The organism is Spirosoma foliorum (assembly GCF_014117325.1).
GTDB classification, from domain to species: Bacteria; Bacteroidota; Bacteroidia; order Cytophagales; family Spirosomataceae; genus Spirosoma; species Spirosoma foliorum.
Genome location: NZ_CP059732.1, coordinates 115,343 through 230,685, shown reverse-complemented (window position 1 = coordinate 230,685; position 115,343 = coordinate 115,343). Strand labels below are relative to the sequence as shown.

Genomic DNA, 115,343 nt, shown 5'->3' with positions numbered 1-115,343 from the left:
TCGTGTTTGTTAATCTCGACGAAGCCTTTGGCCGAACCGAGCCCGACGAAGAAATTCAGGATTTGCTACGGGCTAGTGAAGGTCTGAACCTTGGGCTTCATTACCTATCTGGCTCCATCACATTCGACCCGATTCTGAACGAAGTCGATCCGCACCTGGCTTCGAAGATTGTCTGGTTAGATGCGTTTGTGATGAATGTGGATCGTACTGTTCGCAACACGAATATGCTCATGTGGCATAAGGAATTGTGGCTCATCGATCACGGTGCATCGCTCTATGTGCATCATACTGGCCCCACCTGGCCCGAGCAAAGTCGGCGACCATTTGCGCAGATCAAGGATCATGTATTGCTAGCTCAGGCCACCCAGCTTGATGCCGTTAATACGGAATTTCACCAACTGCTTACGCCCGATCATATCCAGCAGATTGTGTCGCTGGTGCCCGACGAATGGCTTATGAACAATGGGGTATCGGAATCACCATCCGAACAGCGGGCCGTCTATGCTCAGTTTTTGAAGGATCGCCTGGCCGCATCAGAAATTTTTGTTAACGCAGCTAAAGATGCCAGAAATGCACTTGTTTGAGTACGCCGTTATTCGGGTTATGCCGCGTGTTGATCGGGAAGAATTTCTGAACGTTGGCGTTATTGTTTATTGTCGCTCGCAGGGCTTTTTACAAGTAAAATTTGCGTTGAATGAACACCGCCTTCGGGCGTTTTCGGCAGAATTGGATATGCAGGAACTGGCGGATCGGCTCAGTGCTTTTGAGCGAATTTGTGCGGGTCGTGCACAGGGCGGCCCCATTGGAAAACTCCCCATTGCCGAACGTTTCCGCTGGTTAACGGCAACTCGCAGTACAGTTGTGCAAACCTCGCCTGTTCACCCCGGCTTGTGTACCGATGCAGGCGAAACGCTGGTTAGGTTGTTTGCGCAATTAGTTTTGTAAAGTGTAGCGCGGACATCCTGTCCGCATAGCCTCAGTAATTATTGCAAATGTTCACAGCAATGCGGACAGGATGTCCGCGCTACATCAAACATGAAACACTTCATCCTTTTTTTAGTCCAGTATTGCCTCCTCACATCTAGCTTTGGTCAGTCACGCACTGACTCATTTCTAACAAACTTATTCTCAGCAAACAAGAATCCTGTTTTTCAGGAAGTTCTTAAGCATCCAGAAACATATCGACTGCAAATCATTTACACCCAAATTAATCGGGATAAGGCCAATAGACCTTCGTTTACGAACTATTATTTCCACGTCGATAGCACTGAGTATTTCAATCCGGCATCGACTGTAAAATTGCCACTAGCGCTGCTGTCCTTGGAAAAGCTCAATCGGCTTAATAAACCTAACGTGACCAAATTCACGTCCATGCAGTTCGACAGCGCGTATAGTAAGCAAACGAAAGAGTGGACCGATAAAACGGCACAAAGCGGCTTCCCGTCCATAGCGCACCTGATCAAAAAAGCGTTTCTGGTGAGCGAAAATGATCCATATAGCCGCATGTATGAATTTGTTGGCCAGAGCGAAATCAACCGATCACTCCACGCGAAGGGGTATCTGGATACGCGCATCACCCACCGTTTCGTGCGCATGACCAATGACGAAAATCGGCATACCAACCCCATTCGGTTTATTCAGGACGATGGAAAACTGATTTACGAGCAACCCGCGGCCTTTAATCAGGACCCATTCGATTTCCGACGGGTAGCCAAGCTGGGCAAGGGCTATTACGTCCGCGATAGCCTGGTTCATCAACCGTTTGACTTCACTGAACGCAATAAATTCCCGCTGGAATCTTTTCAGCAAATTCTCCAGTCGGTCATGTTTCCGATGTCGGTTCCGGCTAAGCAGCGGTTCAACCTAACGAAAGACGACTATCGCTTTTTGTATCAATATTTGTCACAATATCCCAGCGAAACCAACTACCCCAAATACGACGCTAATCAGTATTACGATAGCTACGTGAAATTCTTTTTCATGGATAGTCTGCATCACCAGATGCCTGAAAACATTCGTGTCTTCAACAAAGTGGGCTGGGCTTATGGGTTTCTAACCGATGCGTCGTACGTGATCGATTTCAAAAATAAGATTGAGTACATGCTAACTGCCACTGTGTACGTAAACAGCGATGGCATTCTGAATGACGACAAGTATGATTTTGATACAATCGGGCACCCATTTTTGTATCAGCTAGGGCAAACGATTTATCAATACGAATTGACCCGTAAACGCACGTATAAACCCGATTTACAACCATTTCGTATGCCGTATGAGAAGCGACTAAACGATACGCGACCGGTTGTTAAAGATGTTGATAATTGAGTCTGCGATGTGATGCTGGCGCGGGTATTTACCCGTGCCTATTAATTTAGCCAGTATTCACTGGCGTTCTAGCTATTCATATGTCAGCGAATGCTGACGAGATTAAACGACACGGGTAAATACCCGCGCCAGATCATGCCAAAATCCCTAACTTACTCCTTTATTCCTTAAGCCTTAATCGTATCGATATGTTCCTCAAATCTATAGCTAGAACAGTAGCGTTCGTTGCGCTCACGATCAGCACCTTATATGCCCAAACGGGTACGAAACAGAATCCCCCTTTATTGACGGTAGCAACCTCTGAAAGCGCTGGATTCTATACCGAACGACTCAATAAACTAGACGGCCTTATTCAGTCGTATATCGACAAAGGTGCGTTTCCGGGGGTGGCCGCTATTGTGGTACGAAACGGCAAAATTGTGTACCACAAATCCTTCGGCAAATCGGATCTTGAAACCAACAAGCCCCTAGCGAAAGATGCCATTTTTCGGATTGCATCGATGACCAAAGCCATCACATCACTGGCCGTCATGATGCTCCACGAAGATGGCAAAATTATGCTCGATGACCCCATTAGCAAGTACATCCCAGAGTTTGCCAAACCTGTTGTTCTTGACAAGTTTAACGAAAAGGACAGCACCTATACAACTGTTCCGGCCAAACGGGAAATTACGATTCGTCACTTGCTATCTCACATGTCGGGGATCAATTACAATGTCATAGCCAGCGATCCAAGGATGCGGGCGATTTACACAAAAGCAGGTGGCATTCCCGACGCTTTCGTAACGGACAATATCAAACTTGGAGATATGGTGAAGAAACTGGCCAAACAGCCACTGAACCACCAGCCCGGCGAAAAATGGACGTATGGACTAAGCATCGACGTGCTGGGTTATCTGGTCGAAGTGGTGTCGGGGCAAACATTGGCAGATTTTTTCCAGAAACGCATCTTCGAGCCACTGGGCATGAAAGACACGTACTTCTATCTGCCCGATACCAAGAAAGATCGACTGGTGGCCCTTTATTCGGAAGATAAAGACAAAAAGTTGATTAAAACCGCTTCGATTAAAACGCTCCCGGTCGATCCGGATTTCCCAATTATGGGTGCTAAAACCTACTATTCTGGTGGAGGTGGTTTATCCAGCACGGCCTACGATTACGCCATTTTCCTGCAAATGTTGCTCAACGATGGCGTATATAATGGCAAGCGTTTGTTGAGTCGAAAAGGTGTTGAGTTGTTTACGAATTCGAACCAAACCGGCACGTTGTTTCCAGACCCGGGCAATTATTTCAGTTTAGGATTTGAAGTAATTAGCGAAAAAGGACATTCAAAAGATCTCAATAGCATTGGCACATTTTCGTGGGGTGGCGCTTTCAGTACTCACTACTTTGCTGATCCTAAGGAGAAAATCAGTGTAGTATTAATGAAGCAAATGTGGGGGACAACCTACGGAGGTGAACTCGATAAAAAGTTTGACGTATTGGTTTATCAGGCATTGGATGAGTAGATTGTTTTCTCGACAGGATTAACGGGATAAAACAGAATTTTCTAATTCACTTTTAAATTCTGTTTTATCCCGTTAATCCTGTCAAAAAATATAAAAATGCATCGTTTCTTCTGGCTTTTCAATTGCTGGTTATTGGCAACCAATACGTTTGCCCAAATCCAATCTTTACCAATTTACAAACCTATCCCATTTAAACAAGATTGGCTAATTATGCCGGTTTCGCAAAAAGCAGGGGTCTTTCAAGCCAATAATGGTAAAGATTTAGTCGTAGCGAATGGCCTCATCAGTCGTCGGTTTCGGATTGGTCCCAATCTGGCTACAGTCGATTACCAGAACCTGTCGACCAATGAGCAATTTGTTCGTTCTGTAAAGCCCGAAGCGAAGGTCATTCTGGATGGCAAAACATATAATGTAGGTGGATTATATGGTCAGAAAGAACATGCTTATCTGCGCGAAGAATGGCTTGATGGATTAACCGCGAATCCGTCTGATTTTCAGTTTAAGACCTTCTCCATTTCGCCTATTAAGCCGTATGTTAACTGGAAATCGCGAACCTGGACCATGAACCGAAATCAGCCTGGTGGTCAGGAAATAACGCTGGTTTTTACGTCCCGTCTTCCGGAGTTACAGGGCGTAGAAATCGACGTTCACTATGCGATTTATGATGGTATTCCAGCGCTTTGCAAATGGGTAACTCTTGAGAACAAGAGCCAGAAGTCGCTTCATATCAATCAGGTTATCAACGAGATATTGGCAACTCCCGAAGAAGAATCGGCGGTGGTGGGCAAGCCGGAGCAGATGAAGAAACCGCAACGGATTTACATTGAGAACAACTTCGCGTTCAACAATGCCATGCGCTACGATCTGTCGGATCAGGCTACGCATTGGAAAACCGATTCGCTCTACACATCCCAGGTAAACTACAACTACGAAACCCCCTGTTTACTGGAAGTATACCCAACTCTGGGCGTCGGCATTGATCTGTCTCCAACGCAAACGTATACCTCCATACGCTCTTATGAACTGCTCCTGGACTCCTACGACCGTGAACGCAATGGCTTAGCTCGCCGTCGGTTTTACGCGACGGTTACGCCCTGGACAACGCAGAATCCCATTTTTATGCACCTGGTCAGTACCGATCCAGCAACGGTAAAAAACGTGATTGATCAATGTGCCGAAACGGGCTATGAAATGGTCATCCTTAGTTTTGGCAGCGGCCTGAACATGGAAGATGTCAGTGATGCGAACATTCAGAAATTCAAAGCGTTGGCGGATTACGCTCATAGCAAAGGCATTCTGTTAGGCGGCTATTCCCTGTTTAGTAGCCGCCGAATTGATGATGAGAATGATGTAATTGATCCGAAAACCGGGCTACCCGACGAAGGCGCGTTTTTTGGTCATGCGCCCTGCTTGGCCAGTCAATGGGGCATCAATTACCTGAACAGTCTGAAAAAATTCATTACCGAAACCGGCTTTGATCTACTCGAACACGACGGGCCTTACCCTGGCGATGTCTGTGCGTCGACAAAACATCCGGGGCACAAAGGGCTCGATGATTCACAATGGGTTCAGATGGACATGCAGAAAGGCTTTTATCGGTTTCTGAACGAAAAAGGCGTCTATATCAACGCACCCGACTGGTATTTCATGGATGGCACCAACAAGATTGCGTTAGGGTATCGTGAAGTCAATTTTTCACTATCACGCGATCAGCAAAAACTCCTGAACCGACAAAATATCTTTGATGGTACCTGGGAGAAAACGCCCGCCATGGGGTGGGGCTTTGTACCGCTCACCAAGTACCAGGGCGGTGGCCCAGAAGCTGTACTAGAACCACTTAGCGAGCATCTGTCTGATTATGAGCAACTCATGATGCAATACTACGGAGCGGGCGTTCAAGCCTGTTATCGAGGTCCGCGCTTATACGATACAGAGGCTACGAAACAGACCGTTCAGCGTGTGATTAGCTGGTACAAAAAATACCGCCCAATTCTCAACTCTGATTTAATTCACCTCCGCCGACCCGATGGCCGCGATTGGGATGGCATTCTGCATGTGAATCCTTCGCAGAAAGAAAAGGGATTGGTAATGCTCTTCAATCCCTTAAAAACTAAAATCACCCGAACAATAAAGCTTCCTCTCTATTATACTGGCCTACGCGAAATGGCCCAGATACGGCAAGGAGAAGGCAAAGCAAAATCATATCGACTGAATCGAAATTACGAGGTAGAAATTCCGGTGGAAATTGGGCCAGAGAGTTACGCTTGGTGGGTTATTGAGTAGTGAAACATTGGAGGATATTTTTGTCATCCCGACGCAAGGAGGGATCTCTAGCGTCAGGCAATTAGAGATCCCTCCTTGCGTCGGGATGACAAAAACTCATCAGTATACTAGAGCAAAACCTAGACTAACTATCTCATTTTCAAAACCTCTCATCATCTATCTGATCAAGCGATTCGTGGTAGGAAATTATCTGATAAAGCACCTCTACGGCAATGGCAAAGTTATCTTCACCTACCAGCTCTTTGTACGTATCAGTAAGTTTTTCCTGCTCCCGTTTAGCCACCAGCAGTAATTTCTTACCATTATCAGTCAACGTAATTTTAGAACTACGGCCATCGCGTTTACTTTTTTCGGCCTGAATCAGTCCCTGGGCTTCCAGCTCTTTCACCGTCCGACTCATGGCTTGTTTGGGTTGCATGGCTCGTTTTGCTAATTCCTGATTCGTAGTTCCATTGAGACTAATATTAGCCAGGAACTTCATGAACGACGTTTTGAAAGGTATATCCGTTGAACTATTCATGGAACGCTGCATCCAACCATCGGTCAGTCGCTTGGTAACAGCAATTAACCGAACCCAATTGCGCTCGTTATTCTGCATGTAGTCGATTAACTCCGCCAGGATAGCCTTCTTTTTTTTCGCTCCCATTCTATTTTAGTACGAGCTATAGCAAGCAAACTCGTGCTTACAAATATAGTCACACATGATTACTAATTAGTCAACAAATAGGACTATATTTGTAAGCGACTTAACTAAATCGAAATCCTAAAACAACAAATAATACATCAATGGCTCTTAAACATTTAAACTTAGCCGTGCCTGATGTGGCGCAAACCGTATCCTTTTTCGAGAAATACTTTGGTTTTCACACAGACGAAGTAAAAGGCGACAATGTTATCGCTATTCTGGAAGACAACGACGGCTTTATCCTGTCGATCAGTAATTTCAAGAAAGATGTAATTCCCCAATACCCAGCCGACTTTCACGTTGGTTTCGTGCAGAAAACACCTGAGCAAGTCATGGAAATTTATCAAACCATGAAAGCTGATGGCATCGACGTTGGAAAAGAACCGCACAACTATGGCGGTCGCGGAACCTACTCGTTTTACGTAACAGCGCCGGGTAATTTCCTGATTGAAGTTTTGTGCGTGATTTGAGAAGCGGCCATTCATACCGTTCACTCAATAGGTGCTTCGAGCAGAAGTTAGTTGCCCTTACTTTCGCAAGTACTCTGTTTATTAAACCCTAACCGTACGTTTCTCACCATGTCACAGCTCGATCACCTCCTAACGGAAGTCGCATTTGCCCGTACCCGATACATTGATGAAGTGCGCAACCTCACCGAAGAACAAGCGCATTGGAAACCATCAGCTCACGTATGGAGTGTAGTTGAAAACACAGAACATCTGTACTGGGCTGAACATGGCGGTATTTGGGGAATCTGGCGGGCATTTCATGCTAAACAAGCAGGAACTCCCGTTTGGGAAGGCGAACTGATTCATAGAGGGCTACCCATCGAAACCATTATTGAGCGCACCTGGCAAGCCAAGGAGCAAGTACCTGCTATTGCGGCTCCCCGGATGGGTGGTTCACTGTCTTTCTGGTTATCTGCTTTCGCCAGTTTACAACAACCTTTGAGTGATCTGGCAACTGCGCTAGCCAATGAAGATCTGGAAACAATCATTCATCCACACGCCCTGTCTGGCCCACTGGACATCCGACAGCGCTACGAGTTTCTCCGCTTCCACATCGACCGGCATCGGAATCAGGTTATGGCATTAGGGTTGAGTTAAACCAAGTCAGGGAAGTTGGCACGAACCATAGCGGAGATTTATATAGTTTGCTACTTTTTTCGTAAAATTAACCCAATTTCAACCGTCGATTGACGAAGCAACCTTAAGCAATATGCAAATAACAATTGAGGTAGAAGACAGTGTCATTGAATCGCTGGGGTATGAGCGGGTCAGAGACTTACTGAGTGATTCGGCAACCCATCTGGAAATGAAGGTGGCTGCTCTGGAAATTCTTAGAGAACTATCAGAAAACGATCCAGTGAATGACCCAACCTGGAAAACCGCCCGAGAACAGGCTTGGGAACAAGAAAAATATAAGTATTTAGGTAAACACAAGGAATGAGCTACGTCATCGATGCCAATGTACTAATGAGTGCTTTAATCAGTGGCAAAGCGTTTTATAAAACTATTTTCGGATCACTTGATTTGTTAGTGCCCGAATTTGCTCTCGTTGAAATTGAGAAGTATAAAGAAACTATCGTACAAAAATCAAAACTGGATGAGATAGCGATTCGACGTTATACATTTGACGTATTCCAACAGTTAACCATCTTGCCCAATTACTTTCTCTCAGCAGGTGCATTAACCGAAGCAGATCGACTTATCGGTCACATCGACGCCAAAGACATCAGCTATCTTGCCTTAGCGATACAAACCAATTCAGTATTGTTAACGCGCGATCAACCCATTTACAAAGGAGCCCGCCAGAATGGGTTTCGTCGGATTATATTATTTGACAACTTTCTACGGCAATACTTATAAACTACACTTCCTCCGTCTGTAACTGCTTCTCATACAGTTCTCGGTAGGCGCCGTTTTTGGCGAGTAGTTCTTCGTGCGTGCCTTGCTCAATGATTTCGCCTTCGTCGAGCATGATGATGTTGTCGGCCAGTTTGGCAGACGAAACCCGGTGCGAAATCACAACCGAAGTTCGGTCGGCCATGATGCGCTGGAGATTGTTCAGAATGATGTTTTCGGTGTTGGTATCTACCGCCGATAAACAGTCGTCCAGAATCAGGATTTTGGGGTCGCGGGCAATAGCACGGGCAATACTCAACCGCTGTTTCTGCCCACCTGATAACGTAACGCCCCGCTCGCCAACGCGCGTCTCGAACTGTTCCGGGAAATCCAGTACATTCTGATATAAATCAGCATCACGAATAGCCTGATCGACCCGCTCTTGTGGCAGATCGGGTTTACCGAAACGAACGTTGTTGCTGATGGTTTCCGAGAACAGGAATACGTCCTGTGGTACATAGCCCATTTGCTCCCGCAACGAGGTCAAATTGTAATCTTTGATCGGAATACCGTCGATTAGAATTTCCCCAAACGTTACATCGTACATCCGGGTTAGTAGATTCGCCAGGGTGCTTTTCCCTGAACCAGTCGTTCCCAGAATAGCCACGGTTTCGCCTGCCCGAACGTGCATCGAGAATTCCTTAATGGCAATAATTCCCGAATCAGGATAAACGAATCGAACGTTTCTGAATTCTATACCACCCTGAATTGTGTGGACAATATTCTTCTGAGATACAATATCGGTTTTAATGTTCAGGAATTCGTTGATGCGCTCCTGCGAAGCAGCCGCCCGTTGGGTTTGGCTCGTGGTCCAACCCAGTGCCATTACGGGCCACGTTAGCATGTTGACATAGAGAATGAACTCCGTAATGTTGCCGGGGGTGAGTCGTCCGGCCATAATTTCCTGACCACCGACGAAAATAACCAGTACGTTACTCAAGCCCACCAGAATCGCGACAATCGGAAAGAACAGCGAATCAACCCGCGTCAGGCTCAGCGATTTATTCCGGTATTCGTCACTCTCAATTTCGAACTTGGCCGCCGAATTAGCTTCCTGTACAAAGGCCTTTAAAACGCGAATACCCGAAAACGCTTCCTGCACATACGTCGACAATCGAGACAATGACCGCTGGATTTCCTCCGACCGCCGAATGATAATATTGTTGACTATGTAAATCGCTATCGACAGAACCGGCAACGGCAACAATACATATAGCGAGAGTCGAGCATTGATACTCACCATGTAGCTGATCACCAGAATAAACAGCACAATCAGGTTCAGCCCATACATGATACTCGGCCCAACATACATTCTGACTTTGCTGACATCTTCTGAAATCCGGGCCATCAAATCGCCCGTATTGTGCTGCCGGTAGAAACTGAGCGGCAGCGTTTGATAGTGGTCGTAAATCTCGTTTTTCAGGTCGTATTCAACGTGTCGGGACATAACGATCAGCGTCTGTCGAACGAGGAATAGAAAGAACCCTTTCAGTAAGGCCAGTATAAGCGTTAGTACGCCAAAAAGCAGGATACTAAAGGCAAACACCTCATAAAGTCCCGATTGCAAAGGCGATTTATCGTAGAGATAGTAAACGTCCAGCGTTTCTCGTACCAGATCGAGCGCGTAACGCACCAATTGCGCGGGGAAAATGCCAAAGAGATTGGAAATAGCAGTAAAGGCCGTTCCCAAAATCAGGTACCATTTGTATTTGAGGAGATATTTATTGAGGTAGGAAAGTGCTTTCACAGAACAACCAACAGCGTTTCATTCGTAACGGAAGGTAGTTTGGAAAAGTTGCAGGAAATATAGTCGACAGTCAGTAGTCAATAGAGTATAGTAGTTTATACATCTACAACTATCAACTACACACTATTAACAATTGACTGTTGACTATCGACTAAAAAGTCCGTACTTTTGCACCCGATTTCAATCAAGCAGTTCTTTTCTTACCGGTAGATTTTAGACTTAGGCGGATGCTCAACAGGCGATTACTCCGAATAAAGGTCATGCAGGCGTTATACGCCCTTCGGCAGGCCGAATTTTCAAATCAGCAAATGGCCCTCGATGGCATTAATGATCTCTTCCAACCCGACCTAAACTCGATGCTTCCGCAGGACAAGCGGCAACTCGAAGGCTACCGGAAACTCGCCAGCTTACTCTTTGAGGAAGCCATCAAAACCAATCAGTCCGCTAAAGACGACGATGCTCCGAACAAGGTTCTGAAAGCAGCTAACGATGGCTTTGTTTTCTATCAGATTCGGACAAAAAAAAGATCAGCAGCACCTCGCCCAGATGTTACTGAAGCAGGTAAATGGCATTTACGACGATTATTTGCTGGTCATGCAGCTACTCGTTGAGCTTGGTCACGTAGCCCATATCGACAGCGAACGTAAATACCGAGACGTTGACGAAGCCCCGTTTCCGTTCGAATCAACGCTCAATGATAATACGGTTGTGCAGGCACTGGCCCAACATCAGCCCCTAAAAAATGAAACCCTTCGGCATGGTATCTCGTGGAGCGATGATCTCGCTTTTGTTCGGAAAGCGCTTCGCGAAGTACTGAAAGCCGATGAAACCTACCGAGCCTATTGCGAGAAGCGTACGCACACGGCAGATGAAGATCAGGCATTGGCACAATACGTGCTACGTACCTTAATATTCAAGCACGAAACCATTCGCGATCATCTGGCCGAAATCGACTTAAGCTGGGCAGAAAACAGCGAAGTTGTTCGTGGATTAGCCATTCGTACCATTAAATCGGTCCAAACGCCAACCGGTTTGAAACTTGAGCCGCTTACCGACGATTGGGAAGAAGACGAATTATTCCTGAATACGCTGTTTGACAAATCTCTGGAAAACGATGCTGATTATGAGCAGTTACTCGCCGATCAGCTTCAAAACTGGGATGTAGAACGAGTAGCTATGCTCGATAAAATCATTTTAAAACTGGCGGTTTGCGAGTTACTCAGTTTTCCAAACATTCCGGTTAAAGTAACGATTAATGAATATATCGAACTAGCAAAGGCGTACAGTACGCCTAAAAGCGGTAAGTTTGTCAATGGAATATTAGACAACCTGTCTGAGAAGTTACAAGCCTCAGGCCGTCTGCGTAAAAGCGGACGCGGGTTGTTGGACAATAAGTAGCGTTATATAGTTGTAAGGTTGTAGGCGGTTCGCCGTTGGTATAGTTAGCTTCCTTTTAAACTATATAACTCTATACTCCACAACTTTATAACTTTAAATACAATGAGCAGAATTGGCCGTGATTTAACCTTTTTGCTGACCGGTATTGCCGCCGGTTCTCTGTTTGGATTACTGTATGCGCCCGACAAAGGCAAAATTACCCGTGATCGACTTTCATTCCGCTTGTCTAAATATAGAGAACAGATTAATCTGTTGCTCGAAGATTTAGGCAACTCAGCAGAGCAGCCCGAAAACTCATCGAAGAATGAAGGGCAACGCGTCGTAAATGATGCCCGCGAAAAAGCCGAACGTCTACTCGAAGACGTAGATCGGCTGATGGCTCAGATTAAGCAACAGAATACATAATACGTTTTGTTAAAAGTTTGTAGTTTGACGTTTGTAGTTCGCTGAAACATCAAACTACAAACGTCAAACTACAAACTTATTTAAAATGCATCTCAGAAATTGGCTACTCATAACAACCTTAGCTACCATTGGCTTTGGGCAGATTAGCTGCGATAATCGTCAACAAGGAAAAGAATCGAAAGAAGTGGCTTCCGGAAAGATGCCCAAAATCACATTTGCCGAAAAAGGTATTTATGATTTTGGCACACTAACCGAAGGCGATACAGTTGAGCACACATTTGCGTTTACAAACACGGGTGAGTTTCCGCTGATCATCAATAACATTACCGCTTCCTGCGGTTGCACTACTCCCGACTGGCCACATGAGCCAGTAGCTCCCGGCGCGAAATCGTCGGTACGGGTACGCTTTAATAGCCGCGGAAAAAGTGGTGAACAGAGCAAAACCATCACCATCTTTGCCAATACAGAACCAGCCATGACTGACCTTCACTTCAAAGCGATGGTGAATACGAAAGCTGATTCGACCAAAAACTCATAATACCACCAAAACTATGTATTCGATTTTATTACAAGGCCTGACCGGTTCCAATACATCCATGATTTACAATGTGCTGCTATGGGTGGGCATTATTGGCATTTTTTACTTCTTCATGATTCGTCCGCAACAGAAAAAGCAGAAGGATCAGAAGAGTTTTGTTGACAACCTCAAGAAAGGGGATAACGTTGTCACGATCGGTGGCTTGCATGGCAAAATTGCCTCGGTAGATGGTACAACCGTTACTCTGGAAGTAGACCGGGGTGTTAAAATGGTATTTGAAAAAACATCGGTTTCGCGTGAGGCAACGGTTAAGCCAGCCGAAGACGACAAGAAGTAATTTTGATCAATAAGTAAAATAGGTGGAGTAAGTGAAGTAAGTCCAATTGGTCACTCTTCCACTGATTCCACCTATTTCCATTAGTCAACCTATAGCATCCTCCACCTTCGTGAACTCTCACCCTCAAAACGTCCATTCGTTTCAACCCACGAAGGCTCTGTTGTGTCTGGTAGCAGCCACGTTATTCTGGATTCTGAATGCGCTCAACAAACCGGGCTATACGTTGAATATCGACTATCCACTGCGTTTTGCGTATGATGATTCGTTGTTCATTCCCACTACAGAATTACCGAAAACGGTCCGGGTTAATGTATCGAGCGATGGTTGGGGATTGCTCCGTCATGCCTGGATGCCTTTTCGAATCGACCCGGTAACCTATGTTGTTCGGAACCCACTTCAGGTATCTGCAATCAATACATCGTCTTTAACAGCAGCGTTGGCTGAACACATCAAAAAGCTACACGTCAATTACGTTATTTCCGATAAACTCGACATCCATTTTGATCGACGATTGACCAAAACGATTCAGTTAAAGGCAGATAGTCTCCACATCAATATGGCCCCTCGCTTTGTGGTGACAAGTGTCATCAATCTGACACCCCATAGCATCCAGATTGATGGGCCTGCAAAACTAGTGCGCGGCCTACCCGATACGCTACTTGTGAAAATTCCTCGCAAGCGTATTGCCGATAATTACGACGACGAAATTCCACTCAATCACCTGCGTCATCCGCTCTTGCACACTAGTGCCGATCGCGTAGTGGTTAGCTTTGAAGTAGGCGAATTGTTGTCACCTACAAAATGAATAATTGATAATGTAAAATGAATAATGGGTAACGCATAGACGCACTATCTATTTTACATTGTCAATTATTCATTTTACATTATTAATTACTTCATGAAAGCTCCCCTTCAAATTGGTGTAACGGGCGGAATTGGCTCGGGTAAAAGTGTTGTTTGCCAGGTCTTTCAATCACTAGGTGCTCCTGTTTATGAAGCCGATGAACGGGCAAAATGGCTCACCGAACACGACCCAATCCTGAAGGCCGATATTAAACGGGTACTCGGTTCAAACGCCTACGATGCAGCAGGCCATTACAACCGAGCCTGGGTAGCTTCACAAGTATTTGCCAACCCTGAACTCTTAACAACACTCAATGGTGTTATCCACCCCCGCGTATTTGCCGACACAGCCGCCTGGGTTAATCAACAGCTAGGAAAGCCTTATGTAATTAAGGAGGCTGCAATCATGAAAGCTGCCGGCGACCATAACACGCTCGATAAAGTTATCGTTGTGCAGGCTCCAGTAGCCCTGCGTATTGAGCGCATTCACAAACGCGATCCCCACCGCTCTGAAGCCGAAATTCGGAACATTATTGCTCGTCAGGTAAGCGATGACGAACGGCTCAAATTGGCCGATTATGTTCTTGATAACGACGAAAGTCAATTGCTACTTCCGCAGATTATCAGGCTTCATGAGGATTTTTTGCGGCAATGGGAAAAATAATGCAGCTATCGCTGTAATTTGGGCTATCGCTCATCAATAGCCCAATCGAATGAAACAACGATTACTCCTCTTTGGCTGCTGCATCGGTAGCTTCCTGTTTGGTGCATTTATCACCAACGATGACCCCAAAAAACCGCTGACCTCCGAAATGGTTGAGGTAGCATCGCGCGTATTTGACCTGGATTTTACCCCCGCTGAGCGCGATTCAATGCTAGATAATCTGAACAACGCCCGTAAAAACTACGAAGCGTTACGCAAGATTGATTTACCGAACGATATTGCTCCTGCCTTGTATTTCAACCCCCTTCCGGCAGGCTTCACTATGCCTACAGGCGCTTCGTCATTTAAAGAATCAGTTCTAGGCAAGGTCACCTTGCCCGCTAACCGTGATGAACTGGCTTTTTATAGCGTTGGACAATTGGGGCAACTGATCCGAACGAAACAAATTTCATCCGTCGAACTCACGAAGTTTTTCCTAAATCGGCTCAAAACGTATGATCCGAAATTACACTGCGTTATCACGTTAACCGAAGACTTAGCCCTCAGTCAGGCTAAGCGAGCCGACGATGAGCTGAAAGCGGGAAAATACCGTGGGCCCTTGCACGGCATTCCGTACGGAGCAAAAGATTTGCTGGCCAAAAAGGGATACAAAACGACCTGGGGGGCCATGCCTTACAAAGACCAGACGATTGATCTCGACGCAACAGTTATTCAACGACTTGAAAAAGCGGGGGCGGTTTTATGCGGTAAAATGACACTGGGCGCTTTAGCGATGGGTGATGTCTGGTACGGCGGCATGACGCGTAATCCCTGGAATACAGACAACGGTTCCAGCGGCTCGTCGGCGGGTTCAGCATCGAGCGTATCGGCGGGCTTGCTTCCTTTCGCAATTGGTACCGAGACACTTGGTTCCATCGTTTCACCATCTACCGTTTGTGGTACTACGGGTCTTCGGCCAACGTTCGGGCGGGTAAGTCGGCATGGTGCTATGGCACTGAGTTGGAGTATGGACAAAATTGGGCCGATTACGCGTTCGGTTGAAGATTGTGCTTTGGTTTTCAATGCCATTTATGGCCCCGATGGTAACGACCCAACCGTAATGGCCGCTCCATTTCGCTACGCACCGCTTGCATCGTTGAAAGGAACACGCATCGGTTATGTGAAAAAGGCCTTTGAAAACAATTACCCAAATCGCGCCAATGATTCACTAACCCTGCAAACACTCCGTACGCTGGGAGCCGAGTTGGTTCCGTTCGATTTACCAACGAGCGTACCTCCCGGCCGGATTTCGTTTCTACTCACGGTTGAAGCAGCGGCAGCCTTCGATGAGTTGACTCGTTCAGGGCGCGACGATCTGATGGTTCGGCAAGGAAAAGGTGCTTGGCCGAACTCGTTCCGCTCCGCACGATTTGTACCAGCTGTAGAATATATTCAGGCGAATCGCGCTCGTACCAAGCTCATTAATGAAATGGCGGCCCAATTGAAAGCGGCTAAAATTGATGTGTATGTATCACCCGTATATTCAGGTAGCAATCTGACGCTAACAAACCTCACAGGTCATCCCTGCGTCGTTTTACCCAACGGATTCACCAAGCAAAACTTACCGACCAGCATCACCTTTATGGGACAATTGTTCGAAGAAGGTAAAGTGCTAGCTGTTGCCAAAGCGTATCAGGACGCTACAGACTGGCACAAAAAACACCCTGTTTTGCAGTAGATTCTCATCATTAAAAAAGCAAACCTTTCATAGCTCCATTCGTTTAGTAGGGTAAACTAAATAAACAACGCTATGAAACGCTTATTAATGATTTTCGGCCTATTGACCGCTATATACGGTTGTTCGCCCCGTGTAGCTGTCGACAGTAGTAGCCGGACTGACTTCAGCAAATACAAAACATTCACCTGGATGGATAGTGACGTTAAGGCAGGCCAAAATCCGTTGTATTATAATCAGTTAGCTACTGAAAATGTCGAAAATACGATGTCCAGTGTTTTACAGTCGAAAGGATTGCAGGAAAACGCGAACAACCCCGACCTGTTAATTGGCTATCACTTCTTTGTCGAGAATAAAACACAGACAGTGGCTACTCCTTCACCCGTTTACGGCCCCTATTTAGGTTGGGGACGTTGGGGCTACCGAGGTTGGGGGCCCGGTTGGTGGGGCTGGGGTGGCACACAATATACCCAGCAACAGTATCAGGCGGGTACATTGGTTGTCGATATGGTCGACGCCCGTACGCGTAAGCTAGTATGGCGTGGCTCCGTCCAAAATGCCGTTGGTGACCCCGCACGGATTGCTGCTCAATTACAAAAAGAAGCCGAACGAATTGTTGAGAAATTCCCGGAACGCACCAGCTAGGTCAAGCGTGTGCTAAGAGTAAATCCCCGTTGTCTGTTTAAACCTAAACAACAACGGGGATTTTTTATGCCTGCAACTCAGACCGCAAATAATTGAAATTCCAGCCGCTGAGGTGACGAAAAAAACTTACCCCGTCTAATCCCTTGTCCCGACCAAAAGGCAGTTACTATTTGCCTGATAATGTACAAAAGAAGCGATATTCTTCGCCCACCAACGGCACACCAAACCTTAAAAACCAGCTAGTAACATGGCAGAGAATCGCCGGATTGCCGTTCGGGTAACGAAAAAGTAATTCCAACGAAGATATACACCCCATAAATGTAGCGAAGGGCGCTTTATCTGTTAGATAAAGCGCCCTTCTTGTAAACTGATGGCGCAAGGCTCTTGCCTTGTGCCTATTATTCATCGGCCTCTGGCCGAATTGAAATGGCTTTGTTAAATATCGGCCGGAGGCCGGGGAATAGTGGGCACAAGGCTGGAGCCTTGCGCCATCAGATTACCACAATTTGTCTGGGTACGCGCCATTATCGTGCAATTCCTTCAATGCAGCCTGTACGGTTGGCTTATCGTCTGGGTAAGTCACACCGAACCATTCCGAACGGCTACGGAACACTTTGCAATGTCCCGTATCGGTTTCAATCAGATTTGTCATTACCGTTGGAATATAAAACTCAGCTTTGGGCGAGTCGATATTGGCAATGGCGTAGCTTTCAAACTGATGAAGTACTAACGGAAACACACTTGGCTTGAAACCCCAGAAATTCATCGACACGGGGGTATCTGGTGATAAAGGAGTTAACGATTCGCCTTCTTCAAAGACAATCTTTTTACCATTCGAATCTGTCTCGTAGATTTTAGTCCGCTCGATTACCGAGATCAAATTTCCGTTTTCGGCTACTTCGCATACACCCCGCGACACCGAACCATTTTCGGATAGGGTATTTTTTACTTCGTAACCAACCATCGCATGCAGTTGATCGTCTGTATCGGTTGTTAGAAAGTTGCTGATCAATTGAAACGCTTCCAGACCGTAAAAGTCATCAGCATTAATAACCGCAAAGGGTGTGCTCGTATGGTTTTTAGCACACAACATGGCGTGACCCGTCCCCCAGGGTTTGGTGCGATTCACCGCGCCTAATTCTGACGGAACATATGAGTTAAGCGCCTGAATGGCATAATCAACCTCAATTTTGCCAGCTAGTTTTTTGCCAAAAACCTCTTCAAAATCTGCCCGAAGTTCCTCGCGGATAATAAACACAACCTTGCCGAAACCAGCCCGAATTGCGTCGAAAAGTGAATAATCTATAATGGTTTCACCATTTGGCCCAAACTGGTCGAGCTGCTTGATACCACCATAACGGCTGCCCATACCGGCTGCCAGAATCAAAAGCGTAGGTTGCATTTTTTCAGTTAGCTAAGATCAAACCTATAAGGTCTTTGAGACCTTATAGGTTTATAATGAATCGTCGTATCAAAATTATAAAAAAGGCATTGTCTCTACTATCTAAACTACAGTTGACTCTATTTTATAGCATATAACACATTTTAATAAAATTTTTTCTAAACAATATACTATTCCATGTAGTTGTCGTTATAATTGTACGCCAAACAATAATTGTCTTAACAACAAAATAAGGTCATGCCTTTTTATCACACTCTCGGCCAGATTCCACCTAAGCGACATACGCAGTTTGCGAAGCCAAACGGTCTTGCACTGAACGGGCAGGGTTATAAGGACACGTTCTACTATGAGCAATTGTTCGGGACGATTGGCTTCGAGGGTATGTCGTCATTGCTGTACCATGTTCATCGTCCAACAATGGTGCGCGAGGTGTTAGAAAGTGTGGATACGACGCCTAAATTGGCTGTCCAGAAAAATATGCTGGCACGCAAGCTCATCGGTTTCAACATTGCACCTACTGATGATTTTTTAGAAAGTCGGGTTCCGCTGCTTGTTAATAACGATTTGATTTTTGGACTAGCTGCACCCCGCCAATCGCTGATAACTTATTTTTATAAAAACGCCGATGCCGACGAGTTGCTGTTTGTCCATCGGGGATCGGGAAAGCTGCGAACCTTATTTGGTACGCTACCCTTTCAGTACGGCGATTACCTGATTATTCCACGCGGGGTAATTTATCAGATTGACTTCGATACCGACGATAATCGGTTACTCTACGTAGAGTCGCATTCGCCGATTTATACGCCTAAACGGTACCGTAATCAGTTCGGTCAATTGCTCGAACATTCGCCCTTTTGCGAACGCGATATGATCCGTCCAGGCAATCTGGAAACCCACGACGAAACGGGTGATTTTCTGATAAAAATAAAGAAACAGGGGTCGTTACACACACTTGTTTACGCATCGCATCCGTTCGATGTGGTCGGTTGGGATGGTTACAATTATCCGTACGGATTCTCCATTTTCAACTTTGAACCTATTACGGGACGAGTGCATCAGCCACCGCCAGTTCATCAAACTTTTCAGACGGATTCGTTTGTGGTTTGTTCGTTTGTGCCACGACTGTACGACTATCATCCACTGGCTATTCCTGCCCCTTATAATCATTCAAATATTGACTCCGACGAGGTCATTTATTACGTAGATGGCGATTTCATGAGTCGCAACGACATAGCTCAGGGACACATTACGTTGCACCCTGGCGGTATTCCACACGGTCCGGCGCCGGGTGCGATGGAACGCAGTATTGGCAAAAAAGAAACGCAGGAATACGCGGTCATGGTCGATACGTTTCGGCCACTCATGCTAACAGAACAGGCCGTTCAACTCGATGATGGAACCTATTATAAATCGTGGCTAGAGTAACGTGGACCTCTGGTCCGCATAGTCAATCATACAGTTGAAAATTAGTAGCCTATAACTATGCGGACCAGAGGTCCGCGTTACAAAAAACATCAACAAACAATGGAAACGCTCGAACTAGTAGAACCAAAAACAACAGCCGATTTTCTGCCTCTCAACGGCACGGATTATATTGAGTTGTACGTGGGCAACGCCCGACAATCGGCGCATTATTTCCAGACAGCTTTCGGTTTCCAACCTGTGGCTCATGCAGGTTTGGCAACAGGCATACGCGACCGCGAATCGTATGTGGTCCAGCAGGGGAAAATCCGACTTGTTCTGACATCTCCGCTCTATGGCGAAAGTGAGATCGGGCACCACATTGATCGACACGGCGATGGTGTTCGGGTAGTTGCGTTGTGGGTTGATAATGCGACGCATGCATTTGACGAAACCGTTCGTCGGGGAGCCAGGGTCTATATGGAACCTACTCGTTGTCAGGACAGTCACGGCTATGTAATCCGTTCAGGTATTCATGCGTATGGCGATACACTGCATGTATTTGTTGAGCGAAATAACTACGATGGTGTTTTCCTGCCCGGTTATGAACCCTGGACACCAGCCTATCAACCAAGCGATGCCGGGCTTAACTATGTCGACCATATGGTTGGCAATGTAGGCTGGCACGAAATGAACCATTGGATGGATTTCTACCACGATGTGATGGGCTTTCAGCAACTGGTTTCGTTCGATGATAAGGATATTTCGACGGAGTATACGGCCCTGATGAGCAAGGTCATGAGCAACGGCAACGGGCGGGTAAAATTCCCGATCAACGAACCTGCCGAAGGCAAAAAGAAGTCGCAGATTGAGGAGTATCTGGATTTTTATGGAGGTCCCGGCATTCAACATATTGCCGTGGCTACCGATAACATTGTCGAAACCGTACTGACCCTGCGCGACCGGGGTGTTGAGTTTCTGACCGTTCCCGATGCTTACTACGATGATCTGGCAGATCGAATTGGCCAGATTGACGAAGAAATAGCGACGCTACGTCCTCTCGGCATTCTGGCCGACCGCGACGAGGAAGGCTATCTGCTCCAGATTTTCACAAAACCGATCTGCCCACGTCCAACCCTATTCTTCGAGATCATCCAGCGAAAAGGTGCTAAGTCCTTCGGAAAAGGCAATTTCAAAGCCTTGTTCGAAGCCATCGAGCGCGAACAGGAATTACGGGGAACACTTTAAATTTTGAATGATAGATTGATTGACTGATTGAATAGGTTGTATATGAGGCTATTCAATCAGTCAATCAATCTATCATTCACTCATTAATCATGAACCAGACATACACATACACCCCTGACGAACAGGCCGTTTGGCGGTTATTGTTCGAACGGCAGATGGCGCAATTGCCAGGAAAAGCTAGCCAGGCGTACCTGGACGGCATTTCGGCGACGGGTTTTCGGGCTGATCGTATTCCTGATTTTGAGCAGGATTTGAACCCACGACTACAGGCTTTAACGGGCTGGCGAGTGTGCGGTGTAGAAGGCTTAATTCCCAATCGGGAGTTCTTCGAGTTGATGGCAAATCGGTGTTTTCCGGCTACGACCTGGCTCCGACGACGCGACCAACTGGACTATTTACCCGAACCCGACATGTTTCATGATACATTCGGGCACGTTCCGATGTTGTCGAATCAGGCTTTTTGCGATTTTCTGGAAGCGTTGAGCCAGATTGCCCTGCACCATATCGAGAGTGAAGAAGCTATTGCTATGATTTCGCGGCTGTATTGGTATACGGTTGAGTTCGGGCTGATTCGGGAGAGTAACGAACTGCGTATTTATGGGGGCGGCATTTTATCGTCGGTTGGTGAAACGACCTATAGTTTGTTCAGCACCGAACCCAGGCGCGTACCTTATGATGTGCAAACGCTACTGAAGACGCCCTATATAATTGACCATTTTCAGGAGCAGTATTTCGTCATTGAGTCGTATGAGCAGCTCTACCAATCCGTGCCTCTGATTGAAGCCACACTGGAAGAACTGCTAATCATTAATAATGTATGATGAATAATGAATAATTTTGAACTACTTACATATCCATTTAGGCCTAAGTAAAGGTCCATTAATCATTATCCATTAAACTGTGACGCACCCATCCGATTCGCGTGCTTATTTCTTCAAGATTGACACCACAATCAAGAAAATTCGAAATGCCCTACAAAAGCAGTTTACCGATGCTGGTTTTGATTTAACTGTTGATCAGTGGGTTATAATTGATCACCTTTATCGAAATCCCGGCATCAGTCAGAATACGATTTCGGAAATGACGACTAAGGATGCGCCAACCGTAACCCGTATTATTGACCTGCTCAGTCAAAAAGGGCTAACCGAACGACGCATGGCGGATACCGATCGGCGCAAGTTTCTGGTTTATCTGACCGAAGCCGGAGAAGCCAAATACAGCGAGATACTGCCTGTAGTATCGGCTATGCGACGGAAAGGCTGGGGTGATTTAAGCGAGGAAGACTACCAGCATTTTGTGCGGATTATGGATTCAATTTACAGCAACATTAGCGAATGATGGATAATGTAAAATGAGCAATGGATAATGAATAATGCTGCTGGAGCGTAACAACTTGGCCTTATCCATTAGTATACATTATCAATTGTACATTATTCATTCATCATGTACGGAATTTTCAGCTACGACATTGCCAGCCCACGTGTGGGCCTAAAACAGGACGACTACATTCTCGACCTTGAGGTAGTTGCCCTGTTGGGTTATTTCAATGATCTTAAAATTGATCCTACCGTATTTGCCCAACCGGTACTAAATGATTTTATCGCCTTAGGCAAACCGGCACACCGCGCTATTCGTCAGCGACTTAATGAACTCGTAAGCAGTGGTACACCCGCTTTTTCGGATGTTCATGACCAGGTTTTCATCCACGAATCACGCGTGCAGATGTACTTGCCGGTACATATTGGCGACTACACAGATTTTTACGCTGGCATTCATCACGCCGAAAACGTAGGGCGCATGTTTCGCCCCACAAGCGATCCACTTTTGCCAAACTACAAACAGTTGCCCGTTGCTTATCACGGTCGGGCATCGTCAATCGTTGTCTCAGGAACCCCCATCCGCCGACCCAAAGGCCAGTTTTTGCATGAGGGCAAGCCTGTATTTGGCCCATCGGAAGCACTGGATTTTGAGCTTGAGTTAGGGTTGATTATTGGCAAGAATAATCCGCTTGGCGAGTCGATTTCAGTAGAGGAAGCCGAAGATTATATTTTCGGAGTTACGCTGTTTAACGACTGGTCGGCACGCGATATTCAGCGATGGGAGTACCAGCCATTAGGGCCATTTCTGGGCAAAAACTTTGCTTCGAGCCTGTCGGCCTGGGTCATGCCGTTTGATGAACTGGAATCTTTTCGCGTAGCTGGACCTCCTCAGGACCCAATACCCCTACCCTATTTACAAACCACTGGTGAAAAGCACTTTAGCTTTGAGTTGGAAGTCTGCCTGCAACCTGCTGAGGGTGAGAAAATCTGTATCTGTCGCTCTAACGCTAGGTACTTGTATTGGAACTTCGCCCAGATGATTGCGCATCATACCGTTGGTGGCTGCAACCTGAATATTGGCGACGTATTGGCAACTGGCACCATTTCCGGCAGTACACCGGGCAGCTATGGTTCACTGCTTGAACTAAGCTGGAATGGTGAACGGCCACTGCATCTGTCAGAAACCACAACGCGAACATTTCTGGCAGACGGCGACACAATAACTCTACACGGCTGGGGCTTTTTAAACGGCGTTCGCGTAGATTTGGGCGACGTAACCGGAACGATTTATTCATGATAACCGTCAACCCTGCTGACTTAAAGCCCAATGAGTTCTATCGCTACATGATTAGCACCATTGGCCCGCGCCCAATTGCGTTTGCGAGTACAACAGATGCCAAAGGGAATGTTAATCTAAGTCCGTTTAGCTTCTTTAATCTCTTCGGTTATAATCCGCCCACGCTGATTTTTGCCCCGACCATTAATCGGCATGGGCATAAAAAACATACGCTGCTCAATCTGGAAGAAGTGGGTGAAGTGGTTATCAATGTCGTGAATTACGCTATGGTTGAACAGGCTTCGTTGGCTAGCGCTGAATTTGAACGAGATGTCAACGAGTTTGAGAAAGCGGGATTTACAGCCATTTCGTCTGAGCGGGTTCGTCCGCCAAGAGTTGTCGAATCGCCTGCTGCGTATGAATGTGTTGTCAGGCAAATTATCAATACGAATCCCCAATCAGCCGCCGATTCTCCCGGAACAGGCTATTTGGTGATCTGCGAAGTTGTGCTGGCGCATTTTCAGGAAACAATTTTCAACGAGACCGGCGGCATCGATCAGGCAAGCGTCGATTTGGTGGGGCGGCTTGGTGGCGATTGGTACAGTCGGGCAAATGCCGATGCGCTCTTTACAGTTAGTCGACCACAAATGGGTATGGGAATCGACCAGATTCCGTCCGCTATTCGCAATAGCGCGATTTTAACTGGAAATGATCTGGGAAAACTAGGGAGCTTTCTAGCAATGCCCACACGCGAAGAAGTACACACCTTTCGGGCTTCAGGTATATTGAATGATTTAATCGACGAAGCCCGAAATGGCTGCCAATACTTGCCTGATTTACTGCACCTTCGGGCCAAACAGCTGCTCGCTGAAAACAAGACCAAAGAAGCCTGGCTGACATTGCTGGCGAGTCAGTTGTAGGATAATTTAATAGCTTTATCCTCGGTCTGGGGGGACACCTAGAGTATATCCGCATTTCTAGTGATGCCGTTAGGCATCGAATGTTTATAGAAAAGTAGGCCTCTGTCTCCCCCTTTTGGTCGCGTAGCGATCGAATATGGCTTGGTTGGATCGCTATGCGACCCGAAAACATGCAACAAAACACCATTTCTACAAACATTGGATCGCTACGCGATCGAAATATGATGGGTATATACCAGACCGAGGATACGATGCAAAACGCAGAATCAACGTAGCCTAGACAATATCAACCTTCACAATACCCCGAATCACATTGTGTAAAAACGTCTTCAATTGCGCAAACCGAGTTTCTGTTTTCATGGCTTTTCTATAGTTAATTTTTAGTATTAATTGCCTGTTCGACCCCTTCGGGGTCGTATGTTTATAGCCTAACGATTTTCTATAAACATACGACCCTGAAGGGGTTGAACAAATATTTTTACGATTATTCCTCAACGCTTTTCACCAAGATACTGTACCAAATCTTCAATCGACTGGATGCCTAATTGTTTTGCCTGCTCCCGTCGCATCATCAGACAATAGCTATTATTAAAGCCTAATGGCTTCAACCAATCTAGTTTATATTTCTCTTGAAACTGCTGTTCGACGAACTGATAAACCGAATCGGTTTGCATGGGTAACTGCTGCAGTATAGCAGTTGATGGTTGCAAAATTACGAGCAACCCCGTGCCGGTATACTCAGGATAGAAATCAATAGAACCTGTTCGGAGGGCATCAAAGCAGATTTGCGTGCCGCCTAACCCCGTTTTGGTAACGACACGTAAAGAAGTTTGTCCTTCAATCAATTGGCGATAAATTTCGGCCAGAATATACTGCTCTGTGAAGACTTTTGATCCCATCACAACCGTTGCCGTTCGCTCCCCCATTTTAGGAACGTTATACAAACCAACCTTCTTCAAAAAGTTAGTAGCGATAACTTCTGGTGATTGTTTTTGATAATCGGCCTGATAGTTCAGCGCCGTCATTACAGAATCGGTTAGTTTTCCGGCCAGCTTATTCAGTGTTGGTCCTAATTCTGGGTAGCGATTTAGCGTTGCTTGTCGGATAATGGGGGCAGCTGCGTACGGTGGAAACGCATGCCGATTATCGTCCAGAACAAGTAAATCGAATGCCTTAATACGTCCATCTGTCGAATAACCACTAATGATGTCAACCTGACCCTGATGAATGGCTTCGTACATCAAATTCTGATCAATTAACCGGGGGCGCAGTTGAAGACCATAGGTTTTTTGCAAGCCGGGATAGCCATCGGCACGACCATAAAATTCATGAGCAAACCCGGCAATTAATTTATCCTGTTTACCCGGTACTAGATAAAACGCCGACAGAAAAGGGAGTAAAATCACAAAAACCAACGCCCCTATGCGCAGCTTTTTAACGGATAGCCGTTGCAATTGAGCCAGGCCAAAATCAAACCCAACGGCCAATAACGCAGCTGGAATGGCTCCCGCCAGCATCATGTTTACGTTGCTCAAGGCAATACCACTGAAGATAAACTCACCGAGTCCGCCAGCTGCCACATAGGCTGCCAGCGTAGCCACGCCTACGTTAATGACCGTTGCCGTACGGACGCCAGCGAAAATGACAGGCAATGCGAGCGGGAGTTCAACCTTGGTCAAAATCTGGTTATCCGTCATACCAACACCTCTGGCCGCTTCTTTCACCAACGGGCTAACTTCTGTAATGCCGACATACGTATTTCGAATAATCGGCAATAATGCATACAGAAACAAAGCCACCAATGCAGGCCCAATGCCAATACCGAGCAACGGAATCAGGAAACCTAAGAGCGCAACGCTGGGCACTGTTTGCAATATTCCAGCCACACCCAGCACGCTGCTCGCCAATTTGGTTTGTCGCGAAATCAGAATACCAAGCGGCAATCCAATCAGCAGCGCCAGCAACAGCGATACAAACGTCAGACCAATATGGGTCAGGGTTTGTTCCAGCAATTTATCGGCATGATCGCGGATGAACAAGAAGAAGTCAATCATGCAACCGATGGGGTTTATCGTCCAGAAAATCCCGAACGAAATCGTTAACGGGTCGTTTCAGCAACTCATCTGGTGAGCCAATTTGCACAATGCGCCCCTTGTCCATCAGCGCGATACGATCGGCCAGTTCGAGAGCCTCATTTACATCGTGCGTAACGAGTACGACCGTTGTTTCCTTTAATTCGTTTAACCCAAACAGCTCCCGACGAACGTGTTTACGCGTGAACGGATCTAGCGCGCCAAACGGCTCATCCATAAGCACAACCGGTGGTTTAGCGGCCAGCGCGCGAGCTAGCCCAACCCGCTGACGCTGCCCGCCACTGAGTTCAGACGGATAGCGAGTCAGCGTCGATTTTGGCAATTGCAGTTTTTCGATTAATTCATGGGTTCGTTGCTGAATAGCAGTCGGTTCCCAGTTGAGCAGTTTGGGAACAGTTGCAATGGCCTCAGCAACGGTATAGTGCGGAAACAGGCCACCATCCTGAATGACATAGCCAATCTGGCGACGAAGTTCAGACCCGATTTGTTGCTGAACATCAATACCCGCCACACTGATTGAGCCACTGGTTGGTTCAATCAGGCGGTTGATCATTTTGAGCGTTGTGGTTTTTCCGCAACCGCTTGTTCCGAGCAGAACCAATGTCTCTCCAGGCCCAATGCTTAGCGAAACCCCATCGACCGCTACGTGCGAGGCAAATCGTTTGGTTAGCTTCTCAATCTGAATCATTCGACAACCTGAACCCCCTTCCAGAATGCTACCCGATCTTTAATCTGATTCGCAGCCGATTTAGGGTCAGGATAATACCAGGCCGCATCGGTATTGGTCTTGCCGTCAACGGCCAACGAGTAATACGAAGCCAGCCCTTTCCAGGGACAGGTCGTATGCGTTTGACTATCAGCCAAAAATTCAGGATTCACCGATTCTTTTGGGAAATAATGGTTGTTTTCGACCACAACCGTGTCGTTGCTTTCGGCAATTGTTTGGCCGTTCCAGATGGCTTTCATACGTTGTTTTTTTAGTTGCTTAACTCTTTTTTTGTAGTATTTTGTGGTGCCAGATGCTTACATCTGGCACCGTGAGGTTTCTCAAAACCTTCTCTACTGTTTATGACTAAGTTTTAGGCAACCTCTCGGTGTCGGTTTTGAGAAACCGACATCACAGCCCCCTTTCAACAAGATAACTCGTCAGTTTGTCTTATTTCAGTACCTGCACCTCAATAACTGAGCTATCATATACCCGATGCGTGGCTTTCTGAAAGTCTTTTTCGTCGGCTTTAAAGATGTTATCCACATACTTCTGTGGGTTACGGTCGATAAGTGGGAACCAGGTACTTTGCACCTGAATCATGACCCGGTGGCCTTTTTTAAATGTGTGCAAAACATCCTGCAAACGAAAATTCACATTCGTTACTTCGCCCGGTTTAAAGGGTTCAGGTTTCTCGAATGAATTACGGAATCGCCCCCGCATTACTTCTGAGCGAACCATTTGCTCATAATTTCCGAGAGTAATATTCTTATTCGGCATATACGGATGATTCGGTTCATCGGGCGGATATACATCAATCAGCTTCACCACCCAATCGGCATCAGTCCCAGTGGTACTCACTTTCAGTTTAGCCATAATTTCGCCCCCCAATGTTAAGTCTTCCGTCAGCACATCGGTCTGGAACGCTAATACATCGGGGCGACGACCCGCAAAGCGCTGATCCTCCGACATGTAGTTAAAGGGTGTAAAACCCTGAGTTGTCGTAATGTCTTCGGTATAGGGAACCGGCTTCATCGGATCACTGATAAACTCCGAATAGCCGTTGCCTGCCTGTTGGGCTAGTTGGCCAGAACTAGCCAGGAAAAACTGCATCGATTGCGCATTGGCGGCAGGCCATTTGTCGAACGTTCTCCACTCATTGCGACCCGTATTGAACAGGTAAGCTTCAGGTAAGCCAGTCTTGCCATCACCAGCCCCTTTCAGGAAATGCGTAAAGAATTTAGCCTCGATATTCCGCTGGTAAAACGTTGCGATGCTATCGCCGAAATACACATTACTATGCAGTGTGTGACCTGTTTCATGCGACCACCGGCCATGTCCAAATGGGCCCATCACCAATGTGTTATATATACCCGGATTATTCTTCTCAACGGTTTTGTAGATGTTAAGCGGTCCGGGTAAATCTTCTGCATCGAACCAGCCACCAACAGTCATTAGCGCATGGTTAATGTTCTTCAGGTGCGGAATAATGCTCCGTTTCTGCCAGAACTCATCGTAGTTCGGGTGATTGATGGTTTCCTGCCAATAGAAGTTATTCTTGTAGTATTTATCGACATTCTTGAGCGGGCCAAGGTCTAGCTGCCATTGAAAACCGTCTTTCGATTTCGTATTGATAAAATCGCTGTTATACCAGGCTTGCGTTGTAGGCTGTGGGTGCTGAATACCAAACACAGGGAATGTGAACAGATACGCCTGAATAAACGCGCCGTTATGGTGAAAATCGTCAAAGAAAAAATCGGAAATAGGCGCTTGTGGCGATGAGGCTTTCAATGCGGGGTGAGCGGCTACAGCACCTGCAATGGTGTAAAAGCCAGGATAGCTAATGCCCCACTGCCCCACCCGACCGTTGTTGTTCGGTATGTTTTTGAGTAGCCACTCGATGGTATCGTAGGTATCCGAGCTTTCATCAACCACCGTAGTGTTCACTGGTTTTGTAACGCTCTTTTTACCTTTCGCTACGGGAGCTGATTGCTGATCGGTAACGGTTGGCGTCATGTTAGTCCAGGTCCCTTCCGATGCCCATCGACCCCTAACATCCTGATAGACAAAGATAAACTTGTCGCGCATGAGCGTTCCCGACGGGCCAACCTGCGCCGGATAGGTATCGGGCCCGTAAGGTGCCACGCTATAGCACGTACGCTGCATCATAAATGGGTATTTCGTGCTTGCAGAGGCATCTTTTGGAACATAGACGGTGGTGTGGAGTTTTGTGCCATCACGCATCGGAATTTTGTATTCCGTTTTCTGGTAATTCTCCCGAACGAAATTGCTGGGCGTAGTGGATTGTGCCTGAGCCGGAACGATGAACGCAAACGCGAGCAATGCGTAAAGCCAGTGTTTCATAAAGGTGACGTATTGATGGAGTTGGTCTTCGTAAAGATAGCGATATACCGTACGCAGTAACAACAAAAAACGCCCGTTGAAGATGGGCGTTTGGAGAATGTATTTAGTAACGATGGCCTTACAGGTCGCGGGCTTTAACGCGCACAGGTTTGTCATTGTGAGCGATAACTAATTCTTCATCATTACACTTCGCCTGGTCGACTACTTTCTGAACGGCTCGTCGGACACCAGCCAACACTTCGTCGTTACTTGGTCTCGTCTTTGTCTGATTTATTTCCATGGTTCAGAATGGTTTCCCAAATGTCTTTATTTAACACAAGTATCTCGCTATCAATTCCGCCCGTTGCTATCAGATCAGAAACAATGCCAGCGTTATTGAAAATAACAACGTAATCGCAGACTGGAATATATAGTTTAGTCAGATTTACCAGACTCCTGGCATATCTACGTTCAATCACATCGGGTGGAATGTTATGGCCTCCCCGAGACACACGCATCGCCACTCGTTCCTTTGATACCTCTGCCGATGGTATCCAGAAATAGTAAAGGCTTACAGAATAGCCAAGTTGCTGAGCACGACGAATAGTTTGTACGTATGAGCGCGTAGACAACGTTGTTTCAATCGCAAAATCAATCCCTTGCCTCATAAGTTGCTCAATACGTTGCAACATGATCCGCGCAGCCTCAAACGCTACGGCTTCCACATTGAATGGGGATAATCCTCTTGCTATTTCATCAGCATTGACGAATTCCTTAATCTTCATGACTTCAGGTAGCAGCGTGTAAGCAGCGGTTGTTTTTCCGGCTCCGTTCGGACCAGCCATGATATACAGGTTTGACATCTTCTCAATCGGTCTCTTCGAGCGTAAAGATATGCTCCACCGATTTACCAAACACCTGTGCCAGTTTTAGTGACAAAATTGTAGAAGGAACGTAACGACCCGTTTCAATCGAGTTAATCGTTTGCCGACTTACACCAATGCGGTCGGCCAGGTCGGCTTGCGACAGGTTCTGTTCAGCTCGTTCAACTTTAAGCCGGTTTTTCATAGAGCCAACAGTTGATGGTTATTTCGGTAGAGAAGCCAGCGAAACCGGAAAATAAAGACCAGCAATACAGTAAACATGTTATAGACCATAACATTAAAAAAGGCATTGTCATAGAGCGTCAAAATGGCAATAGCCAGAATGATATAATTGGCATAAACGCTCCATTGCAGGGCTTCGAGCCGAAGTTGACCTATCATTTCATCCTCAACCTTCTCTCGTGAGAATGCAATCAGCAGTAAGCCAAGAATAACGCCAATAGCAGCTATTTCATCGGTCATATTTTGGCTACCAGCAGAAAAGAAACCTTCAAGCGTAAGAGTGCCCGTTGGTGGCTTAGCATTAAATAAAATCTCCTTAATTAAGGAAATGATATCTAACTCGTAATACATTGCTGCCAGCCCGAGGATAGCTGATGGTACGAAAATAATCCAGCCAATAAGCCGGAATCGATGCGGGAAAAGCCACTTTGTTTTCATAGATATGTAAAGTTTATTTGACACATCAAACGTAAAGCTAACTATTCAACATGTCAAGCAAATTTTACATTATTTAACAAAAAATTTCGAGTTTCCAGAAACTCGAAATTTTCACTAGCGCTAAGTCTGGCGCGGGTATTTACCCGTGCCTATTCATTTTGTCAGTATTCACTGACCCCCGCGTTAAGGACTAGTTTTTGCGTCAGCAAATGCTGACGACATAAGAAGGCACGGGTGAATACCCACACCAGATTGACACTCACATCTGAAAAATCTGCTTCATTAGCATCCACTTTTCGCCGGGCTTGGCCATCGGTAAAGACTGCTGATAACCCCACATTAAATTCTCCCATTCCTGCACCTTTGGGTTAGCAGCATCGGCGGCCGCTTTGACCTCAAACGAGAAGGTTTCGTCCGTCTCCATAATCATAAACAGTCGATTTCCGATCCGGTAAATTTCCATTTCGGTAATTCCGTAATCACGAATACTGGCTTCAATGGCAGGCTGGAGCTTTTTGTGGTATTGTTCATATTCGGCAATCAGAGCCGGATCATCTTTGAGGTCAAGGGCAAGGCAATAGCGCATTTTATCTGAACCAGGATTTATAGGATTTAAATGATTTTACAAGATTAAAAGATTACGTACGATTAACTCTAATCCTGGAAATCATTTAAATCCTATAAATCCTGGTTCAGACATTAAGGTACATACGTTTCCAAAACGGTCATATCACCATCAGGAATGAGGGTTACATTATTGATAGACGCCGGAATCAGGGCGCATTCACCCATTTTGAGTGATTGACTAAATCCGCCGGATGTTTCAATGGTGAGACCACCAGCTACACAAATTAAAATCACGAACGAATCGATGCGCGAATAGTCCTGTGCGACTTCTTCATTGAAATTCAGTACGTTAGTTATAAAATAGTCACTTTTTACAGCGTTAACGCTCTCGTTCTCCTTCTTTTCGTACTGTGTTTTGTAATGATCGTAGTGATGGTAATCGATGGCATCGACAGCCAGATCGGTATGCAGTTCACGCTTCTTACCAGTCGTTGCATCTACCCGATCGAAGTCATAAATACGGTAGGTCGTATCTGATGTTTGCTGAATTTCGGCCAGTAAAAGCCCTTTACCAATGTAGTGAACCCGACCAGCTGGCAGGAAAAATACATCGCCGGGTTTCGCAGGCTCAATGTTCAATAAATCCTGAATGGTATTGTCAGCAACAGCTTTCACGTACTCATCTTTAGTCACTTCCCGATTGAAGCCCGAATTGAGTTTCGCGCCTTCATCGGCCTGCATGATGTACCACATCTCGGTTTTACCGAAGCCGGTTCCACGTTGTTTAGCCAGCTCATCGTTCGGGTGAACCTGAATGGAAAGATCGTCATTGGCGTCGATGAATTTTACCAGTAACGGAAACCGATTACCGTATTGCTCGTACACATGCTTTCCAACCAGCTCACCTTTGTATTGCTCCACCAATTCGTGCAGCGATTTTCCCTGCAAACTGCCTTCTTTTACAATCGATACATTACCTTCTACATCAGAAACCTCCCAGGTTTCTCCACAGTTGGGTAGGGGACGGTCCGGCGATCCGGAGAAGTCTTTCTCCAGAATCGTTTTGATTTTCTGGCCTCCCCAGATTTTGTCTTTAAAAATAGTTTCGAACGTCAGCGGATATAGCATAAGGGAAATGTGCCGCCGGGCGGCTACGACTGATTAATAGATGAGGAAATTAACCGCCAAAATACGGCATTTGTTGGTCGATTCCTCTTTACTAGTTGTTTTCTGTGATGTCAGTTGCTTACATCTGACATGCTAGGTTTCTCAAAACCTATAGATGCTCACGAGGTTTTGAGAAACCTCCCAGTGGCGGGTTTTAGAACCCGCCACCACGATACTGCAATACCTACTACTCTTCACTGTTGTTTAACTTGGCCAATAAACTATAGGCTCCTTTTACTACAATTGGGGTTTGTTTGGGATTGATATCAGCCGAAAGAGCGATAGCAACATAGCCATTATCCCGTAGATCGGGCTTTACTTCCACCTGTCGAAACTGATACGTAGTGGGATTCACTTCTTTTTTCTCCAGGATATAAATGTAGTTTTTGCCCCCGAAACTAATAATAGCCTCTTCGGGCAGGGCCGATAAAGGCTGAGTTTTCACATTGATTTGTGCAGAAATATACCCCCCCGGAATAAAATCACTGGCGTAGCCATCGGGGTGTGCCAGCACCGAAATGGTTCGATCGGCAGCGATCGATTTACCAATCAGGAAAACTTCGCCCCGATGCACCAAACTGGCATCGCCACCCATGCCAAATCGAATAACCTGGCCCACATGAATGCGACTAATGTCTTTCTCGAAAATACTCAATCGAACATGCGGGTGCGTCAGATCGGTGATTTGCACCAGCACATCGGCAGGGTTAATGAAACGGCCATTATTGACGGGTACATCGGTCACAAAACCCGATACGGGCGACGGAACGTTAATCGTACGTGTGAGTGTGGCGGGTGTAAGCGTGGCAGGATTAATATGCAATAAAGCCAGCCGTTGCGTCATTCCTGCCAACTGAGCCTGTAAACTCTGACGATTGGCGCGAATCTGCTGAAATACCTTCAGCGCATTGACGTTCTCGCGGCTTAATTCCTGCTGACGAGCAAACTCCAGATCAGCGTATTCCAGTTTTGCTTTTGTATCCAGATACTCCTGCTGAAACTGAATGTATTCGGGATTTTCGAGCACCACCAGCGTTTGTCCCTTGCTAATACGCATACCGGGCTCCAGATTGATTTTTCGGATATAGCCGCCAAATGGAACCGAAACCGATACCTGATTCTGAGCTGGCACATCAAGCGAGCCGTTCACTTTCAATGTCGTGCTTAAGGTATGTAAACCAGGCTCTCCAAGCTGGATACCCGCGACCGTGTATTGGGCCTGTGTTAGCGCTACCCGAACGGTATCGTTAGATTTTTCGGTAGAGTCAGTGGCGGTAGTAGCCTCAGTGTTTTTTTCGACCGCTGTGTCGGCCGCTGTTTTTTCGGTAGACTGGCAAGCCAAGCTACCAGTTAGTAGACTGATTAACAGCAGAAAAAGCCGGAAATGACGAATGGATAATTGAATGAAAGTCATATAAGTATATACAATGGCGAAGGCTTATGGATTGCCAGCCAGGTAGTTAATGTATAAAACCGATTGATTGTATTGATTCAGTAAATCGAGGTGATTCAGGCGAATGGTAAGCGCCTGCTGAATCGCTAGTGAAAATTCGACATAGCCGATATCGCCACTGCCAAATGCTCGCCGAGCGTTCGTCTGAATGAGGTCTGCCTGCGCCAGTCCGTTTTCTTCGTAATACGTTAACGCATCGCGATATTGCCCATACTGAGTCACAGCCTGCGTTATTTGTTGTTGCAGGGCCAGTTGCTGGCTTTGCAGTTGCGTTTGTGCCAGTTGTTCGCTAACGCGGGCAGCTTCGACCCGAGCCCGACCAGCTCCACTTACTAATGGGAATGTTACGCCAATTTGACCACCATAAAATCGGTGCCCCGCACCGAAATACAATTCCTGCCCGTCGATCAACTGGCTCCCTACAAGCGTTTGCGAGAAAAGACCGACCAGAAAATCCGGCTTGAGTCGCGCCTGTTCGACAGAACGGGCTTCCTGAGCAACCCGAATCTGTTGCTGTAACTGACGTAAAAGTGGGTTTTGCGCCAGAGCGCTACTATCCGTTGGGAGGGCCAACGTCAGTTTAAGCAACACCTGATCTGGAATACGAACCGGTTCTGTCCGATACAGCAACGTTTGTAACCGCGTTCGCCCGGCCGTCTGATTACTTTCGTTCTGGGCCAATCGTACGCGCTGATCGGCTAGTTGGCTTTCGGCGGTTGCCTTTTCAAGGCTTCCGGTTTCGCCTACCCGGTACCGCAAATTGGCAGCCTTGACAAACTCCGCCAGAATGGTATCCTGCTGGCGATATAAGCGCGTTTTCTGCTGAAGATAGACCAGATCATAATAAGTCGATTTCACCTGGTACTTCACATCGTTTTGGGTAACGAGCACCTCCATCTGGCGCGCCGAAACAGTCTGATCGTTCAAGTCCGCCAATCGACGCATAAGCGTGGGATTCGGAATAGACTGCGTTACTGTCAGGTTGTTATCGAACCGACGGCTGTTGTATTGACCCAGCATGCCAACCACCGAGAACCGCCCAGCATCGTAGGCCGTTCGGCGCAGGGCCTGCTGTTGACTTACACCCAATCCAGCTATTCGTAGTTGCGCATTTTGGGTTGTGGCTTGCTGCAATGCCTCCTCAAGCGTAATGGCTTTTAAGGGAGCAACTTGCGAAAACCCGGTTGTCGATATGGCTAGTAACAATAGGATAATCGTTGCAGCAGAAGGTGCTTTTTGAGAAGACCTCTTAGCCTCATTATCAAGCGATTTTTTCTCCATGAGTGAATACAGGATTGGTAGAACAATCAGCGTTAACAGGGTTGCGGTGAGCAGGCCACCAATGACCACTGTAGCCAGGGGTTTCTGAACTTCGGCCCCTGCCGAGTTAGAAACCGCCATCGGAATGAACCCAAACGAAGCAACAAGGGCAGTCATGATTACAGGTCGCAGGCGAATCTCTGCGCCTTTCCGAATAATCTCTGTCATATCGGTTAAGCCTTCCTCATGCCGTAAGCGATTGAATTCGGCAATCAGAACGATACCGTTCAGCACCGACACGCCGAAGAGGGCGATAAAGCCAACTCCTGCCGAAATGCTGAACGGCATACCACGCAGCAGCAACGCGAAGACTCCGCCGATAGCGGCCAACGGAATCGCCATAAAAATCAGGAGACTCTGACGGACAGAATCGAACGTAAAAAAGAGAAGTGCAAAAATTAACGCCAACGCAATTGGCACAGCAATACTTAATCGTTGCTTGGCATCGACCAGGTTCTGAAACTGTCCGCCATATGTCACATAATAACCCGCCGGAAACTTTATCTGCTGATCCACTTTCTGCCGAAGTTCAGTCACGATACTTTCCACATCTCGTTCTCGAACATTAAAGCCCAGCGTGATGCGTCGGTGTGTATCGTCGCGCTGAATCTGGCCAGGCTCCTGTTCCATCGACACCGTCGCGACTTCGGATAAGGGGACCTGCTGCCCGGTTGGGGTAGCTATATAGATAGTCCGAATATCCTCAAGGCTCTGCCGTTTAGCCGCGGCTAGTCGCACAACCAGATCGAAGCGTTTCTCACCCTCGAAAACCAATCCTGCCGATTGCCCCGCCAAAGCCGTATTGATTGTCCGGTTCACATCGGTGATGTTCAGCCCGAAGCGTGCAATCTGATTCCGATCCAGTTTAATTAAAATCTGTGCCTGCCCTGCTACCTGCTCTACATACAGGTCTTTAGCTCCATCGATCTTTCGAATAATGGCACTAACCCGGCCAGCCAGTTTTTCCAGTTGGTTAAGATCATCGCCATAGATTTTCAACGCGACATCCTGTCTCGCTCCGGTCATCAGCTCATTAAATCGCATTTGCACCGGTTGCTGAAACCCAAATGTGACGCCCGGAACTACCGACAAAGCTTTAGCCATTCGATTGGCTAATTCATCGCGTGTACTGGCTGAAGTCCATTGATCTTTCGGTTTCAGAATGGCCATCAGATCGGCGGCTTCAATTGGCATAGGATCAGTTGGTATTTCGCCCGATCCAATTTTAGCAACAACCTGCTCTACCTCAGGAAACTGCGTCAACAAAATTCGTTCAGCCTTAAGAGTAGCATCGACGGTTTCTGATAGTGAACTGCCGGTTAATGTTCGGGTATCGATCGCAAAATCACCCTCGTCGAGCTGCGGAATAAATTCACCGCCCATACGACTGAACAAAATGCCAGTCAGTACCAGCAACCCGACAGCGCTCAATAAAATGGGCAGTCGATAACGCAACGACCAAAGCAGAACAGGCTCGTAGAATCGCTGAATTTGCTTCATCAGCCTATCTGAAAACGTAATTTTATGGGCAACTTTCTTATCCAATAACAAGGCCGAAATCATGGGCACATAGGTTAATGACAGGATAAATGCGCCCAGAATGGCAAACGCTACCGTTAGTGCCATCGGTCGGAACATTTTCCCTTCCACGCCCGACAGCGCCAGAATAGGCAGGTACACAATTAGAATAATGATTTCTCCAAAGGCAGCCGATGATCGAATCCGGGAGGCAGCCCCAAATACTTCATCGTCCATTTCAGATTGTGAAAGAGTGGGATCTAGCCTTCCGGTCGGCGCCCTGGCTTCACTCTTTCGTTTGTGCAAATGATGCAAGGTGGCTTCTACAATGATTACTGCCCCATCGACAATCAATCCGAAGTCGATAGCGCCGAGGCTCATCAGGTTACCCGAAACACCGAAAAGATTCATCATCGAAATGGCAAACAGCAAGGCTAACGGAATCACGGAAGCCACAACCACTCCCGCTCGCCAGTTGCCTAATAGCAATACCAGAACAAAAATGACAATGGTTGCCCCTTCCAATAGGTTACGCTCTACCGTACCTATAGCACTGGTAACCATCTTGGTACGATCCAGAAATGGAACGATGGCCACTCCTTCCGGTAGTGTTTTGCTGATTTCGGCGATCTTTCGTTTTACCGCCCGGATTACTTCCGATGAATTACCACCCTTAATCATCATCACAATAGCGCCAACGGCTTCACCCTGCCCATTGCGCGTTACTGCCCCATAGCGCACCGCCGATCCCAGACCCACCTCTGTAACATCACGCACGCGAACTGGTAATTGCTGGTCATTTAGCCGAATCACGATATTGGCGATGTCATCGACGGAGCCAATAAGCCCATTGGATCGGATAAAGAACGCATTGGGCTTTTTGTCAATGTACGCTCCGCCCGTATTCTGGTTGTTTTGTTGTAGGGCCGTAAACAGGTCGTTGATCGTGACACCCATACTACGAAGCCGATCGGGGTCAACGGCAATTTCGTACTGTTTAACAAGTCCCCCGAAACCACTAACATCGGCTACACCGGGAGTTCCAAGCAGTCCCCGGCGAATAATCCAGTCCTGAATAGTTCGTAGATCGGTTAGGGAATATTTATGTTCATAGCCTTTCTTGGGCACAACCGTATATTGAAAAATCTCGCCCAGTCCCGTCGTAACGGGTGCCATCACTGGCATACCTACGCCCGGTGGAATCTGTGTCGTTACGTTTTGCAACCGCTCAGCGATCTGCTGACGAGCCCAGTACACATCGGTTGCATCGCTAAATACAACTGTTACGATGGATAGGCCAAAACGAGAAAACGACCGAATTTCAATCAGGCCAGGAATGTTCGACAGGCCAACCTCGACCGGAAATGTGACGAGTCGTTCGATGTCCTCAGCCGCCAGCGACGGGCTATTGGTGATAACCTGCACCTGATTGTTGGTAATATCGGGAACAGCATCAATCGGCAACTGAGTAGCCGACCAGCCCCCCCATATCACCAGGGCCAGCGTCAGGAACCCAATGATGAGTTTATTATGAATAGAAAAATGAATAATGGCGTTCAGCATAGCGACTACCGTAAATATGTCGGATAATAATAGCCTCAAAGCAGGCCCAAGTGGCCAGCTATAGACAGGAATCGATTGGGCCAACCAGACCGACGTAGCGAACTAGTCGTTTCAGGCGAATCGATAAAGCACCAGGATGGAAAACAGGAAACGTAAACAGACTAGAACAAGCTGTTCTATCGACCCGAATGGGCACAATTTGGCCTCCAGGTACGTAGAACTAGCATCTGGGTGGGTTAATCAGTGAGAAAACGGATAGAAACGAATACAGATTTGTATACCGTGAAAGCACCGTTTGAGAAGAAAGCACTGTCGGTAAGTAGGCCCGACTAGTTAACTGAAGATAATTGATTGTAAAGCCAGTAATCATGTGCCCTGTTGACGGCAGATTATGGTGGCTATGATTAGGATGCTTCTGGTGAGCTGAGTTTTCGCCATAGTGCATCGCCATGAAATCAATAAAACTCAGGTTATGATCTGATTCTATATGGTGCTTATAATGCTGAATCAGCTCAACCAGTTTGGTCGACTGCTCAATACCAAAACCGGGCAACAAACTGTTTCCCAGAATTAGGCCTGCCAGCAAAAAAGCAACCATTGATTTCATGAAGCCCCTTTCTTTACATGCTTAACGCAAGGTAATTCTGAAAGTTTATTCGCCCTACTTAATCAGGATAATTTAGAAGCAATCTAGCTGAGCGATAGCGCGAGCGTCTACGCTTATGCTGATTATTCTTCGGCCTCTGGCCGATTGGATATTAATTAATACTGGCCAGAGGCCAGAGAATAGTCAGCACGAGCGTAGACGCTCGCGCTATCGTTATTCCCGCGCCGATGCTTTATAAACGCCTACTTCTGCCAGTTCTATGGGGCCATTGGCGTTGGTTATAAACAAACGAAGCTTCGATGATTTCACCTCTGGGAATCGCAGTAGTCGTTTATAGCCTACCGTTGTGAATGTCTGGAGCGATTTCCATTCCGAACCATCCCAATACTCGACCCGACCACTGGCAATGCGCTGGCCATTAGCTATATTCTCCTGAATCGATATGCGATCAAAGGTTTTTTCGCCATTCAGGTCAATCGTGATCGGTTGATTGGCGGTCAGCGTGGTGAAAGTACCGAGCTGCTTATCGGTTAGTTTGGGCTGTTTTGCTACCAGATTCTGCTTAAACGTCTCATCCAGAATACTGCGAAACTCTTTCAAACTTGCCAGATCTGGCGCAGAAAAAAGTCCCTCACGATTAGGCGGCACATTCAACAACAACAAACTATTTCGCCCCACTGACTGATAATAGAGATTAACCAGATTTTTCCCCGAGCGTACTTTATCGTCTTCTTTGGGGTGATAAAACCAACCTGGTCGGATTGATACGTCTGTCTCAGCTGGCACCCACTGTTTGCCCGTCGCATCGCCCCGATTCAGGTATTTCGAATCAGCCACGCCGGGGGCCAACCCGTCCGTATTGATGGTCGACCAGCAGGTTTCACCCGCGTTCCCCGCTTCGTTACCCACCCAGCGAACATCGGGACCTGCATCCGAAAACATGACGGCATTGGGTTGCAGCTCACGAACTAATGCCCAGTAACCCGCAAAATCGTAAGTCATGTCTTTGGCATTTTCGCCCTTCGCCCCATCGAACCAGACTTCCGAAATAGGGCCGTAATTAGTTAATAGCTCGCGTAATTGGCTCTTATAGTAATCGTTGTAAGCCGCTGTTCCATAACGCGGTTCATGCCGATCCCAGGGTGAGAGATACACCCCAAATTTCAACCCGAATTCACGACAGGCATCGGCCACTTCACGAACGACATCTCCTTTACCGTTCTTCCAGGGGCTATTTTTTACCGAATGCTCAGTCATTTTAGATGGCCAGAGACAGAAACCATCGTGGTGTTTTGCTGTAATGATGGCCATTTTAAAGCCAGCTTCTTTCAGGGCCTTGATCCACTGTCGGGCATCCAGTTTAGTTGGATTGAAAATAGCCGGACTTTCGGTGCCATCTCCCCACTCTTTATCCGTAAATGTATTTACCGTGAAATGCAGAAAGGCTGTGGTTTCGAGCGGTTGCCAGGCAAGTTGACGTGGAGTTGGTTTAACTGTCGGTTGAGCGGTAAGGCGGGTTAAGGCAACTGAAATCAATAATCCAGTAAAAGCACGAGACAAACGCATAGGAATAGGTTAATTTTAGGTCTTAAAAGTAAGTAAAAACTACCTTTCTGATGAGATTAATCAACCAAAACGGTACAAACCACAGAGCCTTTTTCGGCCCATAGATTAATCCATTGTACCTTAGAGCAATTTTCCGACTACATGGTATAATCTAAAATAACAATCACCTTCGCCACCTACTTAGTGGTAAGAATCAGTAATGATTTATAATTGATTCTCTCGCTAATTACTCGTCAGAATAAAATAGCGAGCTATTTTTACCTGACTAGACAACTCTGCCCAGCTTTGGCTCATTACCGACAAATCGCCCTCTTTCTGACCCTGTTTTTTCTAACATTAGTTGGCAAAAACGCGGTATCGGTATGTGGACAGAGCATTACGTTACCCAAGCCTGAGGCCATAACGAGTGAACAAGGTTTACCGCAAGCCTTTGTTCCTGGTATTGTACAGGACCGTCAGGGCTTTATCTGGATGGCTACTCGTGATGGCCTATGCCGTTATGATGGAAAGCAGTTTAAAGTATTTCAGCCTACTACAGATGGTAAACCGGGCATTTCTTCGTTAAGCCTTTCTGGTCTGGGTTTCGATAAACAAGGACGCATCTGGGTATTCAGCGACTATAATGATATCGATATAATCGACCCCGTTACTGAGAAATTTGTCAATATTTCGAGGCAACCTTTTTTTAAGCAACAGCTAGGTCAGGACCACATTCATCATCATTACGTTGATCAGCAAGGTCGATTATGGATTTGCCTCCGTTCAAACAGAATTATCTGCATTGAGCCGGATACCTATCGGGTACAACAATATCAATATCAAGCCCCTTTACCCTTAAGCTCTTTTGCCGGAGCGGGCATTTTCGTGCAAGACAAGCAAGGAATCATTTGGACATGCGCTACCAATGGTTTGTATAGACTCGACTCGCCAACAAAACGTTTTTTACGCTATCCACTTCCCAACAACAATGTTAAAGGAATCAGCATACGGCCTAGTGGTGAGTTGTTTATCTTATTAGACAGCTCTGTATTATTGCTCGATCCTCAGTCGGGCCGTACACGATCGATTACCTTACCTAGCCACGAAGTCGACCCGGTAAAACAGTTCCAGGTTTCTTTCGTAACAGATACAGAAGGGAATGAATACTTTTATCAATATGGCATTCTGTTTCACTACAACGAAGCAAAGGGCGTAAGTGTATTGGCAAAATTGCCCGAAGGAATAGGCTTCGAAAGTCTGTTCATTGATCGGTCTAATGTGCTATGGACAGGCACTAATGAAGTCGGTGTATTTAAATACAACCTCAATGCCGGAGTGTTTCAGGCTGCTCCTTACCAGCTCAATTTTTACGAAGATCTATTCCATCGCGAGTTAGGCGTACCGACATCCCAATTACCGAAAATATCTCCTGCCGCCTATCCTTACTTTTTTCGTTACACCATTGATAAAGCGGAAAAGCTGTGGTTCAATATGGGCGACAGACGCTTTTATCAGCTTGATCTGAACACGAAGCAAGTTAGTCCGATCCCTTTTCCAGCTCATTTATTGGCAAACTCGACCTGGCTGGATTTAATAGTACCCATGGCTACCGATCCTGCAGGCCGTGTTTGGGCAGTAACGCAATCGTTGGCGATGTGGTATGAAAATGGCAGGTGGGTTTCGTTTCAATATCCCATTCGGGCAGCAAACCCGCCCGACAGTTCGAAGCAGCAACTTCGTTCGTCGCTGGGAGTAGACGGTACCATTCTTCAGGTAGTGATTGATAACCAGGCAATATGGCTGGCCACAAATACGCAAGGGCTTTATCGGATCGATCGGGTTAGTGGGCAAATTCGTTCCTACAAAAATCAACCAGCCAATCCAAATTCGCTGAGCAGCAACCAACTGTTTTGTCTTTTCGATGATCCTCTTGACCCAGCCATTTTATGGGTGGGCACGTTTGGGAATGGTTTGTGTCGTTTTGATAAGCGAACGGGCACCTGCCGCCGGTTTTCCACCAAAACAGGCTTGCCCAATAATGTAATCTATTCGGCAATTCCTGATAAAAAAGGCTTTTTATGGATTGGCACTAACCAGGGGCTTTGCCGCATGGACCGCCGATCTTTTCAGACCTGCGTTTATAAAAAAGAAGACGGTCTTCTGGAAAACGAATTCAACCGGTTTCACTTCTTGCACCTCCCAAACGACCGTATCCTGATGGGTGGCCTGGGTGGAATCACGTCCTTCTATCCTTCCCAATTACACGACGATACGTATCAGCCACTTACCCAAATCACTGACATTCAACTAAACAATCAGTCAATTTCCCCTGGGCCACTAACCGATTCGCTGCCTGTTCAAGCTATCACCCACCTTGATTTACCGTATAATCAGAACTTTATAACGATTGATTTTGCGGCTATGCAATACAATCGTCAGGGGAAAATCCGGTATCGTTATCAGTTAGTTGGCTTGGATCAGCAATGGATTGAACCGCGTGAACCTATCGTTCAATACACCGATTTACGCTGGGGAGCGTATACGCTGAAATTAAATACATCGAATACATCCGGTATCTGGAGTAAACATATTCGGGAGATTACGCTCGTAATTCGTCCGCCCTGGTGGGCCACCTGGTGGGCAATTCTACTATACATTTTTGGCATAGCCGCCTTGGGTTATATGCTGGTCAACGCCTATCTGACCAAACAGGAAACCAGGCAACTTAAGGCCGTTGACTTAATGAAAGCCCGGTTCTTCACCAATATTGCGCACGAATTCAGAACGCCACTAACCTTAATTCTGGGTCCTGTAGAAACCCTAAAAAAGCGGCTTCACACCTACGATGACCAGTATCAACTTAACTTAATCAACCAAAATGCAGGGCAAATACTGGAGCTGGTTAACCAGTTAATTGATCTGTCGAAAGCCGAGGCAAATGGTCTTCAATTAAACGAAAGCCTCGGTGATCTTAAGTCTTTTGTCCATAAGCTCGTTTCCGTACTAGAGCCTCAGGCGAAGGCAAAAAGCATTGAACTAACGTTTCAGGCCGAAGATATGCCTCCGCAGTACTGGTTTGACATGGAGAAACTGGAACGAATTATTAATAATCTGACCGTTAATGCCCTGAAATTTACGCCCGTAGGCGGCAAAGTAGGTGTCGACCTGGCCATTAGTCCGCTACCTTTAGGGAAGTCTATACCTAAAAATAAGGAGCAGACAGACGTTTCCTGGATTCAGCTATCCGTTTCTGACAATGGCATCGGCATTGCGTCCGAAAACCTACCGTATATTTTCGATCGATTTTATCAGGCAAAAAACAACCAGATAGAACTACTAAAGTCGGGGCAAGCGTATTATTTACAACAAGAAGGTTCAGGCATTGGCCTGGCTTTAGTGAAAGAATTAGTTGAATTTCAATCGGGTACAATTCAGGTAACTAGCACTGTAAACTCAGGAACCACGTTCATCGTTCGTTTACCCTATCGATCCGTTACCACCGAACTTTCTACCCCATCAGTTACAGCAGTTAAGTCTGCTACACAACCTGTTGACATAGAAGTTGAACCTGTTGTGCAGCGTATTCCCAAAAGGAAACCAACAGACAAAACCTCATCTATACTTGTCGTCGAAGACAGCGAGGTGCTACGAGATTTTATTGTTAATAACTTACTGGATTCTTATTCGATCCATCAGGCTGAAAATGGCCTGGCAGGCTGGGAACTGGCTACTAGTCTGGTACCCGATTTAATTATCAGCGATATCATGATGCCTGGTATGGATGGGTATACCCTCTGCAAGAAGCTAAAAGAAGATTCCCGGACCAATCATATTCCGGTTCTTCTATTGACAGCCAAAGCTGCCGTTAATGAACGGCTGGAAGGTTTGGCTTTAGGAGCCGACGCGTATATCGCCAAGCCGTTTCATATTCAGGAGTTGCAGCTACGTATCCGCAATCTTTTGGAGCAGCGTCATCAGTTACAACAATGGGTACTAGCCAGTCTCACCAGTACCGCTCCAGTGGAGGAGGCTCCTGCGCCTACCGATCCACTTATTGAGAAACTCTGCCAACTAGTTGAGGAGCGCCTGGATGAACCTACCTTTGGTGCTGAAGAACTCACGTTAGCAAGTGGCATGAGCCGCATGAATTTACACCGGAAGTTAAGAGCGCTGGTCGATACCTCAACGGGCGAGTTCATCCGCAATTATCGACTAAAACGAGCAGCTCAATTTCTACGTGAAGGTCACTCCGTATCTGAAACAGCTTATCTGGTTGGTTTCGAAGATCCCTCTTACTTCGCTCGTTCATTCCGAAAAGTGTATAAAATGTCGCCCTCCGCGTTCGCTCGTACAAATTAAATCAAAAGCAAAGAAAGACACATTCACTATACACTAACAAAGAAAATATATAGTAGATCATTACTTTATGTAGCGGTGATGAGGTATTTGGGACAGGAGTACCGGTTTTTGATATAAAATCACCGGACTTTGTAAGGACAGAAGTTGACCTTTGAGGATTCGATCTGTTCTAATTTACAAACCTCGTTCCTGTAGTCGAGCAGCCTTCGTAATACTTACCATCTATTTATTTACCTACCGTACCTTAAAGTTATATAGCGTACAGGCCATTCTGGTCTGCTACGCTATATAGCGCTTAACTTCTTCATTACACCATGGAAAATGTTTATCTAACAGAGAAAAACTTCACGACTTTTTGCCAAAGCTCGAAAGAAAAAGACGCATTTGAAGCCATCTATAATCGGTATGTTGGCAAAGTCTATCTGAAGTGTCTGTCAATGACCCAGGACCCGGAAGCCTCAAAAGACTTTACGCAGGATATTTTTGTTAAGGTGTTCTTTAAACTGCAAACCTTCCAAAATCGCTCATCATTGGCAACCTGGCTTTTTTCAGTTGCTCATAATCATTGCCTCGATCAGCTTAGGCAACGTAAACGAATGTCAGTTGAGTTACTATCCGATGTAACACTGAACATAGCGGCCGAGCCCGATTCGTCTACTACCACCCAATGGCAACTCATGGAGCGTAAGATGAACGATTTATCAATACAGGAAACCAATCTGTTAAGACTCAAGTACGAAGACGGCTTGTCCATCAAAGCCATTAGCGAGCAACTCCACATGTCGGAAAGTGCGATCAAAATGCGGCTATTGCGGACTCGCGATAAGCTCCATACGTTGTGCAGCACCACGTTGTATGACAATTAAGCGCTACTTACTTGTTCAGATTATCTGTTCCAGCATCTGGATGTAACCCGTTACCCCTTCTGTAATTTCCCGGATATAAATAAACTCGTCAGCCGAATGCGACCGTCCCGAATGGCCCGGTCCGCATTTGAGCGATGGGCAGTTCAACACGGCCTGATCAGATGTTGTTGGTGAACCATAGGTATGACGTCCTAATGCAAGCCCAGCCTGCACAATGGGATGATCGGCTGGAATTGAGGACGGTTTCAGGCGAATTGACCGAGGTTTTACCTCAGCCTCAATATTTTTCCGGATCGTATCAATAACCTCTTCGAGCGTATACTGCTCGGTTACACGTACATCGATTGTAAAGGTGCAGGTATCCGGAACAACATTATGCTGCGTTCCCGCATTGATAATAGTTACGGATAGTTTAATGGGGCCAAGCGTTGGTGAAACTTTCGGGAATTGGTAGGTAGTAAGCCAATTTATATCCCGAATTGCTTTATAAATGGCATTATCTCCCTCATTACGTGCCGCATGACCGCTCACGCCATGCGCCGTGCAATCAAGTACGAGTAGCCCCTTTTCGGCGATGGCCAACTGCATTTCGGTGGGTTCACCCACAATAGCAAAGCTAATCGGCGGAAGTTCAGGCAATAACAATTCCAGTCCATCACGACCCGAAATTTCCTCTTCGGCGGTCGCTGCCATCACAATGTTATAGCGCATACCAGGCCGATCGTAGAAGTAAGCAAAAGTGGCCAACAGCGACACCAGACAACCGCCAGCATCGTTACTTCCCAACCCAAACAGCTTATCGTCGCGCTCAAGTGGCTCAAATGGATCGAGTGTCCAGGATGGATTTACCTTAACCGTATCGTGGTGTGAATTCAGTAACAGAGTTGGCTTATCAGGATCGAAGTGATAATTCTGCGCCCAGACGTTATTTTTCAGCCGATTGAACGGAATCTGTTTTTCCCGCAAAAACGCTTCGATTAATGTTGCGGTATGCTCTTCCTGTCGGCTAAACGACGGAGTCGCTATTAATTGTTTGAGCAGCGCACGAGCATCAGCCGAAAGAGCGATTTGGGTTGCCTGTTGAGCGTCGGGTTGAGTCATAAAAAAAGCGTTGACCGCGCAAAGATACAGTCAACGCCCCAAAGTCTTACGTAATATAATTAGTAGAGCAGGTTGCTATCCTTCATAAAACGTTACGCCTTTCTCGCGTAAAAAGGCTTTAATCACGTCAACATGAACGCATTTTCCGACGTTTAGAAACGGGTAATTAGACACTCTCCGTTTTCGTCCGTTCACCAGCACTTCATGATCTTCAATATCGAAACCAAGGTGCAAATGGCTCGTAGCCGACTGCATGCCATAAATCAAACCGTTACTATCGAACAAAGGGCCACCACTTTGCCCACGTAAGCCGGGCGTACTCATTTCAATACCCGTAATACTGTTTGCATCGCCAACTAATCGGGTTACAATACCGTCAATGGGAAAAGAAGGAGAATTGGTGCGCCCTAATGTATTCCACTCAATATCGTCGACAGATGGGTTGTAGCGAAAATTCGTAAACTCTGGGAAAGGATACCCCAACCGGCACAAACTACGACCCGGTTTGACTCGACTTGTATCGCCCAGAAACGTGGCGTGCGATCGATAGAGTAATCGATTATAGCCTTCAAAACGTAACAGGGCTAAATCCTGAGTGGGGTGTCGTTCGATGTGCAATTGCTGAAATTGATCAACGCAGCCAACAAAATTATTCCGTATGCGAATAATCGTATCGACACTGAGTTTAAATTTCGTTTCCAGCTGACTAACCAGATAAGCGGCATTTTTTTCTTTCAGCACATTCCGACGTGCCCCCTGAAACTCCTGATAATGTCGAAAAATAGAGTCGGCCTCAGCCACTAAATCCGCAACGTGTTTGCAGGTGATCGCATAGCCTTCCTGGTTCACAAAAAAAAGAGTAGCCGTGCCGGGTATAATGCCATCATGACCGTAGAGTCTGACAATTGAATGCAGCGGTCGGGTAAACAAATCAACGCGTTCAATGGCGTCAACAAACATAAAAGATAAACAAGTTAGCGAACTGCCACAGCGGCAAATTGATCGGCAAGTTAACCAATCCCGGCGCACTTACCGACCAACCTATTGACAGATTAACTTACTTTTTTGGCGTAGTGATGGACGTATCTTGCGTCCATACTTCTTACCGCTTCATCTTCGTGGAATCACGAATACCAAGCGGACCGGGTACTGTTGAGTCTGATACTTGTCCGTGAGCTTGCCGTATGCTTGCCTTGGTAGCCGCCGATGTGTCTTCAACCGCATCGGATTCGACACGGGCTGTGGAGTCCGTGCTGATGCCATCGACACTGTTCTGGTTTTCGCGGCATTGCTGTACAAACATAAAACCGACCAGTAAGGCAATGGCAATTAGTGCCCAACGGAGCCAGCGCACATTTTCATGTCGCCTTTCACCTTCGGTGCTTTTAGGAATGTTCGGATTGATAATCGTTCCACTAAGATTATCAGTCCCTTGAACCTCAGTTTGTGGCCCTGTAGGGGTAACCAGATCGTTGAAACCTAAAAGGCTCCCAATTCCGTCAAGTCCACTCGGTAATGCCTGTTTGAATTCGGTAGCCTGCCCCAATAGCAGCGTTTGCAGATTTTCGGCACTCAGTCCTTTTTCCTGCTCCTGACGGCCTAAAACGCCCATTAGTATTATGCCTGCCTGAGTCAGAATCGTGTGCACCGATTGCGGTTTCGTACCACTGTATATACTAATGAGTTCAATAACGCGAGGAAGCTTATCGTCAAAAATATGATCCAGGAAATCACGACTGTTAGCCGTTGTATTCGCATTAATGATATGTTCACTAATCGACTGGCTCACATTGAGGGGTGTTTTTCCATAATCCTCTTTATCCAGGAACGAAATAATGGATGAACTTCCACCTGTGGCCTGAATATGCCGTGTGAGTCCTCCTAAGAGAGTTGGTAGCACGCCATTAATCGCTTTAAGCGTGCTAGCCGATGATTCGCTTAGTTCACTCCCCAATTGATCGACTACGGCTGGGGTGAACTGTTCTTTCAGATATGACAATAAATGAACGGCCATGAGTTCTTCGTTGAGTTGAGACCAATAGAACCGTTCCTGGGGCCAAATGTTATGGCCAACAAACGTAATAGGGTTATTGAGTTATAAAGTGGACTTGAAGCCCTAAAACTTTATAACTCAATAACCCTATTACTTTATAACTCTATACTTCTATAATTGCGGAATCCGTAATACCTGATCAGGATAGATCAGATCAGGATCTTTCAGCATTGGCTTATTCGCTTCGAAAATAATGCCGTATTTCATCGGATCGCCATATACTTCTTTGGCGATTTTCGACAGTGAATCGCCCGATTTTACTGTATAGAATTTACCTTCTGGAGCGGGTGCATCAACAACCAGTTGGTTATCAACAGCCGATACGCCTTCAACGTTACCAACGGCCAGCGCGATCTTCTCAGAATCTTCCTGCGTTTTTACAGAACCTGTTATGGTGACGGTATCTCCTTTTGTTTTAACCGTCAAGCTATTGTAAGCAAGTCCCAGCTGCTTTACGTGGTCAAGCAGAGCCTGAGCGCGAACGGGTTCAACTTTTTCAGCTTCTGCTGGTTGTGGAACCACCTCATCTTTGTGAAAAATCTTTTCGCCTACTCCCTTAAAAAATGATAACAGACCCATTGGCTTAGTATAGTTTTAATGAAACATGTATAATGATCGGCAATAACGCCAACTCATTCGTGACAAACAACAGATTGGGTTTAAGGTTTGTTTAAGAGCCTCTCGCCTTCTGGTAACGATTTGACGATTAAATGGGCGTGGGGTAACAGAAAGCCACTACTTTTGCGTTCTTTTTTTACAATTTTATCTTTCTTTCAACCAACCTATATACGCTAATGAAAGTCAAGAATAGGTTTCGGTGGGGATTAGTGCTGACCACAGTGGTTGGGCTAACTGCCTGCACGAATAATGACATTGATCCGAATGCCGGTGTTGTAACGCCGACCCCAACCAAAGGCAGTGCCGACTTCACAAAGTATGTGGCCGTGGGTAACTCACTAACAGCTGGTTATGCCGATGGCGGTCTTTATCGTGACAGCCAGCTTAATTCGTACCCTAGCATTCTGGCAGGTCAGTTTACAACTGTTGGTGGCGGCAGTTTTGTGCAACCGCTCTTCACCGAAGCTCAGGCAGCCGGTTCTGGTTATCTGAAACTTATTCGCGTGCCCTCCTTGGCTGATCCAACTACCCTGATCACGTCTATTGCGCAGGTAGCACCCGGTGCCGCACGGGGGGGAAATACAGCAGGCGGGTCCCCTTTATTAACCAAATTCACAGATGCGAATCAGAATTTAGGGGTTCCGGGTATACGGGTATCGGATATATTGACAGTTGGTTATGGGTCCACACAAGGGAATCAATATTTCGAACGATTAGTAGCGAATCCAGCAACTACCTACTTCCAGTATATGAGTGATAACCTGAGCGGGGCTACGTTCTATTCCTGCTGGTTAGGGAACAACGATGCGCTTGGTTATGCAACAAGTGGTGGTGTTACGCCCCTTACGCCTGTTGACCTGTTCACCACAAATTTCACGGCTGCAATGAACAAATTAGCCGAAGGTGGTCGTAAAGGCGTTGTTATGGGCATTCCCAACATTATCATAACGCCATATTTTTCAACGGTAACGGTATCTTTGGCAGTGGCACAAATCAACTTAGTGCTTAATAACCCTACACCAGCGATTACAGCTTTAGTGATCCAAACAGCCCAGGGTGTTCGCGCTACGAAGACTGGCGATTTGCTGATGATTCCAAACGCTCTGGAGTACGCTAAAATTGGAAGTACAGCGGTTGGAACAAAAACTGGCCCTTATGGTCTTAGCGCCAGCAATCCATTACCTACCCAGTATGTACTGGATGCCGATGAGGTAACGGCTCTAAACACGGCGATTACTACTTACAACGGCATCATGAAAGCCCAGGCAGACGCCAAAGGTGCCGCCTATGTTGATCCAAACACGGTGTTAAGTCAGGCAGCAACCGGTTTTACCCAAAACGGCATCAGCTACAGTTCCAGCTTTATTCAGGGGGGCGTATTTAGTCTCGATGGCATTCACTTAACCCCTGCCGGGTATGCACTTATGGCCAACGAAATCATTAAAGGAATCAATACAAAATACGGTTCGACGGTTCCACAGGTTAATCCAGCCAACTATCGTCGTGTACTGTTGCAACAATAAACTCACTCATGAAACTACGTCAACTTTCATTGGCCACGCTACTTCTGGTGAGTGCGTCGGCAGCCTTTGCTCAGAATACCGTTCGATCTCTTGAATTTGGTATCAAAGGCGGAGCCACGTTTACCCACGGCTATACGACCATTCCTGGCCAAACGGTGGGGAGCGTTCAAGTTCCTAACCTGGAAAATAAAAATAATGGTATCGGCTACGGCTATTCAGGTGGCTTGTGGGCACGGAAAAACTTCAACACCTTTTTTATTCAGGCTGAAGTCACGTACAATCGATTCGTACTGAAACAGGTTGGCGCTCTTACCATTGATGTAAACGCTAGCTCTACTTTAGCCAATGCTCTCCCCATCACTGTTCAACCAGGAATACTCAATGCAACGCTGAATGTTGTATCAGAGTCGGTATTGCAGGCGGTTGATGTTCCCGTACTGATCGGTAAACGCTGGATGGGCGGGAAACTCCGAGGCTATGCTGGGCCCAACTTTATTTTTGTTCAGAAAGCCACCGCCACCCGAACTACGTCAGGGGCCATTAATGCCAACTCAAGCGTATCTTTCCCTAAAACGGATATTCCGGCCAGTACAGGCACAACAAATCTGCTGAATAAGTACGAAGCGCAGAATTTAGAAGTAAAAGATTTTACGTACGCGTTGGAAGTCGGTGTAGGTTATACGCCCGTCCCTTTCTTAGATGTTGACCTACGCTATGCCGCTCCCGTTGGTGGTGTATATAAAGACACGGGTATCAAGGGGTTCCTGGGCATAGCAACCCTCTCGCTCGGCTTCAAAGTATTTTAGGAGTATCATGACTTCAGTCCGTGTATAAGTTGGATTTATACACAGACTGAAGCCAATGGGTACATTTTTTATTCGGCTACGAGTGCAAAGCTCGTGTTGACAGGCTTAAGTCGGTAGCGAGCCATTTTATAACCGCCAGAGGGTTCTGCGTTTGCATCGCCCGATTGGTAAATGGGGTATTTTCGACAAAGAATATCTCGTTCAACCCATAGGCTATCGTGCCCCATATAGCCCTCAACCGATGCCGCACGCCAGTTCGGTACGATAACATCCGCTTTTCGTTCGGGTAGGAATTGCCAGGCATAAACGCGACCAAATGAGCCACTGCCATCACTGGCACTATACACATATAGCTCAGGAAATCGGTTATTATCTAAGTCTGCAACTTCGGCTCCAACAACAGCGCCATCAACCCGAACTCGAAAGTTCGTTAAGAGCAACTCCCCCCTATACGCTTTCACAATCACATCGCGCACACGCCCGCTATCGGCCGCGGTTACGTTGAAATTGTATACATTGAATTGTAATGTCTTCGTATAGGAAGGAGCCCAATGACCAGAATTGCCAGATAATAAGAGCTGTGCTTGTTGAGTTGTAACTACCGTCTTATCAGTATGTTGCTGATTGTCCACAGCCAGGTGTTTACCAGCCAATTGGGTCAAACCCAGGACGATCACTAAAAAACAACATAGCTTACTATTCATTGACTCCAATTGCCGTGTGTTTATCATCAACGACACGAAGTCGAAAAAAGTTGATTTAACTAAGGCTCCAGAAAAGTTTCGCCAATTGATGTCAGGTCCAACAGTGTTGGTAAAACTTTTTGGCCTTTTGCGGTCAGGCTATATTCAACACGAGGAGGTACTTCATTAAACGCCTTCTTTTCAATTACGCCCAGACTAACCAATGCCTTCAGTTCCTGAATCAAAACTTTTTCACTCACATCAGGAATCATTCGTCGTAATTCACCATATCGGCGAGCTTCTGTACCTAATTGATAAATGATGTACAATCGCCATTTTCCGCAAATAATATCTAAGGTTTTTTTCAGCGCTAATTGGGTAGCATCAATGTTTTTTTGAGTAGTCAATTGTTTATTCATGAGAGGTTTTTTCACTAACCTTTTGGTAGGTAAAGCGTTGATTAAAAGGCACTTGCAACAATATGAGCAAATATAGATATTTGTAATTAATCTATAACACAAACTGTTTTTAGCAGCAATACAAATAAAAATAGTTTGTGTAACTATCTGCTAATCAATCAGGATAACCACGTGGAAAATCCAAACCGAAATAGGTTTAATCCGGCGCTACTTAACGCTTATCAAGTGTGAGTTACAATCGATAAAGATATCGGTTCCTCACTCAGATGATACTATCGTTTTAGCCCCTAAATTTTACCATCTGACCAACCGATAAAAAGAGGCCTGGAAGTAGCCGTTTAGCTCAGATTCGCCGACACAAGTTGCCTAAATAATATTCTCACGTATAGCTATTAACGAATGAGAATACTAAATGGATTTTTTTCCTAAAAAAATGAGGGAGTGGGCCACGCTTTCGAAGACAACCAGCGTAACGTAATTTTGCCGGATTTCTAATCTGGACAACGTTTGAAAACACTGCTCGTTATAGCTGGCCCTACAGCTGTTGGTAAAACCGCTTTATGTGTTCAATTGGCTAAGACCCTTCAGACCGATGTGGTTTCGGCTGATTCCAGGCAACTCTACCGTGAGCTCAGCATTGGTACCGCAAAACCCACTCCTGAAGAGATGGGCGGAGTACGCCATCATTTCATCAATTCGCATTCCATTGTCGATCCGGTTAATGCCGGACGGTACGAACGCGAATGCCTTGCTTTGCTAAACGAATTATTTCAGGAAACAGACGTCGTTATTTTATCGGGAGGTACAGGTCTGTATATCAATGCTGTTTGCTTTGGCCTTGATGATATTCCGTCTGTCGAACCCGCCCTTCGCGAACATTTATTCAATCGACTACAACAGGAAGGATTAGCTGTACTACAGGAAGAATTACGAGAACTTGACCCCGTATATGCCCAAACGGCAGATTTACAGAATCCAATTCGCGTGACACGGGCGCTTGAAGTTTGCTTAACAACTGGGCTACCTTATTCGTCATTTCGTCGGCAACAACCTACCGAACGGCCTTTCCGATCCGTACTGATTGCCCTTGAGCGGCCACGTGAAGAGTTGTATACGCGAATTGATACCCGAATGGACGCTATGCTTGCGGCAGGTCTGATTGATGAAGTAGCCTCCCTTGTACCTTATCGCCATTTACCGGCGCTTCAGACCGTTGGCTATCAGGAAGTTTTCCCGTATCTGGACGGCCAATATGATTACGAGGAGATGGTCCGCCTGCTGAAACGCAACTCTCGGCGTTATGCCAAACGACAGCTAACCTGGTTCCGTAATCAGGGAAATTATCAATGGGTTAGCCCTAGTGATGAGAAAGAAATACTTAGCTATGTATGATGTAGGATATATGATGTCTTGAGAGACATCATATATCCTACATCATACATACTTATCTTACTGTGCTCGGTAGGCCAGCATTCCGCCAATTACATTGCGAACATTATTAAAGCCATTCTGTTCCAGAATCTGTTGTGCCATACCACTCCGTTTTCCAGACCGGCAATGCACAATTACTTCTTCATCCTGCAAACCATCGAGTTCATCTAAGCGATATGGTAAATCGCCCAACGGAATAAGCGTTGCGCCAATGTTGTCGTCCTCATATTCGTCGGGTTCGCGAACGTCAAACAGATTTAACTTCTCTCCTTTGTCGAGTCGTTCTTTTAACTCCTGTACGGTAATGTCCATGATTAATTAGTAGTCAATAGTTGTTAGTCGTAAGCTAGTGAAGGTTGATAAGTAACAACGATTGACGGGTTTAATGTTGAATGATTAATTTTTGCACGGTTGTCTGCTGTTTGGCAAAAAGCCGAATTAAATACAGGCCATCGGGCAGATAACTCAAGTCTAACGTTTGCTGCCCGCGTTCTGGTTCAAGCGCATGCACCAGCCTGCCCATCGTATTTAACACCTCTATACGAGTTAAGCGTGGGTCGTCCCACTGAATAACGCCCGTTGTTGGATTCGGATACGTTCGAAGGGGAACCACAGCTTCCGGTTCGGTGGCCGTTACAACAGCCAGCTTCCCACCCATTACGGGCCTGAGCATAAAGGCGCCCTGCACTTGTAAGGCAGAAGCGGTAGCACCCGGAGCTGCTTTTTGCAAATTCTGCTCCCAGTTCGTTCCGCCGTTGTAGAAAATGTTTTCACCAAACGGGCTATTCTTATCAAATCCTAACCGCAAAAGTGTGGTATCGCTACTACTAATTTGCTGGTATCCAACGTAAAACGTATCCTTTACGATGACACCCCGGGTAAATTTATAATCTACGAATCCATTACGCGTGGTAGGATACTGCATCGAAAACGACTGTTGGTACAGGGCAATACCTGGCTTACCATTCTGATTCGCATACACCGTAAGCACAAAAGGTTGCCCATTCTGATTCGTCGTAAACGGAACAATACACGCCCGAACGCTCCCAACGGTATCGGGCTTGTTCAGAATAAAACGCACGGCAATCTGTTCGCGCTGCCTGATTTGCTGCGCATACTCCCAGGCGCCATCATCGTAGGCGTAGTAATTGTCGAGGGCCGCTACGGCTGAGATCGTATCATTCCGCAGAAGCGTCTTTGGATCACGCTGAAAAATTACATTCTGGTCATCACTCGTTTCCAGATCTAGCTCGTAGCGTAACACCGCTTTTTCTTTTGTAATATCAACTTTGTTCCTGAAGTATGGATGTACATTTCTCTGCTGCAAACCAAGTACGGATATAGGAACGGTTACGGTATCCTGTAATACACTCCCCGATATTTCATCACGGACTCTGAAGCGAGACGAAATTGGGTTAGGGGCTTCGATCAAGTTTCTGATTACAAATCGAACCGTATCGGCAAGCTCCTTTGCGCTAGCGCCGTTTACTTTATACTGCGACATCGGCATAGCCGTATAGCGTCTCAAAAGTGGGGTAAGTAGCTTTTGAGTGGCCACGTCGATCATCGATTTAAAAAAGGGACTACTGGGATTTCTGTTTTTATCCAGATAAACATAGTCAACATTCCAGGTATCGAATGGGCCGGAGCGTCGACCATAGGAGCAGAACTGAAACGTGAAGCCATCATAGAAATAAGCAGCATCAGTAAGTTGAACAGACGCCCAGTTAAACGTGCTATCGGCATTGCCACCCACTTTTCCCCACACCGTTTTCCAGACACCGTTTACATCCTTAAATTGGAGTAAAAGGGAATCGCCGGGCAGAAGAATTGGGGGGCTTCCTTGTGGTGTAGACAGTGTATCGCCAGGATCGGGTAACTCCCCAAGCCCTTTGGCCTGCCAATAAAAAGTGAGATATACACCACTCGCTGCCGATAAGCCTGCCAGATTAATTGGTTTCGATTGAAGCGTATCGGTGTATCCCTGGTTCAACGGGTCGTTACTAACATAAGGCTGTCCATTGTCCTTAAGCCCATCAAATGTTGCCACATTGATAGTAGGCTGATCGATCGCCATTGTATTATTGATGTATACGCCCTTACCCGGTACCCAGCGCGCAGGATCGGGAACTTCAGAACCAGCTCGAGCTGCCTGGGTGGCAAAATCATCAAAAAATGGCAGTTGCAAGGACGTTTGCGCGCTTGTCACTAACGTCTGTAAAGTACAGATAATCAGCAAAAAGCTACGCAAAAGCCGTTGAACAATTCCTGTGTGCGATTGATTAAGTAAAGCAATTCCCATTAGGCATTCGTGCCGAAAGTTTTTTATTGGTCTGGCTCAATTGGCCCCACGATCCACAAATCCATTGTTTCACCAACGCGGATACGTTCGCCAGATCGGGCTTCGGGTCGCTGTTTCACAACAGTTCCAACTTCCTTCTCTGGATCATCAACGGAAATTTTCGTGCCAACTTTCAAATTAGAACCACGAATAGCCGCTTCCGCTTCGTCGAGGGGTAATCCTACAACGTTTGGAATCTCAAACATCGTACTTCCAAGCCCATCACCAATTTCAAGATCAATCTTAGCTCCTTTCGGAACGGGGGTTCCGGGGGCAATTTGTTTACCGTTGTACAATTGCCGAAGCACCGCATTTTTGGCGACATCGGGCACATAAATTCGTTCGCCTATGGCTAATCCCAGCGATTGTAAATTCAGTTCTGCGCTACGAAAGGTCAGGCTCTCTAACTGCGGCATTGCCACCATAGGCGCCACCCGTTTTACGAGTGTCACATAGATTTTACGGCCTTCTTTCACTTTGGCGTTAGCCCGAGGATACTGTTGAATGACCGTCAGCGGCTGTGCTCCCGCCACAAACGTGCAGTCACTGACTTCGTACCGAAGATCGCGATCTTCCAGAAGGTTTTGCATCTCATCAAAGCTCAGTTTTGTAACATCCGGCACGGTGATCGTTTGCCCGTGGTTGGTCGTAAAAGGCAGATACACAAAGAAGAAGGCCAGAAACAAAACAGCCATCAGGGCCGCAATAATGCCAACGTTAATCAGCAGGTCAGAAAAGGAGCGGGTGCTGATTTTAGTCATTCGGGAGTTCGTGAATTAGTGATAGGGTAAGCTGAATAGTACAAAGAAAAGAATCCTAAACCGGTTATTGATAGCCGCCAAGCATTTTTTTAATGTACTTCCCGATAATATCAAATTCCAGATTGACTACATCGCCGACCTTGAGATCACTAAATGTGGTATGCTCATGGGTGTATGGAATGATTGTTACCCGAAACTGATCGGTTTGCGAGTTAAAAACGGTTAAACTAACGCCATTAATACAAATGGACCCTTTTTCGACGGTTACATTGCCCGCCGTGTCGGGTTCATACCGAAAGTCGAATAGCCAGCTACCATTTAAATCCTGAACATTCGTACAAATTCCGGTCTGGTCGACGTGCCCCTGTACAATGTGCCCATCAAAACGGCCATTAGCTGGCATACATCGTTCCAGGTTGACCCGATCGCCCGTTTTAATCTTCCCTAAATTGGTTTTTTTGAGGGTTTCGTCAACAGCCGTAACGGTATAACTTCCGTCACTCACACTCGTTACCGTCAGACAAACGCCATTATGGCTTACGCTTTGATCAATTTTTAACTCAGAAGCCATCGCCGATTCAATACGAAAAGTCAGGTTTGTACCTTCTGCTTCAATTGCCGATACACGGCCAGTTGTTTCAACAATACCAGTAAACATAGAAGTCGATAGAGATTAGTCGATAGTCATCGGCTGTTGTTTTTACTTGACAGACGGGTGCTGACTACTGACTACCATAAACAGCGAACTACCAAATGGGGTTCGGCTCATGAATTTTTGTTCGGTTCGGACAATTCGATACAGCGTCTCGTTAAGCCAGTGGCTAGGCAAGTACACATCCGATTGGGCATTTTCGGGCTTTTGCCAGCCGAGTCGTAGTTGTAATCGTTGCCATCTACGCATAAGCAAAATCATGGGCGATAACACAAAGCTCCAATACGTTGCCCGCTGTATTCGTAATCCAGTTGGCGGCATTAGTTGCTCAAAATCGGTTAGAACAAACCGTCGTAGTATGCCAACAGCAATATCGTGCTGCCCCTCAAATACGGAAAACGCATTATTGTTGCTCACCAAAATACCCTCAGATTTTAACCGGCGCGCTAACGCCAACAAAAGCGGTGGCAGCTCGGATTCGGTAAAGTAGCAAAATACATCATTGCAGATAATGGCGTCATATTGAATTGCAGGCTCAAAGCTGGCGAGTGTCGTCAAATCCAAAAACGTAACCGAGAAGCCACGCTCGTTGCAAAACGCCACGGCATCTGTCGATCCATCAATTCCACGAAGCTGTGTGTAACCCCGCCGACGTAAGAAATCGAGCATCCCACCTGTACCACAACCGGCATCCAGAATTTGAATATCCCGGCGATCACCAAATTGTCGCTCAAGAGCTGTTACAACACGTTCGTGAAGGTTTCGGTACCACCACAATTGGCCTTCCAGCTCGAACATTTTCGCATATTCTTCTGAACGACCAATCATAGTTTAGGAGATAGGGCCAAGGGGTTCGGGGCAGAGGGCGTTGCCACAGCTTGCTTTTTTTCTACATAGGGCGGCAACCCACTATAAGCCATGAATAGTTTGCCAAGATATTCGCCCAATACACCCAGAAAAAGCAGTTGCAAACCCAGTCCGGTGACAATGCCCCATAGTACAATACTCCATCCTGGTAGAATGAATGCACTGACTAGCCAACCTATCAACAAGGCCAGACCCGCAAGTAAACCCAAACCAAATAGAACTAGGCCAAACACCGTAAACACGCGAATTGGCCACAGAGAATACCCAATGAATACATTTAGGGTTAAGCCAACTAATTTTCGAAAGGTATAGCTTGAGCGTCCTTCAGCACGGGCGTTATGCGGTACCTCAACGCTGCCAACGTTGCGCGTCACCCGAAAAATAAGGCCGTCAATGTAGGGGTACGGGCCGCGATAACGAATAATTTCCGCAACCACCTCACTCCGAATCAACTTAAAACTCGATAAATACAGATTTCGGGGTTTACCAATCGAATAAGTGGTTAACGTGTTAACCAACCAACTTCCCAGATTCCTAAACCAATGATGCTGCTTTTGCGCATAGTGACTGTAAACTACATCGTGCCCATTCGCTTCAGCATGGGCAACAAGCGTCAGGATCGCTTCGGGTGGATTCTGAAAATCATCGTCGATGATAACTACGTATTGACCATTTGCATGATTGAGTCCACACAAAACGGCATTAAACTCGCCAAAATTTCGACGGAGCGACACAAACTTAACATTCGCAAATCTGGTCTCCAGCTGTTGACAAATCATCTCTGAACCGTCGGCACTGCCATCATTGACCAGTACAATATCAAATACCTGGCCAGCCAAACACGCCTGCAATCGATCAACCAACGGACCAATCGTTCGTTCACTGTTATAGACGGGAATGACAACAGACAAGTTCATGGTTGAATGATGAATGATGAATGATGAATGATGAATGATGAATGATGAATAAGTAGTAATCTACATTCGTCATACACCATCCGTCACTCCTTAAAATTTATTAATCGCATCAATAATATAAGCCACATCGGTGTCAGTTAGGGCCGGGTTAAGCGGTAAACTGAGGACCTCCTTGTGCAGTTGCTCGGAAATTGGGAGCGACAAATGCGCGTACGATTCATAAGCTTTCTGATGATGCGGAGGAATCGGATAATGGACATCTGTACCAATACCCCGATCACGCAGGTAGGTTCGTAAATTGTCACGCCGAGGGTGTCGAATCACAAATAAATGCCAGACATCCTGATCAAGCTGATCGGCCGGAGGTAGCAGTATATCGGTGTTTCGAATACCCTCCAGGTAAAAGCTGGCTATGGTTCGCCTACGGGAATTTTCACGGTCGAGATATTGCAGTTTCGCCGAAAGTATGGCAGCCTGTAGTTCGTCTAATCGACTATTATGGCCTCTATAATCGGTGATGTATTTCTGTGCGGAGCCATAGTTTCGCCAGGCCCGAAGCTGCTCGGCCAATGCGTCGTCGTTCGTGGTAATAGCTCCAGCATCGCCTAACGCACCCAGGTTTTTACTCGGGTAAAAACTCCAGCCAGCAGCATCGCCGAGATTACCCGCCTGCTTACCAGCATACGTAGCCCCATGCGCCTGGGCCGCATCTTCGAGCACCTTGAGTTGATACCGTTGCGCCAGTGAATTGATTGGCCCCATGTCACAACAACGGCCGTATAAATGAACCGGCAGAATAGCCTTCGTCTTTCCCGTTATGGCGGGTTCAATTTTGGCCGGATCGAGCAGGTAAGTTTGCGGGTCGGGCTCTACGAATACAGGCGTCAGCCCGGCATGCGTAATACTAAGTACCGACGCGATATACGCATTTGATGCGATGATCACTTCGCTACCCGCCGGAAAATCCCACGCTTTCAGCACCAATGTCAGCGCATCGAGCCCGTTGGCAACGCCAATGCAGTGTTTTGTTTGACAGTAATTGGCAAACTGACGTTCGAATGTCTCGACTTCACGCCCTAAAATATACCAACCCGACGCTATAACTCGCTCAGCAGCCGCTTGAATAGCCAACTGATGAGGTTTATTTACATGCGTAAGATCCAAAAAAGGAATCATTGCGAATCGGCCATAATCGCTTCATTAATCTGCCGGCTATTTGGATAAGGCTCGTAGATGTAATCGTCTTTATCATATAGCTCATTTGAAACTACCAGCAGGATGGCATCAGGCGAAAACTCATCCATGATATGCCAGTCTTCAGGCTTCAGGACAAGGCACTGGCGCGGATTTGTTAGCGTGTAGGTAATTTCTTCGGTACCATTATGGCAGTATACTCGGCAACTTCCGCTTAAGCAAACAAGTGCATTCCAGGATTTTACATGCCGATGGCCCGCACGAGCTGCTTTCCCGGCTTCATAAATGTAAAAAACACGCTGAATAGTACCTGGAATGACATCTTCAAAAACAGTTAGATTGCCGTTTCCTGACGTAAATGTTTTTAATTCGCAAAGCTGTGCCATTCATTGATAAGTTACGATAAAGCTCAAATGTTTAATTGAAGGCCATAAATATATTAAAAACCAGCCTAAGTATAAGTACCTAAAAGTAGTATAATCTAGACATGAACGAATTTTCACTAAAAATACGACTTTCCTGACCAGATATAGTATATGCAGACTATTATATTTCTTTTCAGTAAAGTTATTCTCTATGGTATAGTATGAGGGGAAATACTTCATAACCGCCGTTTCTTTGCGAAAACACTGCGGCACATATATTGAGTTTTGACTTGAAAATCGGTTACTAGTCATTTATTTCCAGCGATTATGTTAAAAAATAAGTTTTTCCTTACAGGGCTCTTTCTGGTTGTTCTCATTGCGCTATACTATAGTTTTTTTGATGGGGGAAGTATTACCTCTGCCGATGGGTTAGATGAGTCCATTAAGCCCGAGACATACCGCCAGCAAATTGATGCTGAACGTACCAAGAAAGATCAGTTCTTCCGTACCGATGGCGAATCACCTATTAAAGACAAAGCAGCTTTTACGGGTCTGCGCTATTTTGCTCCTGACCCAACCTATCGGGTTATAGCCCGGTTAGAGCCATTCGCCGATAAAACGCAGAAGCTTGTGGTTCACATGAGCGACGGGAAAGAAGAGGTTTACGACAAATTCGCGCATGCTGTCTTTAGCTTGAATGGAGAAACCTGTAGGTTGCTAATCGTAAAACTCGAGAATACCTATTCGATTCTGTTTAGGGATGCTACTTCTGCCAAAGAGACCTATGGGGGTGGTCGCTATCTGGAATTAAATCCGAATCAAATGAGCGCGAATCGGGCTATTTTGGATTTCAACTCGGCTTATAATCCCTATTGCGCCTACAATCCAGAATACTCCTGCCCCCTCCCTCCTGCCGAAAACACGCTCCCCATTGCCATTAAATCAGGGGAAAAATATGTGACACATGAATAGTACAAGAAGCGGAGCTTTCTATTCGGGAAACGCTACGATAAAGTAAAGCTCGAATACAGTACAGCTAAGTATTTCGAATGCAGCCATCTAAGTTGCATTTGTCAACAGAACGTTAATTAGTAATACAATAACTGGCATGAGATGCCAAAAAATAAAAGAATAAGCACAAACCTGATTCAGTTTAATTCACTTGTTAAACTTGTGCCTGTAGGGTAAAATAACATCACAAAAGAGGAGTAACTCACCCAGTCATTTAACTTACTAACAGCCAGTTACATTTCTATAAAAAAGCTTACATGGCTCCTTAAAAGGAAAAATACGGTTCTTCTCTAGAGCTTTTAAATGGAGCAAAAAGTGCTAAATAAGCTACGAAAAAACCACCTATTCAGGAAAAAAATACACCAAATTCAAAAGATAGTGGTATAATTGTACAAGACAACTTGTCTGATATAGATACGAATGCTGAATTAAAACAACAACTCGACGAGTATATCCGGGAAATAGAACGGTACATTGCTCATTTGAGTAGTTTGTCATAAACCCAAATTGGCTCCGGGGAGTAATCCCCATCTGAGCCGACTGCAGCGATGGAAGAACTGCCAATTCGCGTAAAAATTGCCGACCGTGTCTACAAATTGTATGTAGAGCCGGAAGCAGAAGCCGTTGTGCGCGAAGCCGCCAAGCTGATTCAGGAGGAACTGAAGCAATACCGGGAAAAGGGCTTTGCTGAAACGCAGGAAGCTCTGGCAATGATAGCCTTCGACTGCTTGGTTACCAAGCTCAGAGGAGAACGACAGATGCAGCGATTACAACAAATGGTGTTTGACAAAATAACTCAATTAGACCAGGTCGTCACGCCGGTCATTACGGGTTGATCCAATGAATAAGTAGTAATGTACAATGAACGTTAATAAGGTCAGTTTTCACACAAAAACCATTTTACATTCTACATTATAAATTATTCATTACTAATTCGGTACTCGTATCGCAGCAGGTTGATGGTTTATTTGTTCAACCCTAACGATATAGTCCGATGGACATTTGGTTAACAATTCTTGCTACCCTCGTAGGGGGTGGTATTGGCATAGTGATTGGCCGTCAGATGATGGCAACGGTTCGTGGAAAGCACGAAAAAGAAGCGGAAGAGAAAGCAGCATCCATTTTAAAAAATGCTGAATTACAGGCCGAAACGATTAAGAAAGAACGAATGCTGGAGGCTAAAGAGAAATATCTGAAGCTGAAAACAGAGTTTGAAGAAACAACCAATCAGAAGCGAAATCTACTTTTACAAAACGAGAGTAAGCTCAAACAACGGGAACAACAGCTCGCTCAACAGGCCGATCAGCAACGCAATCGTGAAGGAGAATTAAATCAGCAACGCAACGAGCTGGGTCAGCAGAAAAATAGCCTTTCGCAGCAAATAGAAGCCCTCAATAAGCGCCGTGAAGACGTTGATCGTCGACAACAGGAAGCCGATCGCATGCTGGCCGATCAGGTAGCTCAACTCGAAAAAATTGCTGGTCTTTCAGCCGATCAGGCCCGGGAGCAACTAATTGATACCCTCAAAGCTGAGGCTGAAACCCGTGCTTCCTCCTACATCAAAAATATCGTTGAAGAAGCCAAATTGACTGCCACGAAGGAGGCCAAGAAGGTCGTCATCGAAACCATTCAGCGCACCGCTACCGAACATGCCATTGAGAACTGTGTGTCGGTTTTTAACATCGAATCGGATGATGTTAAAGGTAAAGTAATCGGTCGTGAAGGCCGTAATATCCGCGCTTTAGAAGCAGCCACTGGTGTCGAAATTATTGTTGATGATACGCCCGAAGCCATCATCATTTCGGGCTTTGACCCTGTCCGACGGGAGATTGCCCGCCTATCTTTACACCGTCTGGTACAGGATGGTCGTATTCACCCCGCCCGTATTGAAGAGATTGTAGCCAAGACTCGCAAGAACATCGAAGATGAAATTGTGGAGATTGGCGAGCGCACAGTTATCGATCTTGGTATCCACGGACTCCATCCCGAACTGATTAAAATGGTAGGCCGGATGCGTTTCCGGTCCAGCTACGGCCAGAATCTGCTCCAGCACTCGCGTGAAGTAGCCAAGCTTTGCGCCACAATGGCTGCCGAGTTAGGGCTGAATGCGAAATTAGCCAAACGCGCAGGCTTGCTCCACGATATCGGCAAAGTATGGCCCGAAGAAGCCGAACTCCCCCACGCTATTCTGGGCATGGAATTGGCAAAAAAATACAAGGAAAATCCCGAAGTCATTAACGCCATTGGTGCTCACCACGACGAAATTGAGATGACCAGCATGATTTCGCCAATCGTTCAGGTTTGCGATGCCGTATCTGGCTCGCGTCCGGGTGCCCGTCGCGAAATGATGGAGTCGTATATCAAACGCCTGAAAGAACTTGAAGAATTGGCGGGCAACTTCCCCGGCGTTACCAAATGCTACGCTATTCAGGCGGGTCGTGAACTGCGAATTATGGTAGATGCCGACCACGTTTCTGACGAACGTGCCGGAGTTCTTTCGTACGAAATCTCACAGAAAATCGAGAAAGAAATGCAGTATCCGGGTCAAATTAAAGTGACCGTTATTCGGGAAATGCGGGCCGTGGCTTACGCGAAGTAAGTTACTTTGTATGGTTTTCTATGTCAAGAAGGTGCCCAAATTAGGCACCTTCTTGTGCATTTATGGAAACAGTACTGAGTTTCACTGACAACGGCTTACTAACTCCCAACGAAGCAATAGAAGTTACTACGTCTATTTTTTATGAGAGATTTGTAGCGTTATTTTCTAATTCGAGTACCCGTGTTCAACTTTTTAATGAATGGCTAAAATATAATAAATTGCTACGAAGCGAAATTGGCCAAGACTTTGTTCAGTGGATAGATGGAAGTTTTGTAACCCTAAAGCAAAATCCGAAAGACATTGATCTGGTCAGCTTTATTCCGTATCAACTTTATAATCTTCACCACCATGTACTGGATAATTTATGGTCTGACAAGTGGGAGCGAGAGGGCCTTGATGCTTATTTTGTGACAGTGTACCCTGAAAATCATCCGGCTTTCACCCATAAAACAAAGCAAGATAGAGAGCAATGGATGACGCGTTACTCATTGACTAAACCGGACGATACCTTTGTACAACACTCGAAAGGCTTTCTAACGATTCAAATACAATGAACGAACAGGAACTGACACAAAACTATATGAAAGCCTTTGAGCATCTTCTTCGGTTGATGAGCGATGTCGACAATGCAATTGACCGCTCCAGGCAGTCCAATGATAGCCTAGGAGTTCGACAATACGAGCATCTAAAAAAAGATTATGTCCAGCAGTTGGCTGATTTGATTAGTAAAGCGCCCAAATCAGTCACTGTACAAGCAGTGATCCACTAACCATCTACATGGATTTCTTAACCATCATTTTACTGCTACTTGTTGGGGCAGGCGGAGGTGTTGCTCTGGCAAATACACTACGCAAAAGTACGGGTACTACCGAAGTTCAGCGAGATTCGGTTCTTTTGCTGGAGCGGATCGAGAAGGTATTTAAGGTCGTTATGGCTGAAGGTTATTTCTCGGAAATTTACAATTATCAGGATCAGAAAAAGATATTATACCTCCTGAACGACCCAAAAAAAGCGATGGTCATCGCCAAGTCGAAAGTATTGGTAGGCTTCGATTTTGCCAAGGTACGATTTCGGGCACCTGATAACGGGGAGAAAAAATTGATTATCGAAGCCTTTCCCCAACCCGAAATTCTGTCCATCGATACCGATTACAAATTCTACGATATTCAGGCCGGTATTCTCAACCACTTCAGCGGAGCCGATTACACGCAAATTTTAGAAGAAGCCAAACAGGCCATGAACGATCGGGCCATGCAGAGCGATCTGCCTAAAATTGCCAACAACCAGATTCAGTACATGATGTATCAGCTGGCCAGTTCGATGGGCTGGCAACTTCAGTTACCTGAAGCCGATCAGAAAAAGCTGGAAGCCTTAAAAGCAAAAACAGAAGATACACCTAACTTACCAGCCTTCCTGAGCCCCGAAGAAGATGATGAAGACGTTTAACCAATTGCGGGTTTAGTGGTTAAGTCAATACTGACGCAACTTCATGAAAAACATATCCTTCTGCCTTCTATTTTTTTTGCCGCTGATCTCTTTTGCTCAGTTCGACACGCAGGGTTGGCAATTCTGTCAGGCTGGAAAAATACGCTACTTCGGCCAGTTGGCATCCAACCCTAAAGCAAGGCTCGCTTACCCCGGTGATGCGTCTATCGACGTTACCTATTATGGCCTCGATCTTCACCTAACAACCACTCCCGCTAATTTGCGTGGAGCGGCAACCATAACCTTAAAGAGCACAGTAGCTACACTGAACAGTTTTTTCCTGGACTTAAATTCAACCACAGCCACTACGGGCGAAGGGCTACGAGTTGATTCAGTAAAAATGGGCAACCAGAAGCTAACGTTTCAGCATGCCCAAAATAAGCTGACCATTACCCCTTCGCAACCGCTCGCGACTGGACAAGCATTGACTATAACGGTATTTTACCAAGGCGTTCCGAATAGCAGTGCTCAGGGAAGTTTCAAATTTGACAAGCACGAGACAACTAGTGATCCTGTTATTTGGAGTTTAAGTGAGCCCTATGGCGCTCCTGATTGGTTTCCCTGCCGAGATACCCCTGCTGATAAAGCTGACTCCTCCTCTGTTCGTATTACTGCTCCAGCGCAGTTCGTCTCCGTTTCCAATGGCAAACTGGTTAGTACGACAAGCAACGCTGACGGCACCAAAACCTACTTTTGGAAAAACAGCTACCCGATTGCCCAATACCTGATTTCGATAGCGGTGTCAAACTACGCGCAATACGACACGCCTTTTACGTATGGGAGTCAGACAATGCCCGTTACGCACTATATCTATCCTGAAAATCTGGCCAGCGTGCAGAATAATCTCGCGCTGACACCCAGTATGCTCCAGTTGTTTACCAATCGATTTGGGCCTTATCCATTTCTGCGAGAGAAATATGGACACGCTCAATTTGCCTATGGAAACGGGGGAATGGAACATCAAACCATTACATCGATGGAAATCCGATCGCTCATTCCGACCGTGATTGCCCATGAGCTTGCCCACCAATGGTTTGGTGATAAAATCACCTGCCGTGATTGGCAAAATATCTGGCTTAATGAAGGCTTTGCCTCGTATGGCGAAGCCGTATATACAGAGTCCGTCGGTGGTCAGGCTGGTTATCAATCCTACATGAATACGTTTATGTCGGCGGCCCGTCTGGCAACCGGGAGTATTTATGTACAGGACATTAGTAACGTGAATAATATTTTCAATACCAATAGGACTTATGCAAAAGGGGCAGTCGTGTTACACATGCTTCGAGGTATAGTGGGCGATAGTACCTTTTATCGCACGTTACGCACGTATGCCGCTACGCCCGCATTGGCTTACAATACTGCTGTTACAGAAGATTTTCAGGCAGTTGCTCAACAAGTCTCCGGCAAAGATCTGGCGTATTTCTTTAAGCAATGGATTTACGGCGAAGGCTATCCTACTTACAAGGCAACCATTACCGGCGGAGGCAAATCCGTTACGGTGCGTTTACAACAGAGCAATACAAAATCCACCAATCCAGCTTCCTTTACGATGCCTGTGCAAATGCTGGTTCAATCGGCGGCAGGTGATACAACGGTAACTGTCTTCAACGATCAGGCCGATCAAACATTTACTGTATCTGGCAAAGGAGTAGTTACGAACGTAGTTATTGACCCAAACAACTGGATTTTAAAAACTGTCGAATCAACGACAAACTCCATTGTGACGGCAACAACAGAGCCTGCCCCAATGGGGTTGCGTGTTTATCCCAATCCAACCACCGAAACGCTGGTCGTCGATTTTACGCAATCCGAACGAGGCTCAGTCACCTTATCCTTGGCAAATCTACTCGGCCAGCAAGTCAAGGTAATCAATGAGATTAACTTGGCTCCTGGCGATTATAGCCGAACCCTAAGCCTGCGTGGATTAGCGGCTGGACGATATACGGTAACCGTTGAAACACCTGTTGGGGCACAAAGTCGGGTAGTTTTGGTTCGCTAGCGCCTTTGTCGGAGCAGTACTTGAAATCAAAAAACATACCCTATCATCGGCAAGTTCGCTTTGATGGCATTGTACAGGTATACTTCTCCGATCTGGACGGCTATCTATTTGAACTCAATCAGGACAAGAAATAAGTGGCTAATTAATCAGTCACCTTGCGGGTTGCGCTACGATAACAACTTCTTGAGCAGGCGATGGAGTAGGATTAGTTGAAGGATCAAGGAGAGGGATTACTACTCCCCCCTCCTACTGTTCGCTCATAGAAGAACTTCGTGAACCTTCCAACACTCCCTTCGTAGGCAGACGTAGTATTCGTTTTGACCAGGTCAAACTGGTAGTCATAGTTCGTTAACCTCACAAGTACCTCTTTGCTGGTCGTAGATTGCGAGCCATTTTGCCGATACGAAGTTTTCAGCATTGACCGGTCGGAGTCAGTTGCATTGATCTCTATAATAAAATTAGAGACGCCAAGCTTATTGACTCCCGGTAGATATCCTGAAGAGCCGGGTATAAGCGAGAATAGTGTATCGCCAGACACGATATATGATGTAACAACATACAGACCCGAGGCCCCAGCGGCTACGCCTGTAAGTTTCTCGTCTGGCTCACAGCTTACTAAGCCTGCGATTGTAAAAAGTACTAGTAGTTTGCTAATGGAATTAAAGGGCATAAAGTAAACTCGGAGAAAAAGAGTCTGCTCATGTTCATTTATTGTGAGCGAGCAAAACCGATAAGGTCTCCAAGACCTTATCGGTTTGTAATCATTCTCTACACTTCAATTCTGAATAGGTGCATGGGCAATACATAGGGATCAAGCTCAACATAATTCTGCTCGCCTGTCCAGGTATAGTAAGCCCCCGTCAGCAGATCATGAACGGTGTAAGCTTGATCGTGCCCAATACCTAGTTGCCAGATGGGAACTTGCACAATACCTGCCCGGCGATTGTAAGCATCAGTATTGACAATAATTAGCAGTCGGTTATTACCTGAAATTTTCAGATAAGCCATAATCGCGTCGTCGTTGACAGCACAGAACGTCAGGTTATTGGTCGTTTGTAAGGCCGCATTTTCGCGCCGAATCCGGTTGACGAGCGTAATCAGGTAGGTTAGTTTATTAGTTTTCTCCCAGTCCCAATACCGGATTTCATACTTCTCCGAATTCAGGTACTCTTCTTTATTCGGGAACGGAATATGCTCCATCAGCTCAAACGACGGACCGTAAATACCGTAGTTGCTCGACAGCGTAGCCGCCAGGAAATAGCGAATCAAAAACTGCGGTTCATGACCACCTTGTAAACTGTAGGGATTAATATCATGCGTGGTTGGCCAGAAGTTCGGGCGGAAATAATAGCGCATTTCGCCCTTCGTTAGCTCATTCATGTACTCTTCCAACTCGTACTTTGTGTTGCGCCAGGTGTAATAGGTGTACGAATGAGCAAACCCTCCCTTCGCCAGTTCCTGCATTACTTTGGGCTTGGTAAAGGCTTCGGCCAGGAACAACATATCCGGAAACTCTTTCTTGACTTCGGCAATAACCCACTCCCAGAACGCAAATGGCTTTGTGTGTGGATTATCGACCCGTACAATGCGAACTCCCCAGGATGCCCATACGAGCAAAACGCGTTTCAGCTCTTCCCAAAGATTCTGCCAGTCGTCCGTTTCGAAGTAAACCGGATAAATGTCCTGGTATTTTTTAGGTGGATTTTCGGCGTATTGAATCGTACCATCAGGTCGTTTCTTGAACCACTCCGGATGATCTTTAGCCCAGGGATGATCGGGAGAGCACTGAATAGCCAGATCCATAGCCACCTCCATATCGTAGTTGGCTGCAATGGCAATCAGATGCTTAAACTCATCGACAGTGCCTAGTTCTGAATGAATGGCATCGTGCCCGCCTTCTGCCGAACCAATTCCATAAGGAACGCCCGGTTCGCCGGGTTGACAGATCACGGAGTTATTTTTGCCTTTTCTATGAGCGGTGCCGATGGGATGAATGGGCGGCAGATACAGCACATCAAAGCCCATAGTCGAAATTCGTGGCAATAAGGCCTCTACATCTTTGAATGTACCATGTTTGCCCTCTTCGCGGGCAGCTGAACGAGGGAACAAACAATACCAGGTGCTAAATCCGGCACGCGCACGGTCTACTTCTACGCCCAACTCGTGCTGGTAGCGGGTTACGTGTTGCCGTTCGGGGTAGCGAGCAGCGTAAAAGGTGAACTGATCACTTTCGGCAACGGACACGGCTTCGTCATACCGACTTTCGTCACGAAAGAGTGCGGCCATTTCCCGAAGTACCTTTACATCTCCCGATTCCTCAACTGGCTCTGCTTTCTTTTTACCCCTTGCTTTGGCGCCGTCCAGCTTCCCTCCTGCCCGTACCAGCATACCATCAACATACGTAGCACCCGCCAGCAATTCGCTGGTAATGCGCTGGCCATCGGCTACTTTCAAATGCACTTCGTGCTGCCACGAAGCCAGATGATCGATCCAGGCTTCAAATGTGTACGTATATCGGCCTTGCTTTTCGGCGATAAAGGATGCGCCCCAACGATCGTTACCGAGCAAAGCCATACCACTTTCGGTCCAGGATTCGTCGCTGGCATGTTTATACAAGAGAACGACGGCCAGGTAATCGTGTCCATCGGCAAAAATGTCGGCTTCAACAGCCACGACATCGCCGGGTAAGGCTTTTATAGGAAACTTGCCACCATCAAGCTCGGGAGTTACACGCTCGATCACAACGCGCGATTGACCCTGCGTGGATTGGCTCAATGTAGATTTGCCGGAAATAGTTGTAGGAACGCTCATGCAATCAAGGTTTGATTGATAAATCGTGAATGACGGGGCAATGTTACAAAAAAGCCGGGTTTATAAGCCCGGCTAGTTGTGCTAAATCAATGTCAGTCTAGTTAAATCAGGATTAATGGTCGGATAAAACGACGGGAGCATTCGATTTAGCACCCGCCCGAAAAACCAGTAAAATCAGAGGCATGGCCGCCACGAACAACAAGCCCACGGCCATATAGGCATCCAGATAACTCAACACAGCTGCCTGACGGTTAACCGATTGATCCAGTAACTGGTAACTCTGCTGGAGTCCATTTAATTCAGTAGATCCCTGTGCCACAAACCGACGACTCACTGCTCCCACCCACTGTACGGTCTCCAAATCATTGAGCGTTAAATTTGTTACTAAGTCTGTTCTATGTTCAGCCATCCGATTGGCTAAAAACGTATTTACGCCCGAAATACCAAATGAGCCCCCAAGCTGCCGCATCATATTGTTAAAAGCCGCTCCCTGCGGAATTTCATCGGGTCGAAGCCCCGAAACGGCCAAGGCGGTTAACGGCACCGTCAACAACGCCAACCCGACTCCGCGAAAAATTAACGGAACATAGAAATCACTCTTGCCCGCATCTGGCCCTAAATGACCCATTTTCCAGCTAAACGTTATAAAAAGGGCAAAACCCGCCATAATAATCACTTGCGTAGGTACACCAGCCTGTAGCAGTCGGGCGGTCATAATCAGGGCTAGAATAGCAATCAACGCACCCGGCAATAATAAAAGACCAGTATCTAAAGCGGGGAAACCTAATAAGCGCTGGGCAAAAACGGGTGTTAGAAAGACGCTGGAAAACAACCCTACGCCCGTCACGAAGGTAAGCAATGAGGCTACGGCCAATGTAGGGCTACGCAATACCCGAAGGTTGACAATCGGTTTATCAATCCGCAGTTCCCACCAGATAAACCCCAGAATGCCTAAGCCAGCCGTTAAGGCCAGGTAACGGATGTAGACTGTTTCGAACCAATCTTCCTGATCGCCCCGCTCCAGTAAAATTTGCAATGACCCTACACCAATGATCAATAAAAGCAGACCCAGATAGTCGATATGGGTGACGCTCTGCGATTGTTTCGGGTCTTCTACCAGAAAAATGGCGCCAATCAATACCGCCAGGCCAATGGGAATATTCACCAGAAAAATCCAGTTCCAGGTTGTTATGTCCAGAATATACCCGCCCAGTGTTGGACCGATGGTTGGTCCCGTAAAAACGCCAATTCCAAATATGGCACTAGCCACCGAACGCTTATTAACGGGAAAGGCTTCGAACACAATTACCTGTGAGGTGGATAAGAGCGCCCCTCCGCCAATGCCTTGAATGAAGCGAAAGGCCACCAGTTCCCAAATGTTGGTCGATAAACCACAGGCTAGCGAGGCCAGCGTAAAGAGCGCTACTGAGCCAATAAAATACCTCCGTCGACCTAGCAGCGCAGCCAGAAAACCAGTTAGCGGAATCACAATGACGTTGGCAATAGCATAGGAGGTGATTACCCAGGCGGTGTCTTCCAACGTTGAACCCAGATTACCACTCATGTGTGATAAAGCAACGTTAACAATGGATGTATCGATCAACTCCATTACAGCCGCAGCAATAACGGTTGTAGTCAGTAAAATTAAACGGGAGGATTTCATAAAATACCGATTGGTATATTTACTAATAAAAAAAAGAAAGTCAGTCTGAAATCGAATGGCTAGTTCGACTCCTGACTGACTTTCATGTGTGTGATGAGCATCTCTACCGTTTGTAGAACTTTATCGAGACTACTGGGGGTGTTGGTCACTTTGGCAATCATAATGCCGCCTTCAATCAACGCAATAATGGACAGGGCCATTTGATCGACTACCACATCTTGCCTGAATTCGCCTACCTCTATACCTCCTTTGATAAGATCGGTCAGGCGTTTTCGCCAACCCAGAATGGCTTTAGCCGCTTTATCCTTCAGTAAGTTATTGGTATCGTCGGCCTCTGTTGCGGTATTCAGAATGGGGCAGCCCCCATCCAGAAAAGAGGAACGCGTGAAGCTATGATAAAATCGAGCATAGACCAGTAGCTTCTGATAATAGGACGTTGCTTCGGCAATTTGTGCTACCACTGCCTGATTGATCCGACTAAGATTGTAATCAAAACAAGCCAGGGCAACTTCTTCTTTATTCTCGAAATTACCGTAGATACTGCCTTTCGTTAAGCCAGTCACCTCCGTCAGATCGGCCAGCGATGTACCCGCATATCCTTTCGTATTGAAAACGGGAGCCGTCTTTTCGATAATAAACTGACGAGTCCGTTCTGCCTTCGACAATTCGTTCTTCATGATATAAATATACCAATTGGTATTAATACCAACAGACACAATTCATGAATCGTTCACCAGAGAATTATTTCTCCATAAGAAAGGCGGGTATTTTTTCTAAACCCGAAAAAGGCTGATAACGCTACTTTGCCCCATCAGCCTTTGCGCCAGTAATGGCTAATTGCCCGATGGTACTTCCCAGCTTCGCGCCTTCTTCTGTATCAAAACGAAACTGAGTACCACTGTACAAGCCCGATATTGCGGCTTCAGTTGCTTGTGCGTTCAGGCGAGTAGCTTCGTCCGGAAACAAATAAGCCAGTACGGTAGCGGCTGCGGTCGAAACAGCAGCCCGATCGGCTACGTATCCAGGCGTATTGGGAATGGCCGTAGACGTTTTAATCGTCGGGTCAATCTGCGAAGGGCGTGGCACAAAATAAGTATACATTGTTTGCCAACTCGCGGTTGTTGCATCCTGCATCGCTCGATTTAGTAAAGCATAGGTTCGGGCTGTTCGTAACTCATTCTGCCCTTCCTGCCGGCTCAAATCCTCGACCAGAAAATTCCAAAGTCCCGACAGCGAATACGTACCGGGCCCATTATCCCAATAACTGGCAATACTCCACTGGTCGCGGGTACGCGAGCTGGCTATATCACGAACTTCACTCAGGGCTTTCTGAAACGTTGCCGATGTAGTGGCCGGTGGAACTGCAGGCGCTGCCCGAACAATGGCCGTTGAATCGTACCAGGTTTTTACTTTACCTGCCAATGGCAAAATAGGCGCGCGTTCGGGTAGCTCAGTACTTTTCCATTTCTGGTCGTAGGGCGCTTTAGCAAGCGTGGTTTGCCAACTGTTTGTTTGATCAAGAGCGGCACTAAAACGGTCGCTTTTCGCACGATCAATAACTTTAGCGACTAGCGTTGCGCCCAGGTCTTCACCCGCTTTGATGTCGCTGGGCACATTCCCTCCGGCCCATAGCCGACTTTGCTTATGTTCGGTGGCTTTCGCCTTAAGCCAGTTTAGTTCATTAGGAAATAAGTATGCCAACAGCTGACAGGATGCCTCTGCAATGGCCGCATCTTCGGATGGATAAGAAGGCACATCGAGTATGGGTATCCTCGCAACCACACCCTGCTGTTCCAGTGATGGTCGGTTATACTGATACTTAGCCCGCCATGCTACGACCAGCGCATCATACTGAGCAACACTCAACAAGGCATACACGCGGGCAGCGAAGGGCGGGCCCGCATAGGGATTTCCAGCATCGGCCGAGGTTGTCTGACCAGTAGCATAATCATAGCCGGGTGCCAGATTGTATTTTGCGACCAGCTGCCGGGCAATCTGATTCCAACGGATAGTCCCTCCCGCAGCCCAGTAGTTAACGGCTGTGTTCTGTTCAGGCGTGGCGGCTAATACGCCATTTTTCACATCCGAAAATTCCTTTTTATAGGCATCCGACGTAACCGCTACAGGTTGCGGAACCGTTATATCTGCCGCCGATTTCAGAATGATGGTTCGCCACGTTCCCCCATCGGCATCGACAGACGTAGGAACGATAAATGGTAGTACGCCCTCGTCGATAATCGGCTCTTTACAGCTTATCATCCACAGCAGAAACGTACTTAAGACAACTAAAAGACTACGCGTTTTCATTTGAATGACCTCACCCCAACCCCTCTCCTAAAACAGGAGAGGGGCTTTTTCATGCCCCGGAGTGTTTAAAAAGCATGAATCTTGTAGCGAACGACTAATTATTTGCGGTCCAGTGTCCAATGACTAAGCCCGCATTGATTTGTGTGCTTTTACCGATATTCCGGCCATCAAGTGTCGTGTTATAGCCTGCCGTCAATCCGAATTGCTTTAAGAGTCGCAAGTAAGCCGTTGCTCCAACCCGTGTAAAGCCGACAGCATTGGTTGGGAATGGAATACCAGGACCTATATTGGTCCCGTCGCTATGCGGTGTTTGGCGCTGCCCCCAAACATCTATGTTAACTACCTTCGACACAAAGCCCGCCCGGATGATCAGTTCCGTAACATCGGGCACATTGACTTTGGTACCGCTATTCGGATTTATCTGACTTGGGTCGTAGGTATTCACGATGTGGTCGAGTTTCACCTGCCCACGCCGAATGTAGCCGTATTGCCCGGTTATGAAAAAGTTGGGGGCTTTAAAATGCAATAGCGTTCGCCCATCCAGATTCTGCGATCCACGACCAATGGCTACCATCGCATCGTTCACATAGTGCTGCATAGGCATGGAATAGCCTACTGCAAACTCCCAGGAGAGTTTCGTCTTCCCAAATTTATAGTCATAAGCCTCCCACCGAAGCGTGCCGGTCAAATCCTGAAAGCCTTCCTGTTTCGGGAAATAGCCTGCGCTGGCCTGCGTGCGGACATAAGGGGCCGATACAATCAAATCAAGATCGTAGCCCAGGCCATAAGTACCCACTACTGTCACGGCCTGGGTAGTGACGGTACCAAGGTTAGGATTTTTTGTTTCGGTGGTATTGATGTAGTAGGTATCGTAGGTCTCTTGCGAGCCAAAGATGGCCAGGCTGGCTTTTCGTTGTCCCCGCATAAAGCCATCAATTGATCCCTGAGCATAGGTTTGCCGGGTAAGGCTCAACAAAAGACCAAGGCTAGTTATATAAGCTACAAATCGCATAAATCTAGGGTAGGTTATACAAAAGTAGCCGTTCAGCCGTAGCATCTGGCATCGATTGACGTTTTCCTCCTAAGTGGACACTAAAAAAGCCAGGCGATCGGCCTGGCTTTCTGTTCTTACTGAGTAATATCTCGTTCCGTATCAGGGTGAAAACTGCGCCACGAATGCCAGAATTCCTGATGTGCTTTGGGTATAGCCGTCAATCTCTGGCCGACCAATGCCCCTGCAATACAATGTCCACGCCATGTCCAGACAGATCCAGTTTCTTTATCCGTGAGTTTTTTGTTGGCGTATTGAAACTCGAGCGTTTTTACACCTACACGTCGGCTCCAGGCTCCAAAAGACACACTGTCGGGAGCCATTGTTAACAACAGCGGTTCATTTCCGAGCACGTCGTTTAAAATACGTTTCGTCTCCAGCGCATTCCAGTCATACGCTTTGCTGGCGCCTGATCGCTCAACACCAATGACCCACGATTTAGGTTTCCACGATGCGGAATCACGACGGGTGAGATTTCCTTTCGAGAGCCCTCGTTCGTAGTTTTTCATGCCGTCAAACTTCTCGGCAAAGGCAGGGTCGGCCTGCAACACACGCGTGTTGGGGTGTTCGGCAGCCCATTCTCCTAGTGTCATCTGACGACCTGTTAGCTCGGTTAAGCTTTTTCCTTTTAGCGGCCCTACAATAGCCTCACCAGTCGCCTGCCGCCACCAGCTACCCGTTCGTTTGTCTTCGAACATGGCATTGAAATGATCCATGCCTACTAAGCGAAACTCGTCGGCCTGTCCACGTACTACTGGGCTAAATACACGGCCTGTTCGGCAAACGGTACAATAGGTAATCATGACAGGTTCGCCACCTACCGTATCCCGGACCTGGTGATGATAGCCAATCAATTGTATTGGGTAAGCCGTTGCCTGCCCCATTGACTGATACCCCACAACAAGTTTGTTAAGCGGGATTTTATTCTCGCTCATTGGCACTACTCGTTTGTGAATAGGTTGCAAAAACATATGGTCGGCCATCATTTCCATATTGACCTGATAGAGCACGGCTCCATACAACAACACAAGGCCACCTGCCAGATAGCGATGCCATGTCCGACGTGGCTTTATAATGATCGAAAAGGCAGGATAGGCCAATAGCAGCAACCCAACGATTCGTAACCAGCCGATATTTTTGTGCAGCCAGTACGCCAGCTCGACACGCCCGAGTGAGGCAGGTCCCGATTCAGCGTCTGTAAGGCCGAGCTGACTGCCCGGAAAAGGCATGATGAAATAAACACTCATTACCTCAAGGATAATCAGCAGGAGAATGGGAATCAGAAAGAACAAAAACGAACGCTTCATCGAAAGAGGGTCAGGTGGTTAATGGGCTGGCGGCATGTAGTGATCTTCGTGGGTATACCCATACTCGGCTACTTTTTGAGCACGATACCGATACAAGGACGCATCTTCGGGAGCCCAGGTCGCCAAACCATCGACATACCGATTGAACATACAAAACGCTGCCGCAATCAGAACCGTATCGTGAATATCGTGATCGGTAGCGCCTTCGGCACGAGCCGCTTCAACTTGTTCTGGTGTTACCGACTTCCCTCCTTGCTGAACACTTCCGGCAATCGTCAGTAGTGCCTTAAGCTTGGGCGAGATTGCTGCCGATGCCGGATCGCATTTTACGGATTGAACAAGGCTCCAGTCTTCATCACCCAGATGATGACTAGCCACAGCACCGTGAATGGTCTGGCAAAAAAAGCAATCGTTCAATGAAGACACGTAGGTGGCAATCAGTTCACGCTCTCCTTCTGTCAGGCCCGATTCAGGCCGGTTTGCATTGGTCCGCAACAGCACATTGACCAGGCCGTTAAGTGGGCGGGCTGTTTCAGGACTAAACGCCATTGGCCCACGAATGCCGGGTAATCCGGCAGGTAATTCGATATGTGGCATTCTATAAATTGGTTAGGTTATGCAAACACCTGATAATGAATAAGGAGTAATGGATAATGGGTAATGATAAGTCGTTGGCTAGTAGTATTGAGTCGCTACCAATTATTCATTATCCATTATCCATTATCCATTATTCATTATCCATTATCCATTATCCATTATTCATTATTCATTATTCATTATCCATTATCTATCATCCTCAATTCAACTACTTCTCCCAGACTAGCTGGTTTACTTTACGACCGATGGCATAACCCATGCGTAATCCTTCTTCGCAGTCCATGCGGTAATGAACGCCTAGTACCACTCGGGAGTATGCATTCTCCTGCGCCATCTCATAAAAATTATTGAAACTACGAGGTGCTCCATTGAACTCAGTTCGTCCTTCATGGCAACGGTCGGTCATGGCATAATCGGGTCCATAAATATTCGTCAGAACCTCAGCCGCTACGCCCCCAAAACTGGAGTGCCCTGATGGATAAGACGGAAATGGTGGCGTAACACCGACCAGAATACTGATTGGATTATTCAAGCGGGTAACCCAGGTTGGATCAACCGTCTTGCGGATGTACGTAATAGGCCGCTCGATGTTATAGACGTACTTCGAATTCCAGCAAGCAACGCCAATATCGCTTAACCCCATTCCCACTTTTGCATAGGTATAAACGGCTTTATCCAGTGCAACTTTTTCTTTTACAACCACTTGTTGAGCAATGGCAATCCAACGCCCGGCAGGCTCAAATGTCAGCTTGTAAATATCATCACTCCAGAACTCCCCAATCCATTGCTGCTCTTTAGAGAGCGGGGTTGTGTTTGAATAAATTTCCAGCCCTTGCGCAAATAGAGTCGACTTCACATTCGTGCTATAGTCCAGCGGAGCTTTGGCTAGTTTGTCGGCTTCATTGGCCACGAAGGTTCTGACTTTACCCCAGTACGGCAACAATGCCCGGCCAAAATCGGGGGCAGTAGGTTGCCATTTACCAACGCCCGTTGGCGGCACATAATCAGTAGGCTGGTTACGCAAATAAGCGGCATCACCAGCGGCATCAGTTTTTGAATACGCCAGCACGGCCGAAGCTACATCCTGACCAAATTTTTTAGAGCGATCCAGCTCATCGGCGGCCCCAACAGCTACGGCCAGTTTTGTATGTAAACTATCGATTCGGGCTTTGTCGGCATCCACTACGTGTGGAAAAAAGCCTTTCATCATCAAGTAATAGGCTTCGTTTACAGCTACATCCCAACGATATACTTTACCCGATTCTGGCTTAGGAATAACAAGGCCTGAAAAAGCAGGGGCTATCGATCGGTAATTCGCCGAACCTGGCACAACCGTTTCATACGCTGCCAGCCCGATATACGCTAACGCCCGGGCAGCAACCGGTGGTCTGTAGCCAGGAGCATACCGCTCCACAGTCAGGAACAAAGTTGTCCATTGGTTCGATACGGAGGCATCGGTTGTACCCGCAGTTTGCACGGGAGCCACATCCTCCGTAGGTGATTTACAGGCAGCAACGATCCATAGAAAAGCGATGATTAACCCGTATTGACTGATTTTTTTTACATTAGTAAAGTTGATTCGGCATGTTTTTAAATGTGTAGGAAGATTCATGGTTGCACTTAATGTTTAGTGTAAAGACTAGTGAGTACTTGTGGGTATTCATGGCTAATACACTATGGGCTAAGTAAGGTCGATGAATAATATGTCCCCACCCGCAAAACAGGTGGGGAATACAAGTCACCTATGATATATATTGTTCAGAGAGCATCTTTTCAGATCCTCCCGTTATTATTTTCTTGTTCTACCTTCAGATATGGCATCTGATTTGCAGAGCGCAATAGTACCCCAGCCGCAAAGCAGCCGGGGACTATAACCAACCTATGATAAATTCGTAACAGGGCTAGCCACATCGCTAGCCGTTGCTTTTGGTAATTGATAGCCGAGGGTTCCCATCCGCTCGCCCATAGCCTCGTAAGCTGCTGGATCGGTGGGGGTTAGCGTTGCCAGACCGTCTACGTAGCGATTATACATGCAGAACGACGCGGCAATTAGTACGGTATCATGAATATCGCCATCCGTAGCACCCTCAGCGCGAGCTGCAGCCACCAGATCATTCGAAACAGTACGAGCATCGGCCTGCACATGACCGGCAATTGCTACCAATGCCTTCAACTTTGCCGAGATAGGAGCTGCCGTTGGATCGCTCAGAGTCAAATCAACCAGATCGCGCTGATCGGCATAGAGGTAGCGAGACGCAGCGGCATGACTATTCATACAGAATGCTGTCTGATTCTGCTTTGACACGAATGCGGCAATCAGTTCTCGTTCGGCATCCGATAGCGTACTATCGGGAGAGCCAGATCGTAGTAAAGCCTGTGCCAGATCGTAGAGATGCTGACCCGTATCGGGCCGATACATCACTAAACTCCGAATACCTGGAACACCATCTGGAAGCGGGATATGGGGCATACGTTAATGATTTTTAGTGAATAACTGAGTTGATGGTTTATTAATAATGGATAATGAATAATGTAAAATGACTGATATCAACAGACTAACAATCAACACATTGCCCATTATTCATTGTCCATTATCCATTAAAAAAAGACTCTATTTGCGCACCCAGATCGCACCGAAGGCAATCAGGAAAGCAGCTGAAAAAACAACTAATGCGTTACCAATTCCACCTAGTCCGGCTGTCAATGCGCCAATGAACAGCACAGCCGTAGCCGTAAACAACCGCCCGACGTTAAAGCAGAATCCAGTAGCCGTGCCTCGAATTGTTGCCGGAAATAAGGTTGGCACGTAACTTGACAACGATCCCTGACTTATACCAAAGAACAGCGAAAGCAATGCCAATTCGCCATAAACGACCGGAGAAAATGTACGATTAGTCAAAAAGAGTAAACCACAGGCTAGTATACACCCTCCGAACGTAAACAATAAGGTTTGCCGAGGGCCAAGGCGAGACACCAGAAACCCGGAGGCAACTCCACCCAGAATACCGCCCATACCCAAGAGCATCATGGTAATACCCCGCTCGGCCTGCCCCGTCTGACCAGGAGGCAATAGCGATTGTACCCAGGTTGGTATCCACGAAAAAATACCCCACAGGCCAATCAACACTGACCCAAAAATGATGGCTCCGCTGATCACATTGGCCTTATTCTCGACATTAAATAGTTTGTCGGTATGCGCTTTCGTTTGATTACGTCCTTGCTGCCAGCTCGCCGACTCGGGAAGAAAAAGTGCAATCAGTATAGAAATCGCTACGGGCAACACACCGATACTAAAGGCCACTCGCCAGTCACTGAAATTACTTGCCAGCCCACCCGTGGCAACAATACCAACCGGAAAGGCCGTTGCCAGTACACCCAGCGCAACAGGGCGCGACTGAGCAGGCCAGACTTCAGATAAATAGACGGTTGACACTAACAAAACTCCACCAACTCCAGCGCCGGTCAGTGCCCGTAGGAGCAGCAAAACATACTCATTCGGCACTACAGTGGTGGCAAGCATAGCCCCACCACACAAGGCAGTTGCCAAACCCAGCGCCCGCACACGTCCAATCGTATCCGCTAATGGGCCAAACAAAAACCCGCCAATCATCCAGCCGTAGAGAAAGGCCGCGCTTACCCATGCCCCAATTTCGCCCAACTTCTCTGGCGAAGCGTGGCCACCAAGCAGTTGAGGAATAGCCACGGGTAAATACGTTGCCATAAGTGTGCTGGCCGTCCCCCCGAACAGATAAGCCACCATACAGAGGCTAAAAGCTACCCAGGGCAACTTGGTATGTTGCTCTTGATTAACAGAAATCTGGGCTGTTTCCATAGCGATTTAGGTTGATAATTTATCGTCGTAATCCCTGATCAAACGTGAGCGACACATAATACAGACCACCTACGGCTGGTGAGCCATACGCCTGTACGATGTACTGATTCGTCAAGTTCGATGCACCAATTTTTAGTAAGGTTTTATACGTAGGCAGCTTGAGCGTTACCTGAGCATCAAGTAGGCTATACGCCTGAATTCGGCCCGGACGCAGGTCGTTAAACGAGCCTACCCAATCGAAAGCGTCCTGCCAATGCCAGGCGATATTGAAGCCAAGATTTGGGGCAATATTCCGATGACCAAGCGTCACGTTCGTTTTGAAACGGGGAGTGTTGAACGCCGGAATATTGTTTGGATCAGCGTTTTTCAGGTTAAAGTCCGACCAGGTTCCGTTACCTGTCAGTGTATATCCGCCAGCAGTAGCATACGTCAAACCGAGCGTTGCACCCTGCGCCGTAACGCGGTCGGGGGCGTTGGTGTAAAGCTGGAATGCCTGATAGTTTGAGTTCAGGATATCCTGTGCCGCTGCGGGGTTGATACTACCATCAGATGCTAAAGCGGGACTATTGGGGCGAATAACTACCGTATTCAGGATGAAATTGCGATAGGCGCCATAGTAATAATTGGCATCGAGCGACAACCGGCTCGTTAGTAGTGTACGATAACCTACTTCGAAACTCTGTACGCGTTCGGGAGCGATGTACGGTACATTTGATTTGACCAGTTTGTCCTTGTTATTCAGAACAGCCTGTTGTGGACCAACCTTGCCCACGTCGCCCAGGAAGCCGTTTACGAAACCGCCAATACTGGTCGAGTTGAACGAATTTTCGTAGACATTCATGCCCGCGCTATTGCTCGGTGCTCCACCCAAAATCGTGATTGGCCCAACATTGAGTTTAATAAACTGGTCGCTGGGGGTTGGGTTCCGAAAACCAGATTGAAATGACGCCCGGAAATGGTGCCGGTCGTTGGGCGAGAAAACCGCCGAACCACGGGGCGTAAAGTATCCTGCAAAGTTCTGATTCTTGTCGTACCGACCCGATACAGTCAACTTCAGCTTGTTTTCGAGTAGTGATTTACTCAATTGGGCAAACGTACCAAACTCGTTGTACTTAATCCGTCCGCCTTTATCATCGAACAGGGTTCCGTTGGTAAACAGGCTATACTCCCGGAAATTACCGCCTACCAGTAACTCCGTTCCGGTCAATCCAGCCGCAGCTAATGCCGAGGTGAAATTATACTGAGCATCAGCATGGTACATATTGGTTTGGCTCAGAATACCAGCGCCAGCCAATCCCTGAATACCGATCAAGCGTGCCTTTTGTTGTTCATATTCAGCAGAGCCAGGAAGCAAACGTCCCTGATCGGCAAAGGCACGGGCAGACGATTGATCACTCGCCGTTACGCCCTGAATTTTCCCCTGATAGGCCGCCGTATAGCGATCGAACCAGGTTTGGTCGGCTAGATTTGGCGCTACGACATTACCATTCAGGTCGCGTACCCAGGTCCGGTCAATTTGTTGCCCCAACGAACGAGTATTGTACGAATCGTGTGAATCCTCTTGGTTTGTATAACCACGTACGAAGAAGTTGTTGCCGCGCAGTTCAATTCGGTGTTGGATCAGCGAAAACCCATTGACAGAGAATCGGTTACTCCCGGTGTAGTTCGTTGTTCCCTTCGCGAAGTTGTAGGAATAAATTGCTTCCAAACCTGGCGTAATCCGGTAATGAAGGGCGCCATTCAGTTTGAGACTATAAACGTTATAATCCGTTAGATATCTCTCCTGATAGCCAGTCCGCGATACTTTGCCGATATCGGTAATCGTCCGGTTTATCTCATCGCCATAGATATTTAACCCATTATAGGCCGGATTATTTGGACCACGCTTATCGGCCGATGTGGTTGCATCGACATCTGTATAGTCTGTAGCAAACCAGTCGAGCCCTTTCATGTAGGAGGCTACCAGCTTGAAGGCCAGCTTGTTGTTAAATGCTTTAGCGTATCGAAAGCCATAATCCTGATACAGAGCCGCTCCAGTGTTCGAATCATTGATGTGATTTACACCCATCTTAACTTGCGCGCTTAAGCCCTGATACCGGAATGGGTCTTTACTAGTCATTAACAACGCGCCATTAAACGCAGCTGGACCGTATAAGGCTGAAGCAGCGCCAGGTACCAATTCAGCACTTTCTGCATCTAAATCACTCAGACCGAAGAGGTTCCCCATCGAAAAACCAAAACCAGCAGGTTGGTTATCGATTCCATCAATCAATTGCAAAAACCGGCTGTTACCAGTGCTGGCAAATCCCCGTGTATTGATTTGTTTGTAGGTCAATCCACTCGTAACCATATCGACTCCTTTGAGGTTGTTCAACCCTTCATAAAATGTAGCCGAAGGCGTTTCCCGAATGGCGCGCGAGTCCATTTTCTCAACGGTAACGGGAGCCCGTAAGATACTTTCCTCTACCCGCGAGGCAGCTACAACTACATCCTGTAAAGAATTGGTGGCAATCCGAAGCTTTACGTCAACTGTCTGATTTCCATCGGCTACAACAACCGTTTGAGCCTCATGGCCAACCATTGAAATCAATAGGGTGGTTGCACCCCGCTGGCTTGTTGGCAAGGAAAATTGTCCATTGGCGTCCGCAACGGCCCCATTCAATTGGCCTTTTACAAGCACACTGGCACCTGCGAGCGGTTGCCCGGTTTCACTATCTTTTACCGTGCCTGTTACTCGACGCGACTGCGCTAAAGCCGACCATGAGACAAGAAAATGAATCGCCAAAAGAATAAGTAGTTCCGTATATCTCATATAATTTTAAAAAGAGGAAGGTAAAAAAGGGGGTTGAACACCCAAAAACAGTGATTTTTAGGATAGAAAAATGTCAATAAAAAGGGGGCTAATCGCTTGAAGGATTCAGGCAATCGGGCCGTCAACGAATCGGCTTAACGTGTCATAGTCACAGCGTTAGAAGTTGAAACAGGGTACCCGCCCGGTGGCCGGACATAGCCACGCCCCGTAATCCGCTCGCCTAGCATCTGGTAAAATGCGGGATCGGTGGGGGCCACGGTAGCTAGTCCGTCAACGTATTTATTATACAGACAGAACAAGGCTGTAATCAGAACCGTATCGTGAATTTCATGATCAGTGGCTCCGGCTTCGCGAGCACGAGCTACTGCTTCGGGCGTTACGTCTTTCCCATTTTGCTGAGTAAGGGACGCAATCTGAAGCAATGCCTTCATTTTTTCACTGATAGGCGCTGTCTCAATATCGCGTTTCACAGCAAGTGCCGTTTCATCCTCGCCCAACAATAGGTCAGCTGCCTTCGTATGAGCTGCTTCGCAGAAGTTGGTACAATTGCGCGCCGATGTCAGTGCGGCAATCAGTTCGCGCTCCCCTTGCGACAAGGTCGATTCTCCCCGCAGCAAAATCTGCGTGAGTTCGCGGATGGGCATAGCGGTGTCTAAACGATATTCGAGCAAGCCGGTAATACCTGGCAACTGCTCCGGTAGTGGTATATGTGGCATAGTTTTGAATGATGAATGATGAATGATGAATGATAAATTATGAGTAATGAATCGACGTGAGAATTCATCATTCATCATTGTTTTACAGTCCCGATCCGTCGGCTTTGCCTCGTGTTATCGCGTAGGTTCCAATTTTGTTGCCATGATCCAGGCCACCATTCGAATCGAACCGGTAGTGAATCAGACCAAATACCCGCGATGTAGACGCTTCTACGGCTTCAGCCTGAAAATCAGCGGCTTTATCCGGGAAAATATAGGTTAGCACCGTGGCAGCAGCAGCCGAAAACGTAGAGTGCCCCGACGGATAGGATGGGAAGTTGGGTAACCCAACCGACGTTTTCATGCCAAATTGTTGCGGACGTGGATAGTAGTAGTAGTACTTGGCATCCCAGCAACCAATGGCGGCATCTTCCAGAGCCGTACCAACCAAGGCCAGCGTTCGGGCCATACGCACCTCGCTATATTTGGCTTCGTTAGCAGCATTCGCTGCGGTCCGGTGCCAGTGGCCAGGTGGTGTATAGCTACCAGGACCATCCGCCCAGTAGTTCGCAATCCGAGCCTGTTCGCGGGTTTGGCTTTTATTAATTCCTTGCAGCTCGGCCATATCTTTCTGATAATTAGCATCGTTGAGCGCTGGTGGTGCTGGTGGACGGATCTGGAGCAGGGTGGTTTTGTCGAAATTCCAGGTCGATACCGCACCGAAGTTCGGCAACATAGGTGGACGAGCGGGCGTTTCCTGACTTACCCAAACTTCTGTTAAACCACGCTCTTTAGCCGCCTGAATCATACCAGCTGTTACCGCCTGATTGTTAGCGGCACTCATACCATCGGTTTTAGCCCGCGCCATAACTTTGGCAGCCGCCTGGTTACCCAGATCAACCCCAGCTGCCAGATCACTGGCTACGTTCATACCTGCCCATAGCCGACTATTCTGGTGCTCAGCCAGTTTAGCTTCGATAAAGGGCACTTCGCCCGGAAACATCGCTTTCAGAACAACCGCCGAAGCTGCCGCTACTACGGCGTCTTCCGATGGATACGTTGGCAACGCAGAAACAGGTAAAGCAACCCGAACCGTAGCATCGACTTTCGAAGGGGCAACCCGATTAAACTTGTATTTATAACTCCAGGCGGCTACCAGTGCATCGTATTGGGCAACACTCAGGTAAGCCAGCGCACGAGACGCATAAGGTGGATTGGCAAACGGAAACTTGGGGTCAGCCAGTGGGTTAGCCGCATCCGGCACAGGGTATTTACCATCTGGTGTCGACGCTGGGGGTATGTTATAACGAGCACACAATTCGCGGGCAATCTCGTTCCAACGATAAACAGCACCCGCTCCCCAATACACAACAGCTTCCTGCTGCTCCTGACTTAAGCTAGCTGATTTCGATTTGAGGTCGGTTAATTCAGCCTGATACGTCGACGACGACGTACTAACTGGGGTTGCTACCGTGACATCGGTAGGCGCGGTCAGGACATAGGTTTTCCAGTTACCTGCTTTTTCATCGATGCTCGCTGGCGTATAGCCTACACGCTGAGGTTCCGAAATACTTTTATCACACGAAACAAAAGCAATTGACAAGCTGGCTACAAGACTGCCAATGGCCAGAATTCGATTATATTTTTTCATGATTTATGGGCGCTTATTTCTTGAAGTTAATTTGATATAACAGACCTACCGTGTAGCTGGTGCTCTGACCTACATTCTGACCATCGACAACATAACCGACCCGCGCGTTAACGCCGATGTTCCTGGGTTGCACCTTGCCATACCAACCCACAGATGTAGCTTTTGCATTATTTGTCAGGAAAGGCATATCATTCCGGCGAATATTATCTCCCGAAAGACAGGACACATGCTCAGCCCACACTTCGGTTTGCCAGCCTTTACGCAATACGCCTAAGCGAACGGCGGCATCATAGGTATTCGGCACGCTTACCTGATTGGTGTTATACACCCTATTATCAGCCAGATAAGCATCCTGATCTACTTTGGTATTGCTTCTCCAGCCATAGCTACCGTAAGCAGTTATATATAAACCTGTTCTTTTCTCTTTATAGTTAGCCAGTAATCGGCCGGTAAACGTGCGGCATTGCATACCAATTGACATCGGCATAAAGCTAGCAACGTAGTTTCCCATGGGGATTGACCCACCGACGATAGCATTGAGCGAAAATCCGCCAGTCTGGACAGCTTTCACTTTCAACCAGGCCGATAAATCCTGAATGCCATGTTGGCCCATGAGGTTACCCGCGCTGTTGTTTGTCCAGATATACGGCAGGCTCATAATAACGTTTACCCGCTTGCTGATACCAAAGGCTGGCATGAGCATGACGCTCTGGGTCGTTTGGGTGCCGATATTAAAATTCTCGCGTTTAAACGTATTCTCCCAGTATTGATTCCAGGAAGTATGACTGTACATTCCGGCCACGCACAGCTGGTTTTTACCCATGTAGATTGCATCGTTCGGCATCTGTGCCTGAGCTGCAAAGGGCATCAGCAACGAAGCAATGGTCAGACATTTTAAACTTGTTTTCATCATTGGTTGGTTAAATTGATACGATGGTTTTAACTAATAAGATCGACGATCTGAACTGCACTTCAATTTTAGAATTAAGAATAGCAATAGTTTAAAAGGTGTGGAGACGCTACCTCCACACCGTAATTAAATTAGAACCAACGAGACACACTGGCTGATATCAGGTAATCGGCAAAAGCAGCGTCGCCTTGTTTCACACCCAGTGGATCAAGCCGGTCGGCGTAGCTTTTAATACGATTGCGATAAACAGCAACCGGAACCGTAACGGCAATCGAGGTTTTATGACGCATGTACGACAAACCTGGCTCAACCGACACAATGTATCCTGGCCGACGGAAACCTGAGCTTCCGCCAAAAGCGTCGATGGCCGGAACGCCTTCTACACGACCGCCCAGCATAACGGCTAAGCCTGGAATTGCTTTTATCGACTGGCTCAGACCAATACGAGCGGCAAACTGATCAGCTACCGAGAATGAACCCGTTACCAAATCGATTGTGGTTGCGGTAGGGTTACGAACTACACCATTGGTTTCGCGAGGATTGAACAGGTAAAAACCATTCGCATAAGCCGTCAGTGTTTTCGTAATCGAGGCATATCCCTGAAGCTCAATACTTGTCCCTACACCACCGTCGCCCAATTGAATAGATTGATCGACAGGTAGCGTCACTGTATAATCTGTACCTTCTTTGGTCAGACGGTGAAAACTGTCGGTTGCGCCATAGTTGCCTGTGGGTAGTTTTATGCCAAGACCAACCGCCAGATTGGCTTTGGGTAGTTTAGCTGGATTGACCAACCAGTAGCTTCCCGAAATACGCAGGTCGCCGATGCCTTCTGAATGCGTATCAAACCGCTTTTGCTGCGGGTTTTGTGCAACAGCATTGCCATAATGTTCGTAGAGCGACGAGCGATCATAGTATTGAACAGGCAGATTGACGGAGAAAGACAGCCGTTGATTCACCATATACGTGATACCCAGATCAAGCGCATGCGATACATTAATTACGTTGGTGCCCTGGTCAACACGTTGGGTTTGTTCAACATCGCCAACAAAATGCTTATAGGAGCGAAAGAATCGATAACCAGCCGATACCTGCCAGTGGCCGTTACGTTGTTTAAAATAATCGGCAGATCCTGCCGGGGCAGCGCAACTCATATGTCGAACGGCCACGCAGCCTTGTGCTGAAAGTTGGATATTAGCAATAAGAACACACGCTACCGCCAAAACGATAGTAGAAATTGATTTCATACTGGAGGAATGTCTGAGATAAAAATGAAAATCTGGTTGGTGCACGACCTGTGGCCAGAAGCCTATGCAAATGCCCTGCTTGTGTGTTTACAATCAGAAACCTTTACGTAGCCAATAAGCCTAATTAATAGTCGCACAATCGCGTGTTGGAACAATGAAGTCCAGATGAAGACACCAGTTGCCGTAGCCGGAGCTGTGCTTATTGATTCAATCCCAATTCGTTAACGACCGGACATACGAATACGTCGCGGATACGAAATGGCACAGAAAAACAGCCAGCAGAACTACTGAAAATAGATCTTAAAACGCGATAAGAAATTCACCTCAGATTTCTGGAGGGGGCGAATGAACAGGCAGGGCGCGGGCAGCTACCACGAACAGTTGTTCGGGAATGCGAATAGCTTCGCGCCAGCTAGGAGAGAGAAAGCAAAAAACGGCTCGTGGATTTGCCGAATACTCTTTTAATAGGAACTTCAGAAACTGGTTATTCTTCTTGTGTGAATCAGTAGCCCCCGATACATGCTCATTCAGAAACGAAAGTAAATCGCTCTGCCAGAACGTACGACTTTGCGATTCAAGGCCGGCAATATGCAGCATATTGTCCCGAACATCCACACTGACTACCGAGTAATAATGGCCGTTGTAGCTAAAGCCATCCGACGTTGTGCGGGCAATGGTACTTTCATCGAGTTTGTCTTTGAGGGGAATCTCAAATTCAACGATGCTATCGACCGATCGATAAACAGAAAGCCGTTCCGACAGGTCGTGTTCTTCCTGCCACCATGAACCCACAAACACGAGCACGTAGGCTAGTGTATGGTACACGAGTAGCGCGAAGAGGCCTATGGAAACTGCTTTTTTCAAAATTATGATCGGCAAACTTTCTACAAAAATAATACTAATATTTCAAACAAAACCCATAAAAGGCCGCTTAAAGTATTTCTTACTAAAATTTTACAAAAGTTATGCCACGGTTCTTTAAATTATACAATCCAACAGGAAAGTAGCGCTTTCTTTCATTAAACTACTGCTTTCTAGGGATTTATGGGTGTATATAGCCAAGTACCTATTGCCGACAAGTCGAAATTAACAGCCCACGTAGCCTGTACCAAATGTAAATAACGATGGTCTTGCTGCGGATTTCGAATAAGATTCTGATACATATACCCTATCTCAACCTTCCCAAGCTTACCCGTATTGTACCCAATTCCGCCATAGAGCCAGTTTTCACCATAAAAGCTGTTCTTTGAACTGATTGGACTGTTGCGAGCTCCAGTCAGGCATAAAAAAAAACTCATTAGAGGCCGATGCGTAAAAACCTTTCGTTTGCTGTTTGGTATCATATAGCGGTAAAGTAACCCCCAACTGATAGCGAAATAACGTAGCATACGACCACTGGTTCGTTTTCATATTCAACGGATAGCGTTCTTCATACCGCAACCGATGCGACAATTTCAGGCGCCCTAATGCCGAAACATTGTGTGTACCAACAACTTGCGCCCAAACTCGATTTTCGTTGACATGAAGACCAAATAGGTTGTGTTTTACGTAGGCATAGCCCAATCCGGCCTGAATGTTAGGTGTGAATTTATAACTCAAACTGGGCTGTATATAGTATTGAAGGGCTGTTGCTGGGTATTCCTTTTCCGCTATAGTCTGATGAAACGCATCGACGGTAGTCGATAGATACAGATTGTACTGGAGCCTTTTACCAATATTTCCAGACTGTGATATGGCCGGAAAAAATCCAAAGAACGTCCAATCCTGCGCGATACAAGGATAACTACTCAAAAAGAAACACAGTAGGAAAACGATTCGCATTTGTACAGGAGGCTCAAACTTCAGTAATGCTCCTTACCAAATTGTATGCCAAGCCTACATAATTCATCTGTTTATTTTCGAAATAAAGGTTACATAACGAGTTGCTAGAAAACAGGTTCGGATGCAATCAAAACCCATAATTTTGTGTTAGCTTACCATTGCATGATCTACGATAATCACAATCGCCCCATCACCTACCTTCGGTTGGCTGTAACTGACCGCTGCAATCTGCGGTGTTTTTACTGTATGCCCGAAGAGGGAATCAAGTATCTACCCAAACACCAGGTCCTGAGTTATGAGGAAATGGAGCGAACTGTGCGTGTATTGGCCCGATTGGGAGTCCAAAAAGTACGGATCACAGGTGGAGAGCCATTTGTTCGGGCGGGCCTGATGAATTTCCTGCATCAGTTGGCAGCGGTTGATGGATTAAACGACATCTCCCTGACGACCAACGGCGTATTAACAGCTCCACATATCGCCGACCTGGCTTCTCTCGGTGTTAAATCTGTGAATTTGAGTCTGGACACACTCGATCGAGAGCGTTTTCATAAAATTACCCGGCGCGATGAGCTGCCTACCGTACTGAAAACCCTTGATGGACTCTTGTCGGCAGGAATCCAGACTAAAATTAACGCGGTGGTCATGGACGGTCAGAATATCCAGGACATAATTCCGCTTTCGGAACTGACGCATAATTTACCCGTTGATGTCCGATTTATTGAGGAAATGCCTTTCAACGGCGAGGGTAGTCATTATCCCGTACTTCACTGGACGCACAAACGGATTGTGGATGAAATCCGGGCGCACTTTCCAGATTTACAAAAACTCCCTGATCCCCCATTTTCAACCTCGACTACCTATCAGATTCCGGGGCATCAGGGCACGATTGGTATCATTGCCGCTTTTAGCCGAACATTCTGCGGCACTTGCAATCGTATTCGTCTGACTGCTCAGGGCACCCTCAAAACCTGCCTATACGATAACGGTGTGTTGGATGTGCGCGCCTTATTAAGATCTGGCGCATCGGACGAAGAACTGACGGCTGCTTTTCTACAAGCTTTCGCCCATCGCCCCCTCAACGGATTTGAAGCCGAACGACACAGCATGCAAGCTGGCGGCTCGGTTAGCGAGTCAATGTCCACGATTGGGGGCTGATTGCTATCACGTTACACATAAATGCCTTATTTACAGCTGATTACATAGTTCGTTTTATTGATAGCACGGAATGAATCGTATTCTCCTAACTCTGCTTCTGGTAATCTGTCATGAATTACACATAAAAGCTCAGGAACTTAATCCTTGGCTTGATTCTACTCAGATCAATAAATCAGCCCTCCCTATCTATGTTGCTAATGGCGTAATAATTAACCCTTCAGAAATAAATATTGATTTTATTCTTTCCGTAGAGGTTGTCAGAGACAATCAGACCAATAGATGGCTAGGAAAGCTTGCCAAAAATGGATGCGTATATATAAAGGCAGATCAACAGTTTGATATTATAACGCCAAAAATGTATCGTCTTAAGAAGAATATTCCAGACCAAGCAACGGCTGTTTTCTATATGCTAAACGGGCACTTTGTATCGGATAGTTTAAAATTATCTAAAGCCTCTATTCGAAAAGTAGACGTTCTTTCGGGTAAGAATTATAAAAATATTGATCCAGAATTTTATTGTCTGAGTATTTGGACTTTAACGAGCGAAGAAAGAGGTTTACCTAAGGATAAAAACACAATCCGAATTCGAGGTTTTCAGGAATAGATTTAGTAGTAAACAACGACCTAAACCGACCTTATTCTAAACAAATTGGTCATGCGAAGCCTCACTATTCAGATTCCGCAATCCTGCCATGAGCGTTGGGAAGAAATGCAACCAACTGAACGGGGCCGGTTTTGTGCTAGTTGACAGAAAACGGTAGTCGATTATACGAACTTCACCGATCAGGAATTGGTGAAGTTGCTCAGCAAGGCGCCAGAAACAAGTTGCGGACGTTTCCGCAATGAGCAACTCAATCGGCAACTACTTTTGTCAAATTCAAATGCTACTTCTGCTTGGCGCCATTGGATTGGATTGCTAACTATGAGTTTGTTCGGTTGGCAAACGGCAAAAGCCCAGCTCAACCAAGCCCCGAAACCGGCCCCTCCTACTTCTGTTCGACCCGATTTTTCCGTTTCGGCAATTCCCAGACAAAAAACGTTTGATCCTGATGCCAGGCGAGTCATTAGCGGGCGCGTCATGCTCATGGATTCGACCGACCTCCTATTTCCAGCATCGCAGGCCGTTGTAACTGTTTACCAACTTGGGAAAGCCTGGGAAACGAAAACAGACAGTACCGGTACATTTAGCATATCAATACCTGTTCAGGTACTGGAGAATCCCATCCAATCGGGAAATCCAAAGATATTTGTTAGCACATCTTTCCCGAATCATGGCGGAGGTAGGTCTATAATCGATGTGCGTCCGGCAACTACGCCAATTCTGGTAGACGACATTATTCTGTATGGAGAAAGGAAAATGAAAAACCTCACAACCGGAGGTATTTGTATTATCAAAATGTCCCGCTGGCAGAAGCTAAAGCGTGCCCTATTTCACTAGGAATCAATCCTTGAAATTACATTCCTCTTTATCATCACAAAAGGTTCGACCCCTTCAGGGCCGCATGTTTATAGATGGTCAATTATACTATAGACATGCGACCCTGAAGGGGTCGAACCATTCCAATATCATACTAATACTCAAAGACGTACCACTACCGGGATACCTTCAAAGTATTTATTCGTGAAGAGTGCATCCACATCCATTCGCTGAATTATGTCGCCCGAAGCGTCGGTTAGCATTCGATTCCGGATCATCCAGTTTACAAACGAAACCCAGATAGTTCGGTGCATAAAACCCCAATTGCCCTCGCCATCCAGGTAATAGCCCGAAACCATTTGTTGGCTTTGCTCTACGAAGTTTCGGTTGGTTAAGCTGGGGTGATTCGCGGTTTTCATCAGAATACGGGCCGCTTCGTCAGGATTTTTCATGGCAAACCGGAAACCAGCGGCCGTTGCGTCCAGAAAGGCCCGCAGGGCATCAGCGTTTTCCTCAGCCCAGTCACGATGAGCGGTCAGGACAGGATTGTATCCATACGGAATTTCGTACTCGTCAAACAAAAACTGATTCAGATCAATACCATCAATATCAGCCTTAACGCCCTCCCAGGTAAGCCAGCACCAGGCCGCATCGACCTCCCGCGTTACCAGCGCCCGCCAGATATTTGCCCAGGGCGACTTATGGGCCACAAACTGCCCCCGACCATCGTCATTCTGGATCAGTTGCCGAATAATATCCTCTTCGTATCGGGCTCCATACGAAGCATAAACTTTTCCATCTAACTCCTTCGGGTGGCTAATTCCACTCTCCTTCAACGTCATGATCGCACTTATATCGCGAGCCAGCAACGTGGCAATTGCTATCAGGGGTACGCCATTGGTCTGGTAGCTGATCACACTCTCGGAGGGCGTAATGGCCAGATGCGCATCGCTCTGGGCCACACGACGGGCGGGAGCAGTTTGATAGTTCTCCTGATCAGGTGAGATAAATTCGACATCAAGGCCAGCCCGTTGATAAGCTCCTTTTGCAAAAGCCACATAAAAACCCGTGTGGTTGGTATTAGGAGTCCGGTCGAGTGCTAATCGAATGGTTGTATTCATGGGGTACAGTACTGGTACGGCTAATTTAACAATTACGGTGGTATAAGGTTTCTGGCAATCGAGCCGAGCTGGCTGATTGCAAAGACTAATGTAAAAAGAATCGGAGCAACCTGTACTTATCCAACAAACAGAATTTCATCAGCCAGCGCCTTTTCGTATTTTTCTTTGTCGAAACGATACAGGTAAGGGGCTTTGTGGGCACCACCGGTTTTACGTTCCTCCAGCCGCTCCAGAATATTGTAGCCCAGCATCCGTTTCTGAAAATTTCGACGGTCGAGGCTCTGCCCCAGAATGGTTTCGTAGAGTTGCTGTAAATCGGGCATAGTGAACCGATCGGGCAATAAATTATAGCCAATTGGCTGATAACTAAGCTGCCTACGGAGTGTCTTGAGCGCCAGCTTAATCATATCATTGTGGTCAAAAAGCAGGGGTGGAACCTGATCAATGTCCCACCAGCGACACTCTTCCGTAAAGAAATCGGGCGTAGGTACAGCATTGGCAAATTCAACCAGCGCATAATATCCTACCGATATATCCCGACTAACAATCTCGTGTGTGACATCGTCGGGCAGACCCAGCTTCGCCATTGTTTCCTGCTTGCTGAAATTGGTGTAACGCATGACATCGCCGAAGGTGTGAAACTGTTGCAGGAAAATTTCATGCAAGCCCGTTCGCTCCCGCAGGGTTCGATAGGCGGCAGCTTCCAGATTTTCTTCATGACGTATCCGGCCACCTGGCAAACACCACTCATCTGTGCCTTTCCAGCGCAGCAGTAGCACTTTTAGCTGCCCATCGTGAAATCCTAATATGGCCAGATCCAGCGATACAGAGGACAGAAAATTAGTCTTAAAGTCTTCAACTAACTTTTGCAATGCTTTTTTGTATTCCATATTGAAAATTTAAGAATAAACATAGTGTGTAATTTTAACACAATAAAATAAAATACTATCATTGTGTTAAAATTACACATCCATGATAAAACGGCATTTTTTCTCAAGGCAATCGTACAAAGCAGTTATTCCGCTTTGCGTTGGTGCGATTGGCCTCCTCGCCTACTCCGCAAGGCCGCTGACTGACCCCGGCAACAAGCCCGACGAGAATCGATTTACAAAGGTAGTACTGGCCGAAAAACTCAATGAACCACTCGAAATGGCCATTTTGCCCGACGAACGTGTTCTTTTTATTGAACGGCATGGGCAGGTTCAACTGTATTCGCCCACAACGAAACAGGTTAAAACCATTGCAACAATTCCGGTCAGCACGAAATACAAGGATAAAGAAGGACACGAAACCGAGGCCGAAGATGGATTACTGGGTATAAACCTCGATCCTAATTTCGAGAAAAATCATTGGGTCTATCTCTACTACTCCCCTGCTGGCAACGAATCTAAAAACATCCTAACCCGCTACGAATTGCGCGGTGATGAACTGGTTCTTTCCTCTAAAAAAGTCTTATTAGAAGTAGCTACCCAACGGGAGCAATGTTGCCATACGGGTGGTTCGATTGACTGGGACCGCGACGGCAACCTCTATCTCTCAACCGGCGATAACACCAGCCCACGCGCCACGCTCTACGCGCCTATTGACGAACGACCAGGTCGCGCGCCCTGGGATGCTCAGAAATCGTCGGGCAACACCAACGATTTACGGGGTAAAATCCTTCGTATCCATCCCGAAGCTGATGGTACTTACACCATTCCAGCAGGCAACCTATTCCCAAAAGGAACGCCGAAAACCCGGCCGGAGATTTATACAATGGGTCACCGGAATCCATACCGGATTTCGGTTGATAAGCACACGGGCTATCTGTATTGGGGTGATGTAGGCCCTGATGCGGGTGAAGATTCAGTAGGCGTTGGCCCTACTGCCGAAGACGAATACAATCAGGCTAAAAAAGCAGGCAATTTTGGCTGGCCTTATTTTGTTGGTAACAACAAAGCCTATTACGCGAAGGATTTTACGACGGGCAAAGGTGGCGCTAAATTCGATCCGGCTCATCCGATCAATAATTCGCCCAACAATACGGGCTTAAACGACCTCCCTCCTGCTCAGCCTGCCATGATCTGGTATCCGGCCGCCGAAAGCAAAACCTTTCCGTTTATGGGTACAGGTGGTCGTAGCGCGATGGCAGGCCCTACCTATTATAAAGAGGATTTTAAAGGAGCCAAACGCCTTTTCCCGGACTACTACAATGGCAAGACCTTCCTGTTCGAGTGGATGCGCGACATGATTCTGTCAGTTAGTTATGATGCGCAGGGCAACATGACCAAGACAGAGCGATTCCTCCCTAACATGTCCTTCAGCCACCCCATCGACATGGCTTTCGGTCCAAACGGCGACTTGTATGTGCTTGAATACGGCACAGGCTGGTTCCTTAAAAACGATGATTCTCGTCTGGTAAAAATTGAATTCAACGCTGGGAATCGTAGACCAAATGTACTGGCTTCTGCCAATCAGAAAGCCGGAGCAGTGCCGATGGCCGTGAAACTATCATCGGAAGGCACCAAGGATTTCGACGGTGACGCGATGACCTATCAATGGAAAATCTACAACAAGGCGGGCGGCCAACCAACAGTCTTGAACGACGCAAATCCAACGTATACGATCCAGAAGCCCGGCCAATACAAAGCGATTCTGACCGTAACCGACGCCCATGGTCTTAAAGATTCCCGCGAGGTCGACCTCATAGCGGGTAACCAGCCACCAACGGTAGCACTGGAAGTTACGAAAGGGAACAAAAGTTTTTACTTTCCAGGAGAACCAATCGTTTACAAGGTTCTGGTCAATGACAAAGAAGACGGTAGCCTGGCAAATGGGAAAATTCAGGCGAAACAGGTCATGGTAAAGGCCAATTACCAGGACGAAGCCAATGCCCAGACTAGCAGTGAAGCCGGTCATAAATTTTCTGAAGCGACTTATTTAGGAACTGGTCAGGTGCTCATGGAAAAGAGCGATTGCAAAGCCTGCCACTTCATGGATAAAAAATCGGTTGGGCCAGCCTTTGCTGAGGTAGCTAAACGCTATAAAGGTGATGCGAACGCTGTAGCCAGCCTGTCGAACAAGATTATCAAAGGTGGAGGTGGCGTTTGGGGCGATGCCATTATGACGGCTCATCCACAATTAGGCCAATCAGATGCCAGCGAGATTGTGAAGTACATTCTTACCTTGTCGGACAAAAAAGTAGCCACCCCATCGCTACCCACGCAGGGCACTTATACACCCGATAAAAATGAGAAGGGTACACTGGTGTTGCAGGCTTCCTACAAGGATAAAGGAGCCAACGGTCTGCCTGCTCAAACAACCGAACAAGCTCTGGTTTTGCGCAATCCACTACTAGCCATTGGCTCAAGCAACAGCCAGTCGAAGGGCATTACACTCTTTAAAATGGGCACGCAACCATATCCGTTCGTGATTGTAATGGCCTCGGACACCTATGTTAAGTTCGACCAACTTGACCTTACCGGCGTACGCACAATGGACTTTGCGGTAGCGATCCCGAAAGCCCAGCTCAATGCCGTTGGTGGTCGCATTGAAATCCATATCGACTCGCCAACCGGACAATTATTAGGACAAACGCCAGAGTTGATGCCCAATGAAAGCAAAGACCCCGCCGAGATGTTGAAACCCAGTATGACCAAGGTTTCGATCACCCCTGTTACGGGTCAGCACGATTTGTATTTTGTCTTTAAAAACGAAAAAGCGGGCAAGTCCACCTTGTTCGTACCGGCTACGGTTCAACTGTCTAACTAAACTTAAAATAACCTCACCCCCGGCCCCTCTCCTGGTTTCAGGAGAGGGGAGGTTTTAACGTCTGACTTGCATCATCAATTCAATGATATGTAAGGCTTAAGCTCTAAAAGAGTTGGCGTTTATAACTCCCGCTTCACCCCTCTCCTGATTTCAGGAGAGGGGCCGGGGGTGAGGTTAACCCCTTATCAACCATGATCCAATCACGTCGCGATTTCCTGAACCAACTGGGCCTGACAGCCGCTGGAGTAGGCCTGGCCTCAGTTCTACCAACATCATCATTTGCCGATATGACCGCCAAAAAATTCACATTCGATATCTCGCTGGCCGAGTTCTCTTTTGCGGGCGAACTCTATTCGGGCAAAATGACGAATATGGATTTCCCCGCTCGTACTAAAAAAGATTTTGGCATTAATGTGCTGGAATATGTATCTGGGTTTTTCAACGATAAACACACCGATCAGGCATACCTGAAAGAACTCAAGCAGCGGTGCGATGACCTGGGTATGAAGAATAATCTCATCATGGTCGATGGAGCCAACATTGCAGACCTTGATGCAACGAAACGTCAGAAAGCAGTAGAAGATCACCATGCCTGGGTCGACGCAGCCAAGTACCTCGGTTGTAGTTCCATCCGGGTTAATCTGGGCGATACCTCCAAAGCGCTGACGGGTGTCGAAGATGATCCTGCTGCCGAAGCGGCTAAAACGGCTGCCGATGGCTATCATAAGTTGTTGGAGTATGCAGCCAAGTCAAAAATGGATGTTATTGTCGAAAACCACTTCGGCAACTCGACCGACATCGACTGGCTGGTTGGAATCATGAAACAGGTAAATATGCCCAACGCGGGCTTGCTACCTGATTTCGGTAACTTCTGTCGACAACGCAGCAAGCCCGAAACCAACGACATCAAGGGAATTATGGCCACCAAGTGCGTGAAGGAATACGACCGCTACGAAGGTGTGAAAAAAATGATGCCATACGCCAAAGGGATCAGTGCCAAAACGCACAAGTTCGATGCCAGTGGTAACGAGACCGAAACCGATTTCCGGAAGATGTTCAAGATCATCAAAGACGCGGGCTTTAAAGGCTATGTAGGCATCGAGTATGAAGGTGGAATCATGGCGATGTATAATCCGACCGGTGGCTATCTGTCTACAAACGACGGTATTCAAGCAACGAAAACCCTGCTCGAACGCGTCCGGACGGAACTGGCGTAATTATCCTTTTTTCGACAGGATTAACAGGATTTTCGACCAGCAAATAACCCTGAAAATCCTGTTAATCCTGTCGAAAAACTTATCCTAGACCAACCTAAACATCATGTTCCGTAAATTCCTTAAAATCCTGCTGGGCCTCGTCCTGGTACTCGTCTTACTCGCAGGCGGATTCGTTGTCTTTGGTATGTATGTTACCCGACAACTTCCCTGGCAAAAGCCTGTTTTTGATACCGAACGACCAGCCGACCCTGGCGCTGTTGGTCCTAAAGGGGTTCTGATCTTTTCAAAAACCAATGGGTTCCGTCACGAATCCATCGAACCCGGAATTGAAGCACTCAAAAAAGAGGGAAAAGTCAAAGGCTGGGATGTTCGTACGACAGAAAACGGAGCGTTCTTTAACGACGATTATTTAAGCAAATTCAAAGTCGTTGTCTTTCTATCGACTACGGGCGATATTCTGACGCCGGATCAGGAAAAATCCTTTGAGAAATTCATCGAAAACGGGGGCGGTTACGTGGGTATCCATGCGGCTTCCGATACGGAATATGGTTGGGATTGGTACGATCATATGCTCGGCACCCACTTCCGCGATCATCCTCTTTACCCAGAGCACACGCCTGAAGCTGAAGTTATTACCGACATTCGGGATCATCCGAGCACTAAACACTTACCAGCCAAATTCCGCCGGGCCGATGAGTGGTATAATTTCAAGCAAAGTGTACGAGGCAAAGACAGTATTCAAGTACTGCTGACGCTAAACGAAGCAACGTACAAGGCAACCTGGCCCAAAGCAATGGGTGGCGATCACCCAATTTCGTGGACCAATAAAGTAGGTAAAGGGCGTGTATTCTACACCGGCATGGGCCATACCAACGAAACCTTTACCGATAAATACGCCATGCCGCACATTGTAGAAGGGATTGAGTGGGCAGGGCGATTTTAAGGTTTACGGTATTTGGTATATAGTATACGGTGGGCTGACGCGCTAGCTGTTCTTGCGTCAGCCCACCGTATACTATATACCAAATACCGTAAACAATATACTTTACTTCCCATCGAAACTCTGAATCATATTCCGATAAAACGTTTTCGTGCTCCACTGACCACCCGCAATAATGCGTCGAATGGTGTAGAGCGGCATTTGCTCATCGCGTTTGTCGGCCAGGGTAAAGGCGGCTGCGTAACCGCGCTTCTGAATTTCAGGTAACGCTTGATGATTCCATAAACCGAACGGATAAGCGAAGTATTTTACGGGTTTGCCGATGATCGTTTCCAGCTTTGCTTTAGGCTCCTCAATCTGGATTTTCCAGTCCTCGCCCTGGTATTTTTTCACGTTGTGGTGATCCCAGGTATGGGCACCTACCGTATGACCTTTATCTGACAAATCTTTAATCTGCGCTTTGTCCATGTAAGGCTGCTTTCCTCTACGACCAATAGCGACGGTCATAATAAAAAATGCCCCTTTGAACCCGTGTTTGTCCAGAATCGGAACAGCCGTTTCGTACTGATCCAGGTCCCCATCATCGAACGTAAGCATAACAGGTTTGGAGGGCAGCGGTGCGCCGGTGGTTAGGTACGCGTAAAGCTGATCGGGCAAGATGGTATGATAACCACTATCCGCCAGAATCTGCATCTGATCCTTAAAGGCCTGAACGGGAATGATATAATCTTTTGCACTTTTGGAGTCGCTACCCCGCCAATCGCGAATCTGATGATAACATAATACGGGCACCTGCGGACGCGCCAGAATCGTAGCGGCATCAGCGATCTTATCGGCTGGAATCGAACTGGGATCAGGCGCTGCTTTGGCCGTTTCTTCGCCTGAAACGGGTTTTTCCGTCTCAGCCTTCGTTGTCGAATCAGTTGTCGTTGTGGCTTCACTGGTAGAAGCGCTTTTCGACTGGCAGCCTGTTAGGCCATTGGAGAGTAAAACAGACAGACCAAGGGCTGCTGAAAACGATAAAACTTGACGAGTGAACATATAAAATGAATATGACCCAAACATAGGAAAAAGAATCTGGCCTATAGAATAAAAGTTAGCAAACAGGCACAAACTTTTATCTGTTCTCTACAAATTTTGTACCTTAAAATAAGAGGTTGCCTTGTTAATCAGCCCGATACTTATTCCTCCGCTATCTTTACCCGACCTATGCGTCTGAAAGATAAACTCCCTCTTAGCTACCTTCTGTTTTCAATCCGGGGCCGTATCCATCGTTCAACGTACTGGCTGGTCTCGGCATTTATCTGGAGTACGTTTTATGTACTTCATACCATCCTGCATAACTTTGTTAGCGAAGGAGCAACCTATGTTCTTTATCCGCTGCTGTTAGGGTCGCTAGTATCTACAGCGACCAAACGTTTGCACGATACTAACCATTCGGGCTATTGGTTATTGGTGGTTCTGATTCCAGTTCTAGGGCCAATCTGGTTGATTTATGTATTGGGGTTCAAACGGGGCGACAAACACCCCAATACCTTTGGTACTGTTCCCAACGAAGCCGCTGACTACTTCAAAAATGACAACGGACAACCCGTTCCACATAGCGCTCCCGAACGAATTATCAACGACGTAACCCAACTGAATCCGGTTGTGGTAGCCGATGTATTTCGGCCAAAATCGGTAACGGATTTACAGGAATGGCTTCGCCAAACCACAGGTCCGATTTCGGTAGGCGGTGGTCGGTTTAGTATGGGTGGGCAAACCGCCAGCGCCCAAAGTCTGCACATCGACATGCGGGACTTGAATCAGGTTATTCAATTTTCGAAAGAAGATCGACGAATTACCGTTCAGGCCGGGATTCGGTGGTGCGATATTCAGCGATTTATCGATGCGCATGACCTAAGCATCAAGATCATGCAGACCTACGCCAACTTCACGGTTGGGGGCGCAATGAGTGTAAACTGTCACGGCCGCTACATGGGTCATGGGCCGTTAATTCTATCGGTTCGTGCTATTGAATTGGTATTGGCCGATGGATCGCTGGTTCAGGCTAGCCGTACCGAAAACCCAGACATCTTTTTCGGGGCTATTGGTGGTTATAATGGCTTGGGAATCATCGTTTCGGCAGAATTGGATCTCGACGAAAATCTGGCCGTTCGACGACAGCACCAAAAGCTTTCCCGATCTGCTTATCAGCCTTATTTCACCGAAGCCATCCGCGACAACCCTGAAGCGGTTTTCCATAATGGCGACATGTATCCGCCCGCCTACAAAAACATGAGTGCCGTGACCTGGGTCAAAACAACCGAACAGCCAACCGTTAAAACCCGGCTGATGCCGCTCCGGGAGTCGTATCCGCTGGAACGGTATTTTATGTGGGCATTTACCGAAACCGCGCTGGGGAAATGGCGTCGGGAGTACATTGTCGACCCGCTGCTGTACCTCACCAATCCCATTCACTGGCGCAATTACGAAGCAGGTTATGACGTGGCCGAACTGGAGCCGCGCTCCCGTACAAAGCGTACATATGTGCTGCAGGAGTATTTTGTCCCAGTCCGGCATTTCGAGGACTTTGCCGAAAAAATGAGTGAGATTTTCAATCGGCATCAGGTCAATGTAATCAACGTTTCGGTCCGGCACGCCCTCCCCGATTCGGGTTCATATCTGGCCTGGGCGCGCGAAGAAGTCTTTGCGTTTGTGGTCTATTACAAACAGCGAACAACGGAAGCCGCCAAAAATGCGGTAGCTGTCTGGACGCGTGAACTGATCGACGCTGTCTTATCTGTCGATGGGGCCTATTACCTGCCTTATCAGGCGCATGCCACACTGGAGCAATTTCACAAAGCATACCCAAATGCAGGGAAGCTATTTGCACTCAAGAAAAACCTAGACCCGAATTTCCGGTTTCACAATGTGTTCTGGGATACGTATTATCAACCGTTTCTTTCGACAGAATTGACAGGATGAACAGGATTTATTGATAAGTATTGAAAATTCTGTTCATCCTGTCAATCCTATCGAAAGAAAAACCAATAAACTTATGGCAACGCAAACCTCTGAATTTCACGCTGTATTCGATCAGACGAAACCGCGCGATGCGTTTTATCGCTTTCTGCAAGTTGTTTTTCACCTCTATCCTGAAGACAAGTTTCATCACCTGATTGGGGAAGTGACGAAAACCCAAACGTCGGACGAAACCATTTATAAAACTATTCAGAGCCGGCTTCCCAGCATCAAGCCGTTTCTGTCGGAGCTGACCTATGCGTTGCCCGCGCTCAAAGTCCAGAAAAAAGGAAATGACCCGGCAAATGCTGGAGCTATTGCCCAAAGGGGCAAAGGTGAACGGCTATGCTGAAATTGGCTCACCGGGTCGATACATCAGCGATTTACGAAAACATCTGCCGATCAGTGGTCCTATCTACCTGATTAATGATGTAGCGCCAACATTCAGCCCCGCCGACATCATGGAACGGGGCCAATTGACCAAACTCGGCACCTTCATCGAATCGCACGATTTCGATCCGATCAGCCCCAACGACATCCCCGACGCGAGCGTTGATCTGGTAACCTGCCTGATTGGCCTGCACCACACACGGCCCGAAAAACTAACGGGTTTTATTGACTCCATTCGGCGAATCCTGCGTCCGGGCGGCTGGTTCATTCTGCGTGATCACGACGTAAAAGCCCCTGATATGGCCACATTCGTATCCCTAGTACACACCGTCTTTAACTTAGGCTTGAACATAACCTGGGAGGTCGACAAGCAGGATTACAAAGATTTCAAACCCATTGAAGAATGGAGTAAGATTTTGAGTAAAGTTGGCTTTACGGATAGCGGAAAGCGACTGCTCCAGGCAAACGACCCTTCCGATAATACAATGGTATTGTTCACGAAAATGTAGCGCGGGTTTCCACCGCAACGGCGGACCGTCCACGCTACATGCATTCCCACATGAAAATCGCACTTTATACCCTCGTCCTGCTAACGCTTCTTAGTTGCTCTGGCAAGGAAAAAGCAAATCAGGCAACCAACTCCACCTCGAGCAAAGCTACGACGACTGATACGCTTCAGCCCCCGGTAGCTATATCTGAACAGTCGACAGGGAAACAAGAAGCCCCCGAAGGCGCTGGCACATGGCGATATGAGAGAACAACTGATAGAGTAGGAAATCCCGTTTATAAAGCGTCGATTACCTCTCCTCGCCTACTCGAATTTAGCTTCCCGTACGCTGGCGGTTCCATCGCGACGCTGACGATTCGGAAGCGGGAAAGTGGCACCCATGTGTATATTCAGGTATCGAAAGGGCAGTTTAACCGGAGTTTTCAGGGTGGCAAAGCTGACGTTCGGTTCGATGGGAATTCTGTTATTCCGTATGCCTTTTCAGCCGCTGAAAACGGCAGTGCCAACATTATCTTTTTTGACTCCGAAAAAGCCCTGATCGATAAGTTGAAAACCACAAAAAAAATGACCATCAATCTGGATTTTGCCGGACAGGGGCAGCGACAAATTGAGTTTATAACGGCCGGTCTGGTTTGGAATCATTAAATCTGTCTTCCTTATGCTTAGGCTACCAATTTTAACCCTTATCATGGTCGTGCTGGCCATCGTTCTCTTTTTTCGAAAAGGACGTCAATCGCTGACAATTCCAGCGGGGAAAGGTTGTGTAGTTCCCAAAGAGTGGCTGGTCAGCAATCCACATCCGGTCACGCCTACCGAACACATCCGACCTGCCGATCAGACATTCCTGACCTATCCCGAATGGTTTCTGGTACACAGCCCCGCTGAAATAGCCGATTATGCCCATAACCATACGACCACAACCTTCCCATACATCAGTCATGTCAGGCAGCTCTGGCAGAGCTATGGCGTTGTGTATGATCAGATTAAGGGGAGCTTCGCCTTCAATACCGGCTACCACATTATGATCTGGGTCATTGGCGTTAGTACGACGGTCGAGTATGCGCTGAAAGCCCTTTACGAAACGGTTATCGGACGGCTTACCAATCCGGCAAATGGAGCTGTCGTGACCGATGAGGATAAATTTAACGCCCAGTTCTCGCAGGATTACGTCGACTTCATCCGTGAATTGCCCTGGTACGAATTCGATTTCAAATCCCGAATTCCTACATTATTCAGCGGTACTTCGTTTTGGGGCCCGCACTTCATCCGCAAATGCGAACGCAAATACATGCTCCTGACCGAATTACTGGTAAAAGCCGGTTATGGTTACCTCATCAAACTCGGCACCAAAGCCTCTTACGATGAAGCCCTTTTGACAACCGCCGTTATCGTCGACAAAGCGCCCGAAACGATTCCTGTGGCATCTAAAGCTCAGCTATTGAAAACCTATCCCGATGGGTCGGCCTTATTGATTCTGCCTCGCTATGAAGCATTTAATCCGGCGGTTTCGGCGCTGGTACAACAAGGCGTAACGTTCCGGGAAATAGCAGGAAACAATTCCGCCTTACTCCTTACCATTCTATCACCCGATACATGGCACCCCAATTCGGCGGACTTTCGGGTAGTTTTCACGCAACCCATTGTCACCAAACCTGGCCTAAAGCGAGTAGCCCTGGTAACAACGGTAGGCTCACTGGATAAAACCATCCGATACGTGAACGAGCAGCACGTGAAGATCGAGCATGTGTATGATTATTGAGAAGATGCTCTTAAGCAGCTCTCATCCCACATGGAAGGGTGACAGCTTTTTTTTTGCCCCGTTAGGGGCCTAATAGCGAAGCGTCGGTAGCTAAATGAGTCTTCAGAATTATTCCGCGTGCCGTCAGGTACGCAATTAGTCTGTACTTGACGGTCATTTAGCCACTGCCACTATACTCTTGACAAGCATTATGATGCCCAAAAACTTCATTCGAGCGATTTAAACAAATATTGTTCATCGTATTCAACTTCGAATGCATCCAGAAATCGTCGATATTCTTCTAAAAATGTACGTGTTCGATGGTGCTCCTCCTGGTTCGCAATGTAGTTGATTACGGCAGGTAATTGACTCCTACCATATGAAAACGCACCATACCCTTCTTGCCAAGCAAACCGACTTCCTGTAAGTCGTTGGTCGTTAATCCACTGAGATGAACCCTGTTTTAGTTGTTGCATCAAGTCAGAAAGCGATTGATTGGGGCGCATACCGATCAGAATATGTACATGGTCAGGCATCCCATTGATTGCCAGCAACCTATGATTATAGTTGTGGATAATGCCTGTCATATAGCTATATAAATCGTATTTCCATTTGGGTGCAATGATGGCAGTTCTATGTTTTACGGCAAAAACCGAATGAAGATGGATCTGAGTGTATGTATTAGGCATGACCGGTGGGTTATATTACAAGTCTGTAAACTTTAGCCCATTTGACGGCCTCACTTCATACTTGTTACATCTAAATTGAGCAAAGTTGCGTACCTGACGGCACGCAGGACAATTCTGAAGACTTATTTGCTACCGACGCTTCGCTGTTATATCCCTACGGGACAATACAGCTGCTATTTCTATTTCCCGATTTCACAGTAATATCAGAGGTACATATTCGCCTTTTACAGGTTTAACTACCTTTTAATTAACCGACTTAGCGTGCAGTAGTTATTAATCCAAACCAGGAATAAAACCTGAATCAAATTAATTCAATGCATATGAAACGGTTATTTTTCGTCGCTGCGTTCGCGCTGGCGACCAGCCTAACCCAGGCACAAAATGTTACAGTAGATAGCGAACTTCGGCCAAATATTGACTTCAGTCACTTCAAAAGCTATGCATGGGCTGTACAGCCAACGAGCAAACAAGATGCAGGAAACGCTTTGGCTTTGAAAGCTCAGATGCGGGATGCCGTGGCCAATGCCATGGATGGTCGGGGTTATACATTCAACCGGCAATCACCCGACTTAATTGTTAATTTCCGGGTGCTCGACCAACCCACAACGCTCAAAGGTTATACCGAGGGTACCTCTTACTTCAACACGAATGATGTACAAAGCCTTGGCAAAGAAAAGGATATTGTTGTGCAGGCAGGCACGATTCTGGTAAACCTCGTTGACGCCAAAACCGATGAGGCTATCTGGCAGGGAATCGCTTCGGGTTTAATAACAGCAAACAACAGAGATCATCAGGAAGGCAAAATTCGGGAAGCCATTAACCTGATCTTTAACAAATACCCTTATCGGGCAGATAGTTATTAATCATCGCCAAGTCCTAGTCAAAATGCGCGTCGTTCGAGAGAGTGACGCGCATTTCTTATTCCAAGAGGAAATAATATGGAAATTTTAAAGCATTCTGTCAGTTCAAATTTGTAAGATGCTGTAAAAGTAATTGAGCGCATTGTTCAGCTGTGATGCCTTGATTATCTAAAAAAACTTGCTCAGATACTGTGGTTAAATCCTCAAGCAAAATCCCGTTTTTCTGTTTCTTAGAACGTGTTGGGGAATTATCTTTGGTAACTAAGTTAAATTCGCTGAAGCATTAGTTGAATATTGGCCAAATACAGCCAACTCACCGAAGATAATAACGTATACTCGTAATCTTTGACGATTCGGCGGAAGAAATTAGTCCAAGCAATGCTGCGTTCGACTACCCAACGCTTGGCAACGGGCACAAAACCTTGGGCTGATTCGGGACGCGATGCTTTCTCAAAGTCAATTGACCAGTCCGATAAGGCGTTGGCAAAAACGCCATTGTACGACTGATCGCCATACACTTTTTCTAAGCGCTCGCCTGCCCGCCAAAGAATATCACCAATGAGCGAAATGGCAGCGGGGCCATCGGCTTGATTGGCCACATGCACATTAGCCACCCAAAGGCGACCTTGCGTGTCTACTACCAATTGTCGCTTGCGTCCGTTGACGCGTTTGTTGGCATCGGTGCCCCGGTACTCACAGATCATAGGACTTAGTTTAACGCTCTGTGAATCAATGCATAGGACGGAAGGATAAGCTTCTTTCCCAACTCGTTGGCGATCCAGTTGATTCAAGGCTGTATTGATTCGCTCGAAGGTGCCATCTTGTTTCCATTGGTCAAAGTAATAATAAACCGCCTGCCAGTTAGGCCACTCTTCAGGCAGGTTACGCCACTGTCCGCCAGTTCGTAGGAGCCACAAAATGACGTTGATTATCTGGCGTAAATCATGCTTTCGTTTGCGTTTGAGATTAAGAAAAGGCGAAATTGCGTCCCATTGGGAGTCGGTCAGTTTTGAGAACTGTTTGGTCACGGCTTTGCATTTTGGTCGATACAAAGTTGGCACGACTCTCAATTGTTCTCAATTCCCAAACACATTCTTAATGATAGTAAGCTGACTATCTATCTCTTTTTTCAAAGAAATCAATTGACTGTCTAACCATTCTTTTTGTACAGATTGATTAGAAGAAAGACGACTTTTAAATTCTGCCACTTTCCAAACTGCAATGATAATTTTTGTTACTGCCTCAACATCCTCTTCTAGTATACCTTCATGAAAAGAAACATCAGGTAGAGGCATTAGAAGTTCACGATTGGGAATCACAGGATGAGGAGCATTAAACTCTTCAACTGTTATATCTTCACCTCGTAATGTTTTGTCTGCTAGCTGTAATATTGAGCGATTAAAACGTAGAGCACTTTTTGCAATACTCTGTTGACAGAACACGATCGTTATAAAATCGAAATCAGAATCAGCTAATACAGATAGGTTAATCAGCAGATATTCAAGATTTGATTCAGCATTTTTAACGTCTAGAATTTCCATCCCAAAAACAGCGTTAGAAAGTAGTTCTTCTTCTATAATATGGACTGGGTGATACACAGTCCGCCCAGTCATTTCTTCTAAATTATCTAACACTAAGTTCAAGATTCGTAAACGGCCAGCTTGCTTCTCTTCCCACTTATCTTTCACAGTTTTGTGAACTTCTAAAACTACAGGGAAAGTTGATCTCTGTACATGTTCTGCATAAAATATAGCTGTGCGTTGTATTCGTCTATATGAAAGAATTTCATCTTGCTTGAGAGTTTCAGTGATAAAGTATTCCCATGTGTTTGCTACTACATAATCGAACCTATCCTGCATAAGAGGAAGAAAGTACATTGTAGACCGAAGGTTAATTAAAGCCAAATGTCTGACATCTGGCTTATCGATTACGAACAATCCTGTAAATTGGTTAAGAAAATTTGAGAAAGCACGACTCCAATCGCGCATTTTACTAACCTCTTCTTTGAATGGAGTGATTCGTTCTTCAGCCGTTATTTGATTAACGGGAAACTGACGTATTGTTTTATCAGTGTTTAAAAATAGCATGCTGGCTTGTTCGAGGCCCTCAATAGCTTTACTAAATATTTTATCACTGCTCTGGCGCATTAATTGCAGCTCCATAATCCGACAAGAAAGTCTTACGCATTCTAAAGCATATTGCCGTAAATCCATCCACTGTTTTTGCCAAAAATATACTGAGTCGGCTACGTATTGACGCTCAAGAGTATCCCACCATATTTGGTTAAGGCGTACAGTGAATGAACTAATTATATTAGTATTTGGCATAGCCTTGTGAGCGTTCTGTTTAACTACCGATATAAGTTGTTCATTAGGAAAAGGGAGCATAATCGCATTTGTTTCATATACTTCATATAAAGGCAGCCAAGCTCTTACAACTTCAATCCGCTGAACACTCTCATCGTTTGCTTGGTCGGCGAGCTTATCTGTGAGCAAGTATTCAATAATGATTTTGTCATCATCGGGGGTTATTGTAAGCGTATTGGTTTTAATCTTTAACCAACTAATAATTAGGTCCAAATGGCTTCGTGAAAATTGTCGAAACTCTGCTGGATGCGTCGTAAAAACTGCTTCAGCTAGTTCGGCTCCTGTTTCGCTATCCAACTCCGACAAATAGCCTAACAGCTGTAAATCGCTAGGCAAAGGGACGGAAATATTAAATAAATGAAACCAGCGAAGCAATTGCCCAGCATGACTATCTGGTTGCTCAATTAGATTTATTCGTTCACATAGAAGAGGCATTAATTTACCCAAACTAGTTTGCTGAATAGTAAGTGGCGGAAGCTCTTTAGCTGCTGAAATCAAATGTTGTGCATTACCCTTTAGCATATCAGCTAATAGGTCAGACAAATTAGATTTAGGATGAGGGAAAGGCATTGTCATCATTGGTAGCAGCATAAAACTCCCTTGATCGAAAACTGAATCAAAGGTATCTTGGTGTTTCTGCCAGTATCGAATAATTTCCCCATGATACAGGCCGAATAAAACAGATACTGTATGGCTTGATTCAACTTTGATTAATTTATCAGCCAGTGATTGATAGAAAGTAAGTTCTTCGTGAGCGCGAATTCTGAGTGGAATTTCAATACTCAGTTGATATAATTGGTGACTATCAACCACATCGAATAAATTAATCAATGTTTTAGAATAAGGTACGTACTTATGAAGCAGTGTACTCAAATGAGCGGATCGTACTGGGTGCAAACCTTCAACATACTCTTCATCAAATCGTAGAGAATATTCTTTTTCCAATTGCTCAAGCATCAAGCCAAGGTCTGTTTGAGGGGATGGATCATGTTGACTAATTTTATCTAACAACCGAAATATCTGGATACGTACACCTGATATATCCGCAAAAGAAATCATTCTTAGAATATGCAACTTAAGGGCACCATCAACTTCTTCCCCAAGTTTCTGTGTTTGGTCTCTAAGCCTGTCCTGTAACATTTCGCCACGAGTTAACAGATAGACATATTCAATTAGTAGACCACTATCTTTTACTTTCTCCCATGATCTCTGCCAATGAATGGTATCAGAATAAATCTTCTTACGCCGTTTTAATTCTGTATAAATATATTTCGCTTCTATATCAGTGAACTTAAGATCTATTGGCTGTCCTAAATTGACTTTGTAAGCCTCTCTCCCAAACCTGAACCAATCTTCCTGACGAGTAGTAATGATGAATTTTATTGGTTCTTCAATCATTCGGCCTGCTAATTCTGTCCAAGCTGCTGTTGCGACTGAAAGACCATCAATAATAACTAAAGGTATTTTGCCTGAAGCTTTTATCGCTGATTGAAGGAAATCGACTATTGAACCAACTGACTCGGTCGTCGGACAGTGGTGCAATTGATAAATTTTATGTGTTTGATTATCAGATAATGTTTTACTGACCATCCACCCTAAAGTTGACTTTCCCTGTCCGCTAGATGCCCTTATGATTGCACAATCGTATTTTAATAGGTGATCGAGTATTGCCTGCTCTGTTTTTTGTCGAGTGACGGGAAGGCCTAGCGCAATATGAGCAGGTAAAGCAGCTTTACCATCAAAGTAGCTACTTAAATCTTTGTTTAAGTCCTGCTTAAATTCTATTAGTTCTAGCCATTTTTGTTGAATTGCTAGATTAATTACTCCTTTAGCTACAAAATTCTTTACCTGCTCAATTACCGCTTCTATATTCTGGTAAGTAATTGTTCCTTTCTGTCTTGCTGTTACAAAAAAATAGTAGAATAAAGCATCAAGATAATTTGCTTCTGTCTTATTATTAACATCAAAACGATTAACTATCAATCTATCTGTCTGGGCTTTAATCTCCTGTTCGCTAACAATTATTAACTGAATTTTATTTAGAAAATCGTTGGTATTGTAATTGGACCACGCCCAACTGGTAGCCCGTTTATCAGTCATGCGAATTTCTTCTATCTTATTTTGCCAGAAAGCAATTATTTGTTCATTGAATTGAGAGTTTTGGAATGCAGCTACATTGATATCTGAAGGAGCTTGGTTTGTCACCAGAATGAATTCAGCACTTGGTTCAAGCAAATACGCTTCAAGGAAGTTTTGTAGTAACCCCCATTTTGTAAAGTGATTTGCCTGAATCTTACTCGTTGTATGTTTGAGCTGATAAAGTTGCAGGCTTCCTTCCCCCCTTTGGTGAAGTACATCAACATCTTCAATACCTTCTAAACGGAGCATAGTTTGCTGGCTTTGTTCCAATACGGTTAAAGCCTTACAAATGGAATAGCGTAACTGATATTCTATCCCATGTAGGTTATATTCACCGCCCTTGCGACGGTCTGCTAATAGCTTAACTGATGCTGGTAGCTGTGATTTGTTTGTAGCCATATCTATTTCTTATTGCTATACGGTAAAGCATTCTAATGCATCCCAGTATTATTAATTGAGTAAATATAACATTGCTGCGACGGGATTGCTCGGCTCCCCTTTTTGCCTTATTTTTATCGGTTTACAACCCAATTGTCCGAATACAATACCATGAAAAAACAATTCCTCGCAATTATCTTACTCACTCCAATGCTCGCGGTTGCCCAGCCAAAAGCAAAGAAAGCCGTAACGACCGCTGTTGATACCGACAAGAAAACCATCATTACTAACCTGGATAGCCGGTTTCAGGAATACGCTGGTATCTCGAAACAAATCTGGAATTTCGCTGAATTAGGCTATCAGGAAGAGAAGAGTTCTGCTCTGCTGGAAGAGCAGTTAAAAAAGGAAGGCTTCGATGTACAAACGGGCGTGGCTGGTATTCCAACGGCTTTTGTGGCCACCTACGGATCGGGCAAACCGGTTATTGGCATTTTGGGTGAGTACGATGCGCTGCCTGGCCTGGCGACTGAAGCAAAACCTGAATTTACGCCCATTGCGGGTCAGAAAGGCGGCCACGGTTGCGGACACAATCTATTCGGTACGGCGTCGATGGCGGCTGCCGTACAGGTGAAAGACTGGCTTAAAAAATCGGGCCACGCCGGAACGATCAAAATTTATGGTTGCCCCGCCGAAGAAGGCGGTTCGGCCAAGGTGTATATGGTGCGCGAAGGGTTGTTTAAAGATGTTGATGTGGTATTGCACTGGCATCCTGGCGCTCAGAATGCGGCCGATGCAGGTACCTCGCTGGCTAACAAAAACGCGAAGTTCCGCTTTAAAGGGATTGCCGCCCACGCAGCGGCCTCGCCCGAACGGGGTCGGTCGGCGCTGGACGGGGTTGAAGCGATGGATTATATGGTCAACATGATGCGTGAGCACATTCCATCCGATACCCGTATTCACTACGTTATCACCCGTGGTGGCGAAGCGCCAAACGTTGTTCCAGCCAATGCGGAGGTCTATTATTATGTTCGGAATAAAGACAGGGCGGTGGTACAAAGCGTTTGGAAACGGATTGAAAATGCTGCCGAAGGGGCTGCCAAAGGAACGGGTACCCAAGTTACCTGGGAAGTACTGGGTGGTGTCTATGATTTGCTGCCTAACGTGACGCTGGCCGAGGTGATGCATCAGAATCTGCAAACCGTTGGCGGAGTGAATTATACCCCCGAAGAAACGGAGTTCGCAAAAAAAATCAGCGAGACGTTTGGCGATCAGAAAGTGCCCATTGAAAATGCGGCCAAAGTAAAAGATTTTCGTGATGCATCGGAAAGTGCAACCAGTGGTGGCTCTACCGACGTGGGTGATGTAAGCTGGGCAGTACCCACCGTTGGCTTATCGACCGCTACCTGGGTGCCAGGTTCATCGGCGCACAGCTGGCAGTCAACAGCCGCCAGTGGCATGAGCATTGGGCAGAAAGGCATGATTGTAGCCGCCAAAACCCTCGCTCTGACAGCCCTGGATCTCTACAAAACACCAGCACTCATCGAAAAAGCAACCGCTGAGTGGAAACAGAAACTCGGCCCCGACTTTAAATACGAAGCTTTACTTGGCGACCGGAAACCCGCGTTGGATTACCGGAAATAACCTTGCCCTTTGCGGTCGGAGTCCGTACCTTTGCGGCAAATCTTAATGATTGAATGACTGAGTGATTGACTGATTGAATACTGGCTTTCGTAGCTATTCAATCAGTCAATCACTCAGTCATTCAATCACACAATCATTAAACATGCTCCGAACGCACACTTGCGGGGAACTCCGCCTTTCTAACAATAATCAAACGGCTACACTGTCTGGCTGGGTGCAAACCATCCGCGATAAAGGTGGCGTGTTGTGGATTGACCTCCGTGACCGCTATGGTATTACGCAGCTTTTG

Annotated in this window: 103 protein-coding genes and 1 pseudogene (2 of these 104 running past the window's edge); 49 read left to right on the top strand and 55 right to left on the bottom strand. The window is 46.6% G+C overall.

The features are described from left to right. From H3H32_RS00985 to H3H32_RS00965, 5 genes are all read left to right on the top strand, one after another. Nucleotides 1–584: the 3' portion of a HipA family kinase gene (locus H3H32_RS00985; RefSeq protein WP_182460833.1), read on the top strand. The gene continues 214 nt to the left of window position 1, outside the view; 584 of the gene's 798 nt are visible here — the last part of the coding sequence; the start codon falls outside the window, past its left edge; its stop codon occupies nucleotides 582–584. Then, entirely contained in the window at nucleotides 562–945 is a 384-nt protein-coding gene (locus H3H32_RS00980; RefSeq protein WP_182460832.1) for a DUF3037 domain-containing protein, read from the top strand. The genes H3H32_RS00985 and H3H32_RS00980 overlap by 23 nt, the downstream gene beginning before the upstream one ends. 90 nt (nucleotides 946–1,035) lie before the next feature. Beyond that, nucleotides 1,036–2,325: a serine hydrolase gene (locus H3H32_RS00975; protein WP_182460831.1), complete on the top strand. Its 1,290-nt coding sequence runs from the start codon at nucleotides 1,036–1,038 to the stop codon at nucleotides 2,323–2,325. A 188-nt stretch (nucleotides 2,326–2,513) separates the two neighbouring features. Then, nucleotides 2,514–3,833: a serine hydrolase domain-containing protein gene (locus tag H3H32_RS00970; RefSeq protein ID WP_182460830.1), complete on the top strand. Its 1,320-nt coding sequence runs from the start codon at nucleotides 2,514–2,516 to the stop codon at nucleotides 3,831–3,833. 96 nt (nucleotides 3,834–3,929) lie between these two features. Beyond that, nucleotides 3,930–6,116, top strand: a complete 2,187-nt coding sequence (locus H3H32_RS00965) for an alpha-galactosidase (protein WP_182460829.1) — start codon at nucleotides 3,930–3,932, stop codon at nucleotides 6,114–6,116. 139 nt (nucleotides 6,117–6,255) lie between these two features. Here H3H32_RS00965 and H3H32_RS00960 read toward each other — a convergent pair whose 3' ends face one another. After that, complete coding sequence (locus tag H3H32_RS00960) at nucleotides 6,256–6,762, bottom strand: MarR family winged helix-turn-helix transcriptional regulator (protein WP_182460828.1); 507 nt, start codon at nucleotides 6,760–6,762, stop codon at nucleotides 6,256–6,258. 140 nt (nucleotides 6,763–6,902) lie between these two features. Here H3H32_RS00960 and H3H32_RS00955 point away from each other — a divergent pair, with 140 nt between their 5' ends. The 4 genes from H3H32_RS00955 (at nucleotide 6,903) to H3H32_RS00940 (ending at nucleotide 8,669) form a co-directional block, all read left to right on the top strand. Next, the gene (locus tag H3H32_RS00955) at nucleotides 6,903–7,271 is read left to right on the top strand and encodes a VOC family protein (RefSeq protein ID WP_182460827.1); all 369 of its coding nucleotides are present in this window, start codon (nucleotides 6,903–6,905) and stop codon (nucleotides 7,269–7,271) included. A gap of 108 nt (nucleotides 7,272–7,379) precedes the next feature. Then, a complete protein-coding gene (locus tag H3H32_RS00950; RefSeq protein ID WP_182460826.1) occupies nucleotides 7,380–7,907 on the top strand; it encodes a DinB family protein in 528 nt (175 codons plus the stop codon). Between the two features lie 112 nt (nucleotides 7,908–8,019). After that, a complete protein-coding gene (locus H3H32_RS00945) occupies nucleotides 8,020–8,250 on the top strand; it encodes a hypothetical protein (RefSeq protein ID WP_182460825.1) in 231 nt (76 codons plus the stop codon). Then, nucleotides 8,247–8,669, top strand: coding sequence for a PIN domain-containing protein (locus H3H32_RS00940; protein ID WP_182460824.1), 423 nt, complete (start codon nucleotides 8,247–8,249; stop codon nucleotides 8,667–8,669). The genes H3H32_RS00945 and H3H32_RS00940 overlap by 4 nt, the downstream gene beginning before the upstream one ends. Nucleotide 8,670: 1 nt before the next feature. Here the strand turns inward: H3H32_RS00940 and H3H32_RS00935 are convergent, their stop codons facing one another. After that, entirely contained in the window at nucleotides 8,671–10,452 is a 1,782-nt protein-coding gene (locus H3H32_RS00935; protein WP_182460823.1) for an ABC transporter ATP-binding protein, read from the bottom strand. Nucleotides 10,453–10,712: 260 nt separating this feature from the next. Between H3H32_RS00935 and nusB the strand changes: the two are divergent. The 8 genes and pseudogenes from nusB to H3H32_RS00895 all read left to right on the top strand — a co-directional run bounded on the left by nusB (nucleotide 10,713) and on the right by H3H32_RS00895 (nucleotide 16,996). Beyond that, nucleotides 10,713–11,850 (top strand): annotated as a pseudogene (nusB, locus tag H3H32_RS00930) (transcription antitermination factor NusB). 102 nt (nucleotides 11,851–11,952) lie between these two features. Continuing rightward, a complete protein-coding gene (locus tag H3H32_RS00925; protein ID WP_182460822.1) occupies nucleotides 11,953–12,255 on the top strand; it encodes a YtxH domain-containing protein in 303 nt (100 codons plus the stop codon). Between the two features lie 85 nt (nucleotides 12,256–12,340). Continuing rightward, nucleotides 12,341–12,793 carry a DUF1573 domain-containing protein gene (locus tag H3H32_RS00920; RefSeq protein ID WP_182460821.1) on the top strand — a complete coding sequence of 151 codons (453 nt, stop codon included), beginning with the start codon at nucleotides 12,341–12,343 and terminating at the stop codon, nucleotides 12,791–12,793. 13 nt (nucleotides 12,794–12,806) lie between these two features. Next, a complete protein-coding gene (gene yajC, locus H3H32_RS00915) occupies nucleotides 12,807–13,130 on the top strand; it encodes a preprotein translocase subunit YajC (RefSeq protein WP_182460820.1) in 324 nt (107 codons plus the stop codon). Between the two features lie 109 nt (nucleotides 13,131–13,239). Continuing rightward, nucleotides 13,240–13,935: a YbbR-like domain-containing protein gene (locus tag H3H32_RS00910; RefSeq protein WP_182460819.1), complete on the top strand. Its 696-nt coding sequence runs from the start codon at nucleotides 13,240–13,242 to the stop codon at nucleotides 13,933–13,935. 93 nt (nucleotides 13,936–14,028) lie between these two features. Next, complete coding sequence (gene coaE, locus H3H32_RS00905) at nucleotides 14,029–14,637, top strand: dephospho-CoA kinase (protein WP_182460818.1); 609 nt, start codon at nucleotides 14,029–14,031, stop codon at nucleotides 14,635–14,637. A 49-nt stretch (nucleotides 14,638–14,686) separates the two neighbouring features. Beyond that, nucleotides 14,687–16,354 (top strand): amidase, encoded by a 1,668-nt coding sequence (locus H3H32_RS00900; RefSeq protein WP_182460817.1) that lies wholly within the window; start codon nucleotides 14,687–14,689, stop codon nucleotides 16,352–16,354. Between the two features lie 72 nt (nucleotides 16,355–16,426). Next, nucleotides 16,427–16,996: a DUF4136 domain-containing protein gene (locus H3H32_RS00895; RefSeq protein ID WP_182460816.1), complete on the top strand. Its 570-nt coding sequence runs from the start codon at nucleotides 16,427–16,429 to the stop codon at nucleotides 16,994–16,996. Nucleotides 16,997–17,492: 496 nt separating this feature from the next. Here H3H32_RS00895 and H3H32_RS00890 read toward each other — a convergent pair whose 3' ends face one another. Then, entirely contained in the window at nucleotides 17,493–18,398 is a 906-nt protein-coding gene (locus H3H32_RS00890; RefSeq protein ID WP_182460815.1) for a nucleotidyltransferase family protein, read from the bottom strand. Between the two features lie 237 nt (nucleotides 18,399–18,635). Here H3H32_RS00890 and H3H32_RS00885 point away from each other — a divergent pair, with 237 nt between their 5' ends. The 6 genes from H3H32_RS00885 (at nucleotide 18,636) to H3H32_RS00860 (ending at nucleotide 24,562) form a co-directional block, all read left to right on the top strand. Beyond that, the gene (locus tag H3H32_RS00885; protein WP_182460814.1) at nucleotides 18,636–19,823 is read left to right on the top strand and encodes a homogentisate 1,2-dioxygenase; all 1,188 of its coding nucleotides are present in this window, start codon (nucleotides 18,636–18,638) and stop codon (nucleotides 19,821–19,823) included. Between the two features lie 99 nt (nucleotides 19,824–19,922). Continuing rightward, nucleotides 19,923–21,047, top strand: a complete 1,125-nt coding sequence (gene hppD / locus H3H32_RS00880; RefSeq protein ID WP_182460813.1) for a 4-hydroxyphenylpyruvate dioxygenase — start codon at nucleotides 19,923–19,925, stop codon at nucleotides 21,045–21,047. An 89-nt stretch (nucleotides 21,048–21,136) separates the two neighbouring features. Beyond that, nucleotides 21,137–21,868, top strand: coding sequence for a phenylalanine 4-monooxygenase (gene phhA, locus H3H32_RS00875; RefSeq protein ID WP_182460812.1), 732 nt, complete (start codon nucleotides 21,137–21,139; stop codon nucleotides 21,866–21,868). Between the two features lie 79 nt (nucleotides 21,869–21,947). Beyond that, a complete protein-coding gene (locus H3H32_RS00870; RefSeq protein ID WP_182460811.1) occupies nucleotides 21,948–22,385 on the top strand; it encodes a MarR family winged helix-turn-helix transcriptional regulator in 438 nt (145 codons plus the stop codon). Between the two features lie 105 nt (nucleotides 22,386–22,490). After that, the gene (fahA, locus tag H3H32_RS00865; protein ID WP_182460810.1) at nucleotides 22,491–23,663 is read left to right on the top strand and encodes a fumarylacetoacetase; all 1,173 of its coding nucleotides are present in this window, start codon (nucleotides 22,491–22,493) and stop codon (nucleotides 23,661–23,663) included. Beyond that, nucleotides 23,660–24,562, top strand: a complete 903-nt coding sequence (locus tag H3H32_RS00860; RefSeq protein ID WP_182460809.1) for a flavin reductase family protein — start codon at nucleotides 23,660–23,662, stop codon at nucleotides 24,560–24,562. Before fahA ends, H3H32_RS00860 begins: the two co-directional genes overlap by 4 nt. A gap of 491 nt (nucleotides 24,563–25,053) precedes the next feature. Here H3H32_RS00860 and H3H32_RS00855 read toward each other — a convergent pair whose 3' ends face one another. The 14 genes from H3H32_RS00855 to H3H32_RS00790 all read right to left on the bottom strand — a co-directional run bounded on the left by H3H32_RS00855 (nucleotide 25,054) and on the right by H3H32_RS00790 (nucleotide 41,009). Then, nucleotides 25,054–26,616, bottom strand: a complete 1,563-nt coding sequence (locus tag H3H32_RS00855) for an ABC transporter permease/substrate-binding protein (protein ID WP_182460808.1) — start codon at nucleotides 26,614–26,616, stop codon at nucleotides 25,054–25,056. Then, nucleotides 26,609–27,343 (bottom strand): ABC transporter ATP-binding protein, encoded by a 735-nt coding sequence (locus H3H32_RS00850; RefSeq protein WP_182460807.1) that lies wholly within the window; start codon nucleotides 27,341–27,343, stop codon nucleotides 26,609–26,611. The genes H3H32_RS00855 and H3H32_RS00850 overlap by 8 nt, the downstream gene beginning before the upstream one ends. Beyond that, complete coding sequence (locus tag H3H32_RS00845) at nucleotides 27,340–27,621, bottom strand: DUF427 domain-containing protein (protein ID WP_182460806.1); 282 nt, start codon at nucleotides 27,619–27,621, stop codon at nucleotides 27,340–27,342. Before H3H32_RS00845 ends, H3H32_RS00850 begins: the two co-directional genes overlap by 4 nt. 190 nt (nucleotides 27,622–27,811) lie before the next feature. Continuing rightward, nucleotides 27,812–29,725, bottom strand: coding sequence for a CocE/NonD family hydrolase (locus tag H3H32_RS00840; RefSeq protein WP_182464195.1), 1,914 nt, complete (start codon nucleotides 29,723–29,725; stop codon nucleotides 27,812–27,814). Nucleotides 29,726–29,843: 118 nt separating this feature from the next. Beyond that, entirely contained in the window at nucleotides 29,844–30,005 is a 162-nt protein-coding gene (locus H3H32_RS00835) for a hypothetical protein (RefSeq protein WP_182460805.1), read from the bottom strand. Then, nucleotides 29,971–30,567: an ATPase gene (locus H3H32_RS00830; RefSeq protein ID WP_182460804.1), complete on the bottom strand. Its 597-nt coding sequence runs from the start codon at nucleotides 30,565–30,567 to the stop codon at nucleotides 29,971–29,973. The genes H3H32_RS00835 and H3H32_RS00830 overlap by 35 nt, the downstream gene beginning before the upstream one ends. Nucleotides 30,568–30,571: 4 nt before the next feature. Then, entirely contained in the window at nucleotides 30,572–30,772 is a 201-nt protein-coding gene (locus H3H32_RS00825) for a helix-turn-helix transcriptional regulator (RefSeq protein WP_182460803.1), read from the bottom strand. Beyond that, nucleotides 30,769–31,248 (bottom strand): hypothetical protein, encoded by a 480-nt coding sequence (locus H3H32_RS00820; RefSeq protein WP_182460802.1) that lies wholly within the window; start codon nucleotides 31,246–31,248, stop codon nucleotides 30,769–30,771. The genes H3H32_RS00825 and H3H32_RS00820 overlap by 4 nt, the downstream gene beginning before the upstream one ends. 259 nt (nucleotides 31,249–31,507) lie before the next feature. Continuing rightward, entirely contained in the window at nucleotides 31,508–31,834 is a 327-nt protein-coding gene (locus H3H32_RS00815) for an L-rhamnose mutarotase (RefSeq protein WP_182460801.1), read from the bottom strand. 113 nt (nucleotides 31,835–31,947) lie between these two features. Further along, nucleotides 31,948–32,943 carry a type I phosphomannose isomerase catalytic subunit gene (locus tag H3H32_RS00810; RefSeq protein ID WP_182460800.1) on the bottom strand — a complete coding sequence of 332 codons (996 nt, stop codon included), beginning with the start codon at nucleotides 32,941–32,943 and terminating at the stop codon, nucleotides 31,948–31,950. A gap of 226 nt (nucleotides 32,944–33,169) precedes the next feature. After that, on the bottom strand, nucleotides 33,170–34,396 hold the full coding sequence (locus tag H3H32_RS00805) for an efflux RND transporter periplasmic adaptor subunit (protein ID WP_182460799.1): 1,227 nt from the start codon (nucleotides 34,394–34,396) through the stop codon (nucleotides 33,170–33,172). 24 nt (nucleotides 34,397–34,420) lie between these two features. Further along, nucleotides 34,421–38,836: a CusA/CzcA family heavy metal efflux RND transporter gene (locus H3H32_RS00800; RefSeq protein WP_182460798.1), complete on the bottom strand. Its 4,416-nt coding sequence runs from the start codon at nucleotides 38,834–38,836 to the stop codon at nucleotides 34,421–34,423. A 220-nt stretch (nucleotides 38,837–39,056) separates the two neighbouring features. Then, complete coding sequence (locus H3H32_RS00795) at nucleotides 39,057–39,443, bottom strand: hypothetical protein (protein ID WP_182460797.1); 387 nt, start codon at nucleotides 39,441–39,443, stop codon at nucleotides 39,057–39,059. Nucleotides 39,444–39,656: 213 nt separating this feature from the next. Beyond that, a complete protein-coding gene (locus tag H3H32_RS00790) occupies nucleotides 39,657–41,009 on the bottom strand; it encodes an alpha-L-fucosidase (RefSeq protein ID WP_182460796.1) in 1,353 nt (450 codons plus the stop codon). A 285-nt stretch (nucleotides 41,010–41,294) separates the two neighbouring features. On the opposite strand from H3H32_RS00790, the gene H3H32_RS00785 reads away from it, so the two are divergent. Both H3H32_RS00785 and H3H32_RS00780 read left to right on the top strand, forming a co-directional pair. Further along, nucleotides 41,295–45,347 (top strand): hybrid sensor histidine kinase/response regulator transcription factor, encoded by a 4,053-nt coding sequence (locus tag H3H32_RS00785; protein WP_182460795.1) that lies wholly within the window; start codon nucleotides 41,295–41,297, stop codon nucleotides 45,345–45,347. Between the two features lie 314 nt (nucleotides 45,348–45,661). Continuing rightward, complete coding sequence (locus H3H32_RS00780) at nucleotides 45,662–46,213, top strand: RNA polymerase sigma factor (RefSeq protein WP_182460794.1); 552 nt, start codon at nucleotides 45,662–45,664, stop codon at nucleotides 46,211–46,213. A 15-nt stretch (nucleotides 46,214–46,228) separates the two neighbouring features. On the opposite strand, the gene H3H32_RS00775 is transcribed toward H3H32_RS00780, so the two are convergent. From H3H32_RS00775 to lysM, 4 genes are all read right to left on the bottom strand, one after another. Continuing rightward, entirely contained in the window at nucleotides 46,229–47,314 is a 1,086-nt protein-coding gene (locus H3H32_RS00775; protein WP_182460793.1) for a M20 family metallo-hydrolase, read from the bottom strand. Between the two features lie 75 nt (nucleotides 47,315–47,389). Beyond that, nucleotides 47,390–48,274, bottom strand: coding sequence for a S1 family peptidase (locus tag H3H32_RS00770; protein WP_182460792.1), 885 nt, complete (start codon nucleotides 48,272–48,274; stop codon nucleotides 47,390–47,392). 142 nt (nucleotides 48,275–48,416) lie between these two features. Beyond that, entirely contained in the window at nucleotides 48,417–49,328 is a 912-nt protein-coding gene (locus H3H32_RS00765) for a DUF937 domain-containing protein (RefSeq protein ID WP_182460791.1), read from the bottom strand. 150 nt (nucleotides 49,329–49,478) lie between these two features. Continuing rightward, the gene (gene lysM / locus H3H32_RS00760) at nucleotides 49,479–49,946 is read right to left on the bottom strand and encodes a peptidoglycan-binding protein LysM (protein ID WP_182460790.1); all 468 of its coding nucleotides are present in this window, start codon (nucleotides 49,944–49,946) and stop codon (nucleotides 49,479–49,481) included. A 215-nt stretch (nucleotides 49,947–50,161) separates the two neighbouring features. Here lysM and H3H32_RS00755 point away from each other — a divergent pair, with 215 nt between their 5' ends. Together H3H32_RS00755 and H3H32_RS00750 are read left to right on the top strand one after the other, a co-directional pair. Next, entirely contained in the window at nucleotides 50,162–51,508 is a 1,347-nt protein-coding gene (locus H3H32_RS00755; RefSeq protein WP_182460789.1) for an SGNH/GDSL hydrolase family protein, read from the top strand. 8 nt (nucleotides 51,509–51,516) lie between these two features. Continuing rightward, nucleotides 51,517–52,314 (top strand): outer membrane beta-barrel protein, encoded by a 798-nt coding sequence (locus tag H3H32_RS00750; RefSeq protein ID WP_182460788.1) that lies wholly within the window; start codon nucleotides 51,517–51,519, stop codon nucleotides 52,312–52,314. 68 nt (nucleotides 52,315–52,382) lie between these two features. Here the strand turns inward: H3H32_RS00750 and H3H32_RS00745 are convergent, their stop codons facing one another. Both H3H32_RS00745 and H3H32_RS00740 read right to left on the bottom strand, forming a co-directional pair. Continuing rightward, nucleotides 52,383–53,018 (bottom strand): hypothetical protein, encoded by a 636-nt coding sequence (locus H3H32_RS00745; protein ID WP_182460787.1) that lies wholly within the window; start codon nucleotides 53,016–53,018, stop codon nucleotides 52,383–52,385. A gap of 59 nt (nucleotides 53,019–53,077) precedes the next feature. Next, complete coding sequence (locus H3H32_RS00740) at nucleotides 53,078–53,416, bottom strand: winged helix-turn-helix transcriptional regulator (protein ID WP_182460786.1); 339 nt, start codon at nucleotides 53,414–53,416, stop codon at nucleotides 53,078–53,080. Between the two features lie 507 nt (nucleotides 53,417–53,923). Here H3H32_RS00740 and miaA point away from each other — a divergent pair. Continuing rightward, nucleotides 53,924–54,808 (top strand): tRNA (adenosine(37)-N6)-dimethylallyltransferase MiaA, encoded by an 885-nt coding sequence (gene miaA / locus H3H32_RS00735; protein ID WP_182460785.1) that lies wholly within the window; start codon nucleotides 53,924–53,926, stop codon nucleotides 54,806–54,808. A 57-nt stretch (nucleotides 54,809–54,865) separates the two neighbouring features. Here miaA and H3H32_RS00730 read toward each other — a convergent pair whose 3' ends face one another. From H3H32_RS00730 to H3H32_RS00695, 8 genes are all read right to left on the bottom strand, one after another. Further along, entirely contained in the window at nucleotides 54,866–55,159 is a 294-nt protein-coding gene (locus H3H32_RS00730; protein ID WP_182460784.1) for a rhodanese-like domain-containing protein, read from the bottom strand. Nucleotides 55,160–55,229: 70 nt separating this feature from the next. Then, nucleotides 55,230–57,149, bottom strand: coding sequence for a T9SS type A sorting domain-containing protein (locus H3H32_RS00725; protein ID WP_182460783.1), 1,920 nt, complete (start codon nucleotides 57,147–57,149; stop codon nucleotides 55,230–55,232). Between the two features lie 23 nt (nucleotides 57,150–57,172). Further along, entirely contained in the window at nucleotides 57,173–57,949 is a 777-nt protein-coding gene (locus H3H32_RS00720; RefSeq protein WP_182460782.1) for a PASTA domain-containing protein, read from the bottom strand. Nucleotides 57,950–58,013: 64 nt separating this feature from the next. Beyond that, nucleotides 58,014–58,607 carry a riboflavin synthase gene (locus H3H32_RS00715; RefSeq protein ID WP_182460781.1) on the bottom strand — a complete coding sequence of 198 codons (594 nt, stop codon included), beginning with the start codon at nucleotides 58,605–58,607 and terminating at the stop codon, nucleotides 58,014–58,016. Nucleotides 58,608–58,649: 42 nt separating this feature from the next. Then, nucleotides 58,650–59,429 (bottom strand): class I SAM-dependent DNA methyltransferase, encoded by a 780-nt coding sequence (locus tag H3H32_RS00710; protein ID WP_182460780.1) that lies wholly within the window; start codon nucleotides 59,427–59,429, stop codon nucleotides 58,650–58,652. After that, nucleotides 59,426–60,385 (bottom strand): glycosyltransferase family 2 protein, encoded by a 960-nt coding sequence (locus H3H32_RS00705; RefSeq protein WP_182460779.1) that lies wholly within the window; start codon nucleotides 60,383–60,385, stop codon nucleotides 59,426–59,428. Before H3H32_RS00705 ends, H3H32_RS00710 begins: the two co-directional genes overlap by 4 nt. Nucleotides 60,386–60,475: 90 nt before the next feature. Further along, a complete protein-coding gene (locus tag H3H32_RS00700) occupies nucleotides 60,476–61,561 on the bottom strand; it encodes a DegT/DnrJ/EryC1/StrS family aminotransferase (protein ID WP_182460778.1) in 1,086 nt (361 codons plus the stop codon). Further along, nucleotides 61,558–61,965, bottom strand: coding sequence for a sugar 3,4-ketoisomerase (locus H3H32_RS00695; RefSeq protein WP_182460777.1), 408 nt, complete (start codon nucleotides 61,963–61,965; stop codon nucleotides 61,558–61,560). Before H3H32_RS00695 ends, H3H32_RS00700 begins: the two co-directional genes overlap by 4 nt. Before the next feature lie 306 nt (nucleotides 61,966–62,271). On the opposite strand from H3H32_RS00695, the gene H3H32_RS00690 reads away from it, so the two are divergent. From H3H32_RS00690 to H3H32_RS00660, 7 genes are all read left to right on the top strand, one after another. Then, nucleotides 62,272–62,916, top strand: coding sequence for a DUF1684 domain-containing protein (locus H3H32_RS00690; RefSeq protein ID WP_182460776.1), 645 nt, complete (start codon nucleotides 62,272–62,274; stop codon nucleotides 62,914–62,916). 587 nt (nucleotides 62,917–63,503) lie between these two features. Next, nucleotides 63,504–63,791 carry a cell division protein ZapA gene (locus H3H32_RS00685; protein WP_182460775.1) on the top strand — a complete coding sequence of 96 codons (288 nt, stop codon included), beginning with the start codon at nucleotides 63,504–63,506 and terminating at the stop codon, nucleotides 63,789–63,791. Nucleotides 63,792–63,949: 158 nt separating this feature from the next. Then, nucleotides 63,950–65,554 carry a ribonuclease Y gene (rny, locus tag H3H32_RS00680; RefSeq protein ID WP_182460774.1) on the top strand — a complete coding sequence of 535 codons (1,605 nt, stop codon included), beginning with the start codon at nucleotides 63,950–63,952 and terminating at the stop codon, nucleotides 65,552–65,554. Between the two features lie 62 nt (nucleotides 65,555–65,616). Continuing rightward, complete coding sequence (locus H3H32_RS00675) at nucleotides 65,617–66,108, top strand: DUF6932 family protein (protein ID WP_182460773.1); 492 nt, start codon at nucleotides 65,617–65,619, stop codon at nucleotides 66,106–66,108. Next, on the top strand, nucleotides 66,105–66,323 hold the full coding sequence (locus H3H32_RS00670) for a hypothetical protein (RefSeq protein WP_182460772.1): 219 nt from the start codon (nucleotides 66,105–66,107) through the stop codon (nucleotides 66,321–66,323). The genes H3H32_RS00675 and H3H32_RS00670 overlap by 4 nt, the downstream gene beginning before the upstream one ends. An 8-nt stretch (nucleotides 66,324–66,331) precedes the next feature. Then, nucleotides 66,332–67,000, top strand: a complete 669-nt coding sequence (locus H3H32_RS00665) for a DUF4230 domain-containing protein (RefSeq protein WP_182460771.1) — start codon at nucleotides 66,332–66,334, stop codon at nucleotides 66,998–67,000. A 43-nt stretch (nucleotides 67,001–67,043) separates the two neighbouring features. Next, complete coding sequence (locus H3H32_RS00660; protein ID WP_182460770.1) at nucleotides 67,044–69,038, top strand: M1 family aminopeptidase; 1,995 nt, start codon at nucleotides 67,044–67,046, stop codon at nucleotides 69,036–69,038. Between the two features lie 217 nt (nucleotides 69,039–69,255). Here H3H32_RS00660 and H3H32_RS00650 read toward each other — a convergent pair whose 3' ends face one another. The 18 genes from H3H32_RS00650 to H3H32_RS00565 form a co-directional block, all read right to left on the bottom strand. Continuing rightward, nucleotides 69,256–69,708, bottom strand: a complete 453-nt coding sequence (locus tag H3H32_RS00650; RefSeq protein ID WP_240543617.1) for a hypothetical protein — start codon at nucleotides 69,706–69,708, stop codon at nucleotides 69,256–69,258. Nucleotides 69,709–69,806: 98 nt separating this feature from the next. Next, nucleotides 69,807–71,849, bottom strand: a complete 2,043-nt coding sequence (locus tag H3H32_RS00645; protein ID WP_182460769.1) for an alpha-1,4-glucan--maltose-1-phosphate maltosyltransferase — start codon at nucleotides 71,847–71,849, stop codon at nucleotides 69,807–69,809. A gap of 112 nt (nucleotides 71,850–71,961) precedes the next feature. Next, nucleotides 71,962–73,512 carry a DHA2 family efflux MFS transporter permease subunit gene (locus H3H32_RS00640; protein ID WP_182460768.1) on the bottom strand — a complete coding sequence of 517 codons (1,551 nt, stop codon included), beginning with the start codon at nucleotides 73,510–73,512 and terminating at the stop codon, nucleotides 71,962–71,964. Between the two features lie 59 nt (nucleotides 73,513–73,571). Then, a complete protein-coding gene (locus H3H32_RS00635; RefSeq protein ID WP_182460767.1) occupies nucleotides 73,572–74,189 on the bottom strand; it encodes a TetR/AcrR family transcriptional regulator in 618 nt (205 codons plus the stop codon). 121 nt (nucleotides 74,190–74,310) lie between these two features. Beyond that, on the bottom strand, nucleotides 74,311–75,819 hold the full coding sequence (locus H3H32_RS00630; RefSeq protein WP_182460766.1) for a phosphatase PAP2 family protein: 1,509 nt from the start codon (nucleotides 75,817–75,819) through the stop codon (nucleotides 74,311–74,313). A 94-nt stretch (nucleotides 75,820–75,913) separates the two neighbouring features. Further along, a complete protein-coding gene (locus tag H3H32_RS00625) occupies nucleotides 75,914–76,831 on the bottom strand; it encodes a hypothetical protein (protein ID WP_182460765.1) in 918 nt (305 codons plus the stop codon). 116 nt (nucleotides 76,832–76,947) lie between these two features. Continuing rightward, entirely contained in the window at nucleotides 76,948–78,177 is a 1,230-nt protein-coding gene (locus tag H3H32_RS00620) for a DUF3179 domain-containing (seleno)protein (RefSeq protein ID WP_182460764.1), read from the bottom strand. Nucleotides 78,178–78,195: 18 nt separating this feature from the next. Continuing rightward, nucleotides 78,196–78,774, bottom strand: a complete 579-nt coding sequence (locus tag H3H32_RS00615) for a carboxymuconolactone decarboxylase family protein (RefSeq protein ID WP_182460763.1) — start codon at nucleotides 78,772–78,774, stop codon at nucleotides 78,196–78,198. A 208-nt stretch (nucleotides 78,775–78,982) separates the two neighbouring features. Continuing rightward, nucleotides 78,983–80,386 carry a vanadium-dependent haloperoxidase gene (locus H3H32_RS00610; protein ID WP_182460762.1) on the bottom strand — a complete coding sequence of 468 codons (1,404 nt, stop codon included), beginning with the start codon at nucleotides 80,384–80,386 and terminating at the stop codon, nucleotides 78,983–78,985. Between the two features lie 267 nt (nucleotides 80,387–80,653). Beyond that, nucleotides 80,654–81,244 (bottom strand): carboxymuconolactone decarboxylase family protein, encoded by a 591-nt coding sequence (locus H3H32_RS00605; RefSeq protein ID WP_182460761.1) that lies wholly within the window; start codon nucleotides 81,242–81,244, stop codon nucleotides 80,654–80,656. A gap of 141 nt (nucleotides 81,245–81,385) precedes the next feature. Continuing rightward, nucleotides 81,386–82,606 carry an MFS transporter gene (locus H3H32_RS00600; RefSeq protein WP_182460760.1) on the bottom strand — a complete coding sequence of 407 codons (1,221 nt, stop codon included), beginning with the start codon at nucleotides 82,604–82,606 and terminating at the stop codon, nucleotides 81,386–81,388. Nucleotides 82,607–82,625: 19 nt separating this feature from the next. Then, nucleotides 82,626–85,418, bottom strand: a complete 2,793-nt coding sequence (locus H3H32_RS00595) for a TonB-dependent receptor (RefSeq protein WP_182460759.1) — start codon at nucleotides 85,416–85,418, stop codon at nucleotides 82,626–82,628. Between the two features lie 134 nt (nucleotides 85,419–85,552). Then, nucleotides 85,553–86,134: a carboxymuconolactone decarboxylase family protein gene (locus H3H32_RS00590; RefSeq protein WP_182460758.1), complete on the bottom strand. Its 582-nt coding sequence runs from the start codon at nucleotides 86,132–86,134 to the stop codon at nucleotides 85,553–85,555. Between the two features lie 82 nt (nucleotides 86,135–86,216). After that, on the bottom strand, nucleotides 86,217–87,764 hold the full coding sequence (locus tag H3H32_RS00585) for a vanadium-dependent haloperoxidase (protein ID WP_182460757.1): 1,548 nt from the start codon (nucleotides 87,762–87,764) through the stop codon (nucleotides 86,217–86,219). Between the two features lie 13 nt (nucleotides 87,765–87,777). Next, a complete protein-coding gene (locus tag H3H32_RS00580; protein ID WP_182464194.1) occupies nucleotides 87,778–88,674 on the bottom strand; it encodes a hypothetical protein in 897 nt (298 codons plus the stop codon). Between the two features lie 131 nt (nucleotides 88,675–88,805). Continuing rightward, the gene (locus tag H3H32_RS00575) at nucleotides 88,806–89,921 is read right to left on the bottom strand and encodes a hypothetical protein (RefSeq protein ID WP_182460756.1); all 1,116 of its coding nucleotides are present in this window, start codon (nucleotides 89,919–89,921) and stop codon (nucleotides 88,806–88,808) included. 324 nt (nucleotides 89,922–90,245) lie between these two features. Beyond that, entirely contained in the window at nucleotides 90,246–90,785 is a 540-nt protein-coding gene (locus H3H32_RS00570; protein ID WP_182460755.1) for a hypothetical protein, read from the bottom strand. Nucleotides 90,786–91,148: 363 nt separating this feature from the next. Continuing rightward, the gene (locus H3H32_RS00565; RefSeq protein WP_240543616.1) at nucleotides 91,149–91,742 is read right to left on the bottom strand and encodes a DUF2490 domain-containing protein; all 594 of its coding nucleotides are present in this window, start codon (nucleotides 91,740–91,742) and stop codon (nucleotides 91,149–91,151) included. Between the two features lie 162 nt (nucleotides 91,743–91,904). Here H3H32_RS00565 and moaA point away from each other — a divergent pair, with 162 nt between their 5' ends. From moaA to H3H32_RS00550, 3 genes are all read left to right on the top strand, one after another. Then, nucleotides 91,905–92,897: a GTP 3',8-cyclase MoaA gene (gene moaA / locus H3H32_RS00560; protein ID WP_182460754.1), complete on the top strand. Its 993-nt coding sequence runs from the start codon at nucleotides 91,905–91,907 to the stop codon at nucleotides 92,895–92,897. Nucleotides 92,898–92,967: 70 nt separating this feature from the next. Beyond that, nucleotides 92,968–93,501 carry a hypothetical protein gene (locus H3H32_RS00555; RefSeq protein ID WP_182460753.1) on the top strand — a complete coding sequence of 178 codons (534 nt, stop codon included), beginning with the start codon at nucleotides 92,968–92,970 and terminating at the stop codon, nucleotides 93,499–93,501. A gap of 318 nt (nucleotides 93,502–93,819) precedes the next feature. After that, nucleotides 93,820–94,335, top strand: coding sequence for a hypothetical protein (locus H3H32_RS00550; RefSeq protein WP_182460752.1), 516 nt, complete (start codon nucleotides 93,820–93,822; stop codon nucleotides 94,333–94,335). A 140-nt stretch (nucleotides 94,336–94,475) separates the two neighbouring features. Here H3H32_RS00550 and H3H32_RS00545 read toward each other — a convergent pair whose 3' ends face one another. Together H3H32_RS00545 and H3H32_RS00540 are read right to left on the bottom strand one after the other, a co-directional pair. Next, nucleotides 94,476–95,435 carry an ABC transporter substrate-binding protein gene (locus H3H32_RS00545; protein ID WP_182460751.1) on the bottom strand — a complete coding sequence of 320 codons (960 nt, stop codon included), beginning with the start codon at nucleotides 95,433–95,435 and terminating at the stop codon, nucleotides 94,476–94,478. A gap of 116 nt (nucleotides 95,436–95,551) precedes the next feature. Then, the gene (locus H3H32_RS00540) at nucleotides 95,552–96,325 is read right to left on the bottom strand and encodes an NUDIX hydrolase (protein ID WP_182460750.1); all 774 of its coding nucleotides are present in this window, start codon (nucleotides 96,323–96,325) and stop codon (nucleotides 95,552–95,554) included. An 82-nt stretch (nucleotides 96,326–96,407) separates the two neighbouring features. On the opposite strand from H3H32_RS00540, the gene H3H32_RS00535 reads away from it, so the two are divergent. From H3H32_RS00535 to H3H32_RS00525, 3 genes are all read left to right on the top strand, one after another. Next, a complete protein-coding gene (locus tag H3H32_RS00535; protein WP_182460749.1) occupies nucleotides 96,408–99,185 on the top strand; it encodes a PQQ-dependent sugar dehydrogenase in 2,778 nt (925 codons plus the stop codon). A 191-nt stretch (nucleotides 99,186–99,376) separates the two neighbouring features. Further along, nucleotides 99,377–100,402: a TIM barrel protein gene (locus H3H32_RS00530; RefSeq protein ID WP_182460748.1), complete on the top strand. Its 1,026-nt coding sequence runs from the start codon at nucleotides 99,377–99,379 to the stop codon at nucleotides 100,400–100,402. Between the two features lie 103 nt (nucleotides 100,403–100,505). Continuing rightward, a complete protein-coding gene (locus H3H32_RS00525; RefSeq protein WP_220472590.1) occupies nucleotides 100,506–101,345 on the top strand; it encodes a ThuA domain-containing protein in 840 nt (279 codons plus the stop codon). Between the two features lie 102 nt (nucleotides 101,346–101,447). Here H3H32_RS00525 and H3H32_RS00520 read toward each other — a convergent pair whose 3' ends face one another. Further along, nucleotides 101,448–102,383 carry a polysaccharide deacetylase family protein gene (locus tag H3H32_RS00520; RefSeq protein WP_182460747.1) on the bottom strand — a complete coding sequence of 312 codons (936 nt, stop codon included), beginning with the start codon at nucleotides 102,381–102,383 and terminating at the stop codon, nucleotides 101,448–101,450. Nucleotides 102,384–102,551: 168 nt separating this feature from the next. On the opposite strand from H3H32_RS00520, the gene H3H32_RS00515 reads away from it, so the two are divergent. The 5 genes from H3H32_RS00515 to H3H32_RS00495 all read left to right on the top strand — a co-directional run bounded on the left by H3H32_RS00515 (nucleotide 102,552) and on the right by H3H32_RS00495 (nucleotide 107,002). Further along, a complete protein-coding gene (locus H3H32_RS00515; protein ID WP_182460746.1) occupies nucleotides 102,552–104,309 on the top strand; it encodes an FAD-binding protein in 1,758 nt (585 codons plus the stop codon). A gap of 73 nt (nucleotides 104,310–104,382) precedes the next feature. Continuing rightward, nucleotides 104,383–104,697 carry a hypothetical protein gene (locus H3H32_RS00510; RefSeq protein WP_182460745.1) on the top strand — a complete coding sequence of 105 codons (315 nt, stop codon included), beginning with the start codon at nucleotides 104,383–104,385 and terminating at the stop codon, nucleotides 104,695–104,697. Then, on the top strand, nucleotides 104,639–105,244 hold the full coding sequence (locus H3H32_RS00505) for a class I SAM-dependent methyltransferase (protein WP_182460744.1): 606 nt from the start codon (nucleotides 104,639–104,641) through the stop codon (nucleotides 105,242–105,244). The genes H3H32_RS00510 and H3H32_RS00505 overlap by 59 nt, the downstream gene beginning before the upstream one ends. A 50-nt stretch (nucleotides 105,245–105,294) precedes the next feature. Next, nucleotides 105,295–105,888, top strand: a complete 594-nt coding sequence (locus H3H32_RS00500; protein ID WP_182460743.1) for a hypothetical protein — start codon at nucleotides 105,295–105,297, stop codon at nucleotides 105,886–105,888. A gap of 13 nt (nucleotides 105,889–105,901) precedes the next feature. Further along, nucleotides 105,902–107,002 (top strand): hypothetical protein, encoded by a 1,101-nt coding sequence (locus tag H3H32_RS00495; protein ID WP_182460742.1) that lies wholly within the window; start codon nucleotides 105,902–105,904, stop codon nucleotides 107,000–107,002. Between the two features lie 206 nt (nucleotides 107,003–107,208). Here H3H32_RS00495 and tnpA read toward each other — a convergent pair whose 3' ends face one another. Beyond that, nucleotides 107,209–107,670 carry an IS200/IS605 family transposase gene (gene tnpA / locus H3H32_RS00490; protein ID WP_182460741.1) on the bottom strand — a complete coding sequence of 154 codons (462 nt, stop codon included), beginning with the start codon at nucleotides 107,668–107,670 and terminating at the stop codon, nucleotides 107,209–107,211. Nucleotides 107,671–107,990: 320 nt separating this feature from the next. Here tnpA and H3H32_RS00485 point away from each other — a divergent pair, with 320 nt between their 5' ends. Next, the gene (locus H3H32_RS00485; protein ID WP_240543615.1) at nucleotides 107,991–108,533 is read left to right on the top strand and encodes a DUF4136 domain-containing protein; all 543 of its coding nucleotides are present in this window, start codon (nucleotides 107,991–107,993) and stop codon (nucleotides 108,531–108,533) included. A 263-nt stretch (nucleotides 108,534–108,796) separates the two neighbouring features. Here the strand turns inward: H3H32_RS00485 and H3H32_RS00480 are convergent, their stop codons facing one another. Continuing rightward, complete coding sequence (locus H3H32_RS00480) at nucleotides 108,797–109,558, bottom strand: IS5 family transposase (protein WP_182459635.1); 762 nt, start codon at nucleotides 109,556–109,558, stop codon at nucleotides 108,797–108,799. 48 nt (nucleotides 109,559–109,606) lie between these two features. Further along, nucleotides 109,607–113,434, bottom strand: coding sequence for a dsDNA nuclease domain-containing protein (locus H3H32_RS00475; protein WP_182460739.1), 3,828 nt, complete (start codon nucleotides 113,432–113,434; stop codon nucleotides 109,607–109,609). Between the two features lie 150 nt (nucleotides 113,435–113,584). On the opposite strand from H3H32_RS00475, the gene H3H32_RS00470 reads away from it, so the two are divergent. Both H3H32_RS00470 and aspS read left to right on the top strand, forming a co-directional pair. Continuing rightward, nucleotides 113,585–115,054, top strand: a complete 1,470-nt coding sequence (locus tag H3H32_RS00470; protein ID WP_182460738.1) for an amidohydrolase — start codon at nucleotides 113,585–113,587, stop codon at nucleotides 115,052–115,054. Nucleotides 115,055–115,196: 142 nt separating this feature from the next. Beyond that, on the top strand, nucleotides 115,197–115,343 hold the 5' portion of the coding sequence (aspS, locus tag H3H32_RS00465) for an aspartate--tRNA ligase (protein ID WP_182460737.1). 1,623 nt of this gene lie beyond the right edge of the window; 147 of the gene's 1,770 nt are visible here — the first part of the coding sequence; its start codon is at nucleotides 115,197–115,199; the stop codon falls past the right edge of the window.

Coding starts and splice junctions, on each gene's coding strand:
- H3H32_RS00980 (WP_182460832.1), top strand. CDS start 562: ATGCCAGAAATGCACTTGTTTGAGTACGCCGTTATTCGGGTTATGCCG.
- H3H32_RS00975 (WP_182460831.1), top strand. CDS start 1,036: ATGAAACACTTCATCCTTTTTTTAGTCCAGTATTGCCTCCTCACATCT.
- H3H32_RS00970 (WP_182460830.1), top strand. CDS start 2,514: ATGTTCCTCAAATCTATAGCTAGAACAGTAGCGTTCGTTGCGCTCACG.
- H3H32_RS00965 (WP_182460829.1), top strand. CDS start 3,930: ATGCATCGTTTCTTCTGGCTTTTCAATTGCTGGTTATTGGCAACCAAT.
- H3H32_RS00960 (WP_182460828.1), bottom strand. CDS start 6,762: ATGGGAGCGAAAAAAAAGAAGGCTATCCTGGCGGAGTTAATCGACTAC.
- H3H32_RS00955 (WP_182460827.1), top strand. CDS start 6,903: ATGGCTCTTAAACATTTAAACTTAGCCGTGCCTGATGTGGCGCAAACC.
- H3H32_RS00950 (WP_182460826.1), top strand. CDS start 7,380: ATGTCACAGCTCGATCACCTCCTAACGGAAGTCGCATTTGCCCGTACC.
- H3H32_RS00945 (WP_182460825.1), top strand. CDS start 8,020: ATGCAAATAACAATTGAGGTAGAAGACAGTGTCATTGAATCGCTGGGG.
- H3H32_RS00940 (WP_182460824.1), top strand. CDS start 8,247: ATGAGCTACGTCATCGATGCCAATGTACTAATGAGTGCTTTAATCAGT.
- H3H32_RS00925 (WP_182460822.1), top strand. CDS start 11,953: ATGAGCAGAATTGGCCGTGATTTAACCTTTTTGCTGACCGGTATTGCC.
- H3H32_RS00920 (WP_182460821.1), top strand. CDS start 12,341: ATGCATCTCAGAAATTGGCTACTCATAACAACCTTAGCTACCATTGGC.
- yajC (WP_182460820.1), top strand. CDS start 12,807: ATGTATTCGATTTTATTACAAGGCCTGACCGGTTCCAATACATCCATG.
- coaE (WP_182460818.1), top strand. CDS start 14,029: ATGAAAGCTCCCCTTCAAATTGGTGTAACGGGCGGAATTGGCTCGGGT.
- H3H32_RS00900 (WP_182460817.1), top strand. CDS start 14,687: ATGAAACAACGATTACTCCTCTTTGGCTGCTGCATCGGTAGCTTCCTG.
- H3H32_RS00895 (WP_182460816.1), top strand. CDS start 16,427: ATGAAACGCTTATTAATGATTTTCGGCCTATTGACCGCTATATACGGT.
- H3H32_RS00890 (WP_182460815.1), bottom strand. CDS start 18,398: ATGCAACCTACGCTTTTGATTCTGGCAGCCGGTATGGGCAGCCGTTAT.
- H3H32_RS00885 (WP_182460814.1), top strand. CDS start 18,636: ATGCCTTTTTATCACACTCTCGGCCAGATTCCACCTAAGCGACATACG.
- hppD (WP_182460813.1), top strand. CDS start 19,923: ATGGAAACGCTCGAACTAGTAGAACCAAAAACAACAGCCGATTTTCTG.
- phhA (WP_182460812.1), top strand. CDS start 21,137: ATGAACCAGACATACACATACACCCCTGACGAACAGGCCGTTTGGCGG.
- fahA (WP_182460810.1), top strand. CDS start 22,491: ATGTACGGAATTTTCAGCTACGACATTGCCAGCCCACGTGTGGGCCTA.
- H3H32_RS00860 (WP_182460809.1), top strand. CDS start 23,660: ATGATAACCGTCAACCCTGCTGACTTAAAGCCCAATGAGTTCTATCGC.
- H3H32_RS00855 (WP_182460808.1), bottom strand. CDS start 26,616: ATGATTGACTTCTTCTTGTTCATCCGCGATCATGCCGATAAATTGCTG.
- H3H32_RS00850 (WP_182460807.1), bottom strand. CDS start 27,343: ATGATTCAGATTGAGAAGCTAACCAAACGATTTGCCTCGCACGTAGCG.
- H3H32_RS00845 (WP_182460806.1), bottom strand. CDS start 27,621: ATGAAAGCCATCTGGAACGGCCAAACAATTGCCGAAAGCAACGACACG.
- H3H32_RS00840 (WP_182464195.1), bottom strand. CDS start 29,725: ATGAAACACTGGCTTTACGCATTGCTCGCGTTTGCGTTCATCGTTCCG.
- H3H32_RS00835 (WP_182460805.1), bottom strand. CDS start 30,005: ATGGAAATAAATCAGACAAAGACGAGACCAAGTAACGACGAAGTGTTG.
- H3H32_RS00830 (WP_182460804.1), bottom strand. CDS start 30,567: ATGTCAAACCTGTATATCATGGCTGGTCCGAACGGAGCCGGAAAAACA.
- H3H32_RS00825 (WP_182460803.1), bottom strand. CDS start 30,772: ATGAAAAACCGGCTTAAAGTTGAACGAGCTGAACAGAACCTGTCGCAA.
- H3H32_RS00820 (WP_182460802.1), bottom strand. CDS start 31,248: ATGAAAACAAAGTGGCTTTTCCCGCATCGATTCCGGCTTATTGGCTGG.
- H3H32_RS00815 (WP_182460801.1), bottom strand. CDS start 31,834: ATGCGCTATTGCCTTGCCCTTGACCTCAAAGATGATCCGGCTCTGATT.
- H3H32_RS00810 (WP_182460800.1), bottom strand. CDS start 32,943: ATGCTATATCCGCTGACGTTCGAAACTATTTTTAAAGACAAAATCTGG.
- H3H32_RS00805 (WP_182460799.1), bottom strand. CDS start 34,396: ATGACTTTCATTCAATTATCCATTCGTCATTTCCGGCTTTTTCTGCTG.
- H3H32_RS00800 (WP_182460798.1), bottom strand. CDS start 38,836: ATGCTGAACGCCATTATTCATTTTTCTATTCATAATAAACTCATCATT.
- H3H32_RS00795 (WP_182460797.1), bottom strand. CDS start 39,443: ATGAAATCAATGGTTGCTTTTTTGCTGGCAGGCCTAATTCTGGGAAAC.
- H3H32_RS00790 (WP_182460796.1), bottom strand. CDS start 41,009: ATGCGTTTGTCTCGTGCTTTTACTGGATTATTGATTTCAGTTGCCTTA.
- H3H32_RS00780 (WP_182460794.1), top strand. CDS start 45,662: ATGGAAAATGTTTATCTAACAGAGAAAAACTTCACGACTTTTTGCCAA.
- H3H32_RS00775 (WP_182460793.1), bottom strand. CDS start 47,314: ATGACTCAACCCGACGCTCAACAGGCAACCCAAATCGCTCTTTCGGCT.
- H3H32_RS00770 (WP_182460792.1), bottom strand. CDS start 48,274: ATGTTTGTTGACGCCATTGAACGCGTTGATTTGTTTACCCGACCGCTG.
- H3H32_RS00765 (WP_182460791.1), bottom strand. CDS start 49,328: ATGGCCGTTCATTTATTGTCATATCTGAAAGAACAGTTCACCCCAGCC.
- lysM (WP_182460790.1), bottom strand. CDS start 49,946: ATGGGTCTGTTATCATTTTTTAAGGGAGTAGGCGAAAAGATTTTTCAC.
- H3H32_RS00755 (WP_182460789.1), top strand. CDS start 50,162: ATGAAAGTCAAGAATAGGTTTCGGTGGGGATTAGTGCTGACCACAGTG.
- H3H32_RS00750 (WP_182460788.1), top strand. CDS start 51,517: ATGAAACTACGTCAACTTTCATTGGCCACGCTACTTCTGGTGAGTGCG.
- H3H32_RS00745 (WP_182460787.1), bottom strand. CDS start 53,018: ATGAATAGTAAGCTATGTTGTTTTTTAGTGATCGTCCTGGGTTTGACC.
- H3H32_RS00740 (WP_182460786.1), bottom strand. CDS start 53,416: ATGAATAAACAATTGACTACTCAAAAAAACATTGATGCTACCCAATTA.
- H3H32_RS00730 (WP_182460784.1), bottom strand. CDS start 55,159: ATGGACATTACCGTACAGGAGTTAAAAGAACGACTCGACAAAGGAGAG.
- H3H32_RS00725 (WP_182460783.1), bottom strand. CDS start 57,149: ATGGGAATTGCTTTACTTAATCAATCGCACACAGGAATTGTTCAACGG.
- H3H32_RS00720 (WP_182460782.1), bottom strand. CDS start 57,949: ATGACTAAAATCAGCACCCGCTCCTTTTCTGACCTGCTGATTAACGTT.
- H3H32_RS00715 (WP_182460781.1), bottom strand. CDS start 58,607: ATGTTTACTGGTATTGTTGAAACAACTGGCCGTGTATCGGCAATTGAA.
- H3H32_RS00710 (WP_182460780.1), bottom strand. CDS start 59,429: ATGATTGGTCGTTCAGAAGAATATGCGAAAATGTTCGAGCTGGAAGGC.
- H3H32_RS00705 (WP_182460779.1), bottom strand. CDS start 60,385: ATGAACTTGTCTGTTGTCATTCCCGTCTATAACAGTGAACGAACGATT.
- H3H32_RS00700 (WP_182460778.1), bottom strand. CDS start 61,561: ATGATTCCTTTTTTGGATCTTACGCATGTAAATAAACCTCATCAGTTG.
- H3H32_RS00695 (WP_182460777.1), bottom strand. CDS start 61,965: ATGGCACAGCTTTGCGAATTAAAAACATTTACGTCAGGAAACGGCAAT.
- H3H32_RS00690 (WP_182460776.1), top strand. CDS start 62,272: ATGTTAAAAAATAAGTTTTTCCTTACAGGGCTCTTTCTGGTTGTTCTC.
- H3H32_RS00685 (WP_182460775.1), top strand. CDS start 63,504: ATGGAAGAACTGCCAATTCGCGTAAAAATTGCCGACCGTGTCTACAAA.
- rny (WP_182460774.1), top strand. CDS start 63,950: ATGGACATTTGGTTAACAATTCTTGCTACCCTCGTAGGGGGTGGTATT.
- H3H32_RS00675 (WP_182460773.1), top strand. CDS start 65,617: ATGGAAACAGTACTGAGTTTCACTGACAACGGCTTACTAACTCCCAAC.
- H3H32_RS00670 (WP_182460772.1), top strand. CDS start 66,105: ATGAACGAACAGGAACTGACACAAAACTATATGAAAGCCTTTGAGCAT.
- H3H32_RS00665 (WP_182460771.1), top strand. CDS start 66,332: ATGGATTTCTTAACCATCATTTTACTGCTACTTGTTGGGGCAGGCGGA.
- H3H32_RS00660 (WP_182460770.1), top strand. CDS start 67,044: ATGAAAAACATATCCTTCTGCCTTCTATTTTTTTTGCCGCTGATCTCT.
- H3H32_RS00650 (WP_240543617.1), bottom strand. CDS start 69,708: ATGCCCTTTAATTCCATTAGCAAACTACTAGTACTTTTTACAATCGCA.
- H3H32_RS00645 (WP_182460769.1), bottom strand. CDS start 71,849: ATGAGCGTTCCTACAACTATTTCCGGCAAATCTACATTGAGCCAATCC.
- H3H32_RS00640 (WP_182460768.1), bottom strand. CDS start 73,512: ATGAAATCCTCCCGTTTAATTTTACTGACTACAACCGTTATTGCTGCG.
- H3H32_RS00635 (WP_182460767.1), bottom strand. CDS start 74,189: ATGAAGAACGAATTGTCGAAGGCAGAACGGACTCGTCAGTTTATTATC.
- H3H32_RS00630 (WP_182460766.1), bottom strand. CDS start 75,819: ATGAAAACGCGTAGTCTTTTAGTTGTCTTAAGTACGTTTCTGCTGTGG.
- H3H32_RS00625 (WP_182460765.1), bottom strand. CDS start 76,831: ATGCGATTTGTAGCTTATATAACTAGCCTTGGTCTTTTGTTGAGCCTT.
- H3H32_RS00620 (WP_182460764.1), bottom strand. CDS start 78,177: ATGAAGCGTTCGTTTTTGTTCTTTCTGATTCCCATTCTCCTGCTGATT.
- H3H32_RS00615 (WP_182460763.1), bottom strand. CDS start 78,774: ATGCCACATATCGAATTACCTGCCGGATTACCCGGCATTCGTGGGCCA.
- H3H32_RS00610 (WP_182460762.1), bottom strand. CDS start 80,386: ATGAATCTTCCTACACATTTAAAAACATGCCGAATCAACTTTACTAAT.
- H3H32_RS00605 (WP_182460761.1), bottom strand. CDS start 81,244: ATGCCCCATATCCCGCTTCCAGATGGTGTTCCAGGTATTCGGAGTTTA.
- H3H32_RS00600 (WP_182460760.1), bottom strand. CDS start 82,606: ATGGAAACAGCCCAGATTTCTGTTAATCAAGAGCAACATACCAAGTTG.
- H3H32_RS00595 (WP_182460759.1), bottom strand. CDS start 85,418: ATGAGATATACGGAACTACTTATTCTTTTGGCGATTCATTTTCTTGTC.
- H3H32_RS00590 (WP_182460758.1), bottom strand. CDS start 86,134: ATGCCACATATACCACTACCGGAGCAGTTGCCAGGTATTACCGGCTTG.
- H3H32_RS00585 (WP_182460757.1), bottom strand. CDS start 87,764: ATGAAAAAATATAATCGAATTCTGGCCATTGGCAGTCTTGTAGCCAGC.
- H3H32_RS00580 (WP_182464194.1), bottom strand. CDS start 88,674: ATGAAAACAAGTTTAAAATGTCTGACCATTGCTTCGTTGCTGATGCCC.
- H3H32_RS00575 (WP_182460756.1), bottom strand. CDS start 89,921: ATGAAATCAATTTCTACTATCGTTTTGGCGGTAGCGTGTGTTCTTATT.
- H3H32_RS00565 (WP_240543616.1), bottom strand. CDS start 91,742: ATGCGAATCGTTTTCCTACTGTGTTTCTTTTTGAGTAGTTATCCTTGT.
- moaA (WP_182460754.1), top strand. CDS start 91,905: ATGATCTACGATAATCACAATCGCCCCATCACCTACCTTCGGTTGGCT.
- H3H32_RS00555 (WP_182460753.1), top strand. CDS start 92,968: ATGAATCGTATTCTCCTAACTCTGCTTCTGGTAATCTGTCATGAATTA.
- H3H32_RS00550 (WP_182460752.1), top strand. CDS start 93,820: ATGAGTTTGTTCGGTTGGCAAACGGCAAAAGCCCAGCTCAACCAAGCC.
- H3H32_RS00545 (WP_182460751.1), bottom strand. CDS start 95,435: ATGAATACAACCATTCGATTAGCACTCGACCGGACTCCTAATACCAAC.
- H3H32_RS00540 (WP_182460750.1), bottom strand. CDS start 96,325: ATGGAATACAAAAAAGCATTGCAAAAGTTAGTTGAAGACTTTAAGACT.
- H3H32_RS00535 (WP_182460749.1), top strand. CDS start 96,408: ATGATAAAACGGCATTTTTTCTCAAGGCAATCGTACAAAGCAGTTATT.
- H3H32_RS00530 (WP_182460748.1), top strand. CDS start 99,377: ATGATCCAATCACGTCGCGATTTCCTGAACCAACTGGGCCTGACAGCC.
- H3H32_RS00525 (WP_220472590.1), top strand. CDS start 100,506: ATGTTCCGTAAATTCCTTAAAATCCTGCTGGGCCTCGTCCTGGTACTC.
- H3H32_RS00520 (WP_182460747.1), bottom strand. CDS start 102,383: ATGTTCACTCGTCAAGTTTTATCGTTTTCAGCAGCCCTTGGTCTGTCT.
- H3H32_RS00515 (WP_182460746.1), top strand. CDS start 102,552: ATGCGTCTGAAAGATAAACTCCCTCTTAGCTACCTTCTGTTTTCAATC.
- H3H32_RS00510 (WP_182460745.1), top strand. CDS start 104,383: ATGGCAACGCAAACCTCTGAATTTCACGCTGTATTCGATCAGACGAAA.
- H3H32_RS00505 (WP_182460744.1), top strand. CDS start 104,639: ATGACCCGGCAAATGCTGGAGCTATTGCCCAAAGGGGCAAAGGTGAAC.
- H3H32_RS00500 (WP_182460743.1), top strand. CDS start 105,295: ATGAAAATCGCACTTTATACCCTCGTCCTGCTAACGCTTCTTAGTTGC.
- H3H32_RS00495 (WP_182460742.1), top strand. CDS start 105,902: ATGCTTAGGCTACCAATTTTAACCCTTATCATGGTCGTGCTGGCCATC.
- tnpA (WP_182460741.1), bottom strand. CDS start 107,670: ATGCCTAATACATACACTCAGATCCATCTTCATTCGGTTTTTGCCGTA.
- H3H32_RS00485 (WP_240543615.1), top strand. CDS start 107,991: ATGAAACGGTTATTTTTCGTCGCTGCGTTCGCGCTGGCGACCAGCCTA.
- H3H32_RS00475 (WP_182460739.1), bottom strand. CDS start 113,434: ATGGCTACAAACAAATCACAGCTACCAGCATCAGTTAAGCTATTAGCA.
- H3H32_RS00470 (WP_182460738.1), top strand. CDS start 113,585: ATGAAAAAACAATTCCTCGCAATTATCTTACTCACTCCAATGCTCGCG.